The sequence below is a fragment of the Kutzneria sp. NPDC052558 genome, assembly GCF_044547355.1.
Taxonomy (GTDB): domain Bacteria; phylum Actinomycetota; class Actinomycetes; order Mycobacteriales; family Pseudonocardiaceae; genus Kutzneria.
Genome location: NZ_JBIUAG010000033.1, coordinates 1 through 115,343 on the forward strand (window position 1 = coordinate 1; position 115,343 = coordinate 115,343).

Below are 115,343 nucleotides of genomic sequence, written 5' to 3' on the forward strand. Positions count from 1 at the left end.
CCTGCGCTGCTGGGCCGGGGCCTGCGTGCTATGCCAACGAAACCTTCCTCCCTAACAAAGTACTGTTGAACGTCAGGAAGGGCCCCTTCATGACACCGGACGTCATGAAGGGGCCCTTCCTGGCGTTGAACGAGAGGATCGGTCCCTTGATCTTGGGGTGGGCGGGACAGCGGGACCTGGGGTGGGCGGGGCAGAGGGACCTGGGGTGGGCGGGGGCAGAGGGAGTTGGGGGCGGAGGCGCGGGCGGGGGAGGCGGGGTGGTTACTCCGGCTTGCGGCGCAGCAAGGTCACGCCGTCGGCGATCGGCAGGAGGGAGAGCTCGACCCGGTCGTCGGCGTGCAGGGACTGGTTGAGCTCGCGGACGGCGACGGTGGCGGGATCGGTCACGGACGGGTCGGCGACGGTGCCGAACAGGAGGGTGTTGTCGATGACGATCAGCCCGCCGGGGCGCACGAGGCGTAGGGAAAGCTCGTAGTAGGAGGGGTAGTTCTCCTTGTCGGCGTCGATGAAGACGACGTCGAAGCTGGACGGGCCGAACTCGGGCTCGGTCAGCAGACCGGTCAGCACGTCCCGGCCGGGGCCGACGCGGACGTCCACACGGTCGGCGACACCGGCGCGCTTCCAGTGCTCCAAGCCGATCGCCGGCCACTTCTTGGTGATGTCACACGTGACCACGCGGCCGTCGGACGGCATGGCCCGGGCCAGGCACAGCGTGCTGTAGCCGGTGTAGGTGCCGACCTCCAGCACCGACCTGGCCCCAAGCAACGACACCAGCAGCCCCAGCAGCTGCCCCTCCTCGGCCGCCACCGGGAAGGTCCGCCCGCCCGGCAGCCCCTCGGTCTCCTCGCGCAGCGCGCGCAGGACCTCGTCCTCCCGCAGCGAAACCCGCCGCACGTAGTCCAGGAGTTCCTCGGAAACGTTCACCTGACCGGCCATGCGCCGAGCCTAGCCCGCCACTACCAGCGAAAACCCGGCGGAGCAAGAAGTGTGCCCGGCGGGACACCGCCCGGCGGGTTGGGCGGACACCAGGGCCCGCACAGCCCACCGGGTGCTCAGGGCAGCTCGACCGACTGCCGATGGTGGAACACGTCGAGCGGATCCCAGCGGGCCTTGACCCGGCGCAGGCGCGGATAGTTCTGCTTGTAGTACAGGTCGTGCCAGGCGACGCCGGAGGTGTTCAGCCGCGGATCGCTGAGGTCGGCGTCCGGATAGTTGACGTAGCAGCCATCCGTGACCTCGTTGGGCACGGGCACGCCGCCGGTGTCGGCGTAGACGGCGGCATAACACTCCCGGGCCCAGCGGATGTTCTCGTCATCAGCAGCGGCGTCGTTCCAGAACACCTGCCACTGCATCTTGAACACGGCGTCACGGTGCGCCGAGGCAGTGGCCGTGGGATCGACTGCGGCGATCCGGCCGCCGTACGACGTCAGCTGCACGGCGGCGTTGGGATTGGCGAAGTCGTCCCGGGTCAGATGCTCGTACAGGGCCTCGATCTGCCGGGCCGGGAACTCGGCCCGCATGAACGCGGACTTGTACTCGGCCCGCAGCGTCGGGTCGTTCAGCGTGGGGCTGGTGGTGCCGATCATGCGGATCGCCTGCAACCACGGCAAAGTCCGCGTGGTGGCGAACTGGGGCATCGCCGGCAGGTCGCTCATCGGCACACTGAACGCGCCCGACTCGGTCGTCACGCCGTCGCCGATTTCCGCCACATAGTCCCGCATCAGCTGCTCGGCGCCGGGCGCGCCGGCGTCGACCAGGACCAGCATGCCGAGCTGCCGGCGGCACGACACCCCATTTCGCGTAGGTCGTCTGGTACGTCTTGAGAATCGTCGCCCCCGACTCGACGGCGATGGCCCGCCGCCCGGGATCGAGGACCACACTGTCCATTTCGGACATGTCCAGCACGGTCCGCACATCTGGGCCGAACACGAAGTCCTCGTGGCAATGCCCACTGGACTTCACGGTCAGCCGCAGCCCGGCCAGCCAGTCGCCCCGGCCGACGAGCGCGCCCGTGACTTCTGGGCGGCGGCGCCCCGGACCGACGACGTGCCGGTCGACTACACCGGTCACGAGGTCGCCCGCTTCGAGTCGCTGCTCTCGGCGGTGTCGCTGAGCCGGGCCATCGCCTTCGTGCCGGCCTCGGCGACCCGCCTCTACACCCGGCCCGACATCAGCTACCTGCCGGTCGAGGACCTGCCGGACTGCACCTTCGGCGTGGTGTGGCGGGCCGTCGACCGGGACAACCCCAAGATCGTGGCCCTCGAACGCGCCTGCCGCCGCATCCTCGGCAAGCCGGGTGCGGCGGCGGGCGGCGTCCGTACGGTCGTCACCCTGCACTGAACGGGGGCAGGGCGGCGGGACTACCAGACGGCGTTTCCGTTGACGGCAGGCCCGGGGACTGGCGGGCTCCCCGCGCTTTCCGTGCTAGCGGCCGGCCTGGTCGACCGCCGAGGTGAGGCTGGTGATCCGGCTCGACGAGACGTCGAAGGCGGTGCCGACCGGCTCCAGGGTCAGCACGACGACGATCTTCTGGTCGTGCAGGCCGACCGTGCCGGTGGTGTGCATCGCGCGGCTGGTCAGGTCGATGGCCGGGGTGGCCGAGGGCACGGCCGGTCCGACGACGAGCAGGCCATCACTGGTCCGGACCATGCTGCGCGCGCTGGCGCTCGGCGGCGCGGGCGGGGTGGGGTTGGCCGGGCTGCACACCGTGGTCGGGTTGCCGAAGCCGGACCAGCCCTGCTTGACGCCCCACGGCCGGGGCAGCGCGCTCTGGATGCCGAAGGACTGGTCGAAGCCGTCGTTGCCGCACTTGGTGGTCTGGTGCAGGTTGTTCATGATGAAGTCGCGGACCGTCGGGTTGGCCCGGTCCAGGATGTAGCGGTAGACCTTGACGATGTCGGAGGCGCTGATCGCGGTGTAGCCCCACATGCCCCGGTTGGCCGGCGGCGCGGTGTCGGGCAGGCCGATCTCGGCGGCCATCCGCTGCACGATGGTCTCCCAGCCGTCCTTGACCCACAGGTAGCTGGCCGCGTTGTCGTCGCTGGAGCGCAGCATCGGCTGGAGCTGGTCCAGGTCGACCTGCGGGATCACGTAGTCCGGGGCGTGCGACTCCAGGTAGTCGAGCGCGATCAGCAGCTTGACCACGGAGGCGGACCGGAACTGCATATGCGCGTTGTACTGCACGGAATCGTCGCCGGTCTTGCGGTCGTAGACCATGATCCCGGCGGTCATGCCGTCGGGGATGTCGACCGCGACCCCGTTGCCCAGGGTGATGGTCTGGGCGGCCGACGGGCCCGTGGACACCGCGGCGGCGGCCAGACCGACGGCGAGGACGATGGCCGCCGCCCTGATTCTCTTCACGTTCACTCCAGCTGATCCGTCACGACTGCGTAGCGACGACATTGTTGACCAGTTCCGGCCCTGAGACATCGGTTTTGTCAGCAGTGACGGTGGAAGTGGTCCGGGGAGCTCGGGGTGACGAGCTTTCGATCACGGATGGTAGTCGACTTGGGACGATCCGGCAGCGCGCACACCCCGTCGACCGGTCCGGGCAGGTCGTCGGTGTACTCGATGTCGACGACCTGGTCGCCGTAGGCCTGCGCGTAGGCGGCGCATTCCCCGAACCGCAGGCATTCCTCGGCCACGGCGAAGTCGAACCTGGCCTCGCCGGCGCCGCGCCGGCCGAGCTCGGCGGAGTTCTTCTGGCCGGCGAGCAGGCCGGCGTCGTGGGCGGCGGCCGCCAGGGTGGTGGCGAGGGCCAGGTTGTCCTCGGCGGTGAGCGCGCCATCGGAACGGCTGTAGGAGTCCAGGTTGTCGAACTCGACGGCGTTGAATCCCTTGCCGGCACAGGTTTTCACGGTCTCGCCGACGATGCCGGCCAGCCGGGCGCGCTTGTCCGCGGTGGAGGTGTCGACGATCAGCTCGTCCGGCCAGTTCGGGTCGATGACCGGATTCCCGTTGGCGTCGAACAGGATCAGCTCACGCCGCTCCCGCAGCCAGAGGTCCCGCTCGCCGGGCTGGGTCTGGAATCCGTTGACGTAGCAGATGTTGTAGACGCCGGGCGCGGGCGTGGCGGTGGCGTCCCGGACCACCAGGCGCACGCCCGACGGGGGCGGATACGCGCCGCCGAGCTGATAATCCGCCGCCGCGCCAACGGGAAACGACGGCGTGGTCGCGGGGCCGGCGCATCCGGCCACCAGCACGAGGACGACTGCGAGCAGTGGCTTCACACGGCACCGAGCCGGGCGACCAGGGCGTCGAGCGCCAACTCCACGGCGAACTCGTACTCAGCCGCGCCGTCGAACCGGGCCAGATACGGCGCGGCGGCCGCCACGGCCGGCAGGCCGCTGCCCTCCAGCACCACCCTGCGCCGGGCTATGCCGGGGACATCGGTGGTGCCGTAGGTGGGCCCGGCGCTGACTTCCCGTAGCAGCGCGCCGATCAGCGTGGCGACGAGCGCGCGGAGCAGCTGGACGGATTCGCGGGCGGGGCAGCCGGCGTCGTGGAGCACGGCCAGCACCGCCTCGACCGGGACGAGCGCCTCCAGGGAGCCGAGTTGGCGGGTGAGCACCAGGGCGGCCGCCTCGGGGTGGGCCAGCGCCCGATCGCGGAAGGCGTAGGCGATCCCGCGCAGGTCGGCCCGCAGGTCGCCGGTCCGCTCGGGCAGCGCAATGGCCTCCAGCAGGTGCTCGGCGACGGCGTCGAGCAGGCCGTCCTTGCCGTCGACATGGTTGTAGAGGCTCTTGGCGTCGACCCCGAGCAGCCGCGCGACCGCCCGCATGCCGACCGCGGCGACGCCCTCGTCGTCGATGACCCGCAGGGTCGCCCGCACGATCGCGTCCCGGGAAAGCTGGCTCTCCCCTTGGGCGGCCGCCCTCGGCGGCCGGCGCTGGTGGTCATGGGGCCATCGTGCCGCACCGTCATGGATAAATCCACACCGTGGGTATAGTCTGCAGGTAAACCCCCACCGGCCTCGGCCTGCGCGACGCCGACGATCCGGTCCTGCTGCGGCAAGCCCTTGGGCGGTAACAGCGTTCGGGCAGACGAAAGGGCATCTCGTTGAGGGGGTGGTGACCCGCTCGCATGATGTGGTCGCAGGAATTCCCTTGCGACCAAGGACGTGTGGCATGAAGTTCTCCCTGTTCTACCCGGTGTCGCTCGGCTCCCCCACCGCGCGGCCACTCGGCTCCGGCCTGCTGGGTCTGGACGGTCCGCTGTACGGCCAGGCGGTCGAGGAGCTGCGGCAGCAGGCGGTGCTGGCCGACGAGACCGGCTGGACGTCGCTGATGATGGCCGAGCACCACTTCGAGGTCGAGGGCTATCACGTGACGCCGAACCCGTTGCTGCTCAACGTGCATCTCGCCGCGCACACCCGGCGGCTCAGACACGGGCAGATGGGCCTGGTGCTGCCGAACTGGAATCCCTTACGGCTGGCCGAGGACATCGCGGTGGCCGACCACCTGACCGGCGGGCGCCTGGACATCGGGCTCAGCCGTGGATACCAGTCCCGGTCGGTCGGTGTGCTCGGCCAGCACGTCGACGTGTCGGCGGCCGGGCCGGCGGAGTCGGATGCCCGCAACCGCCGGGTCTTTGAGGAGTGGTTCGAGGTCATGCAGCGCTCGTGGACCGAGGACCTGTGGTCGCACAAGGGAGAGTTCATCCAGGTGCCACCGCCCGGGCTGGCCTGGCCGCACCCGATCTCGGCCGGGCTGGACGCGGGCGTGGCCGACGGCGAGGTCGTGCGGATCGCCACCGTGCCCAAGCCGGTGCAGCTCCCGCATCCGCCCGTGTTCACGACTGTCACGCAGAGCGCCGCGAGCATCGACTGGGCCGCGAAGGTCGGCAGCTCCATCGTCACGCTGGCCACCGGCGACGACGTCATCCACGGCATCTTCCAGCACTACGCCGACGAAGCGGCCAGGCACGGCCGGACCGTGCGGCCCGGCGAGTACCATGTGGACGGTGGCGTCGCGCTGTGCCGACTGCTCGCCGTCGCCGAAACCCATGAGGAGGCTTGGGAAAGCGCCGGCCAGAGCCTGGCCTTCATGGGCGACTGGCTCGGCGAGTTCGGCTTCTTCGAGACCTGGCGGCTGCCCGGGCAGGAAGGTCCGGTGCCCAGGACGCTGGAGCAGCTGGTCGAGTCGGGCATGATGCTGGTCGGCACGCCGGACGAGGTGGGCGAGCAGGTTCAGCGGCTGCGCGACGAGTTCGGCCTGGAGTACCTGGTGTTCATCGCCTGCGCCGGCTCGGTCGAGCACCGGCGGATGATGGACACCATCGGCCTGTTCGGCTCACTGGTCCTCCCGGAGTTCCCGTAGCCATCAGGTCATCGCGACCAGAATCCGGCGCGGACCACGAAAGGGCCGCCGGCCGTGCAGGGCAAGGACATTGTCCACGATCAGCAGATCACCCGGCTGCCACGGCACGGCCACCTCGTGGCTCCGCGCCACCTGTCGGACGTGGTCCAGGTCGGCCGGGCTGATCGGCGTGCCGTCGCCGTAGGCCGCCGACTGGGGCAGGTCTTCCTCGCTGTCGACCAGTTCCAGCAGGGCCGCGTGCTCGTCCGGCGGCAGGGTGGAGGGATGCCACTGGTCGGCCTGGTTGAACCACACCTCGCCGTGCCCGGGCCGGGTCAGGGTCGCCGGACGGACGGCCGCGGTGCGCAGGCCGTCCTCGGTCCACTCCCACCTCATGTCGGCGTCGGCCAGGAATCGCTCCACCTCGGACTTGTCGTCGGTCTCGAAGGTCTGCTGCCACGACTTGCCCAGCCCGTAGCCGCCGTGCAGGTGCTGCCGGTAGAGCACGCCGTGCTCGGTGAACCGGTCCCGCACCTCGGCGTCCAGGCCGTTGAGCAGGGCCCTGCCGTCGCACACCGGGGTCTCGCCGCCATCGGCCGGGGCGACCAGGCAGCAGAAGAACAGGCGACTCGGCCAGGTCCGGGCGTAGGAAAGCTCGTTGTGCAGGGAGATCTCGTACTCGGGCGGGTACTCGGTCGAGGTGAAGATCCCGTCGGACACCTTGGTGCGCGGCGTGTTGCCGCCCCGGTAGCTGTCCAGCGGCTCGCCGTGGTCGCCGACGGCGGCGTGGAACCGGTCGGGCGTGTCGATGCCCAGCCCGCGCACCAGGGCAATGCCGGTCGTGTCAAGGACTTCCTCGACGTCGTCGCCCGACGGCTCGCCGTCAAACAGCACCAGCGTCGTGCCGCCGGAGACAACCTTGTCCACTCGCATGTGCCTCAACTCCCGAGGGCGATCCGGCGCAGCTCGCGCACCGGAGTGTCCGGCTTCGCCGCGGCCCGGGCTAGCACGGCCAGCAGGCCGGCGCTCCACCGCCGCGCAGTGTCCTTTGTGTACAGACCGGCGTTGTACTCCCAGCCGCCGGCCACCGAGCCGTCGTCCCGCTCCCGCAGGCTGACCGCGCTGTCGTACTGGAGACCCAGCGGGGCGTAGACCGCGCCGATGGGGGCGAAGTCCAGGCCGCTGTCGTCGCGGACCATCTCCAGGTCGAACTTGGCCCGCCGGAAGCCGGCCCCGCTCTCCGGCACGTTCTGCAACGAGAAGCACGCCGCCAGCGCCCCGTCCGGCAGCTCAAGCCGGGACCGCAGGTGCTCGAACGGCATCGCGTGCCGCACGAACGCCGCCGAGGTCGCGGTGCGCGTGGCCCGCAGCAGATCGGCGAATGTGGCGGCGGGGTCGACCCGCAGCCGCACCAGGACAGGGTTGACGAACCAGCCGATCAGGTTCTCCCACGCCGACCGCACCCTCAGCGCGTGCGGGGTGATCACCGCGATGTCGTCGTGATCGGCGTGCGCGGCCAGCACCGTCGCGTAGGCCGCGAGTGTGGTCATGTAGAGCGAAGTCCCCGCCGTAGCGCCAAGTTTCTGGACCTCTACGGCCAGGTCCGGCTCTACGCGGAGATTCAGGTAGCCCGGCCGGGATTCGCCGCTGGCATCGGCCGGCAGCCCCAGGTCGGACAGGCCGCTCAGCTGCCCGCGCCACCAGGCGAGATCCTCGGTGAACTGCCGGCCGGCGGCGTACTCCCGGTGCCACTGCACGAATTCGCCGTAGTTGGCCCTGATCGGGGCCAGGTCGGGTTCGACGCCGTCCGCGTAGGCATGATAGGCGGTGCCCACCTCGTGGTACAGGACGCCGGTCGACCAGCCGTCGGTGACGATGTGGTGCACCGTCCACTGCACCACGTGGTCCTCCGGGCCCAGCCGGTACACCTTCACCCGGATCGGCGGCCCCGCCGCGAGATCGAAGCCGCGCGCGGCCTCCGCACTGATCAGCGGGGGCACCTCGGCCACGCTCGATCCGCTCATCTCCACCACTTCGAGCGGGACCTCGCAGCTGTCCAGCACCCGCTGCACGTAGTCGTCGCCGTCGCGGTACATCGCCACCCGCAGAGCCGGATGCCGGCGCAGCAACGAGGCATTGGCCTGCCGCATCGCGTCCAGGTCGAAGGGGCCGCGCATCCGGAGCGAGAACGGCGCGTGGAAACGGGAATTCACGCCACCCAGCTGTTCGGCCCGATACAGCGTCTCCTGCTGGAACGACATCGGCAGCACCGTGCCGGCGTCCATCACCGAGGCGTAGACCTCCTGCTCACGCTCACGAGCGCCCTGCTCGGCCTGTTCCACCAGCCGGGCCAGGCGGGCGATGGTGGGCTTGGTGAAGAAGTCGGCCAGGCTGATCTCCACCCCGAACCGGTCACGCACCCGCGACGTGACCTGCATGGCCTGGAGGGAACTCCCGCCCAGTTCGAAGAAGTCCTGCTCACGGTCCATTTCGGACAGTCGAAGCAGCGGGCCGATCACGTCGTTGGCGATCGTCCGCTCCAGCTCGCTCCACACCTCCTCCGCGCCGGTGGCACGGGCCGCGCCCGTCGGCGCCGGCAGCGCCCGCCGGTCGATCTTGCCGCTCGGCGTGCGGGGCAAGGACTCCAGCACCGCGAGCCGGGTCGGCGTCATGTAGTCCGGCAGCCGGGCCGCCGCGATCGCCCGCACCTCGGCCAGGGTCGGCGGCTCCCCGGTCGCAACCACGTACGCGGCCAGGTGTTTCACCCCGTTGTCGTCCCATGCCTCCACCGCCACCTGCCGGATCCGGCCGTCGGCCGCCAGCACCGACTCCACCTCGCCCGGCTCCACCCGGTAGCCGCGGATCTTGACCTGCCGGTCCACCCGCCCCAGAAACTCCAGCACCCCGTCCGGGGTCCACCGCGCCAGATCCCCGGTTCGATACAGCCGCTGTCCCCTGGCGAAGGGATCCGGCACGAACCGCTCCGCCGTCAGTCCTGGCCGTCCCAGATACCCTTGAGCCAGGCCGGCTCCCGCGATGCACAGCTCCCCCGGCACCCCGATCGGCACCGGCCGCAACTGCTCGTCCAGCACGGAGGCCCGATGGTTCGGCATCGGCCGCCCGATCGGCGGAATCCGCCCGTTCGACGGCGGCTCGCACCGCATCAGCGTCACCGCCACCGTCGTCTCGGCAGGGCCGTACCCGTTCCAGAACTCCCGCCCCGGCCGCGCCCAGTCATCCACCAGCGCACCCGCCGGCGCCTCACCCCCGACCGACACCAGCCTCAGCTTCGGCAGCTTCTCCGGCTCCAGCAACGGCATCAGGCTCGGCGGCAGTTCCGCCACCGTCACCTCCTGCTCCACCAGCAACTTCTGAACGCGGTCCACAGAGGACCGATCCTCGTCGCTCGCCAGCACCACCGTGGCCCCCGCGCACAGCGTCGCCCACAGGTCGAACACCGACACGTCGAACGTCAACGCCGCGAACCCCAACACCCGATCGCCGGGCCCGATCGAATAGGCCTTCGCGATGTGCCGACTGAAGTCCACCACCGACCCGTGCGACACCACCACCCCCTTGGGCTGGCCGGTACTCCCCGACGTGTAGATCACATACGCCGCCCGCTCCGCCCCCGGATCGCCCACAACTTCTGGCGGCCCCCCGACCGGCCGCACCACCCGGACATCAGCCGGGAACACGCCGTCCGTCACCACCGCCGACACACACGCGTCCTCGCACAGGAACTGCTGCCGCACCGCCGGATATCCCGGATCGATCGGCACGTACGCCGCGCCCGCCAGCATCACTCCCAGCGGCACCCACACCAGCTCGGTCGTGCGCGGCAGGCACACGCCCACGCGATCACCCGCCCGTATCCCCTCTTCCCGCAGACACGCCGCCAGCCCGCGCGCCCGCTCCACCAGCTCCCCATACGTCAGCTCCCCATCCACCGCCCGCACTGCCACCGCATCCGGTGCCCGCTCCGCGTGGCCGGCCACCACCGCCCACACCGACGCCGGCTCGTCCTCCGTCTCCCCACCATTCCCCCACCACTCCAACAACTCCCGCTCATCGCCCGTAACCAGATCGGCCGCCCGAACCGCTCCTGAGCTCTCCACCACCAGCACACACCGCCGCAGCAGGCTCTCCACCGATCCCTCGGTGATCTTGCTGCCGTCGAACACCGCCGTGACCCGCGTGCCCTCTCCTTCCGGTGCGACATCGATCCCCACCATCGCGGCCGCATGTGGCGCCAGCTTTCCCGGCTCCTCATGCACCGCAACGCTCACCACCGGGTCCTCGGCCAGCAGCTCCCTCATGACCGGCCAGGGCACATCCGCATTCCGCCTCGCTTCCCCGACCGCAACCCCAACCCGCCCGGCCACCTCTTCCCGTCCACCTTCGACCGCAAGCCGAATCGGCAACATCCGCGCAAACGGCCCCGCCACGCCCGCCAACTCCCTGGGCAGCTCCGGCCGTGTCACGACCCCCAGCACCACCTCGTCGTCCCCGCCACTACGGCCCAGCACAATCGCCACCGCCGCCAGCCAGTCGACCGCCGACGCGGTGACCGGGAAGGTCAGGGTCAACTCCCCCACCACCGGCGCATCCGCGGGAATCCGGTCGGCGGGCATACCTGACGCCGGGGCATGGCGCAGCACCTCACGCCAATGCGCGGTCTGCCGCTCGATTTCCGATGCACGGCGCGGGTCCCGCTGCCAGAAGGCATAGTCCGAGTAGGACAATTCACCTGAGGCTGGCGTCGTGTCCTCGGCGAGCGGGCGTAGTGCGGCCTGGGAGTAGAACTCCTGCTGGACCGAGCGGGGAACCGGACCGGTGATGCGGCCGGGGCGAAGCGGACGGCTCAGGCGACGAGCGGCGCGAAGGCCGGAAAGGAACTCCTCACGGCGGTCGGTGGGCAGCGCGGCCAGCCGAGAGGCCAAGGGCTGGGCCGGCTTGGGCCGCTGGACCGGCTCCGGCTCGGCGGGCACGGCCACGTGACCGGAGGTGGTCAGCGGGAACGCGCTCAGCTGAAGGATGCGGCGAGGCATCAGGGTGCTGGGCACGGTCGCGCGCAGCCGACCGGTCAGGGCAGGGATGTCGACATCTCGACCGTCGGCGGACACGAACCACGCGGTGTCGCCGGCAATCACGGCCTGAGCCACCACGTCGTCAGCCGCCAACTGACCGGCAACCCAGACCGAATGGCTGCCGGGTCGGTCGCCGAGATGCTCGACAGTGCCGTCGATCTGCCGACGCGCCCACACGCCCGTGGGCCACTCGCCGTCGGTCCCGGTGATCACGAGCTCACCGGCCACGCCGTCGGGCACGTCCCGGCCGTGCCGATCGACCAGACGGCCGCCCGGGACCACGCCCAGATTCCCTTCAGCGCAGGCGAAAGCACCGCCGGTGTCGGCAGTGCCGTGGATCTGCCAGGCACGGCCGGCCTTGTCCCGCACCGTGATCGCGCCGATGGCCGGCCGCACCACGAAGTCCGCGTCAGGCGGCCTGATGGGATCACAGAACTCCACCGTCGCACCGGCGGCCAGCGCCGCCATGGCGATCGGCAGAGCGGCCGGCTCATCAGTCGCCAAGGCGATAGCGACCCGTTGGCCCTGGCCAAAAGGCAACGGGGACAACACGTCCACAGCTTCCGCCACAGCGGTGCCGCTCGCCGGCCGGACCAGCTCGGGCAAGTCCCCGGCGGCGGCCAGCAATTCCTCGAACGAGCGGGTAGCGGGGCGGGGCAGCGGCCGAGTCGGGGCCGGCAACAGCGGTATGTCGCCGAGGCGGGTGTTGTCGTCGGCGGTGGCCAGATCGGTGAGCAGCGTCAAGTACCGCTCCACCAACCACTCGGCCATCGCGCGGTCCACCCGCGTCCGGTCATGCTCCAGCCGGACCCACAGCACTCCCCACCGCAGCGCGACGGACAGCACCAGCGGCACGCCGGTCTCGTCGAGTTGCTTGACCACGTCCAGCGACACCGTGCCGGCCTTGACCACACCGGCGTCGACGGGCAGCGCGCCGTCGTCCTGCTCATCCTGGAAGTAGTTGTGGAACCCGACCATGGTCTCGTACAAGGGCTCGCCGGGCGGCACGGCGCTGCAACGCTGGGCGGAGGCGACGGGGGTCTGCTCGAACTCGTGGGCGGTCAGGAGTTGCTCCTGAACGCCGGCAAGCCAAGGCCCGACCAGGAGATCGTCAGCGGCCGGCACTCGCACCGGCAGGGTGTTGACGAACTGGCCGACCCGGTCGGCGACCCCGGGCAGCTCGACCGGCCGGCCGGTCACGGTCATCCCGAACACGGCGTCGGCGGAGTCGCCGCAGCGCGCGAGCAGCAGGCCCCAGGCGGCGTGCACAATGGTGCTGGGCAACAGCTTTCGGGCCCGCGCCAACGCGTCCAGCCGCCGGCCCGGCTCGGGATCCCTTCGCACGTCGACAAACCCGGCCGGCCCAGCCTTGACCCGGCCGAGCCGGTCCACACCCAGCGGGGTGGCCTGCCGAACGTCGCCGAGCAGCCGGGTGAAATGCGCGGCCGCGGCGGCCTCGTCGGTGTGCTGCCGGGTCCACGTGACGAACTCGCGATACGGGGCCGCCGGCGGCAGATCCGGTTCCTGCCCGGAGATTCGGGCCCAGAGCAGCTCGGCCAGATCGGCCTGGAGCCGCGACGAACTCCAGCCGTCGAGCACGATGTGATGGGTGACGGTGATCAGTCGCCATTCGGCGTCGCCGACGCGCACGGCGTGCGCCCGCATCAGCGGCGGCCGCCGCAGGTCGAACGGCATCCGGCGATCGGCCTGGAACCGTCGCGCCACAAGGCTGTCCACATCGGACACATACCGGGCGTCCTCGACGGTGAACGGCAAGGTGGCGTCGGCGAACACCACTTGCACGGGCTCGTCGACGCCGTCCCAGACGAACCCGGTGCGCAGCACGGTGTGGCGGTCCACCAGGTCGGCAAGAGCTTGGCGTAGCACGGATTCGTCCGGGATGCCGGTGATGGCGAGCACGTACTGCTGGAAGTAGGCCGGCTCGTCCGGCGTGCGCAAGGCGTGCACCAGCATGCCCTGCTGCATCGGGGTGAGCGGGTAGATGTCCCGCACCCGGCGCTTGGTCATCGCGCGGCCTCCTTGATCACGTCGGGCAGGGCCCGCAGCCGCCCGGCGGCCGACAACCACACCACCACCGGGCTGACGGCCATCACCGCCACGGTGGCGAACAGCGCGGCCCGCGCGCCGACCGCGTCGGCGCCGAGACCGCCGAGCAGCGCGCCGATCGGCGCCGGCCCGTAGGTGAAGAACCAGAACGAGCCGTTCACCCGGCCCTGCAACCGATCCGGGGTGATGCCCTGCCGCAGGCTGACCACGGTGACCGAGCAGACCTGGCCGCCGAGCGACATGGTGAAGCCGGCCAGCACGAGCACCGGGGTGGCGACGGCGAGGATCGGCGGCGTCAACGGAATCAGCACCGTGCCGAGGGCGAACACGCTCAGCCCGGTGATGATCGCGCCGGAGACGCCGACCTTGGCCGCCACGCGCGGCGCGGCGAGCGCGCCGACCACCGCGCCGACGCCGGTGCCGATCAGTGTCACGCCGACCAGCGACGCCGGCATGCCCAGCACCGGCACCAGGTAGATCACGTACAGCGTGCCCTCGGCCGCCCATGCGAAGTTGCACACGGCAATGGCCACGGCCAGCGGCCGCAGCACCGAATCCTTGGCCAGGAAACGGAGCCCTTCCAGCAGATCGGTCCAGACACCCCGGACTCCGCGCTTGCTGGCTTCCGGTTTCGGCTCCCGGTAACGAATCCGCGCCACCATGAGCGACGATCCGAGCAGCGCCAACCCGTCCAGCACCACCGCCACCGGCGCGGTCAGCGCCTGCACCAGCACGCCGCCGATGCCGGGGCCGGTGAGCTGGGCGGCGGCGCGCGCGGACTCGATCCGGCTGTTGCCCTCGACCAGATGATCGGCGTCCACCAGCATCGGCAGGTAGCTGCGGTACGCCGTGTCGAACCAGACGGAGAGCGTGGCCGCGAGGAACAACGTCACCCCGAGCAGGGCGACCGAGAGCAAACCCCACGCCGCCTCAACGGGAATCGCCAACAGCAGCGCGCTGCGGATCAAGGTCGCGCCGACCATCGTCGGCCGCTTGCGCACCCGGTCCACCCACACGCCCGCGACCAGGTACAACGCCAGCGGCAACTGCCGGAGCAGCCCGAGCACGCCGAGTTCGGTCGAGTCGGCGTGCAGGGTCTCGATCGCCAGCAGCGGCACCACCACGCTGCTGGCGTACGCGCCGAACTGCGAGAACGCCTGCCCCGACCACAGCAGCACGAAGTCCCGGTTGCGCCACACGGATGCGGAGAACGGCCGGGTGATCATGACTGGACCGCGGCGAGGTAGTACCGGGCCACCGGCGACTGCGCGGTCATGCCGTACGCGCCGTGCAACTGCATGCCTTCCCGGGTGGCCGCGAGCGCCAGCGCCTGAGCCTCGGCCAACGCCCCCGCCGCCAGCACGGCATCGACGTCGCCGTCGTCGAACCGTCCCGCGAGATCACCGACCAGCGCCGCGACAGCGTCGTGCCAGATCTTCAACCGTGCCAGCCGGAAGGCCACGTCCTGGTTCTCGATCAGGGTCCGCCCGAACTGCTGCCGGGTCTGAGCCCGCCGCACGGTGTGCGCCAGGCAGCCAGCCGCGAGGCCGGTCAACCACGCCGCTCGGCGGATCCGCGCCGCGGGAGAGTCACCATGAACGTCTACAGGGGACGGTCGATCGGAAAGCGCGTCAGCAAGGTCGCCAGGCGAAGTTTGCACCAGCGTGTCGATGGCCGTGAGGGCGTCGAGCAGTCCGTCGTCGTGCAGTTCCCGGCCCAGCTCCGCGCAGCACACCACCGCCGCCCGCAGGCCGAGGTCCAAGCCGCCGTGCTCAACCGGGACCGTGAAGCCGAAAAAGCCCAATCGCGCCAGATCCGGCCAGCATGCACGCGCCGGATCCCGGTCGTCGTAGGACGATGCGACGGCGCGCACCGCTTTGCGCAGCTCGGCGGCCAGCGGCTCGTCGTCGAGCGCCCCCGCGTCCAGGCCGGAGTTCGCCACCAACTCCAGCATCATCTCCGAGGTGCCGGCGGACAGCGTGAGCCCGGGCGCTTCCCGATAGACCGCGTCGGCCGCCGTCTGCCCGGTGTCCACACGCCACCACGCCACCGCCGTGGCGGTTTCACTGCACCAGTACTTGGTCACCGCCGCCGCGACGGGATCGACCCGACCGGTGTCCTGCTGGTCGACGCAGCGCATCGCCAACGCCCGGGCCGCCGCGATGCGGGTCCGCAGGCGGTCGTTCTGCCCGTCTCCCAACCACAATTCGGCCTTGGCCACATAGTCGACGCCGGTTCGCTCCAGCGCCAGAGCCTCGGTGATCAGCGGCCACGCGCCGCCGATCGGCCCGACCACCGCACTTCCCGGCACCTCGACGCCGTCCAGGAGCACGTCGGCGAAGTCCTCGTCGGCGATGCTCGGGAGCACCGCGACGGTGACGCCGGGCGCGGTCAGCGGCACCAGGAACAGCGTGATCCCTTGATAAAGGGTCTTCTCCGTGCTGGTGCGGGCCGCGACCAGGCCGATGTCGGCGAACGCCGTCTTGACGCTGTAGATCTTGCGGCCGGTGATCCGCCAACCGCCGGGCACCGGCTCCGCCCTGGTCGCCAGCGACGAGAGGTCCGACCCCACTTCCCCTTCCGAGTACAGGACCGTCGCCGCGAGCGTGCCGGCGGCCAGCCCCGGCAACACCGCCGCCCGCTGCTCCTCGGCGCCGGCCGTCAGCAGGAAGTTCCCGCAGATCTGGACGGACAGCGTGTGCAGCACCTCCGGCACCCGCCCGGCGATCATCTCGCCGACCACGGTCGCCGCGCACCGGGCCGACAACCCCCGCCCGCCATAGGCGACCGGCCAGGACACCGCCAGCAATCCCCGTTCGCCGAGCAGCCGGTACAGCGGCCGAGGGTCGGGCTCGCCTTCCTTCGCGGCCATCGCGGCGAAGGCCTTGCGCGCCGGCTCCCCGGCGAGCACAGCACGGACCTCCTTGGCCACCAACTCCGCGTCGGTCATGGCATGTCCTCGTCCAGGCCGGCGAACACCCTCGCCATGGCGGCATCGTCAAGCCCGGCATCGGGAAAGTCGGCCGCCGTGTACTCCGGTTCCACCGTCAGGCAATGGTCGACCAGCGCGGACAGCTGGTCGACGACCCGCTCCGCCAGCCCGGGGTCGGCCGCGAGCACCCGCGCGCCGGCTACCGTGACGATCACCCGATCCGCGGCGCCGACCTCGGTCGCCGCAACGGATCCGGGCAACGCGATCACCCGCACGCCCGGCAGCTCGGACCGGTCCGCCCCGGGTGACCGCAGCGCCGCCTTGACACCCCGCACCAGTTCCGCCTCGGTCCGCCACGGTTCGACGACAACGGAACCAGGTTTCGCATGCAGGCCGATCTCGTCCACAGTGGATGGTCGGGTGTCCGCCACCGCGACAGCCGTCACGGACAACGCGGCCATGGTTGCGGCGACGACCAGTTCGGCTGTCGTGGTGTTGTACGCCTCGTGGGCCTCGCCGGCCAGGGCAGCCATGGTGGACTGCGCAATGACGGCCCCGGGTGCGTCGACGGCCGGACCCGGTGGGCACAGTCGGCGCGCCACCAGCTCGATCGACCGATCGTCGACCTCGGTCGGATCGAACGAGACCAGGCATCCGTCGACGGTGATGCCGGGATGGTCCGGCACGTCCTCGCGGCGGACCACCGTCGGGAAACGCAGCACGGTAGGGCCGGTGAGGCCGAGCGGCGCGGCGGGGCGGCGCACGTCCAGCGTCTGGGCGATGGCCCGAATGGTCAGGTGCTTGAAGAACTTCGGCAGCGTGACCGGCAGGCCCCGGCGGCGGGCCTCGGCGACCACCCGGATGGCCCGGATGGAGTCCCCGCCGACGTCGAAGAACCGTTCGGTGACACCGAAAACCCGGTCGGGCAGGACCTGCCGCCAGCAGTCGTGCAGCGTCCGCTCGGCCCAGGACACCGGCTCGTCCCCGGCCACGACCGGATCGGACGGGACGGGCAACGCGGCAAAGTCGACCTTCCCATGCCGGGTGACCGGGATGTCCACAAGCGGGATGATCTCGGCCGGCACGGCGTGCGGCGGCAGCACTCCGGCGGCGAAGTCCTTGAGCAGAGCAGAATCCATCTCGACCGGAGTCACGTAGGCGACAAGCTGGCCGTCCCGACCGACGACAACACAGCGCGACACGGCCGGATGCGTCTGGAGCGCGGCTTCGACCTCGCCGGGCTCGATGCGGAAGCCACGGATCTTGAGCTGCCGGTCTGCCCGGCCGCAGAACTCCAGCGAGCCGTCCGGCCGCTCTCGGGCCAGGTCGCCGGTGCGGTACATCCGCGCGCCGGACTGGCCGGCGAACGGGTCCGGGAGGAACGCACTCGCGGTGGCGGCCGGCGACCCGAGATACCCCCGCGAGACCTGCGCCCCGCCGACATAGACCTCACCGCGACAGCCTCTCGGCACCGGCTGCAACCAGCGGTCCAGCAGGTAGACGCCGTTGCCGGGCAACGGCTTTCCCAGCGGGGCCGGCGACGGCGCGGTCAACGGCTGCGCGCACACGCCGATCGCGGTCTCGGTCGGTCCATAGTGGATGATCACGCCCCAGCCATCGGCCCGCAGCCGCGCGGTCAGGGCCGGGCCGGCGGTCTCGCCGCCGAGGATCACCGCCCGCTCCGGCCGCGTCAGGCCGTGGTCGAGCAGGGCCGCCAAGTGCGACGGGGTGATCTTGACGTAGTCGACCGGGTGCGCGGACATGAAGGCCGACAACGCCCGCGGGTCCCGGGCCAGGTCGTCGTCGGCCACATACAGCGTGCCACCGTTGGCCAGCGCCCCGAGCGTCGAGGTCATCGACGAGTCGAAGGTCGGCGGCTGCACGGACAGGTGGCTGGCCCCCGGCGGGAACAACGGGACCAGCGCCCGGAGATAGGACACCACGTTCCGATGCTCGACCACCACGCCCTTGGGCTGGCCGGTCGACCCGGAGGTGAACAGCAGATAGGCCGCGTTCGCCGGCTGGACAAGCACATTCGGCGCACCGGGGTCCGCCCCGGCCCCGGTGTCGACGGTCAGCACCTCGACCCCAGGCAGGTTCACTTGGCTGTCGGCGACGACCGCCACCTTCGCGCCGCAGCGATTGACCACTGTGGACGATGGATCGACCGGCACGTAGACGCCGCCGGCCTTGAGCACACCGAGCATCGCCACGAAGAGCTCGACCGACCGCGGCACGGCGACCAACACCGGCGACTCCGGCCCGACACCTCGGGCCCGCAGCGCATGCGCGAGCCGGTTGGCGGCGGCGTCGAACTCGGCGAAGGTCAACGCCTTCGACGGCCCGACCAGCGCCACCGCATTCGGCGTTCGGGCCGCCCACTGGCCGATCACCTCGTGCAACAGCTGCGGCCCCTCGGAGCTGGCCGGAACAACCGATACGACAGCACTCGCCGGTATTGTCCATAGTGGACGAGAACGATCCGCGAGCCCGGCTCGCAGCACGGAAAGGAACAGGTCCCGAACCTGCTCGGCCGCCTCGTCGTCCACGATGTCGGTGCGGTAGCTGAGGAACACCGTGTAGCCGTCGGCGTCCTCGGCGACGTCCAGCAGCAGGTCCTGGGCCACCGTGCCGGTGTGGATCACCCCGCCGCTGATGGTCCGGGGCATCACGCTGCCGCCCCGGCGCGCCACGGCCGGCGGGTGCAGGTTGATGCCGGCCTGGGCCAACGGCGTGACCCCGGCCTCCCGCTCCGGCGCGAGCGCGTCCACCACCTGGTCGAAGGTGACCCCGAGATGGTCGTACGCCTCGGTCACCACCCGCCGCGCCTGGCCGACCAGCTCGCCAAGGCCGGGCCCGGCCGACAAGTCCATGCGCAGCACGACCCGGTCCACGAACGCGCCGACCACATCCTGCACCTGGGGCAACGGCCGCCCGGCCACGGTGCCGCCGACCGCCACGTCCTCGGCCCCGAACACCCGGCCGAGCGCGGCGGCGTAGGCGGCGAGCAGCACCATGAACGGCGTCGCGCGCTCGGCGCGGGCGAAGTCACGCAGCCTGGCCGCCAGATCAGATCCCAACGTCAGCTCCAGCCGCCGACCCCGCTGACTGACCCGCTCCGGCCGTCGGCTGCCACGGGACAAGTCCAGTGTGGACAGATCGGCGAGTTGTTCCCGCCAGTAGGCCAGATCCGCCGGCTGTTCGGCCTGTTCCTCCTGCCACGCCGTGAAGTCCACGTACTGCACGTCGAGTTCCGGCCAGTCCGGCGCGACACCGGCGCTGCGGGCCTCGTACGCGGCGGTCAACTCCCGCATGAGGATGCCGGCCGAGGTCGCGTCGCCGACGAGGTGGTGGAACACCAGGATCATCGCGTCGGCCCGGTCGCCGAGACGGACGTGCACGAGGCGCAGCAGCGGCGCGGCCGCCAGGTCGAACGGCTCGACCGCGACCTCGTGGCACAGGACCTCGTAGGCCCGGTCCGGGTCCGGCGCGCCGGTCAGGTCGACCAGCCGCACCGGCGGCTCGTCCGGCGGGTCCAGCACGATCTGGCACAGTTCGCCGTCCCGCACCTCGAACTTCGTGCGCAACGACTCGTGCCGCGCCACCACATCGGCCACGGCGGCGCGCAGCACCGACGCGTCCAGGGCGTCCGCATAGCGTCCCTCGGAAGCGATGTTGTGCACCGGCTCCCCCGCGACCAACTGCTCGACGAACCACAGCCGCCGCTGGGCGCTGGAGGCCCGATGGGCGAGGATCTCCGTCACGGCCGGGCCTCCCGCAGGCTCAGCGGCCGCATGTCGGTCCACACCTCGTCGATGTGGGCCAGGCACTCGTCCCGGCTGCCGGCGAAGCCGGTCGCCGTCCAGCCGGCCGGCGGCGCCTGCCCGTCGGCCCAGATCGAGTGCTGCTCCTCGTGGTTGACCACGACCTGGAAGCGCTGCGCCATCACGGTCTCCCTACTTCCGGCGGGCCAGGCGGGTGATGCCCGCCGTGGGCGTCGGGGCGGCGGGCTCGGCCGCCCTGAGCTGTTCGATGCGGGCCGCGAGCCCGCCGACGGTCGGCGTGTCGAACAGGGTGCGCATCGGCAGCCGCACGCCGGCCTCGCGGCTGATCCGGGCGATCAGCTGCACGGCGACCAGCGAATTGCCGCCCAGCTCGAAGAAGTCGTCGTCGACGAACACCCGCTCGACGCCGATGGTCTCGGCCCAGATCCCACACAGCGTCGCCGCCAGCGCGGAAACCGGCTCCGCCACTGGCTTTTCGACCACGGGCGCGTCGGCGAGGCGTTCCACCGCCGGCCGGCGAACCCGGGTGAGCATGTCGCCGAGCGCCTCGGTGTTGATCACGACCTGGGGGCCGAGGTCCACGGTCAGCGCCCGGCGGAACGCCTCCGCGCCCTGCTCCGGCCGGATGCCACGAGTGTGCGCCGCCGGCTCGTCCCGGCGAGGCACGCGACCGCCCCGAGCGTGTTCGGTGCGCACGCCCTCGCGCCGGCTGGTGACGATGAACCCACCGCTCTCGCCGAACTCCACCCGGTATTCGGCCACCCCGCCGTCCGGAATGGACAGTGATGGCCCGAAGACGACGTCACTCAGGTCAACGGTCCCGAGCCCGCACTCGGCCGCGCCGGCTCGGACGACGGCCAGGTGGTCGTCGGCCGACATCGTCCCGCCGGTCAGTCGGCCCCAACAGGCCAAACCGCTGCGGCGGCGCAGGATCGGATGCTCGACCGGCACGGCCAGCCGGGCGGCGTCGCGATCGGCCGCGCCGCCGAGGCCGTCCACCTCCATGCCGACCTCGAGCCAGCCGCCCCAGTTCACCGACAGCACGCGGCACGGCCAACCGTGATCGCTGCGCGCGTAGGCATCGAGGAACGCGTTGGCCGCGCAGTAGTCGACCATGCCGAACCCGCCGGCGAAGGCGACGGTCGACGAGCACAGCAGCACAAAATCCAGCGCCAGGTCCCCGAAGGCCTGCTTCAGCGCCGGCGGGCCGGCCAGCTTCGGTGCGAGCACGGCGGTCACCGCCGCCCGGTCCTTGAGTTCGGCGACGCCGCCACCGGGCAGGCCGGCGGCGTGCACGATGCCGTCCAGGCCACCGAATTCGGCCACCGCCCGGGCCCGCACCCGTCCCAGGTCGGCCGGATCCGTCACGTCGGCGGCAACGACCAGCACCCGACCGCCGGCCTGCTCCATTCGGCGGATCGCCGCGATCGCCCGGCCGATATGGCTGGCGGGGCCGTGGATCGACAGCTGCGTGTCCCAGTCCTCACGGGGCGGCAGCCCCGATCGGGACAGCAGCACCACCCGGGCCCGCGACCGCGTCGCCAGGTCCTCGGCGATGCTCAGGCCCACCCCGCCCAGGCCGCCGGTGATCAGGTAGCGCCCCTCGGTCCGCACCCCTTCGGGGCCGTTGGGCAGGGGCACCGGCTGGTGGCCGACCGCCCACCGCCGACCGGCCCGCAGCGCGACCGTCCGCCAGGCGTCGGTCAGTGACGCGTCGAACGGGGACCGGAGCTCGCCGAGCAGCTCACCGGTTGTGGTGTGGTCCGGATGCACGTCGATCCGCCGCACGGTCACCCAGGTCAGCTCCAGCGGAAGGACCCGGGCCACACCGTCCACAGTGGCCTGTTCCGGGTGGGTCAGATCGCCGCCCAGAACGTCCTCGACCCCCGAGGACACAATGTCCATATGGACCTCGGCTGGCCGCCCGGCCAGCGCCTGTCCCAGCCACAGCAGGCTGAAGAACCCGGTTTCCTGCGCCGGCCAGGCATCTGCGGCCGGATCCGCGTCCAGCGCCCACGCGTGCACGATCCGGCTCGGGACGCCGTCGGCGACCAGCCGGTCGTAGTCGGCCTTGGTCGCCAGGTCGGACGGCCGCACCTCGGTGACGGCAACGCCGTCGGCCCGCATCGCCTCGGCCAGGGACGCGCCCCGCGCGCCGGCCACGAAGACCAGACAGTCGTCGTCGAACCCGAACTGCCCGGTCGCGGCCGGAAGTTGCCGCCAGACCGGCACCTTGAACCACTGCTCGAACGGCTGGTCCACGTCGGCCGTCGGCATCGGCGCGGCGCCAACGGGATCCGCGTCGATCCAGTGCCGGTCGCGCTGGTACGGGTAGGTCGGCAGCGGTGTCCGGCGGCCGGGCGGCCCGAACGGCTGCACCGGCAGACCGGCCAGCCACAGCTCGCCGACGGTCCCGTACAGCGTGGCCAGGTCGCCGGTCCGCTCGGTCGGGCCGGGCAGGCTGGCCAGCGGGGCCATCGCCGACCGGGGCAGCCGCTGCCGGACCAGGCCGGCCAGGGTCCGGCCGGGACCGCACTCGATCACCGCCCAGTCGCCGTCGGCCAGCAGCGTCGACACGCAGTCGCCGAACCGGACCGGTTGGCGCAGCTGGTCGGCCCAGTACGCGGCGTCGCGAGCCTGCTCCTCGGTGATCCAGCCGCCGGTCAGGTTGGACAGGAACGGCAACCGCGGGGCCCGACGCGGCACGGCCTCCACCGCCACCATGAACTCGTCCAGGATCGGTTCCATCATCGGCGAGTGGAAGGCGTGCGAAGTGCGCAGCCGGCGGCACGAAATGCCCTGCGCCGCCAGGTCTTCCGCGATGGCCGCCACCGCGTCCGGCGGCCCGGCCACAACGCACGTGCCGGGCGCGTTGACGGTCGCCACCGCACATCCGGCGCCGGCCAGCCGACCCGCCATCTCGGACTCGTCCAACTGCACCGCGAGCATCGCGCCGGCCGGCATCGACTGCATCAGCCGCCCGCGCGTGGCCACCAGGCGCAACGCGTCCGACAGCTCGAACACGCCGGCCACGGTCGCGGCGACCAGCTCGCCGATGGAGTGGCCGATCATCGCCGCCGGCTCGACACCGCGGTCCCGCCACAGCGTCGCGAGCGCGTACTCCAGCACGAACAGCGCCGGTTGCGTGTACCGGGTCTGGCCCAAGGTGTCGCCGTCCGTCCCGAACATCAACGTTCGGATGTCCAGGCCCAGCAACGGTTCCAGGACTGCGGCGCAGTGGTCGACTGTGGCCGCGAACACCGGCTCAGTGCGGTGCAGTTCGGCGGCCATGCCGGCATACTGCCCGCCCTGACCGGTGAACAAGAACGCCACCCGGTGCCGGCCATTGCCCTGACCGGTGCGGACCTTCTTGTCCCGCAACGCCTCCGCCGCCGACTCCGAGTCCGCCGCGACCACGAAGGCGCGGTGTTCCCGGACGGCCCGGCCGGTCCACAGGGTGTGCGCCACATCGGCCAGGTCGGCATCGGGATGGTGGTCGAGGTGTCGGGCCAGCTGCTCGACCGAGTCCGCCAGCGCCGCCTCCGACTGCGCGGACACGGGCAGCAGATAGGCCGGCTGGTTCGAGGTCGGGCGGGGCCTCTCCGGCGCGGGCGCTTCCTCCAGGATCACGTGCGCGTTGGTGCCGCCGAAGCCGAAAGAGCTGACCGCCGCCCGCCTCGGCGTCCCGTTGGCGTCCCATTTGGACAGTGTGCCGGCCACGTAGAACGGGCTGGCCTCGATGTCGATCTCGGGGTTGATCGACTCGAAGTTGATCGACGGCGGGATCAGCCGGTGTTCGAGCGCCAGCGCGGTCTTGATCAGACCGACCACGCCCGCGGCCTGGCTGAGGTGGCCGATGTTGGACTTCACCGAGCCGATGCCGCACCACTGTCGGTCCGGGACGCCGTCCCCGTAGGCGGCGGTCAGCGCGGCGACCTCGATCGGATCGCCCAGCGCGGTGCCGGTGCCGTGCGCCTCGACGTAGCCGACGGTTCGCGGGTCGACGTCCGCGACGGCCAGCGCCTGGGCGACGCAGGCGACCTGGCCCTGCACACTCGGCGCGGAGAACCCGACCTTGTCGGAGCCGTCGTTGTTGATGGCGTTGCCCAGGATCACCGCGCGCACATGATCACCGTCGGCGAGCGCGTCGGAAAGCCGCCGCAGCGCGACAACTCCGACGCCGCTGCTCCACAGCGTGCCGTCGGCCCGGGCATCGAACGGCCGACAGTGCCCGTCGGTCGAGTTGAGGCCGGCGAGCCCGGCGTAGCCCCAACCGTGCGGCAACTCCACACACACGCCGCCGGCCAGCGCCATGTCGCATTCGCCCTGCCGCAACGCTTCCGCCGCCAGGTGCACCGCGACCAGCGACGTCGAACAAGCCGTGTGCACGGTCAGGCTCGGGCCGGTCAGCCCGAGCTTGTAGGACACCATGGTCGCCACGTAGTCCGGGTAGTTCCAGCTGGACACCATGAGGTTGCCGGCCAGTGCCGGCCACAACTTGGCGTTGCCACGGAGGTTTCGCCACTCGTAGTTGGGCACGCCGGTGCCGCCGTAGACGCCGATCGCGCCGTCGAAGCGGGCGGGGTCGTGGCCGGCGTCCTCCAGCGCGGTGTGCGCGGCCTCCAGGAACAGCCGGTTCTGCGGGTCGGCGATCTCGGCCTCACGGGCGGACATGCCGAACAGGCCGGCGTCGAAGCGATCCACCTTGTCCACCATGGCCGCCGCCGGAACCCAGTTGGGGTCGGCCAGGTTCGCCTCCGGCACCCCGGCGGCCAGCTGTTCCTCCCTGGTCATGAAGGTGACCGACTCGACGCCGTCGACCAGGTTGCGCCAGAACTGGTTCACGTCGGCGGCGCCCGGCACCCGGGCGGCCATGCCGACGATGGCGATCGGCTCCAAACCGTGTTCGGTCATGTGTCGGTCTCCTGTTCAGCGGCGCGAACCGCGGTCCGGCGGCGGGCTCGCTCGCGGCGGGCGGTGGCGCGCCGCGCGGCCGACGCGAGCGGCCGGTTCTCGGCGACGCCGTCGACGTGTCCGGCGAGGGCGCGGATGTTGTGGTAGCGGAACAGGTCCACCACCGGGATCTCCCGGTCGAACAGCTCGGCCAGCCCGGCCTGCACCGCGACGAGGTCGAAGGAACGGCCGCCGACGTCGAAGAAGTTGTCCGTGGCCCGAACCGTGTCCAGGCCGAGCACCCGCCGCCAGACCCCGGCGATGGCCAGCTCGGTCGGCGTGGCCGGCGCAGCGTCCGACCCCATGGGGCGCAACGGAGTTGGCTGGGTCTCGGGCACAGTGTGGCGGCGGGCCGGGTCCGGGAGTGCGGTGGCAACCTCGGTCATCGGACTCGTCGGATCGGCGATGAGCGCGGCCAGCAGGGCGATGTAGTCGGCCAGCAGCCCGTCGATCCGCTCATGGTCGTACAGATCGGGGTTGTAGGCCGCTTCGACGGCCAATTGTCCGTCCTGTTCGGACAGATAGATCGTCACGTCGAACGGCGAGCCCGGCACCGCGATCGGAATCGGCGCGCTGCGGACCTCCGGCAGGGACAGCGTCGCCTGGTCGAAGTTGAAGACGTTGAACAGAACCTGCACCAGCGGGCCCCGCGACGGATCCCTGGGCAGCCGCATGGCGTCGACGATCCGCTCCAGCGCGGCGGCCGGATGCGCCGTGACATCAAGGAATTCCGCGCGGCACGCCGACACCGCGGCGGCAAAGCCGCCCTCCGGTCGCAGCCGCACCGGCACGATGTCCACGCAGAAGCCGATCAGGTCCGCGAACGCCGGTTCGCCGCGGTCGGCCGCGACCACGCCGACGACGTTGTCGGGCCGGCCGGTCAGCCGGCGCAGCAACTCCCCGAAGGCCGCCAGCACCACCAGCGATGGCGTGCTCGCGTGCTCGGCCGCGAAGCCCCGGATCGTCGCTCCGAGCTCCATCGGGAGGAGTTTTGCCGCCGTGCGGCCGTTGTAGGTCTGCACCGGCGGGCGGGGCCGATCCCGGGGCAGATCCAGCACCGTCGGCGCGCCGGCCAGGTGTTCGGTCCACCAGGCCAGGTCGTTGTCCACGGCACCTTCGTCGCGGCGGGTCCGCCACGCCGCGTAGTCCGCATAGCCATGTTTCCTCGGCGGCAGGGCAGTGCCGGCATAGGCCGCGGAGAGCTCGCGGTACAGCACGGACTTCGACCAGCCGTCGGCGACCGCGTGATGCAGCACCACACTCAGGACATGGTCGTTCGCCCCGATGCGGTGCAGCCGGGCTCGCCACGCCGGCCCCTTGGTCAGATCGAAGGGCGTGCCCACGTCCGCCGCCAGCCGGGCCGGGATCTCCCCCTCGATCAGGTCTGCCACCGGCAACGAGACCTCGGCCGGCGGGTCACACACCGCGGTGGGAATCCCCCCGGTGTCGGTGATCCGCCACCGCAGCACGTCGTGCCGTTCGGCCACAGTGGACAATGCGGCGGCCAGCGTGCGCACATCCAGCTGACCGGTCAGCCGCTCCGCGAAGAGGATGTTGTACGCCGCGCTGCCCGGCGCGAGCCGGTCCAGGAACCACAGCCGGCGCTGGGACGGCGACAGCATCGGCGGCGTCCCGACCGGTGGTTCCGTCCTGGTCAGCACATTGGCCTTGGCCACGCGCTCCGCCACACCAGCGAGCGTCCGGCCGTCGAAGACGTCCTGTGCGGTGACGTCGCGCCCCAGGCCGTCCCGGATCGCCGCGACCAGCCGCATCACCGCGATGGAATGCCCACCGGCAGCCAGAAAGTCCTGGTCCCGCCGGGGTGTCGTCCCGAGCACCTCGCGCCACAGCTCCGCCACCTGCCGCTCAACCGGATCGGCCGGCAGCTCGGTGTCGTCCGGCACCTCTATCCGGCGCAACCGGGCCCGGTCGACCTTGCCGGTGGTCGGATCGACCGGCAGCCGGTCCAGGAACACGAAGCGCCTCGGCACCATGACCGGCGTCAAGCGGGTAGCGCAGTGGTCGCGAAGGGCCTCTTCGCTGGACACTCCGTCCACAAACGCGACCAGCTCCACCCCGTGCGGCCCGGGCAGCGCCTCGACCGCGACCTGACCGACTGCTTCCCGGAGCACGGCCTCGATCTCGGCCGGTTCCACCCGCTGGCCGCTGATCTTGACCTGGGCGTCCAGGCGGCCGAGGAAGTCCAGGGCTCCGTCGGGGCGACGCAGCGCGATGTCCCCCGTGCGATAGAGGCGGGAGCCGGGCGGGCCGAAGGGGTCGGGCACGAAGCGCTCGGCGGTCAAGGCGGGATTGCCGAGGTAACCGCGGGCTAAGCCCGCCCCGCCGACCAGGAGTTCGCCCGGGGTCCCGGCAGGCACGGGGCGCAGGTCGTCGTCGACGAGGTGCACCCGGTAGCCGGCCAGCGGGCGGCCGATCGGCAGCGGCTCGGTCCAGCGGCCGGTCAGCCGCTGGGCGGTCGCGGCGACGGTGATCTCCGTCGGGCCGTAGAGGTTCCACAGGCTCCGGCCCGGTGCGGTCCAGCGCTCGACCTGGGCGGGCTCGGTCACCTCGCCGCCGGTCAGCACCTCCCGGAGGTCCGGCAGTCGGCTGCCGTCCAGCAACCGCAACAGAACCGGCGTGATGAAGGCCCAGGTCACACCGTGTTCGCGCAGGAATTCCGCCAGCCGACCGGCGTCGGCCCGGTCGGCGTCGCCGGCCAGCTGCACGGATCCGCCGGCCAGCAACGGGACGAAGACGTCCAGGGTGAAGCCGTCGTAGGCCGGCGACACGATCCCCGACATCCTTGTCCCCGCGCCGACCCCGGTGAGGGCGGCGATGGTGGCGGCGAACTCGGCGATGTTGCGATGCGTGGTGAGCACGCCCTTTGGCCGCCCGGTCGACCCCGAGGTATAGAGCACGTGGGCAAGATCGTCGGGCTGCCCGCCGCTGATGGACACATCGTCCATATCGAGGACGGCGTCGGCCACGTGATCCACCACGTGAACGACCCCGGCGTCGGCGGCGATCTCCGCCCGCCGGGCCGTCGGGTGGCTCGGGTCCAACGGCACGTAGGCAGCGCCGGACAGCAGCACACCCCATACCGCGACGAGCAGATCGGGCGTCCGCGGCAGGCAGATGCCGATCCGCGCCTCCGGACCCGCGCCGACCGCCCGCAACGCGCGGGCGAGCGCCCCGGCGCGGCCGGCGAGCTCGCGGTACGTCAACACGACGTCCCACTGCCGGACCGCGACCGCGTCCGGAGTTCGCCGCGCCTGGGCCAGGAACAGCTCGCCGAGGGTCATCGCGCCGCCGCCGGATCGACCATGTGCAACCGCAGTTCACTGGAGTAGCGCCGTCCTTCGGCGTCGCGGAGCCAATGCTGGTTGACGTCCGGCAGCACCTCGGTGACGGTCACCCGGCCCTGGCCGGCGCTGCGCAGCATCACGCACAGCAGGTCGGTGTAGACCGGGCTGGTCAGGTCGGCGTAGAACGGCTTGACCTCGGCCTCCAGCTTGACGAAAACCCGGTCCGGCAGGCCGAGTTCCCGCTGCCAGCGGCGCACCGCCAGGTACCGGTCCCGATCCCCGGTGGGGACGGTGAGTCCGGTCGCGTCGACGGTCGTGCGCCAGGTCTCGCGGGCCACGACCAGCTTGTCCACCATGATTCGCGGGGTGTGCGGCGCGTCGCCGACGACCTTGAACGCCTCCGCCGCCTGCATGGACAGCAGCGCGGAGAACATCTCCAGCAAGGGCCAGGTCTGCCCGTCCGGCGCCTGGGCCACGGGTTCACCCTCCGGCCCCGGCCGCACCAGCACCGAGGTCGCCGGCAGCAACCGGTCCGGATCCGCACCGGGCGCGGCGACAAAGCCCAGCTGGCGGTCGGTCGGGCTGTCCATGGTGTGCGAGAGCCGGCCGGTGTAGCGTGGCCAGTCCGCCGGGTAGAGCGGCAGGATCCGTTGCCCGCCAATGTCTTCCGCCAGCGCGCGGGCCAGGGCCGGCTGGTCCGGGTGCCACCGGGTGAGGAACGCGCCGTCCAGGGTCTGCCACGCGGTGTGCAATTCGCCCAGCACGACAAGGAAGTCGCCACGGTCGACCGCGGCCACGTCCTGCGCGCACAGCAGCAGATCGGGGCTGTGCAACCGACCGGCCGACCACCCCGGCCGGTCGGCCGGAAAGACCGAGTGCACGGCTGCCGCCACATCGGCCGAGGACAGCCGCAACACATGGTCGGACGTCGCGCCGAACACGGTCGCCCATCGCCGGCTGAACTCCCGGGTCACCTCGTCCACCGGTCGCTCGCCGGCGCCGAACAGCAGGCCCTGCGCCAGATACCAGATCTCGGACAGCCGAACCTCGCCCTGCGCGGCCAGATCCTCATACACGTCCCGCAGCGCCCGCCGGTAGGCCTGCGCGAGTTCGGCGGTCAGCCAGCGCGCGGCCTGGAGCACCAACGCCATCGGCTCGGCCAGCTCGGCCAGCAAGCGCCCGCCCAGCACCACATCGACGTCACGGGTCGTGTCCTCGACACACAACCCACGGCCCACATAGGACTGTCCGGCATGGCGATACGCCGACCTGCCGGTGATCTCCGTGAACACCTCGCCGGCGGCGGCCAACGCTGTGCCGACCTGCTCGGGGTCACCGGCCGCCTCGGCGACCTTGTCGCGGGCATTGGACAGCCGGCCGAAGGCGGCGGTGGCCCTGGCCCGCGTCTCGGCGTCGCCGATGCCGGCCAGCAGCCGGCGCAGCACCGACTCAGCCTGTGGTCCCTGCGGCAGATCTCCCCGCCAGGTCAACAGTTCCCGCTCGGCCAACCGGTCCAACAACAGGTAGCCGTCGTCCTCGCCCCGCACCACGCCGTCGGCCACCAGCGCCTCGACAATCGCCACGGCCGGCTGTCGCCCGTCACATCGACGCAGCACCTCGGCATCCACAGTGGACACCGGAACCGGAGGCAACGCTGGCCGGAGCACTTGACGTTCGGTCAAAGTCAGGTGCGGGGCCAGCGCGGGTGGCAGCCAGCGGCGCACCGCCGAGTCCTCGGCCAGCGAGTGCGCGACGGCATTGAGCGCCCAGTACTCGAAGTCCACCGCCCGCTTGCGGATCAGGCCTTCGCCGACGCGCGCGGTCAGCGCGGGGGCGTCAGGATCGAGCGTGATCCAGGCGCAGGGGCCGAAAAACCCGATGGTCTCGTTCTTGGCGCAGTACCGCTGCCAGTACTTGGCGACCAGCCGGTGCCGCTGCCGCCAGGTGCTGTTTTTGCGGTAGCCGCCGACGCCGGCCCGGCGCAGGCTGTCCAGCACCACCAGGGCGGTCGTGCTCTGCCACGTGATCGCCTCGCGCAGCCGGGGGTCGCCGGCCAGCTCCACGCACGTCGCCGCGCCCGCGGCCAGCGCCTGCTCGAACCGTTCCTCGAACAGCCGCTCGTCGGCGTCGCCGGCCAGGAACGCGTCGGCGGCCTTGGCGCAGTCCGGCGCGGTGAACCGGGCCAGCCCGTCGATCGGGAATCCGGTGCCACGCAGCACCGCGTCCCGCCATACCGACCAGCCGGTGTCGCCCAGTGGCACCAGGTGCTCGCCGCTCATGGCCGCGCTCCTTCCGTGGGCTCGAGCCAGTGCCGCCGGCGGTTGAACCGCGGCGCCGCCGGCCGTTCACCGGGGTCTCGGGCGGCTTGTTCGACGATCACGTGGGCGTTGGTGCCGCCGAGCCCGAACGAGCTGACGCCTGCCCGCCGGGGCTCATCCGCCCACTTCGTCGTGTAGCTGTCGATCGTGAACGGCCCCGCGTCCAACTCCGGGTTGAGCGTGGCGAAATGCAGCTGCGGCGGGATGAGGCCGTCCCGCACCGAGCAGATCGCCCGGATGAGACCGACGACTCCGGCGGCGGCGTCGAGGTTGCCGATGGCGCTCTTGGCCGACCGCAGCGCACAGGAACCGTTGCGGCCAAAGGCCTTTGTCAGGGCAGCGACCTCGATGGCGTCGCCGACCAGCGTGCCGGTGCCGTGGGCCTCGACGAGTCCGATGGTGTCGGCATCGAGCTCGGCGGCGGCCAGTGCCTCCGTCACGACCCGGGTCTGGCCGGCCAGGTTGGGCGCGAAGAACCCGGCCCGCGCCGCGCCGTCGTTGTTCACCGCCCAGCCGGGCAGCACCGCGAGCACGCCGTCGCCGTCGGCGATCGCGTCCGGAAGCCGTTTGAGGACAACGGCTCCGGCCCCATTGCCGAACACCATGCCGGTCGCCGTGGCATCGAAAGGGCGGCAGAATCCGTCCGAGGACAGGGAATCGCCCTGGGTGCGGCGATAGCCGTCCTGTCGGGTCGAGGCGACCGCCGCCCCACCGGCGACCGCGAGATCACAGCGGTAATCCAGGAGCGCTTGTGCCGCTTGGCAGACCGCGACCAGCGAGGAAGAACACGCCGTCTGCACGGCCACGGCCGGCCCGGACAGGTCCAGCTTGTAGGCGACCCGCGCCGGCAGGTAGTCGGGCGTGCTGCCGGGAATCGCGGCTTCCCAGTCGGCCAGTCGGCCGAGCACGTGGCCGAGGAAGTACCGGTTGGCCCCGATTCCCGTGTAGACGCCGACCAGCGCACGGCCGTCGGCCCGGTGACCGGCATCGACCAGCGCCGAGTGCGCGGCCTCCAGGAACAGCCGGTGCTGCGGGTCGATCAGGACGGCCTCTTCCTCGCTGTAGCCGAAGAATTCGGCATCGAAGTCGGTCAGCCCGTCCAGGTGTCCATACGCGGCCACGAAGTTCGGATCGGCACTGGGGCCACGGCGGATCGAGTCGACGCCGTCGAGCTGGTTGCGCCAGAACGTGTCGACATCCGGCGCACCGGGCACCCGGCAGGCCATGCCGACCACGGCGATCTGATCTTCCACAGTGGACATCTCGGTCACCTGCCCACTCTTCGCGCGCGGGCCTGGCGGCGCAGTGCGGCCCGACCGGCCACCGGCTCCGGGCCTTCGCTCGCGCCGGACAAATGCGCGGCGAGGGACCGGATCGTCGGGTACGCGAACAGGGTCGCCATCGGCAGCCGCCGGCCCAGCGACCGTTCCAGCCGCTGCTGCACCAGCCCCATCTGCAACGAATGTCCGCCCACCTCGAGGAAGTGGTCGTCCGGGCCGACCGACGGCAGGCCGAGCACCTGCCGCCAGGCCTCGGCGATCAGGTCGTGCTCCGCGGCCGGCTCGGCCGTCGGCGACGCCTCAGGCTCGGGCAGCGCGGCCACGTCCAGTTTTCCCGTGACCGTCAACGGAAGTTCGGCCAGCGGCACGATGACCCGCGGCACCATGTAGTCGGGCAACACATCGCGCAGCGCCCCGGTGTCGGCGTCGCCGCTCGTCACCACATAGCCGACCAGTTCCAGCTCCCCGTGGGGGCCGGCCGGACGGGCGATCACCGCCGCCTGGGCCACGCCCGGCACGTCGGCCAGCCGGCTCTCGACCTCGCCGAGTTCGACCCGGTAGCCGCGGATCTTGACCTGCCGATCGGCCCGGCCGAGGAACGCCAGCGTGCCGTCGGGCAGCCACCGCGCGAGATCACCGGTCCGGTAGGTGCGTTCGCCGTCCAGCACACCGAACTTGGTGTCGTCCTCGCGGCCGTGATAGCCGAGGGCGACATGCTTGCTGCGCACCAGAATCTCCCCCGAGGCGGGGGCGTCCGGACCGACGAGCCGGACCTCCAGCCCCGGCAGGGGCCGGCCGATCGGCAGCGGTCCGTCCTCAGGCGCCGGCCCGGTGATCGGGTTCTGCGCGATGAAGCTGACCTCGGTAGCGCCGTAGCCGTTGACGAACACGCAGTCCGACCCGAAGTGCTGGCGGCACAGGCGGACATCGCGGGCGGTGACGTCCTCGCCGCCGAGCAGCACGACCCGGATGTCGGACAGGCGCCGCTCCCCCAGGCTCGCCACGAGGTACCGGTACACCGTGGGAGTGGAGTGGTAGATGGTCACCCCGCGGTCGGCGAGCAGATCGGCGAGCCCGGCCAGGCCGTGCCGGCGGATGTCGATCGGAGCGGCGGCAGCGCCGGACAGCAGCGCGGAATAGGTGTCGGTCACGGACATGTCGAACCCGAACGCCGTCAGCACGCTCGTCCGGTCCGCCGGTGTGATCGCCCGGTTCCGAATGTGGTTGTGGGCGGCGAAAACCACGTTGCGGTGGTTCTGCCAGACGCCCTTCGGCCAGCCGGTGGAGCCCGAGGTGTAGAGCAGGTAGGCGAGATCATCCGGTCCTGCCGGCCCTTCGATGTCCACTTCGGACGCTCCGGCCAGTACTGGATCGATCTCCACCACGCGCCGCGCGGAGGCGGCCAGGGGATGGCCGGGGTCGTCGGTCAGCAGCAGATCCGCGCCGGAATCGCTTAACTGGTAGGCTAATCGACCTTCGGGGAAGGTCGGGTCCAACGGCACGTACGGCCGGCCGGCCAGCAGCACGCCGAGCATACCGGCGATCATGACGCCGCCGTGTCGGCACAACAGGCCCACTGGCCGGTCGCCGCTGTGCCGCCGCACCACCGCCGCGACCGCCGTGGCCCGCGCGGCCAGCTCGCGGTAGGTGAGCACGCCCTCGTCGTCGATCACCGCGGGATTGTCCGGGTGCGCCATGACTTGTCGGGCGAACAGCCCGGTGACGGTGTCGGTCATGCACCAGCCTCCACCGCGGCCGCGATATCCGCCACGGTATCCACAGTGGACGTGTGCTGGAGCGGCTCGTAGTCGGCCGTGGAGTACCAGCCCGAGCCGTGCACAACGATGTCGGCGCCCCGGTCGAGCAAGCCCCGGTCGGCGGCGTTGAACACGCCGGTCATCGCCATTACCAGCGACCATTCGCGCAGCGTGCGGAAGTCCGAGGGCAGGCCGCGCTCGTGCCCGGCCAGCCGGGCCCGGATCTCCGGATACCGCTGCACGCATTCGTGCAGCGACACCACGATCCCGTCGCCGCCGTGCCGGGAGATCAGCGCGTTCATCTCCGGCGACGTGGCCGGCCGCCGGGTGTAGAAGGTCGGGTCCAGCACCTCGGCCGGGTCGTGGGTGACCATCGGGAAGTGCGGGTCGGCGCCGATCTGATGGAACAGGCCGGCCTCGGGATCGACGACGTAGGAAGGGAAATTGCCCCGGTCGAAGCTCCCGTGCCGCAGCGAGAGCACCATGTCCGGGGTGGCCATGTGCTGCACGAGCAGGGTCGCCGGGCGGCTGGCCTCGGTCGCCAGCCCGGCCTTCTCCAGCACCGCCCGGCCGCGGTGGTAGCCCAGCATGCCGAACGCGCTGGACACAGCGTGGGCGTGCACCCGTGGCGTGTCAGTCTTGTCCGTCGGATCGACGGTGTGCTCGAACATCGCGCGTGCGGTGTCGGCCACCAGATAGTTGGGCAGTGCCAAGGAGAACCACAGGTTCAGGCCGTGCTCGCGCTTGAGCCGCTGAGCATGCGTGTCAACGAATTCGCGCCCGAGTTGCTTGACCGTCTCCGCCGGCGTGCCGTCGTGCACCAGCAACGGATTCAGCGCACGCAGGCCGGGATCGGTGGCGAGTCGGCTGGATCGGAGCTTGTCCCGGCAGGCCGCCGGGGCGAGGATCACCACCCGCAGCTGCTCCGGGGCGACCAGGCCGGTGTCGATCGCGCGCAGCACAGCGTCCCGCAGCGCCGTGCCCTTGTTGGCCGAGGTCGGCGAGAAGATCACGATCGGCTCGCCGGTGCGGCGGATGTGCTGCACCGCCCGCGCCACGATCAGCAGCGAGGCAAAGGTTTTGGTGGTGTTGGCGCCGGGATTGCCGGCCAGGTCCAGCAAGGTCAGCCGGTGGCCGCGATAGTCGCCCAGGGGCGACCACGCCGCCGTCGCGGCCGCGGCGAAGGCCCGGAACGCCGCGTCCGGCTCGGGCAGGTCGAAGCCGGGCGCGAAGGCCGCCGGGTCGCGCGTCACCGGCGACGGGTCGTCGACGCACTCGGCCACCGCCTGGGCGATCAGATCGGGAAAGTCGAGCAGCAGGTTGCCGGTCACCGGGTCCGAGATCATCGGTGGCTCTCCGTCCGACGGGCGCTGGGGCGGGCGCGCAGTTCGTCACGCAGCTTGAGCAGCGTGTCCAGGTCCGAGTCGGCCCGCACGCCGTCGCGCGTGGCCGACTTCTCGTTACGGGCGACCGCTTCGGCCTCGCTCAAGCCGCCGGGCAGGCGCAGCGACACCTTGCCGCCGTGGATCCGCACCGGATAGCCGCCGGGCAGTCCGTTCGGCCCGGGCACATGCGTGTCCATCTCGTCCCCGGTGAGCAGTGTGTCCAGCAGTAGCGCCGCCGTGTGCCCGGTGACGCGGTTCGCGGCCGCGCGATCGACCGACCGCTGCGCGGCCAACAACGTTGTGACATCGGCGATCGGCGTCCCGTCCAGCCACGCGAGCGCTTCGTCGGCGACGGTGTCCGGGGCGTGCAGATGGAGGTGGTGAGCCACCAACCGCAACCGGCTCTGGTCCGGCAGCCCGAGCGCCGCCTGCAAGGCCGCCGCCAGTGTCGCCACGTTGCCGACGCCGCAGATCACCGGAATGCCCTGAGCGGCAAGCAGCGGGTTCACGGCGTCCGGGAAACACGCGTTCACCAGCCAGGTTTCCGGGCTCGCCGCCATGATCGCGCGGCCGGTCCTCGCGGCGATGTCCGCGTGCAGCGGCAGGGACAGCCCGAATCCCTCCCGGGCCAGGAGATCCGTCCAGGCCGACGGCCCTTCCCACGGCGACTGCCTCGATGCGCAGACGACAACGCCGTCCGGCCGCCGACTTTCCAGCAACCGGGCCAAATCCTCGTAGCCCGCGTCGTGGAACACCACCGGTGACCGGGCGAGCACGGCGCGTACACCGACCAGCTGACACAGCTGCGCGGCCTTGCCCTGGTCCCGGCCGACCACCAGCACCTCGACCGGTTCCGTTGCCACGCAGGCGAACGCGTCGCACAGCGCGTTCGCGAGCGAGCCGGTGCCGATCACCACGAGGGTGCGCGTGACACGACCCGCCATCACAGCCCCCGTTCCCCTCCGGTGTCGTCGCACGCTATGTGGCCGCCTTGCCCGGGAGCCAGGGACGGACCCGGGAAGCAACCGGGAAGAATTCCCGGCCGAGTAGGGGCCTCCCACCACGAGGCCGGGACGGTAAATGCGTGGCGGGCGGCCGCCGGCGCCGGCAGACTGCGGCGGTGCTGCCGCAACTGCTTCGACCTCGGGCCCTCAAGCCTGGGGACCTCGTCGTCATCGCCTCGCTGTCCGGGCCGCTGCACGCCGAGTACGAGCCCGATCTCGACGAGGCGATGGCCGTGCTCGCCCGGATGGGCTTCCGCGTGCGCCGGGCGCCCCTGCTCGAGGCCGGGCGGAGCCACTGGTGGAGCGCCGCCACGCCGGCCGAGATCGTCAGCGAGTTCAACGCCCTGCTGCGTGATCCCGAGGTCCGGGCGATCATCGCCCACGACGGCGGCCAGACGGCGTTCGGCTACGTCGACCTGATCGACTTCGACGCGGTCGTGGCCGATCCCAAGCCCATCCTCGGCTACAGCGACATCTCACTGCTGCATCTCGTGCTCTACGCGCGCACCGGCCTCGTCGGTTTCCATGCCGACCTCGCCACCCGTGGGCTCGGCATGCACTGGTCCGCCTCCTCCCCCGCGCGCCAGGCCCAACTGGCCGACCTCTACACCCGGCTGCTGACCTCTCCCACGCCCATCGGCCCGCTGCCCACCAGTCCGTCCTGGGAGTGCTGGCGCCACGGCCGCGCCGAGGGCCGGCTCATCGGCGGGGTGATCAACCGCATCGTCTTCAACCAGGCCACCCGTTTTGCCCTCCCCCTCGACCAGTTCGAGGGCGCCGTCCTGTTCTGGGAGGAAATGGGCGGTCTGTCGGCATACGTGTGGAGCTATCTGCACGTGCTGCGCCACGCCGGCATCCTCGACCGCATCGCCGGCATGGTCGTCGGCGTCCCGTACGCCATCGACGGCCTCGACTCGCCCACCCTCCCCGAGATCGTCCTCGACGTCCTCGGCCCCCGCGACATCCCCGTCCTCGGCAACGTCGACTTCGGCCACGCCGGCCCCAACCTCCCCATGCCCACCGGCATCCGCGTCGCCCTCGACGCCCAGCAGCGCACCCTGTCCCTGCTCGAACCGGCCGTACGGTAGCCCGATGGACCGCATCCGCGACCTCGCCGCGCTGGACACCTGGCTCGACGAGCGCGACGGCTTCGAGGACGGCCTCCTGCTCGACGCCGCCCGCTCCGACTCCGGGGCCGTCACCCTCAGGCTGGAGCAGACCGTCCATCTGGGACTGCGGCCGGGCGATGTCGAGGTGGTCGAGGTGCACGAACTGGTCGCCGATGCGCCCTTCGCGTTCGAACCTCCGACCGCGCGTCTCGGCCCAGCGGTGTCGGCCTCGCCGCGCTACGGCCGGATGGCGATCGAGATCGACGGCTCGGTGGTGTTGGTGGCCAACGAGTTCACCGTCCGCCACGTCGACACCGTGCACCGTCGGACCGAGCCCTACACCGGCGACGAGCTCACCGTGGCCTCCCCCGACGCCCGGGATGGCCGCTTCTGGTCCCGCCACGTCGGCGAACTCCTGGGCGCACCGGTCGTCTGGCGGCTCATCGGGGGTCCCGAGCCCCGGGCGGTGGATCAGGACATCGACGGCTGCTTCCTCCAGGCGCGGGACCGGCTCGCGACCACCGACCATGGTGTGTTCTGCATGCTGCACCGGGACGGCAGCGTCACCATGCGGCGCGAGCACGACGCCGACATCGCCCTGTGGCAGGCGGTCCGCATGACCGCCGGCCGCTTCGACCGCATCCGCTCCGGCAACTGCGTGTTCACGTCGGCCGACTGGAACGCGTACCTGGCCACCGGCGTCTTCCCGCCCGACGAGCGACTCCGACTGGCATGCTCTGGCGGTGACCAGTGACGTGACCAGCCGGTGGGACGGGCCGTGGTACCGGGTCCGCACCGGGCAGTTCGAAGCGAGCTTCCTCGCCGGCGATGACGATCTCGACGAGGTCTGCGACGTCGACGCCGAGGTTCGCCGACCCGACGGCTCGCGGTGGAGTGCGACCATCTTCACCGTGGCCGAGGTCGAGCGCCTGCTGGCTGGCTGGGCCGACAGCGGGGAATGCCTTGGCGGGCGGTACTTCTGGTGTCCGGACGGGCTGATCGTGCGCGAGCCCGGGATCGACGGGATGGTGCGGGTGATCGCCCATCTGCACGACTCGGGCGCGTTTCCCGAGGTGTTCCGGCGACTCGAGGACTGAGGATATCGTCACGGCATGGCGGACGTTCGCGGTTTCCGGCGGGCATGCCACGCGGCGGCGGATGCGACCGGGGACTGACTGGCGGCCCGAAAGCCTGGGCGAAGCGCTCTTCAACTACTGGGACTGAACCCACATGGCGGATTCCGGATCACCGGGCCCGAACGGGCGGCAGGTCGAGGGGCTCTGGGTGGTGGAGGCGGGGACGGGGCCGGCGGTGGTGTTGTGCCACGGGTTTCCGGGACTGGCCTACAGCTGGCGGCGGCAGCTGCCGGTGTTGGCGGAGCACGGGTTCAGGGCGGTCGCGCCGGATATGCGGGGGTACGGAGGGAGCCGACGGCCGGGGGACGCGGGGGCGTATGACCGGCGGAGCACGGTGGCGGACATGATCGGGTTGCTTGACGCGCTGGGCATCGAGGAGGCGGTGTTCGTCGGACACGACTTCGGGGCGGCGCTGGCGTGGGATCTGCCGCAGTGGGCGCCGGGGCGGGTGCGGGGCCTGGTGGTGCTGAGCGTGCCCCGGCCGGCGGCGAGCCCGGTGCGGCCGACGGAGGCGTACGAAGCGGTGGCGGCGCGGCATTTCTTCCACATGCACTACTTCCAGCGCCCGGGGGTGGCCGAGAGGGAACTGGACGCGAACCCGGAAGCGTTCCTGCGCAAGGTGTTCTGGGCGTTGAGCGGAGGCGGCGACTACCGGGCGGTCTATCGGAGCCGGAGTGAGGGAAACGGTTACCTGGACGCGCTTCCGGCGGCGCCGCCGCTGCCGTGGCCATGGCTGCCGGCGGAGGAGTTCGCGGTCTACGTGGACATCTTCGCCCGCACGGGATTCACCGGCGGCCTGAACTGGTACCGGGCGGCCGACCGCATCTGGCGGGAGAAGCTGGCCCGCCCCGACGAGCCGGTCACGGTGCCCACCCTCTACATCACCGGCGACCGCGACCCGGTGCAGCTGATGCTCGGCGAATCGGCGGTGCGGGCCATGCGGGCGACGGTGCCGGGCCTGCGGGGCGTGCACGTGCTGCCCGGCATCGGCCACTTCGTCCAGATGGAGGCGACGGACGAGGTGAACCGGCTGCTGCTCGGGTTTCTCCGCGACCTCGGCTGATCACCCCGGCTTGGCCACAACGGCTCGGACGTAGGCGCTGGCCTGCGGAAATACGTCGGTGGATCCGGCTCAGCTGGCGCGGACCGCGTTGGCCGAGTTCTCGGAGGCGTCGGACTCGTCGGCGCGCTGCACGTAGTCCTGGCGGGCGGCCTCGATGTCACCGATGTGCCCGTACGCCCACTGCCGCACGACGTCCATCGTGCTGGACAGGCTCGCGCCGAGCTCGGTCAGGGTGTACTCGACGGTGACCGGCACGGTCGGGTAGACGGTCCGCTCGATCAGGCCGTCGGACTCCATGCCGCGCAGGGTCTGGGTGAGCATCTTCTGGGACACGCCCTCGATCCGGCCGCGCAGCTCGGAGAACCGCAGCGTGCCCTCCTCGAGCGACAGGATCACCATCATGGTCCACTTGTTGGCGATCCGGTCGATGACCTGCCGGGTCGGGCAGGCAGCCTTCATCATGTTCCACCGCACAGCCCGTTGTTCAGCCATGGCCACCATGGTAGTCAGCGGCGCCCGGACACGGACCCACCTCGCGCATTCTTAACCGGCCGCGGAAGTGACTCACGTCACTGGCTGGTGCGACCCGGCGGCTGGACCGGCTGGGTTTCCTCGCGGTTCCCTCACCACCCGGGAGTGCCGTCTTCCGGGCCCGCGGCCTGCGCTCCTACGGTCGAGAACGCCGTTACACATCGTGTCGAGGAGCCCACTGTGAAAGCCCTCCTGCCCACCGGCGACCCGGAGAAGCTGGTCCACTTCCAGGAACGCCCCGAGCCCGCGCCGCAGCCCGACGAGGCCGTGATCGCGGTGGAGGCGTTCTCGGTCAACCGTGGCGAGATGTTCCTGCTGATGCGCCCGAAGGAGGGGCTGCTGCCGGGCAAGGACATCGCCGGCCGCGTGGTGGTCGCCGCCGCCGACGGCTCGGGTCCGGCCGTGGGCACAAGGGTCGTCGCCCACCCGCCGAAGGCCGGCTGGGCCGAACGGGCGACGGTCCGCACGTCGTCGATCGCGGAACTGCCCGACGAGGTCTCCTTCGAGACCGCCGCGGCGCTCCCGCTCGCCGGCCTGACCGCGATCCGCCTGCTGCGCACGGCCGGCAGCATCGTGGGCAAGCGGATCCTGATCACCGGCGCCTCCGGCGGTGTCGGCCACTACTTCGTCGAGCTCGCGCACGCCTCGGGCGCCGAGGTCACCGCGGTCAGCGGCTCCGCGGAACGCGGTGAGCGGCTGACGGCGCTGGGAGCGGCCGAGGTCGTGCACGACGTCGCGGACGCCACCGGCCGGTACGACATCGTGCTGGAGTCGGTGGGCGCCGAGTCGGCCCCGCAGGCGCTGGCCAAGTTGCGCAAGCGCGGCCAGTTCATCTGGTTCGGCCAGGCCAGCCGCGAGCCGGCGACGTTCAGCTTCTTCGGCTTCTTCGCCGGCCCGGAGTCGGCGACCGTCCGGCACTTCCACTACGCCGACAGCGACGAGCCGGACGGCGTCGACCTGGCGACCCTGGTCCGCCTGGTGCACACCGACCGGCTGCACCCGGAGATCGGCCGCGCCGAGGACTGGTCGCTGACCTCCGCGATCCTCACCGACCTGCGCGAACGCCGCATCCGGGGCAAGGCCGTGCTCCGAGTCGGTCAGTGAGCGATGGACTTCCGCTACGACAGCGTCACCGAGGACCTGCGCGACCGGCTGCTGGCGTTCATGGACGAGCGCGTCCATCCGGCGGAGACGCTGTTCGCCGAGCAGTACGACCACACCGCCCCCTGGGCGCGGCTGCCGGTGATCGACGAGCTCAAGCAGGACGCCCGTGAGCGCGGGCTGTGGAACCTGTTCCTGCCGCACCACGAGCTCGGCGCCGGCCTGACCAACCTCCAGTACGCGCCGCTGGCCGAGATCACCGGCCGCAGCCCGAGTCTGGCCCCCGAGGCCCTGAACTGCTCGGCCCCGGACACCGGCAACATGGAGTTGCTGGCGCTGGTCGGCACGGACGTCCAGCGCAAGCGGTGGCTGGGTCCGTTGCTGGACGGGGAGATCCGGTCGGCGTTCTGCATGACCGAGCCGGACGTGGCCTCGTCCGACGCCACCAACATCGCCACCCGCATCGAGCGGGACGGCGACGAGTACGTGGTCAACGGCCGCAAGTGGTGGTCGTCCGGGGCGCTCAGTCCGCTCTGCGAGCTGCTGGTGGTGATGGGCAAGACCGATCCGGGCGCGTCACGGCACCGCCAGCAGAGCATGATCCTGGTCCCTCTGGACACTCCCGGCGTGCACGTCAGGCGGGGAATGACGTTGTACGGCTACGACCACGGCCCGCACGGCGGTCACGCCGAGATCGAGTTCACCGACGTCCGGGTGCCGGTGGACAACCTGCTGGGCGCCGAGGGCGACGGCTTCGCCAACGCGCAGGCCCGCCTCGGTCCCGGTCGCATCCACCACGCCATGCGCCTGATCGGCATGGCCGAGCGGGCGTTCGACCTGATGTGCGCCCGCGCCCACAACCGCACGCCGTTCGGCAAGCCCCTCGCGGAGCAGGGCGTCGTGCGGGAGTGGATCGCCGAGGCGCGGGTGCGGATCGAGCAGGCCCGGCTGCTGGTGCTCAAGACGGCCTGGCTGATGGACACCGTGGGCAACAAGGGCGCGCACACCGAGATCCAGGCGATCAAGATCGTCACGCCGTCGATGGCCGAGTGGGTGATCGACAAGGCGATCCAGACCCACGGCGCCGGCGGCGTGAGCCAGGACTTCCCGCTGGCCGAACTGTGGGCGCACGCCCGCACGCTGCGGTTCGCCGACGGCCCCGACGAGGTGCACCGCCGATCGCTGGCCCGCAACGAGCTCAAACGCTATCGCTGAAACACCACCGGGCCGGCACACAGGGTGTGCCGGCCCGGTGGTGTTCGGAGTTCAGATCGCCGTGTAACCGCCGTCCACCGCCAGGGTGGCGCCGGTGACGTAGGAACTGGCGTCACTGGCCAGGAACAGCAGGGCGCCGTCCAACTCCCGCTGGTCGCCCGGCCGTCCCATCGGGATCCGACGGGTGATCCAGTTGCGGCCCTTCTCGTCGTCGAGCATCGACGCGGTCATCTCCGAACGGAACCACCCGGGGCACAGGGCGTTGACCCTGATCCCCTCCCGCGCCCACTGCGCGGCCAACTCCCTGGTCAGGTTGACCACACCGCCCTTGCTGGCCGCGTAGGCGGCCTGCGGCAGGCTGCCGCTGGCGACCAGGCCGTAGATCGACGCCACGTTGACGATCGACGCGCCGCCGGACATCACCCGGCTCGCCGCCTGGCAGAGCGCGAAGGTGGACGTCAGGTTCACCGCGACCGCGTCGGCGAAGCCGTCGACGGACTCGTCCCGGGCCGGGACCACCGTGGACACGCCGGCGTTGTTGACCAGGACGTCGATCCGTCCGAACTCGGCCACCGCGGTGCTGACCAGCTCACGGCGGTCCTGTTCGGACACGACGTCGCACTGGACCACGATGCTGCCGGGGCAGCGCTGAGCGACGTCCTTCAGCTTGTCGGCGCGGCGGGCCGCGAGCACGACCCGGGCGCCGCGCAGCGCCAGCAGCTCGGCGAACCGACTGCCGATGCCGCTGGACGCCCCGGTGACCACGGCCACCTTGTCCCGCACCGAGAACAGATCGCTGAGCACTCAGACCACCTCGACGACGGCGGCGGACCAGGTGAACCCGGCGCCGGCGCTGATCAGCAGGAACAGCTCGCCCTCGGACCACGGGTCCGCGGCGAGCAGGTCGGCCAGGTTGGCCACGGCGTCGCCCGCGCCCAGGTGCCCGGTGGCCGTGCCCAGGTCGAACACGGTCGCCGGGGTGATCTCGTCGATCGCCGGCCGGTAGACCTCGTCCAGTCCGTTGCGGGACAGCCGGGGCAGGGCGACCCCCGCGACCATGGTCTCGGCGACGTCGGCCAATGCCTTGGTCAGCACCGTGACCAGGGCGTCGTGGGCGATCTTGGCCAGGTCCACCCGCCGCGGGCTCTCGTTGAACTGCCTCTTGGTCAGCCCCGGCCGCAGGGTCTGCGATCCGCTGACGGGCGCGGCGGTGAACGGGAGGTCGCCGCGGTGCATGGCCTCCAGCTGCGCCGCCGCCACGGTTTCGGTTGCCAGCAGACGAACCGAACGCCCGTGCGGCACGCGGTCGATGACGACAGCTGTGGCGCCGTCGCCGTAGCAGACGCCGAGATCACCGCCCCAGCGGTCGAATCCCGGCGGCGCGAACCGATCCGCGGTCGTCACCAGCACCGGGCCGAGGCTGGGATCCGCGACCAGTTCCCGCGCGGCCGTCTCGACCGCGGCCATGCCGCCGTTGCACATCTGCTGGATGCCCATGGGAACCGCGTTGACGGCGCCGATCCTGGACGCCACGTAGTGCGCCGGCGACCAGAAGTCATGGCCCTGGAAGTACGTCCACGCGTGGAACACCCGGTCCAGTTCTGTCGCGGCGACACCGGAGTCGGCCAGCGCGGTGAGCGCGGCCCGCTCGGCGAGCTCGACGGGCGCGAGCTCGGTCGCGGTCAACGCCGTGTAGCCGTACTTCTCGGCGACCTCGGCCTTGATGCTGCCGGCGGCCACGGCGTCGGCGACGGGTTCGGACCGTTCGCCGAGCCGTGCGGTGGGCGCGCTGAGGTACAGCGGCTGCCGGTATCTCATTCGCCCCGCCGAGAAACCGTGCTGCCCAAGGTGATCGTCATGTCGGCGGCGATCTCGCCCCCCTGCGCGAACCGCACCGTGATCGGGTCGGTCATGGCGGCTCCCGCCTGTGCGGTGACCGTGATCGGGCTGTCCAGCTCGGCGAACCGGGCGTAGGTCGCGGTCAGGCCGGTGAGCACCGTCTTGCTGGACGCGTGCCCGTACAGCTCACCGGCCAGCAGCGTGCCGGCCTGGCGGGCGGCCTCCATCATCACCGGACCGGGCACATGGTCGTGGGCGTGGTCGAACATGCCGGGGTTGGACACCGGCACCCGCAGGCCGGCGACCAACGCCGATTGCTCGACGCGCGGCGCGAGCAGGACGACGTTGTCGGAGTCGCACCGGCCGACGAGGTAGGGCGCGACCCTGGACACCGGCTCGGTGTCGATCAGCGCATCGGACTGCGGCGGCCTGCTGTCGCGGTAGGTCATGCGCAGTGCCTCGTAGCGTTCGGGATCCTTCTGCGCGGTGTCCACTGTGACCGTCCCGATGAGACGGTCACCGAGCCTGACGTCCACGGAGTGCACGACCCTGGTTGTCACGCCGTCGCGCTCCTTGTGCGTGACGACAGTCCCGAACAGGTCCAGGTCATAGCCGTCGACGACGAGCGCGAGCGGGTCGGCGATGTCGAGACCGCAGGTGGCGGTGATCGACTTCATCGTGGCCGGCGCGTCGTGGTGCAGGTGCAGCGCGCACAACAGCATCTGCCGCACACACTCGAACACCGCGAGCGGGTCGTGCGTCGCCGGGTGGTTGGTGTGGTCGTTGTAGTACGCGTGGGAACGCGGAAGTCGTGCCGTGGCGAGGAAACCGCCGTCCGGCACGGACCGGAAGTCGGTCAGGAAGACCTCCTCCAACGCGACGCGGTGCACCAGGCCCTTGGCGATGGTGCGGTCGGTGCTCAGGCGTTCGGTGGCGATCGTGGTCATTGTCTCCCCCAGGTCATCATTCGACGGGCGCCAGCGCGAGCAGATCCTCGATCTCCTCGGCGGCCTTCGCGGTGTCGGTGAACAGCACGGCGTTCCAGCCGGCCGCCCGCGCGCCCTCGCAGTTGACCGCGAGGTCGTCCACGAGCACGCACTCGTGCGGCTGGCGGCCGGCACGCCGCGCGGCCAGCTCGTAGATCGCCTGCTCCGGCTTGCGGCAACCGGAGTCGTGCGACACCACGACCGCGTCGAACAGGTCCTCGGACACCATCCGCCGCCACTGCGGCTCCCAGGCCGGCGGCATGTTGGACAACATGCCCACGAACACCCCGCGCTGGCGGGCGGTGCGCAGGTAGGCCACCCACGCCCGGTTCGCCGGCCGGCCGTGGAACCAGTTCTCGCCGAAGTCGCTGAGGTCGGCGATGACGCCGTACTGCTCGGACAGCACGTCCTCGACCTGCTTGGCCCAGGTCTGCTCGTCGACCAGGGGGATGTCCAGCGGCCCCATGGAGTCGGTGCCGTAGGAGCGGCCGACCTCCTTCATGGCCTCCTTCAACGCGTGTTCCGGCACGCCGAACCGGTCGGAGAAGCTGCGGAAGGTCTCGGCGACCGGCGGGGTGAGCACGCCGCCGAAGTCGGTCCAGATCGCCATTCCCTGGCGGAAGTCACTCATCTCGTCCGTCCTTTCAGGATCGTCGCGCCATCGGTGAGCACCGGCCGCAGGGCTCGCACGAGCGCCTCGGGGCGGTCGGCGGGCGCGACGGCGAGGATGTGGCCGTCCGGGCGCACGAGCAGCGCCTTGGCCGGGCCGAGCAGCGAAGCGAGTCGGCCGGCGGGCAACTGCTTGACCGGCAGGGTGTACGGCAGCGTCGCCGGCACGTTCTCCGCGCCGGGGCTGAGCACGAGCGTCGGCAGTGGGCTCGCCCCGCACTCGTCGGCCAGGTACGGCAGCCGGCCGCCGACCCGGATCGCCGGGTAGCGCAACAGCTTCCACCACGCCAACGCGGGTCCGTAGTGCAGGTCGGTCTGACAGAACAGCGGGGTCGCCAGCCGTTGCAGCACACCGGTCAGCGCGGCCGCACGGGCGAGCAGGTCGCGCACGAGAACCTTGGCGGGGTCGGTGATCAGGCCCCACCTCGTCTGCTTGTCCGTGACCGCGCTGACCCGGCGCACGGCCTCGTGCCGTTCCTCGTGGTAGCTGTCCAGGATCCGTTCGCGCAGCTGGCCGTTGACGACACCGGCCAGCTTCCAGCCGAGGTTGACGGCATCGTGGATGCCGGTGTTCAGCCCCTGTCCGCCTGCGGGGCTGACCACGTGGGCGGCGTCCCCGGCGAGGAAGACCCGCCCGGCGCGGAACCGGTCGGCCGTGGCGCACCGCACCTGGAACAGCGCGCTCCACTTCGGCTCCCCGACCGTGCCCATGCCGCCGGCACGATCGTTGAGCGCGGCCTGGAACAACTCCCGGTCCGGCTGTTGCCCATCCTTCACGTTGACGGCGAACCGAAAGACGCCGTCACCGAGCGGGCCGACGCCGATGGCGCCCTTGGCCGAGTAGCAGTAGTGCAGATACCGCTGGTCGACCGGGCCGGCGACGGGCGCGTCGGCGATCGCGAAGGTCATGTTCGGGGTGTGCACCGTGTACTCTATGCCCACCAGCTTGCGCACGGTGCTGTGCGCGCCGTCCGCGCCGACCACCCACGACACGACCGCCTTCTCGACCGGACCGTCCTTCGTGGCCAGTGTGACGGTCACGCCGTCGTCGTCCTGCGACAGATCGGTGAGCTCCGCGCCCCACTCGATCACGCCGCCCAGTTCGGCGTAGCGGGCCTGGAGGAAACGTTCGGTCTCCCACTGCGGGAGCATCAGCACGTGGTTGTACCGACTGTCCGGCAGCTGCGAGACGGTCACCGAGCCGAGCACGGAACCGTTGGAATGGAAGCGAACCCCGTCCAGCTGGTGACCGGCGGCCACCATCTCGTCGGCGATGCCCAGCCCGGCGAGCAGTTCCAGGGTCCGCGGCCAGACGATGATCGCCTTGGACTGGGCGACCGGGGTCCGGGACCGGTCGATCACACGGACCGGCACGCCCCGACGGGCCAACTCGCAGGCCGCCACCAGCCCGACCGGGCCGGCGCCCACCACGAGCACAGGATTGTCCACTGTGGTCACGGTCGCCTCGCTCACAGCCGGAACACCAGGCCGCCGTAGTACCAACCCGAACCGACCGCGGTCGACAGCACCAGGTCGCCCGCGCGCAGCACGCCGGACTCGGTGAACTCCGACAGCGAGATCGGGATGGACGCGCAGCCGGTGTTGCCGCGCTCGGCGAAGTTGGTCAGGAACTTCTCCACGGGCAGGTCCAGCCCGTCCCGCACGCCCTTGTGGATGGCGTCGTTGCCGGGGTGGGGCACCAGCCAGTCCACATCGGACACCTTGATCTGGTTGCGCTGCAACAGGTTGTCGGCAACCGAAAGGCTGGACCGGACGGCCAGGTCGATCAGCTCCGGCTTGGGCCGCAGCCAGCCGTCGCGAGCGGCGACGGTGTCGGCCTCCGACGCGTCGCAGCCGAGCACCGAGTCCCACAGGCCGGCCGGCTCCTGCTCGCCCTTCTCCAGCACGACCGCGCCGGCGGCGTCACCGAAGACCAACTGTCCACGGGTGCCCACCCGGGCGCGCCGGGTGAACCGGTCGGCGGCGACGACCACACAGCGCTGCCACGCCTGGTTGGCCACCAGCATCGACGCGGCGACCTGCACGCCGTGCACGAAACCCGTGCAGGCGCCGCAGACATCGAACGCCAGCGCCCGTGTGGCGCCCATGCTCGCGGCGACCGCCGGGCCGAGTTCGGGGATCCACTGCCGATCGGTCCAGTTCGCGACCACGACCAGGTCGAGTTCGCCGGCCTCGCGACCGGCCTTCGCCAACGCGTTGGTCGCGGCCCGGGTGGCCATGAACTCCACCGTCTCGTCCTCGTCGGCCCGGTGCAGACCGCGCACGCCCAGGCCGTCGACGTCGGCCTGGGTGTAGGTGCGGCCGCCGATCGTCACCTCGCCCTCGTGCACGATTTTCGTGCGCGGGTAGTAGTGGCCGATGCCGGTGAATTTCAGGCCGCTGCCGACCCAGGTCTGTCCCTGCATGGGTATGGGGCTCCTCATCAGAGTTGTTCTCAGCGGTAGCGACCGTCGGGGTCGAGCGCGCGCAGTGCGGCGAGCTCGTCGGCGGTGATCGGTTTCTCGACGGTGATGTCATCGACCAGCGGCTGCCACGCGGTGTTCGCGGCGACCGCCTCGGTTGCCAGCCGGGTCAGGGCATCGGGTTGGTCCGGCACCTGCTCGCCGTCGTCGGGCAGCCAGTTCGTCAGCCGGAAACCCATGTCCGCACGGACGAATCGGCCGAACTGGCTGACCACCTCGATCACCCGGTCGCCAGGACTCGTCCGGTAGTGGACCGTCGGCACGAACCGGCGCGGCGACGCCGAGGCGATCACGACGCAGTCGGTGCTGGACGCGATGTCGTTGGCGCCGCCGGAACCGGTGAGCCACCGGCCACTGCCGGACAGACTGGTGTTGATCGTGCCGCTCTCGTCGATCTCGGCGGCACCGAGCACGCCGAGCGCCCTCGGGTTGGCCGACACCATGCCGCCGAGGATCTCGGTGACCCCGCCCAGCGCCTCGGCCCGCGCGGCGTGCCGGAGGCTGAACAGGAAGACGTCGCCGGCCTCGGGCGTGAACCCGTACGCGCCGAGCTCCGCGGTGATCTTCACGTCGTGGCCGTCGTGCTGGAGCATGCCGGCGGCCAGCCAGGCGGCCATGTGCGAGGACCCGATACCGGCCAGCAGCGTGTCGTACCCGCCGGACCGGACGCGTTCGGCGACGGCTCGCGCACCCAGCACGATCAGGCGCTCCTGCTGTGTCGGCGGCTCGTCGACACAGATCTGCCTGCGTGGCAACGGCTTCGGATTCGTCAGGGCTTCGATGCGCTCGCTGCCGAGCTTGTCGAGGTAGCCGGCGTGCGAACCGACCCCGGTGACCCACTCCGCGTACCACTCCCGGCCGCGTTCGTCGGCGCCGCAGCGGTTCACGATCTCCTCGATGAACGCGTAGTCCTCGAGGTAGCCCGCCACACCGTCCACATCGGACGCTCGCAGCGACTGCGGGTGCGCACCCAGCGGCGCCTCGCACAGGCCGAGGACCCGCTGGCCGGGAATGACCACGCGGTCGGACATCGCGCGCACCTCCTCGGTCGACACGATCCGTTCCACCGAGGCCAGCACACCCCGCTTGGCGGCGTAGGCCGCGTACGGCCCCTCCCCCAGCGGCGCGAACAACACGATGTTGCCCGCGTCGTCGGCGCACGCCCCGTGCACCAGCGTCAGGTCCGGCCGCAACGCGCTGACCAGCGTGACCTCGCGCTCGGGATCGGCGGGATCGGGCACCCGGACGAGGTCGTTCCCCTTGCCCACGGCCAGATCCGTGCCGGCGAGCGAGCCGGTGACCGCGTAGGGCGCCCCCATCGCGCCGGCCATCAGGCGCTGGACGTAGCTGAGCAGCGACCACGCCTCGAAGGTGAACGGCTCCCCCTGCGCCAGCCGCGCGTAGAGGGGGTTCGGCCGGGGTGACGGGTAGGTGTCGCCGACGAAGCCGGCGATCATCCGGTCCACCGCGCCGGCGATCGTCAGCGCGTGCGCGCTGGTGTGCACGGCGGTGGTGCTGATCGTGAAGTGGCCGGTGTCGCCGAAGACCCGGCACAGCGCGTAGGTCAGCGCGTTCGGGCGGGACTGCGTCGCCGCCAGGTGCAGGTGCTCGCCGGGCCGGACGAAGTGCCGGACCAGGTCGTCGACGTCGGCTGCCATGATCGGTCTCATGCCGCCGCCCCCAGCGCGACCACCGAGGTCTGGCTGCCGAACGCGAACGACAGGGACACCGCGAGATCCAGGTCGGCCTCCCGCACGCCCTCCGCGACGTGGTCGTGGTCGCACTCGGGGTCGGGGCTGTTCAGGTTGATCGTCGGCGCGATGCGCTGGTGGTGCAGCATCAGGCTGGTCGCGGCCACGTTGATGATGCCGGCGATGCCGAAGGTGTGGCCGTAGATCGGCTTGTTGGAGCTGATCGGCGGCAGCTGGCCGGGCGAGCGGTCCTGGTACAGGGCTCTGAGGGCTCGGGACTCGGCGAGGTCGTTGTACCGGGTCGCGGTCCCGTGCGAGCAGAAGTAGTCGACCTCGCCCGCGGTGCGGCCGGCGTCGTCGAGCACGTCGGAGATCACGCCCGCGGTGACCTTGCCCGTCAGGTCCATCGTGGTCGGGTGGTCGGCCTCGTTGAACGAGCGATGTCCGAGCACGGTGGCGTAGACGCGGGCGCCCCGCCGCAGGGCGTGCGACCGGCGCTCCAGGCACAGCACCACGGAGCCCTCGCCGAGCGCGAAACCCTCGCGGTCGCTGTTGTACGGCCGCACCGCGTTCGCGGGGTCGTCGCGTTCACCCGACAGCACTCCCTTGCCCAGCGCCAGATAGCACTTGGCGACCTCGGGCAGGATCGGGAACTCGTGCCCGCCGACCAGCACGGCGTCGCTGGCCCCGGCGCGCAGCTCGCGCAACGCGATGCCGATCGCCTGGTGACCGCCGACGCACGCGTTGCTGACCGTGGTGACCAGCCCCTGTGCGCCGGTGTGGATCGCCGACAGCGACGCCGGGCAGCCGGGCAGGCCGCGGAACATCGCGCCCTTGTCGGCGAAGGCCCCCTTGTCCTCGCCGCGGATCGCGGCGGTCCACCAGGACAGGGGGCCGCGGGAGGAGGACAGCACCACACTGAGCCGTCGGGGGTCCACATCGGACTGGAGCAGGCCGGCGTCGCGGCGGGCCTGTTCGACCGCGGACATCGTGATCAGCACCTCGCGGGAGTACTTGCGAGCGTGCGCGTCGGCGAGCGTCGGCAGGTGCGCCCGGTGCTCGAACCCGGTGATCTCGGCGGCCGCGTGCACCGGTAGCCCCTCGAACCTGGTCAGCGCACCGACCTGGGAACGACCACCGGAGACATTGGTCCAGAACTGCTCAACGGTCGTGGTGTTCGGCAGCATCACGCCGATTCCCGTCACGACAGCGGGATCATTGTCCACCATAGTTGAGAGACTAGTGAAAACACCGGAACTTCCGTAGTACGGGCAGTACCGATCCCTCCTTCCGTTCGGTACCGCGAGTACGCCCACATATTCCGGATACACCGAGAGCCCGTTCGTCGAAAACGAACGGGCCGGTGTCACCGAATGTGTCAGGAAACGTCGTTGCGGCTGCCGTCCGCGTTGATCGCCGACCACCACAGCGACGATGTGGTGAGCCCGTCGCCGAGGATCACGCCGCGGCCCTCGACGATCTTGCCGTTCTCCCAGCGCAGGATGTGGGCGGCGTCGACCTCCAGCCGGTCGTACGGGGACGTGCTGTCGGCCGGCGCGCCGGCGCGGGTCGCCCAGTTCTTGTTGATGTCCACCGAGTAGCCGGCGGTGGCGTTCACGAGCACCACGACATTCTCGGCCCGGTAGCTGCCGTCGGAGAACCTGCCGACCGTGCCGAGAAAGCCCAGAAAAGCGTCCAGCCCCTCATACCAGCCGGCGTGCGCGTGGTTTCCGGGGATTTCGAACCGGACGTCGGCGTCCCAGTACTCCAGCATCTTCCCACGGTCGCCGGAGCCGAGCGCCTCGAATGCGAGACCCACCCGGTCGACGGTCAGTTCGGTCATCGTCTTCCTCCACTGATGTTGGCTGCGGACATGGCGTCCAGTCCGCGACTGACGAGTTCGGGCACGGCGGCGCCGACGCTCTCGAAGCCGGCGCCGGCCGCCATGCCCTGGATCTGCCGGCGGTGGACACCTTCGAGGATCACCGCGATCCGGTAGTAGCCGAAGGCCAGGTACCAGCCCAGGCCGTCGACCGGCCGGCCGCACCGCCGCGCGTACCGGGCGATCAGGTCGTCCCGGCCGGGCCAGCCGGGCCTGCTGCCCGGCGAGGGTGGCACGGTCAGGCCGAGGCCGGCGAACCCGTCCCAGTACATGCAGAACGTGCCGAGGTCGGCGAGCGGGTCGCCGAGCGTGGCCAGCTCCCAGTCCAGCACCGCGGCGACCTCGCCCGAGGGCGTCAGCAGCACGTTGTCGATGCGGTAGTCGCCGTGCACGAGCGTGGCGGGACCGGATTCCGGTCGCCGGCGGGCCAGTTCCGTTGCCAGCTCGTCGATTCCGGGCAACTCGCGGGTGCGGGAAGCCGCCAGCTGTCGGGCCCAGCGACGCAGCTGACGGTCCAGGTAGCCGTCCGGCCGGCCGAAGTCCGCCAGCCCGATCTCCTGCCACGACAAGGAATGCAGGTCGGCCAGCGTGTCGATGAGCGCGTGCCCGACGCGGACGCCGTCCTGGCCGGACAGGCCCGCGAGATCGGCGTCGGTCCGGTAGACCGCGCCCGGCGCCTTGGCCATGACGTAGAACGGCGCCCCGAGCACAGCGGTGTCGTCGCAGTACGCGAGCAGCGCCGGCACCGGGACCGGCGAGTCGGTCAACGCCGCCATGGCCCTGAATTCGCGACCCATGTCGTGCGCGGTCGCGAGGACGTGCCCCAGCGGCGGCCGGCGCAGCACCACCGAGGTGACACCGTCGGCGATCTCGACAGTCAGGTTGGACCGGCCGCCGGTGATCTCACGGGCCGTGGCGGTCGCCGCGTCCAGGCCGGGGACGTGCTCGGCGAGCCAGGGCCGCAGCCGGTCGACGTCGAGGACGGACATCAGGCCGGCTCGCTCAGGGTGAGACCGCCGTCCACCACGACCGTCTGGCCGGTGATCCAGCTGGCGTCGTCGGAGGCCAGGTAGGCGACCGCGCCGGCGATGTCGTCGGGTTCGCCGAGACGCCGCAGCGGATAGCCGCCGGCGACCTCGGCTTCCTTGCCCTCGTACAGCTTCGCGGCGAAGCGGGTGCGCACGACCGCCGGGGCCACCGCGTTGACGCGGACCGACGGGGACAGCTCGATCGCCAACTGCTCGGTCAGGCGGATCAGCGCCGCCTTGCTCACGCCGTACGCGCCGATGCCGCGGATCGGTCGCAGGCCGGCCAGCGCCGCGATGTTGACCACGCAGCCGCCGTTGGCGCCCAGCCACGCCTTGTGCGCCCGACGGACCAGGCCGATCGGCGCCAGCAGGTTGACCTCGAAGACCTTGCGCACCGCGTCGTCGTCGAGTTCGAGCACCGGGCCGTACACCGGGTTGACCGCGGAATTGTTGACCACGACATCCAGCCGGCCGAACTCGTCGAGAACTCTGGTGACAACCTCGTCCTGGTGCGCGGGGTCCGCCGCGTTGCCCGCAACGGCAAGAACTCTGCCCGAAGAGGCGAATTCGGCGACGGCCCGGGCCAGCGGTTCCGCGCCCCTGGCCGTCACGCAGACGCTCGCGCCTTCCGCGACCAGTCTGCTGGCGACCGCGAGGCCGATTCCGCGACTCGCCCCGGTGACAAGGGCGACTCGCCCCGTGAACCTGTTCATCGATGTCCTGCCTGATTTGGAATCGCGGAAAGGCAAAGGTCCAACCGCGTTTCGCGACCGTTGTCGCACGCTCCGCGACGACAATGACCCTAAGTGGCGCCGGGATACCACGACAGTGACCACCGGTACCAAGTTTGCCCCCTGACCAGGACCGACAGTACTGACCCAAGGGTCGATTACGCCGTCCGCCGCAGTTCCCGTGACCAATCCGAGGCGGGGCCTAACCCCTGAAAGTAAATATGTCCTTACCTTGTGACAGGGTTCACACGCTATTTGATACCACAACAGTGCGACCCTCTATAGAGTCAAGCGCACAACTAAAGACGCGTCGTTGTTGCCGATTACCGAGAGCGTTCACGACCCGCAGTGACACCCTCGGCAAGGCACATGGGGAAGCGGCGCGAAGATCCTTTTAGTTAAATATGGGGGAGTACCGATGGACACTTTTCCACCTTATTTACAATCCCTTAACACGATTCTCGTCGTCGACCCCTTCCCAATGGTTCAGGCGACCCTGCGGGACCTGCTGCTGCGGAGCGGGACCGCCGCCTCGGTGCAGTGCGTGAACACCGCCGACGCGGCGCTCGCCCGGTGCTCGGACGGCCAGGTCGACCTGGTCATCACCGATGTCGACCTGACGGCGCGGCGGGACGGGATCCGCCTGTGTCAGAAGGCCAAGGCGCTGCCGTCGCCCCCGCTGGTGCTGGTGCTGTCCAGCTCGAACGACCCCGACATCGTCGCCGAGTGCATCTCCAGCAGAGCGGACAGCTTCGTGCACCGGACAGCCGACCTGAAACTCGTGCTGTCCGCGATCGAGACCGTCGTGGACTCCCAGCCGATCTGGTTCCTCGGCGCGAACCTGCGGGACCGGACGGCCACCGACAGCGAGTTCTCCGCGATCGTGGCCAACCTGACGGTTCGGGAACGGGAGATCCTGTCGCTGGTGCTGATGCGGTTCTCCAACGACGAGATCGCCACCCGGCTGTGCCTGGCCCGCCAGACCGTGAAGAACTACGTCAGCGGTGTGCTGCAGAAGCTGGACTTCGCCAGCAGGGCGGAGCTGTTCGCGAGTCCGTTCGGCGCCAAGTACGTCGACGTCGTGCACCGGCTGGTGTCGGCGTCCAACTCGTTCGCCGGCTGACCCCCGGACGTGCGAGCCCTCGTGTCCACGGCGGACACGAGGGCTTTTCTCGCTTTGTGGGACAAAGGAAAGTGCCCCTTGTCGCCACGGGGGAAGCGACAAGGGGCACCGGTGGGCGCCGCGACTCACTCGGCGGGAACGGGATCCAGTTCCACCGCCGGGGCAGCCGGCGCGCTCGCGTCGGCCTTGCCCGGGCGATCCAGCACCAGCAGGGCGAGCGCGGCCAGGGCGCACAGCCCGGCCAGCACCCACAGGACCGTGTGCAGGGCGTCGGTGTAGGCGCCGCTGACCACGTTCTCGAAGGCCGTCCTGGCCGGACCGGCGGGGACCGAGCCGGCCGGGGTCGCCATGTCACCCTGGTTGACCAGGTCGGCGACCTGCCGCGGATTGGACACCTTGCCGGCCAGGCCCGAGCTGGTCAGACCGGCCAGCATCGTGCCGACGACCGCGATGCCGATGACCTCACCGCCCAGCCGCATCGTGTTGAACATGCCGGCCGCCATGCCCGCCCGGCCCGCTTCGACCGAGCCGACCGCCGCGCCGTCCATGACGCCGAAGCTGATGCCGATCCCGATGCCGATCGTCAGGTACGGGCCGAGCACCTCGATCGCGCTGGAACCCGGGTGCAGCACCGTCAGCCAGGCCACGCCCAGGCCGGTCAGCACCACCGTGACCAGGACCAGGACACGGACCGAGATCCAACGGGCCAGGTAGCCGGTCACCAGCGGCATCACCAGGGTGGGCAGGGTCAGCATCATCAGCAGCAGACCGGTCTGCTGCGCGGACATGCCGTCCACCGCGCTGTAGTAGGTCGGCAGGTAGACCAGCAGCGGGGTGAAGCCGAAGACCAGGGCCACGATCGCCAGGCAGAGGCTGGCGTAGCGGCGCTGGCCCAGCAGGGACAGGTCGAACATCGGGTGGGCCTGGCGCTTCTCCACGATGCCGAACGCGATGATCAGGACCACCGCGGCCGCGAAGCAGACCAGCACCAGCGGGCTCGTCCAGCCCTCCTGCGGGCCGTCCAGCAGGCCCAGGATCAGTGCGAACAGGGCCAGGGTGAAGGTCGCCGTGCCGGCCCAGTCGATCTTGCCGGCGTTCGGGTTGCGGGACTCGCCGATCACCGAGGTGCCCAGCAGGACCAGGACGCCGATCAGCGCCGGGACGTAGAAGACCGCTCGCCAGCCGAGCAGGGAGTTCAGCTCACCGCACAGGAACGGGCCGAAGGCCAGGCCGCAGCCGACCGCCGTGCCGAACACACCGAACGCCTTGGCCCTGGCCGCGTCGGAGTCGAACAGCGTCGACAGGCAGGCGACACCGCAGGTCAACACGGCGGCCGCGCCGATGCCCGCGGCTCCTCGGGCCAGGTCCAGCACCAGGGTGCTGGGGGCGATCGACGAGACCAGCAAGGCCGCGGAGAACACCGCCATGCCCACGCGGAACATCCGCCTGCGGCCGACCAGGTCGCCGAGGCTGCCCAGCGCCAGCATGAAGGCGGCGAAGGTCAGGTCGTAGCCGTTGATCACCCACTGCATCGAGGTCAGGTCCGCGTGCAGGGCCGCGCTGATGCTCGGCAGGGCGACCGAGGGGCCGGCCAGCGAGACCGGCAGCAGGATGCAGGCCACCGCGATGGTGAGCAGTCCCAGCCCCGGACGGGTGGTGGTACTCGTGGACATCTGGGGTTCCCCCAATCACACAGGCTTGGACTACTTCTTCACTGTGTCCGCGATGAGCGTGCCCGCGACACCCCAGCTCTCGGCGGGCACCTCGGTGATCCACACCTGCACCGTGTCGGCCGGCAGGCCGTAGGCGTCGACGAACGCCTCCGTGATCTTGTTGACGAGGTCCCGCTTGAGCTCGATGTCGCGGGGGCCCTGCAGAACCGTGACTACTGGCACCGTGATCTCCCAAGGAAGTTCGTGCACGCCCCGTCGTTCGGGGCTGTCACGATGGTCGGGCACCGGAACGGGGTCACGGAAGACGGCACTCTGGAGTGGTGAGGGAACCCCGGGGTAACCAACTCACCGGGAGATGGTGTGAGCGAGCACACCGTGTCCATTCACCGTACACCAGATTCAATCGCTCCATTGTGGACGGTCAAAGCGGCGCGGACGGAACGCCACGGCAAGGCCCCTGACGCAACCGCGCCGGGGGCCGCTTTTCCGTTCGGCGCTCAGCCGGCGGAGTCGTCCAGGTGCAGGGACTCGCCGTTGAAGACGCCCAAGGCCTCGTTGTAGAACTCGAGGCCGATGCCGTTGGGGTCGCGGACGTAGAGGCTGTCGTCGACGCCGCGGTCGGGGCCGAGGTAGTCGATGCCCTCGGCGTCGAGCTTGGCCTTGATGGCGGCGAAGTGCTCGGCGTCGACGGACAGGGCGAGGTGCTGGACGGCGCCGATGGTCTCGGTGAAGTCGGGGTGGGGGTGGCCGGGAAAGTCGAAGAAGCCCAGCAGGTTGCGGTTGCCGAGGTCGAAGAAGAAGTGGCTGGAGCCGGCGTAGTCGCGGTTCTCCACCAGCTCGACCAGGGGGAAGCCGAGGAACTCCTGGTAGAAGCGGATGGTGGCCTCGACGTCCTTGGCGATCAGGGCGATGTGGTGCACGCCCCGGACGGGGGTGGCGGGACGCTCCCCGACGGGACGCAGGTACTGGGCCTTGAGCTCGGCGCGGCGGTTGCGCACGGCCTCCAGGGCGGCGCCTTCCGGTTGCGGCATGGTGCACTCCTCTCGGGTCGTCCTTGATCCCAGTGTAGTTGAATGCTCAACAACTTGCCACCGCTGTGACGAAGGCCCTGATCCGGGCCGGGTCCTTGACGCCCTTGGCCGCCTCGACGCCGGAGCTGACGTCGACGGACAGGGTCCGGCACAGCGGCCGCAGGGCGGCGATGCCGGCGGCGACGTTGTCGGGGGTGAGCCCGCCGGACAGCACCAGGTGCGCGTCGGGCGCGGCCGGCAGCAGCGACCAGTCGAAGGCGCGGCCGCCACCGCCGTAGCCGGGAACGTGAGCGTCCACCAGAATCGCCCGCGCCCGGTCGAACCGCTTCGAGAAGCCGACCAGATCGAACGGCGGCGTGTCGGCGTCGAGCGGAATGCGGGCGGCGCGCAGGAAGGCCAGCCGGCCCTGCTGCGACGCGGCCCAGCAGTCCTCGGGCGTCTCGTCGCCGTGGAACTGCAACAGCGCCCCGGGCACGGCCGCCACGGCGGCGGCCACCTCCTCGACCGAGGCGTTCACGAACAGCAGCACCGGCGTCACGAAGGCCGGCAGCCGGGCCGCCAACTCGGCGGCTCGTTGCGGCGTCACATATCTCGGGCTCGGCGGGTAGAGCACGAAGCCAATCGCGTCCGCCCCCGCGTCCACCGCCGCGTCCACGTCCTCAGGCCTGGTGAGGCCACAGATCTTCACGGCTGTTCGGCTCGCCATGAGCCGCACCGTACACGTAGCGACGGCCTTCCCCCATTCGAGTTCACCACGCTAACGGCCCCACCCCGACCGCGAACTAACTGCCATGACTGTATGCCCGACGTGCGAACGGGAACTGGCTCCCACCGCGCGGTTCTGCGGATCGTGCGGGACGCCCGTCGCGCAGCAGCCGTCGAGCCCCGAGCCGCTGACGATCCCGGTTCCCCAGCCCTATCCGGCCCCGCCCCAGCCCCGGCACAGCGCGCCCCGCACTGTGCTGCTGCCGGCCGCCGCCGGCGCGGCCGTGGTGGCGCTGGCCGCGACCGCCGTGGTGGTGTTCGTGTTGCCGCACTTCACGAATTCCGCCCAGCCGGGGCCGTCGAGCGTGGTCGCGAATCCGCCGCTGTCGGCCCCCGCGACGACCACGACGACGACCGTCACGACCACGACCACCACGACCGAGCCGACCACGACCACGCCGACGGCGGCGACCGCGGCCGACCTGGCGGCGGAGGTGGCGGCCGACCACGCGACGGCGGAAACCCTTGTCGGACAGTGGGTTCCGCAGATCTCGTCGAAGAAGCTGGGGCTCGTGGTCAACGGCGTCACGTTCGGCTACCCGGAGATCATGGCCGACTTCCAGACGCTGAAGGCCCAGCACCCGGAGGCGGTCATGGTGAACTCCAACGACTACACCAATTTCTCCGGCAAGGACTTCTGGGTCACGATCGCCGCCACCTCCTTCGGCAGCGCCGACGAGGCCAACCACTGGTGCGACGTCCAGGGCTTCGCCGAGCAGGACTGCTACGCCAGCCGCCTCATGCACACCGGCGGCCCCGCCGGCAACTCCAAGACCCGCTGAGCCGTTCCAACGCCAGGAAAGGCCCGTTGACGGCGACGGCGCCATGATCAAGGGACCGATACTGACGTTCAACGCCAGGAAGGGCCCCTTCACCGCGTCCGGTGTCATGATGGGGCCCTTCATGACGTTGAACGAGAGAAAGGGTCCCTTCGCTCGGGGGGTGGCTGCGGGTCAGGACAGGAACTTGGCGATGAGCTTGGTGATGGCCATGACCGGTTCGCTGAGCACGCCGACGACGGCGGCGACGCGCTGCCAGCCGGTGCGCACGACTTCCCGGTTCGGACGGTCGCTGCGCAGCTGCGCCTCGATCTCGTCGAGCCGGGCCCGGACGTCGTCGCGGCCGTCGGCGGGGGCGTCGCGCAGCAGATCGGCCCGCTGGGCCACGATGGCCTCAAGCAGGGCATCGGCCGGGGCCCCGTAGTTGTTGGTGACACTGGCTTTGTGCCCGATGGCGCTGCCGCTGATCTGCGCGTTGCCGAAGTCGAACTTGTCGCCCATCGCCGGGTCAGCCCTTCTGGGTGTTGGTGACGCTGCTGCGGCTGCCAACCGCGGAGTTGATCAGCGTGGTGCCGCTCAGGTCGTAGTTGTTCACCTGGGGATCGGCCAGCTTCATGAAGTCCACCACCGAGTACCCGCGCTCCTGGAGGTACTCGCCGACCGCGCGGAACAGCGTGGAGTCCAGGATCCGCACGTACCGTTCGACGTCCACGTCCTGGAAGTAGGTCTGCACCCGGTCGGCCTGGGCGGCCTCGCGCAGGCTGCGGTCGGCCCCGTACTTGGCCGGCATGACCTCGTTCACGCCCTGCTTCAACGGCGTGAACCGGCGGAACACCGACGCCACTCGGCGCACGATCGTGGCCGGCAGCACCATCAGCTCGACGGCGGTGGACTTCAGCGGGGCCAGCAGCGGATCACGGTACTGGTCGATGGCCCGGAACACCGGCTGGATCGGCAGCAGCGCGAAGAACCGCCACTCCAGGAACAACATCTTCTGGTCGGTGCCGGCGTGCACGTAGCAGGACGTGGTGACGTCGCGGTCCCAGGCCTCGACCCGGTAGCAGCTGTAGTACCGCGCCCATTCCACGGCGGCGTCGGCCAGCGCCCGGGCCTCGTCGACCGAGACCCGCGACACCGGCGCATGGTCCAGGTCGGCCAGGACCTCCGGCACGACGCGGTGGTCGAGCACCAGCCGGTCGGCCGGGATCAGCACCTGCTCGCGGCGCACGAGGTCCTCCAGCCGGCGGCCGGGGCCGAGGGTGGAGGTGGTGCGCAGCCGGCTGATGGCCTTGGCGACGTGGTCGTGCAGGCCGGTGACGCTGATCGCCGCGGGCTCTTCGTCCTCATCGGACGGTTCGAGCGGCAGCGCGATCAGCTGTTCGTGCAGGGCGAGCCCGGCGCCGATGAACGGTGAGAAACCCCGGTGCACCACCACATCTGCGGCGTCGCTGCGGTCGACGTGCTCGGTGGCGGCGGCGACCCGTTGCAGCGGCAGGTGGAACGTCGTGAGCCCGAGGCTGCGCAGTCGCTGCTCCCAGTCGTGCGGGCTGGTCCGGCCGTCGGCGAGGAAGTCGGTGCGGCGGAACCGGTTGTACACCAGGTAATGCACCGCGAACTCGTCCACAACGACGACGGCGACGATCAACAGCAGCACGATCACCGTGAGCAGCAGGCCGACATTGAAGCCGCTGTCGGAAGCCGGCGATGGAGACGAGTCGTAGTACCCGCCGCTGTCGGAGGAACTCGACCGGCTGCCCAGCGAGGACAGGACCGACAGGATCGCGATGCCGGCGCTGCCGACCACCGCTGTCACGGCGATCACCAGTAGCGCCACGACGCCCAGGATGGCCGCGCCCCGGCGGCTCATCGAGAAACGCCCCAGCACCAACGAGAGCAGCAGCCCGAACACCAGCCAGGGCAGGAAAACCACCGGCCCGGCGAACAGCAGCACGGCCAGCAGGAGCAGCAGCACGCCGTCGCGGATCCGGCGGCGGGCCCGGGAGGCGACGGCCTCGCGCAGCACCGCGGTGGTGTCCACGCCCGGCGCGGGCGGGATCGCCCGCAACGGCTCCACCAGGAACTCGCGGATCGCCGAATTGGCGTAAGCCTCGCTGAGCTGAGCGGCCGCGCACAGGTAGCGAGTGGTGTTGTCGCGTTGCACCAACGAAGCGCCGCAGACCTGGCAGAACTTGTCGCCGCCGGGATTGACCTCCCGGCAACGCCAACAGTGTTGGTTGCGTTCGGTGACGCCGGCAGCCATGGCCGCTCCCTCCGGACCTGCTTTTCTCGCCCAGAGATCGCCCGTTCGGCCGGGGCTCGTTAGCGCATGTCACTCGTTCGCGGCAACGCCACCCCCGGCGCACACCCACTGCGCCCCCGGCCGGCCGCGCACTTAAGATCCCCGCAGGGAAGACTTTCCGGAAAGGGCACGACGTTGCGGGTGCTGCTGGTCGAGGACGACGACGGTGACGCGCTGCTGGTCACCTCGCTGCTCGACGAGGTGGGGGCGACGGTCGAGGTGTCGCGGGCGCGGACGGCGCGGGACGCGGTGGAGCTGCTGCCCGGCTTCGACTGCGTGCTGGTGGATCTGGGGCTGCCCGACGCCAGCGGGCTGGACGGGCTGCGCCGCATCCTGGACCACGCGGGCCAGGCGGCGGTGCTCGTGCTCACCGGCCACGACGACGAGGAGCGCGGCATCCAGTCGCTGGCCGTCGGCGCGCAGGACTACCTGGTCAAGGGTCAGGTGGACGGTTCCCTGCTGCTGCGCGGGATTCGCTACGCGGTGGAGCGCCGCCGGGCCGAGGACACGCACCGCCAGCTGCGTGAAGAACGGCTGCTGGCCCAGGAGACGGCCCGGCTGGAGCGCGGCCTGCTGCCCTCACCGCTGCTGACCGAGCACTCCCCCGCGCTGACCTCCCGCTACCGCCCCGGCCGGCGGCGGATGCAGCTGGGCGGCGACTTCTTCGACGCCGTCACCGGCGCCGACGGCTCGCTGCACGTGGTGATCGGGGACGTCTGCGGGCACGGCCCCGACGAGGCGGCGCTGGGTGTGTGCCTGCGGATCGCCTGGCGCGCCCTGGTCCTGGCCGGCCAGGCGGACGACCAGGTGCTGAACACGTTGCAGGAGCTGCTGATCCACGAGCGGCACCGCGAGGGCATCTTCACCACCCTGTGCATGGCCACCGTCACACCGGACCAGTCGGCCGCCGCCGTGTACCTGGCCGGGCACCCGTCGCCGATCCTGCTCGGCCCCGCCGGCCCGCTGCCGCTGCCCCGGGAACGCGCCGGTCTGCCGCTGGGTGTGGTGTCGGACGCCAAGTGGTCGGCGCTGGAGCTGCCGCTGCCGCCGGGCTGGTCGTTGCTGCTGTACACGGACGGCCTGGTCGAGGGGCGGATCGGGGCCGGCCCGGAGCGGCTGGACACCGAGGGCCTTGTCGAGCTGATCGGCCGCTGTGACCGGGCGAGCCTGGTGCGGGATCTGGTGGCGGCGGTGGAGCGGACGACCGTGGGCGAGCCGGACGACGACCTGGCGGTGGTGTTGCTGGAGGACAGCCGCTGACCGGCGTTCGCGCTGCGTCCGAGCGCCCGCTGGCCGATGCTGGAGAGATCATGAACGAGCGGATGGGGTCGGGCTGGCCGCTGCGGCGCTGGTATCTGGCCGTTGTCGCGGTGATGGTGCTGGTGGTGGCCGCGGCGGTGGGGCTCGGCGCGTGGGCGCTGCACAGCTTCACCGAGGCCCGGTCGCTGGTGGTGGACCAGGTGGATCCGGCGTCACGGCAGGCGTTGACGCTGTCGAACGCCCTGGTCGACGAGGAGACCGGCGTTCGGGGCTACGTGCTGACCGGGCGGGAGGACTTTCTCCAGCCCTACCAGGAGGGGCAGCAGCAGGAGGCGCGGGCCGTGCAGGCCCTGCGTGATCTCCAGACCGGCGACCTGGCCTCGGCCGGCGCCGCCCTGGACGACGTGCAGCGGGCGGCCGACCAGTGGCGTTCCCAGTACGCCATGCCGGCGTTGCGCCAGGCCAACGCCGGCGACATCGACCGTGGCAAGGCGTTGTTCGACCAGGTCCGGGCGGCGTTGACGACGCAGGAGGCGAAGCTGGCGTCGGCCCGCGCGGCCGGTCGGTCGGTGCTGAACTCGGCCAGCGACAACCTGATCGTCGTCGGCGTCGTGGTCGCGGTGGTGCTGCTGGCGCTGATCGCCGTGCTGGCCCTGCTCGCCCACTACGGCGTGGTGCGGCCGGTGTCGAAGCTGGCGGCGGAGGTGCGGCTGGTCGCCGACGGGCAGTTCCAGCGGCCGGTGGCCGGCAGCGGGCCCCGGGAGATCGCCAGCCTGGCCGCCGACGTGGACCAGATGCGCCTGCACATCGTGGACGAGCTCGAGGTCCACATGCGGATGCACGACGAGCTGGAGCGGTCCAACCGCGAGCTGGAGCAGTTCGCCTACGTCGCCTCGCACGACCTCCAGGAGCCGCTGCGCAAGGTGGCCAGCTTCTGCCAGCTGCTGGCACGGCGCTACCAGGGGCAGCTGGACGAGCGGGCCGACCAGTACATCCACTTCGCCGTGGACGGGGCCAAGCGCATGCAGGTGCTGATCAACGACCTGCTGGCGTTCTCCCGGGTCGGGCGGCTGACCCGGGAGCAGCTGGTCGTCGACTCCGGGGAGATCGCCGCGCAGGCCGTGGCCAACCTGGCCACCGCGGTCGAGGAGACCGGGGCGGAGATCACCATCGGGCCGCTGCCCCCGGTGCGGGGCGAGCCGGCGCTGCTGGCGGCGGTGTTCCAGAACCTGATCGGCAACGCCGTGAAGTTCCACGGCGACCAACCGCCGCGGGTGAGCCTGTCGGCCGAACGGGACGGCGACCTGTGGACGTTCACCTGCGCCGACAACGGCATCGGGATCGAGGCGGAGTACGCTGAGCGGGTCTTCGTGATCTTCCAGCGGCTGCATCCGAAGGACGCCTACCCGGGCACCGGCATCGGCCTGGCGATGTGCCGCAAGATCATCGAGTACCACGGCGGCCGGATCTGGCTGGACACCGACGCCGGCCGGGGCACCACGTTCCGGTTCACCCTGCCAGTCGTCGAGGAGGAACCGTGACCGAGTCGTTCGTGGACGTGGTGGACGTGCTGCTGGTCGAGGACGACCCGGGCGACGTGCTGATGACCCGCGAGGCCTTCGAGCACCACAAGATCCGCAACAAGCTGCACGTGGTGGCCGACGGCGTGGAGGCGCTGCAGTTCCTGCGCCGCGAGGGCCCGCACGCCGAAGCCCCGCGGCCGGGTCTGGTGCTGCTGGACCTGAACCTGCCACGCAAGGACGGCCGCGAGGTGCTGTCCGAGATCAAGTCGGACGACAGCCTGCGCAGCATCCCGGTCGTGGTGCTGACCACCTCCGAGGCCGAGGAGGACATCCTGCGCAGCTACGACCTGCACGCCAACGCCTACGTCACCAAGCCGGTGGACTTCGACCGCTTCATCGACGTGATCCGCCAGATCGACGACTTCTTCGTCACCGTGGTGAAGCTGCCCCGCTGACCCTCAAACGCTTGGAAGGGGGCTTTCCTCCACTCCGAGTGAAGGAAAGCCCCCTTCCAAGCGTCAAGGGCGTCGCATGGGGTCAGCGCCAGCTGGGGAGCCAGAGTTCGGCCTGCCACTGGGCGGAGGGGATGGAGTCGCCGTTGAGGATGGGCCACAGCCACATGAAGTTGGCGACCACCAAGCCGGTGTAGATGGCGACCACGAGCAGTCCGGTGCCGCGGCGTTCGGCCCCGGCGCGGGCCCGGCCGAGGATGTCGCCGCAGGCCAACACCAGGCCCAGCACCAAGAACGGGGCCAGCGGCGTGACGTAGAAGAAGTACATCTGCCGGTCGAGGTTGATGAACCACGGCAGCAGGCCGGCCAGGTAGGCCACCATCACCGCGGCGTGCCGCCAGTCGAACCTGACCAGGGCCCGCCACAGCGACCAGCCGATCATCGGGAAGGCCAGCCACCACATCGCGGGCGTGCCGATGAGCATCTCGGCCCGCACGCACGACGTGGTGCCGCAGCCCTCGGCCAGCGGACTGGGCGGCTGCTCGATGTAGTACAGCATCGGCCGCAGGCCCATCGGCCACGTCCACGGCTTGGATTCCCAGTAGTGCGGATGGTTGCCGGTGACCAGGGTCTCGTGCACCCGCAGCACATCGGCCTCGTAGCCCAGCAGCGACTGGAGGGCGGAGTCGGCGAGGTGCCGGTCGTAGCCGGTCTCGCTGCCGTACCACGCCCACCACGTCCCGAAGTACACCGCGACCGGAATCACGAGCAGGCCCCACAACGCGGGCAGCAGATCCCGCATCGCGGCCCCCACCCACGGCCGGGCGACGCCGGCGGCCCGCCGGGCCAGTGCGTCCCACACCACCGACAGCACGCCGAAAGCGGCGACGTAGTAGAGACCGTTCCACTTCACGCCGCACGCCAACCCCAGCGAGACGCCGGCGGCGAACCGCCACCACCGGAAGCCCAGCCGCGGACCCCACCGCGAGGTCCATCCCTCGGTGACGGCCACCGCCAGGCGTCGACGCACCAGATCCCGGTCCACCAACAGACAGGCGAAGGCGATCAGCACGAAAAACGCGACGAAGATGTCCAGCAGGGCGACCCGCGACTGCACGTGGCTGACGCCGTCGCAGATGAGGAACACTCCGGCCAGCGCGCCCAGCATGGTGGAGCGGGTCAGCCGCCGTCCGATGCGGACGATCAGGAACACGCACACCGCGCCGGCGACGGCCGAGGAGAACCGCCAGCCCCAGCCGTCGTAGCCGAACAGCCATTCCCCGACGGCGATGAGGTATTTGCCGACCGGCGGGTGCACGATGAACGTCCACCCGGCGCCGACGTCGTCCTCATAGCCGCCGTTGCGCAGCATTTGCCACGCTTCGACGGCGTAGTACTTCTCGTCGAAGACGGGGGTGCCGCGGTCGGTGGGGAAGCCCAGGTTCCAGAACCGGACCAGCCCGCCGACCAGGGTCACCACCAGCGTGACGACCCAGCCCCGCACGGTGTCGGTCGGCCGCCACACCGCCAGCCGGTCCAGCGGCCCGGCCGTGGACGGCGGCGCGGTCGGCGGCACCTCCCCGACGTCCACGACCCCCACCATGCCGTCGATCATGCCGCACCCGGTGTCGTTCAGGTGGGGGAGCCTATGGAGCGGGCGAAGCGGAGGGGGTCGGCGACGGGGCCGGTGGCGGCGCGGAGCTTGGCCGCCTCCTCCAGGCGGGCCAGCTGGTCGCCGCCGCCGATCTCGCCGAGCAGCACTCGGTTGTCGTGCACGCCCAGCACCTGGAAGCGGGTGCCGGGCAGGAACACCACGGGATCCAGCTCCGGCTCCAGCAGACCGGTCCGGCGGGCGCTGTCCGACCAGATGACGAACTCGGCGTCGCCCGGCAGCGCGGCGTCGGCGGCGGTGACGGCGTTGAGGAAGCTGACCTCGGTGAGAATGGCGCCGCTGCGATGGGTGGGGGGATCGAGCGTCCCGCCGCAGAACGCGACTCCCTCGTACGTGGGCAGCCGTTGCAGGCCGGAGATCACGCAGCTCAGGAACGGCAGCAGCGCGTCGACGTCGCCGGACAGCAGGGCCTCGTCGGCCTTGCGCTCCCCAGCGGCCAGGTAGACCAGCACGGCCACCAGGTCGGTGACGACCGACTGGAGCTCGCCTTCCCGCAGTTCCGGGTGTTGCACGAGCAGCCGCAGGACCCTGCTGGCGTACGAGTCGTACTGGTCGCCGAGAGTCCGCAGCATCCAGCCCCGGTGCTCGTCCAGCGCCGTCTCGGCGGCGACCAGCGTGTCCAGCAGGGCGTCGACGTCGATGCCGGGATCGACCAGGAACGGCTCCGCCCGCACCGGCGCCGGAGGCGGCTCCACCGGCCACGGGTCGGCCGGCAGCTCGATCTGGCTCGACTCGACCGGGCCAGGATCAATCGGGCCGGGGTCGATCTGGCCGGGATCGAGCGGCGGCGGGTCGAGCGGGCTGGGATCGAGCGGAGACGGGGTGATCTGGCCGGCGCCGATCTGGTGCAGGGCCATCTGCCGGCGCAGCAGCACCATGGTCGGCAGCTCGTCGCCGATGTCGTAGTTGACGTCGGCGTCCACCGCGGTCAGCACGGCCTCGGCGACGACCGCGGTCGGCCCGTCGACCCCCGCGTCAACCGCCGTGTCAACCACCGGGTCGGCGGCGGGCTCGGGCTTGGGGGCCTCGCCGAACACCAGCCGCACCACCCGCTGGCTCTCGGCGTCGAGGCCGGCGAACAGCTTGGCCCCGGCGACGCTGATCTCGTCGCCGACGGGCTCGCCGGGCACGCCGACGGTCATCCGCGCCCACTCCGGGTCGACCGGCATGCCCCGCACCAGCTCGGCCCCGGCCGGGGTGGCCCCGGCGGCCCGCACCCACAGGCCGGCGGCCACGGCCTCGACGACGACGTTGGCGGTGAGCTCCCACTGCCCCGGCCGCAGCGATTTCAGCCCGGCCACCGGGGGCCGGGCGGCGATCACCTCGGGGGGTTTGCCCGGCCGGTACCGCAGTTCACTGGCGAACGCCCGCCAGGTGGGGCGGCCGTCGGGGGCGACGACGCCGACCTCGATGCCGCGCTCGGTGGCCACCGGCAGCCCGTTGAAGGCGATCACCGGCCGGCCGATGGTGTCGGCGGCGAACTGCCCGAGGTCGGCCCCGAACGAGGCGAACCGGACCCGGCGGCGGATCTCCTCCGGCAGCGCCTCCCACAGCGCCCGCAGCTCGGCCGACGGCAGCTGGGCCTCCTCGGGGCCGCCGAGGATGACGGTGAGCACGTCCATCCGCACCGGCACGCCGAAGGCCAGCGCGGAGTGCCGGCGGGTGGCGGCGGTGGGGGTGGCGTGCAGCCACAGCCCGGTCGGCACCGGTTCGGCCACCGACACGGGCCCGGCCCGCCACGGGGCCGTCGTCATGAACGACTCCCATTCCGGGGACGGGAACCGCGCGCCGAGCGCCTCGCTGGGCTTGTCCGGGTGGAAGCTGCGCCACGAGCCGGTGGCGTGCGCGTTGGCGACGAAGGTGGAGCCGCCGGGCACCGGCACCAGCGTGCCGTCGGCCGCGACGACCTCGGCCTTGAGCTGCTCGGCCAGCCACTGCGCGGCGATGGCGCGGGCCGGGCCGGCGCCGGTGGCGCTGCCCGCGCCGGACACCGCCAGCCGCACCGGGCCGCGGCCGCGCAGCGCCTGCACGAGCGCCGTCCAGTAGCTGCCGTCGCCGCCGGCCGGGAAGTCGACCACGACCACCGTGCGGCCGGGGTCCGGCGGCACCGAGCCGGCCAGCGCCATGGCGTGCCAGCCGGGGCCGGGCGGCGCCGACACGATCAGGGCCGCCCCGACCTGCCGGGTCTGGAACTCCACCACCGGCGGCTGCGCCTCGGCCGCGGGCCGTTGCGGCTTCGGCCGCCGCGACCGCAACCAATTGATCATGAGGCGCCGACCCGCGCTCTCCGGCCGCGGCCCACCTGTTCGGGTGGGGCGGTCAGCTGCTCATCGGGTCCGGACGCCACGCGCACGCCCCCGATACTGCCAGGTCCTCACCGAGCTGTTCACCCGGCCGGGTGAGGCGCTCGTAGTCCCGGACGGTTGACATCGGCAACCACCGGATCACTCACGGTGTCGGATAGCCGGCCGCGGCGGCGACGCTGGCGGCCGGGAGGCGGGTGGCGGCGGCAGAGCCGGGGTTGAGCAGGGCGTCGACCTCGTGGTCGGCCAGCATGGCGGCGAGCTCGGCGGCGTTGACGACCTGCCAGGCCTCGCAGTGGATCCGGCGGCGGTGGGCGGGGGCGGTGGTGACCAGGAACGACGGCACGCCGTCGGAGGCGAGCAGCGGCTGCTGGTGCTCGTCGAGGGCGACCCCGAACTCGGCCTCCCGCACCACCGAGGACAGCGCCTCGGCGTCGACGGCGCCGGCGGCCATCAGGCGTAAGGCGGCGTCGACGGGGTCGGTGGCGGAGTCGGGCGTGGGCGGCTCGTAGTCCGGGTTGGGCTCGAACCGGCCGACCACGCCCTCAATCAGGGCCCAACCGCCGAGCACGGACTCGGCCGGCGGTTTCTGCCCGTCGGCGGACTGCCAGGCCGGGTCGACCAGCAACCTCCACTGGTCATCGGACATCGGTCTCAGCCCCCTCGATGTGCACCCCTTCGAAGCCTAGCCCCAACCTTTTCATGTCCTGGGCGACGGCGGCGGCCGCGGCGGCGTTGCCGCCGGTGGCCCAGGCCCGGGCCACGCCCTCCAGCACGTGCGACAGGGTGAGCCCGGCAGTCACCGAATCACCCGCCTGGCGCAGGAGCTGGCCCACGACCCCGGCGATCTCCAGCAGGCGCATGGCCTTCGGCAGCGCGGACGCGAGTTTGCCGGCGGCCTCCTCGCCCTCCAGCGCCCGGGTCGACTCGACGGCTTCCCGGGCCGTGTCCACGACCAGGCTGGTCGTCTCCTCGTGGGCGCTGTGCCCGGCGAGAGTGGCGGCCAGCGCCTGCTCGTCCACCACGCCGGCCGCGGGCAGGTCCGGGATCGGCTGCATCAGGTGCGGGCTCAGCGGCGCGGGCTCGGCGGCCACCCGGGGGTTGGGCCGGGCCAGGTCGAGGCCGTCGTAATCCTGGCTGAGACGGGTGTCGGGCACGGCGACCTGGTCCCGGGCGACCCTCTCCACCTGCCAGAGGTTGCGCGGCTTGAGGGCGACCTCGTGCCCGCGGACCTGACCGCCCAGCAGGCCGTTGTCCTGGAGGACGGCGGAGTTGCGGTCGTGGGCGAGGAACACGCGGCCGGAGTCGCGGTACTCGTCGCCGGGGCCGAGGTAGTGCAGCACCTCGTGCGCCAGCACGGCGGGGTTCTCGCCGGCCTTCCAGTGGGTCTGGTCGGTGGCGTGGTCGCCCACGTGGACGCTGGAGTGGGCCTCCGCCGCGGTCTCGGGGAACTCCAGGCGCAGGTGGAACTGGTCGCCGGAGGGCAGCCGGTGGCCGGCGTTGAGCAGCGAGTCGACGGCCCGGGTGGCGTCGGCCTTGGCCTTGGCCACCTGCTCGGGGTCGCCCGACACGTGCAGCTTGACGGTGTGCTCCTGCACGAAGCGGTCGGGCGCCACCTCGATGCGGCGCAGGTCGTAGCGGACCTGGCCGACCTGGCGCTCGAACCGGGGCCGGCCGTCGGCGCCGACCGTGCTGCTGGTCTTCACGTCGGCGATCTCGGTGTGCACGGTCCGGGCCAGGTCGTCGCGCCGCAGGTGCTCCCACTGCTCGGGCCGGAACGGCTGCTCCGGCTCGAACCACGGCGCGGTGCGCTCCTGGCTGTGCCGCCACGACTCGTCGTCGATGACCGGCTTGGCGAGGTCGTGGGCGTCGGGATCGTAGTCCCGGCCCGGGTTCGGCTCGGCGACGTAGTCCTCGGGCGGGGCCGGGCGGGCCTGGTCGCCGTGGAGGTCGGCGATCGCCTGGTCACGGTCGCGCCGGGCGTCCCACCAGGCGTCCTCGGCCGTGCGCGCGGTCTGACGGGCCTGTTGGGCCCGCCGCTCCGCGTCGCGCTGCGGCTGCTGGAGCTCGTCGATGCGGTGCTCGATCTCCTGCCGCTGCCGGGCCAGCTCGGCGCCGCGTTGGTGGGCCTGCTCCAGGGCGTCCTGGACGCGCCGGATCTCGGCGTGGTCGCCGCCGGCGAGGGCGTCGTACAGCTGCCCGCGCAGGACGGTCGAGTTGTTCACGTGCGCGGCGGCGTCCCGGTCGGACCGGGCCAGGTCGGCGCGGCGGGCGGCGATCTCGTCCCGCGCCGACAGGTAGGCGTCGTCGATGGCGTGCCGGGCCGTCAGCAGGTCCTTCTCGGCGTCCTTCCAGGTCTCCTCGGCGGTCTTGACCCGGTCCTGGGCCCGCGTGACGGTGTCGGGCAGCCCGCCGTGGTCGGCCATCCGGATCCGGGCGCCGTCCTTGAACGTCAGCGAGACGCCGCGGCCGTCCTTCTGGAACCGGATCTCGGTGTCGTAGACCAGGACCTTCGTCCGCCGGCCGCCGGTCGAGGTGCTGGCCGACGGGGCCCGGTGGGTGTCGCCGCCGGCCCCGAAGGTCCGGTTGGCGTCCAGCCCGGAGCGCTTCACGTCGGCGCCGCCGAAGCTGGCGTTGACGTCCCGGTGGTGCTCCGGGGTGGCCGGGTTGTCCCGGACCCCGCCGCCGCCCCCGAGCAGAGTGGTGTTGACCGAGCCGCTGACCGAGGTCGAGACCTCGGTGTCGATCTTGGCCGAGTGGGTGGCCGCGCCGCCGACGTCCACCGAGTCGCTGACCGTGACCAGGCGCGGGTTGGTGAGCCGGGCGTGCGCGGTCAGGCCGGTGTCCTTCAGGCCGGGCAGCTCCACCGGCCCCTTGAGCATGGCCGGCAGGTTGGCCTTGATCACCTCGGGGGTGAGCGAGGTGTCCAGCGCGTGGCCGCGCGCCGGCCGCAGGTCGCCGGCCAGCCGGTGGGCCTGCGCGCGGACGTCGGCGATGTCGCCGGTGAAGTCGTCCACGTGCACGTGCTCGGGCAGCTGCTCGCCCTCGCCCTGCCACCGCTGGACCCACTCCGGCTGGAGGTCGGCGTCGCCGACCGGCCGGATCTCGGTGGGCGCGCCGGGCGCGTGGTCGCCGGCGGTGGACACGTCGTCGGCCAGCTTGCGCACCACCAGCTGGTGGGAGTCGACGGCGGACCGGCCGATCTCCACCCCGCCGCGCCGGATCTCCAGGTGGAAGTCGACCGGCAGCCGGTAGCGGGCCTGCGGGCCGCTGGACGAGCTGGACTGGGTGGTGGAGACGCTGTCGGTCTCGGTGATCTTGTGCCCGCTGGTGCGGCTGACGGCCGCGCCGACCGAGTTGGGCATCGAGGCGAACACCGCCTTGTCCTGGGCCTTGGGCAGCCCGGTGCCGGTGAACCGGCCGGACAGGCCGGAACTGGCGTCCTTGCCCTTGGTCACGGCGTCGCTGCCGGCCGCGGTCGCCTCGTGCGACAGCGTGCTGCCGTCGTGGGTGACGCCGAGATAGGTCGGCGCGCCGGTCGGCCTCGCGTGCAGCACGACCTCGTACGTGTCGTGCGTGAAGGTGTTGGCCTTCGGGGCGAGCAGCGAGACACCGCCGTTGAGCGCACTGTCCACAAGGGACCGAACGCCCTCCTGGGAGGACTGCGCGCCGATGCGGCGCAGGTTGCCCATGGTGTCGTCGAGCACCGACTCCGGCAGGAGCTTGCCGCCGAGCTCGCCCAGATTGCCGCGCAGGGACGGGATCAGGCCGGCCAGGTCGCCGGTCGGCTCCACGTGGCCGAAGCCGACCGACGGACGCGGGCCGGTCAGGGTCGCGGGCAGCGCCGGCGGCTGGACGGCGGCCGGCCCGTCGAGGTCGTGCGCCGGCAGCAGCCCCATGCCCCGGGCCTGCTGCTCGGTCACCCGCACGAACACGCTGTCCGGCAGGTCGACCGTGCGGCCGGCGGTGCGCACCTCGGTGTTGTGCAGGAGGTTGTTCTGCCGCGACTCCGCCACCACGTGCGCGACGGCGTCCATCTTCACCAGCACCGTGCGGCCGCTGCCGGAGGTCACGCCGTGCTCGACCGAGCCGCCGAGGGAGTGGCTGGTCTTCGACGTCCAGGTCCAGCCGCGCAGCGTGGCGCCGAGGGTGAAGGCGGCCGAGCCGTGGGCCGGGCTCTCGTTGGGCCGGGTCGCGATCGTCTCGCCCACGCTCAGGTCCAGCGAGTGCTGGACCTGCTTGCTGCCGGTGACGGTGTAGCCGCCGGTCTGGCTGTGGGTCAGGGAGATGTCGTCGGACACCGCGACGATGCGGGGGTTGCCCAGCTCCATCGTCATGCCGACGGCCCCGACGCGGTCGGCGACGCGGCGGTTGTACTGGAGGCCGTCCACCTGGAGGCCGCGGCGGATCACCTGCGGGTCGCCCTCCAGCACCTCGGGGCTGAACGCGTGGTGCAGCTCGTCGGCGGTGACCGAACCGGACAGCGACAGCGCCTCGTCGCCGCCCGCCGCCTCCCGCAGGGCATCCACCGCGGCGGCGTGGATGTGCTCCGTGCCGACGATCGCCTCCACCCGCTGGAACTCCGGCTGCAACCGGATGCCGGCGTCGTGGCGGAGCTGGGTGATCGAGCGCGGCGCCGGGTCGGGCGTGGTCACGTGCTGGTCGGTGTGGGCGGGCGGCTGGGTGTGGCTGGTGACGCTCTCCGGCACCAGCACGGTGAGCTGGCCGTCGATGCGGTGCGCCGCGCCGCGGCGGACCTCGGGCACGTGGTTGCCGGGCAGGCCCGGCGTGATCCGGCGGACCCACGACCGGTTGCGGCTGTGCTCCTCGATCGTGACCTCGTAGCGCACGTCGGACCGGAAGGCGTGCGCGGTCTTCTCGCCGGAGGTGCCCAGCTTGTCGCCGACCTCCGGGCCGGTGTCGGTCTTCCAGGTGCGCGTGTAGCCGTAGCGGACGCCGGCCGACGTGGTCGGCGTGGTCACCGCGTCCCGGGTGGTGACCGGGGTGTTGACCCGGCCGTCCAGGGAGACCGAGCCGCCCTTCTGCGCGGTGTCGGACACGCTCAGCTTGGTCTTGGTGGACCCCGCGCCGCGCACCTGGTGGTCGGCCGCCTTGCCGAGGTGGTCCAGCGGGCCCAGATGCGCCTTGACGGTGACCGTGACGTAGCGGTTGGAGCCCAGGCCCGGCTGCTTGAGCCGGATCTTGACGCCGCCGGCCAGCATGCTGTTCAGGTTGGACGCGAGCCCCTCGTGCGACAGGTGCGTGTCCAGCAGCCGCCGGTTGGCCATCGCCTCGGCGATGTCGGTGCGGGACGCGCCGGCCAGCCGGTCGCTGCCGAACTCCGGCACCAGGTCGCGCAGCTGTTCGTTGCCGCGCAACGTGTTCTCCACGTGCTCGCGGACCTCGTCGGCGCCGCTGAGGTGGAAAACCGTGCCCAGGCCGAGGGATTTGCCCGACTCCAGGTACTCGGGCGCGTAGTGGCGCCGGTCGGTCGCCTGGAACTCGCCGTGGCCGCCATCGGGCACCTGCATGCCGGCGTGGTGCGCCTCGATGTCGGACATCCGGACGTGCGCGGTGGCGCCGCGCACGGTGTGCACGTCGTGGCCGATGGCCTGCACGTGCAGGCGGAAACCCATCTTGTAGAGACCGGTGACGCCTTCGGTGCGCAGCGTGGACTTCCACTTCGCGGCGTCGCCGAGCGAGCTGGCCAGGCTGTCGCGCTGGCTGTAGCCGACGGTGAGACCGCCGCCGGCGCTGATCCGGCTGACCGGGTCGGCCGCCGTGGCGCCGCCGATGGTGCCGCCGACGTCGAAGCCGGACTTGGTGGTGGCCGACCGGCCGGCGGTGGCCGAGCCCTCGGTGTTGGCGCTGACCTTGTAGCCGCTGGCCGTGCCCTCCAGCAACGCGTCGGTCGGCTCGATCCGCATCCGCACGCCGCCGATCCGGCTGCCGTCCGAGCTGACCAGGTCGGGCGAGTAGATCCAGTCCTTGGCCAGCGCCGGCAGGTTGTCGCGGATGTTGTCGGCGGACAGGAAGGCCAGCAGCTCCTTGCGGCCGGGCGAGCCGATCTCGGTGATCTTGGGGTGCAGGTCGGCGGCGGCGTGGTCGAACGCCTCGCCGACGCCGCCGACCGACTCGGCCCCGAACACGTTGAGGTGGTTGGGGCGGACGGCGGTGATGTCGGCGTGCGCCGGCGGCGTGCCGACCGCGTCGGTGGGCAGGGCCAGCGTGACGTCCCGGCGGAACGCCACCTGGCCGGCCGGATGCGTGGGCGCGCCCTTGGCGTCGGTCAGCGACACGTGGAAGTCCACCTTGGCGTCCACCAGGTCGGAGCCCTCGTGGCTGAGCGAGTGCGACTTGGTGACGCCCGCGCTGGACTCCAGCGACACCGTCGGCCGGGCCGAGACGACCTTGCCCGAGACCGTGCCGCCGGGGCCGGCGACCGCGGCCACCGTCACCGCGCCGGACAGGTCGTGCGTGCGGGTCTTGGTCGTGCTGGCCGATGCGCTGCGGGCCGTGGAGCCGGACAGGTCGAGGGTGCGCTTGTCCTCCGAGGTGCGGGTCGCCCCGGTGAAGTCGAGGGTCGCCCGGACCGTCGCCTCGTAGGTGCGGCCGTTGGCCTTCACCTCGAACTTGCGGCCATCACCCAGCAGGGAACCGAGGTTCTCGGTGACCGCCTGGTGGATGGCGTCCACGCCGGTCAGGTCGCGGCGCTGCTCCGCCGACAACGGCAGCTGGTCGTGCACGCTGGTGACGACGTCGTCGGCCAGGTGCTCGGTGTCGATGCCGCGGCCCAACCCCAGGGAGCGGTTCTCCCGCAGGTAGCTGGGCAGCTGCTCCGGATCGACCGGCCGGCGCGCGTTCGGGTCCAGCGCAGCGTCCTCCGGCACCGTCGCCAGCTCCGGCCGGAAGCGGTTCTGCCGGTGCTCGGCCTGCTCCTGGGCCTGCCGCCGCTCGTCCAGTTCGGCCTGGCGGCGTGCGGCCAGCTCCTGGGCCTGGCGCTGCTCCTCGGCCTGGTGCTCACGCTCGAGACGGTCGTGCAGCTCCAGGGCCCGGCGCTGGTCCGCCTCGTCGCCCGGGGCCGGCGCGGGCCGGTGCTCGGCCTGGTCGCGGCGGCCGGTGGTGGTGGTCCACGGATCGGCGACGTCCCGGTGGCTGCCGGTCTCGGCCGGCCGGCCGGGGGCGTTCAGCGGCAGATCGCGTTGCACCGGACCGGATTTGGCCACGTCCTCGATCAGCCGCAGGTGGTCGGGCGTCAGCTCCGGGGCCTTGGACAGCACGTCCCGGCCCATCGGCCCGCGCACGCCGCTGTCGTCGATGTCCCGCCGGAAGATCGCCTTGTCGTGCTGGTACTCGTCCTTCAGGCCCAGGTTGTGCAGCACCTCGTGCAGCAGCACCGCTCCCCCGGCGTCCTTCGACCACGAGGCCTGGTCGGTTTTCTCTCCACTGTGGACGGTCACGGCGCCGTGTTTCGGCCCGTCGCCGCCGAATTCGACACGCAGGTGGAGCTGGTCGCCGCCGGGCAGCCGGTACCGGCCGTTGACGTGGTCGTCAGCCGTCCGCGTGACCCGGTCCCGCACCGCCTGGACCTCGTGCTCGCCGACACCGTCGCCGGCCTTGGTGTCCAGCCGAACCGTCAGCTCGCGGACCCACTTGTCCGGCTCCACCTCGATGCGGCGGGACTCGTAGCCGATGCGGGTCTGCCAGCCGTCCAGCAGGCCGTTGCCGCCGGCTCCCCGCGTGCTCGGGTCGAACCGCTCGGACCTGACCTGGGCCGCCGGCGCGTCGCCACGCCGATCGGCCCAGCGGTCCGGCGTGAACAGCGCCGGGTCCTTGGCCGACGGCTCGTGCAACGGCACCGTCGGGCCCTCCGGCGCCCGCACCGTCCGGTGGCCCTGCGAGGCGCTGCGCGACAACGGAGTGAACCCACTGGTGCTCGGCCGGCGCGTGCGGCCGCCGGTCGGTTTGCCCAGGCTCTTCAGGTGGGCCTTGGCGGCGGCGAGCTCATCGGCGCGCTCCTGCAACTCCCGGCCGGAGCCCTCCACGTGGTAGTCGTTGTAGCCGCCCCGTGAGCGATGCTCGGCCAGGAGCTGCCGCCGGTTGGTGACCTCGCGCTCCGCGCGCGCCACCTGCTCCTTGAGCAGGAGGCCCTCGGCTTTCACGGCGTCGTGCGTTTGTCGGGCGTCGTCGCGCTCGCCGCGCAAGGCGTCGCGAACGCGGTCGTCCTCGGCCACCATCTCCCGGGTCACGCCGCCGACGCGGCGGGCGTAGTCCTGATAGGTCTGCTCCGCCTTGACCTTGGCCTTGTTGTACCGGGCCTTCGCGGCGTCGTACTTGGCACGGTCCTGCTTGGCGTGCTCCTCGTGGTTCGTCTGCTGCCTGACGAGGTCGGCGTGCGTGCGGACGGCGTCGTTCACATTCCTTTGCAGGGTGCGGTCGTCGGCGTCCTGGCGCGGCTGCGACTGCGCCTTGGCCGCCAGCGCCTGATCGTTCGTCGCCTTGACCCTGTCGTACCGCTCCTGGGCCTTCTCCACGGCCCGCTGGGCGTCGGCCAACTCGATCTGGCGGAGGTGCGAGCGGGCCTGGCCGAGCGTCTCCTCCAGCTGGCGCACGCGGGCCTGCGCGGCTTCGTGCTGCTGCCGCGCGTCCATGGACCGTTGCTCCGCATCCTCCAGCTTGTCCTGGGCCCGGTCGTGACGCCGAACCGCCTTCCGAACCTCGGCCTCGTAGTCCTTGGCCGCCTTGGCGGTGTTGTCGCGTTCCTCGCCGGCGGCGTTGCGGGCGGACCTCGCCGCCTGCTCCCGACGACGATACGACTCGTCGCCGGGATGCCGGTCCGCCCGAGCGCCCGCGTCCTCGCGAGCGCGCTTCGCCTCCTGATAACGGGTCTCGGCCTTCTCGCGCGCGGTCTCCAGTCGCTGCTGGTGCGCCTGGGCCCGGCGCAGGGTCGTCGCCGTGCGGGTGGCCTCGTTTTTCGCCTCGGTCAGCGCCAGCTCGGCGGTGTTGTGCTGCCGGGCGAGCGGGTCCAACTGCGCCTGCCCGTGTCGCAGGTCGTCCTCGATGGTGGTGATGTGGTGCGCCTGCGCGTGGTGCTGCTGGGACGCCCGCGGCGGCGCCGGTTCGGCCGGCCGGTTCGACTGGACCCGGGTCAGGCCGGGGCCGGACGACGGGCCGGCGTGGCTGATCGAGTTCGCACGGTTGCGGCCGAACAGGCTGCCGAGGGTCGTCTTGGGTTTGACGACGTACTGACCGAGCTTGATGTTGCCGGCGTCCCTGGACAGGGTCGCCAGCTCGCCCTTCTGACCGTCGAGGAACACCACTCCGTCCTTGGTGTTGACCACGTTGATGACGTGGCTGTAATTGCGGCCGGCCCGCGTGTAGGAGACCAGGCCGCGGCTGTTGGGCACCGCCTGCATCTGGGCGATCACGTCGTCGAAGCTGCCGACCGGCCTGAACTCGGAGTTGTGCTGCGCCAGCAGGTAGGTGTCGGCCTCGTAGGCGTCCTTGTGCGGGGCCTCGTGGATGCGCGCGACGCCGGGGCCGCCGTTGAGCATGTCGTCCACCGCGACCACGCACGAGGTGCAGTTGTCCGTCGCGAGCATGTCCTTGTCGCGCAACGGATTGACGTTGCCGAGGCCGGGGAAGTTCTCGTCGACGAACCGCTGCTCCTCCCGGCCGCGCTTGGAGACGTGCGTGATGGCGGGCCGGTTCGTGACCCCGTGCACCGGCTGGTTGAGGTGGTTCCACGACGACGGCCCGGCCTGGATCCGGCTGGAACCGGCGAGCGGCGGGGCGTCGCTGTTGCGGCGCTTGCGGAAGAGTCCGAGCGGCGCCTCGGCCGGGCGGTGCGCGGGCGCGTCGTCCTTCGGCCGGCTCGGCCCATCGGGCTCCCGCTCCGGCCGGCCGGAGCCACCGAGCGGCAGGTCGTGCTGGACCACGCTGGACTGCGCGACGTCCTCGATCAGCTTCAGGTGCTCAGGCGTCAGCTCCGGGGCCTTGGACCGCGAGTCCAGGCCCATCACCCCGCGCACGCTGTCGTCGTCGATGTCGCGCCGGAAGATCGCCTTGTCGTGCTGGTACTCGTCCTTGAGGCCCAGGTTGTGCAGCACCTCGTGGGTCAGCACCGACCCGGAGGCCTTGGCCGACCAGTTGGCCTGATCGGTGTCACGTCCATTGTGGACGGTCACATCGCTGTGCACCGGGCCGTCGTGCACCGTCTGGCCGGTCGTCGGGTCCTTGACGCCGAATTCCGGGCGCACGTGCAGCTGGTCGCCGTTGGGCAACGTGTAGCGGCCGTTGATGTGGTCGTCGATCGCCCGCGTGACCCGGTCCTGGACCGCCTTGACCTCGTGCTCGCCGACACCGGCGCCGGCCTTGGTGTCCATCCGCACGGTGAACTCGCGCACCCACTTGTTCGGGGCGACCTCCATCCGCCGCGACTCGTAGCCGATCTGGGTCTTCCAGCCGTCCAGCAAGCCGGCGACCGGCTTGACCTCGTGCTGGTCGCTGGGGTCGAACCGCTCCGACCGCGCCTGCCCGGCCGGCGCGTTCTCCCGCAGGTGCTCCCAGTCCTTCGGCGAGGCCAACGACGGATCCTTGGCCGCCGGCGGATGCTCGACGGGGCCGTCGCCACGCGGGGCGGGGGCGGGATCGTGTTCGGCGGACTCGTGCACCGTCGCCGGTCGCGTGGTCTCGCCGAGGTTGAGCCGCTCCCCCGTCGACGAGATGTCCAGCATCGAGCGCACCGAGTCCGGCAGCGCCACGTCGTGGTGCACGCCGTTGACGGTGCGGCGGTCGGTGACCGAGTGGATCTGCTGTGACAGCTCGGGATGCGAGGTCAGGTAGGAGATCGCCGCGTGCCAGACCAGATCCGGGTCGGGGTGCTTGCGCACGGCCGGTTCCACCGCGGTCAGGTGCAGGTCGCCGTCCCGGTTGCCCAGACCGCGCACCAAGGTCTGCACCACATTCTTGGTCAGGTCCAAAGTGGACGCCCGGTCGTGCGGCGGCGGCGCGGACGCGCCCTCCGGCGGCGGCTTGAGCCAGCTGCCGTCGCTGTTCATCCGGACGTTGTCGATGCCCGGCAGCTCGCGGTGCCCCCGGTAGCCGATCCGCCTGGCCACCTGGTTGAGCGCCTCGGGACCGGTGCGCACCATCACCGAGTTGCGGTGCACCTTGCCCTGCGGCGTGTCGAAGAACGGCTGTCCCAACGAGTTGATGCCGCGCGGCAGGATCTCCTGCTGGCTCTTGCCGTAGTTCTCCCGCAGCTGATCCAGGTAGGCCTGGGCGAACGGGTGCCCCTTGGACATCACGAACGCCGAGTTGCCGGTGCCGTAGCTGGTGCGGTGCACCGCGAAGCCCTTGTCCGACTGCGCGGTCAGGATCAGGTCGTTGACGTTGTGGATGACGTTGTCGCCGTCGGAGTACATGCCGCCGAAGCGGTGCATGATCTCCATCCGCAGGATGTCGCTGGCCGCCGCGTAGCCGGGGCCGACGCCCTTGTGGGCCTCGGAGTTGTACTGCTCCTGCAACTGCATCGGGTGCTCGCTGTTGAACACCTCGTGCACGTTGAGCACGCGGATGTTGTGCTGCTTGGCCCAGTCGGCCATGTCGCGCACGTCGCGCAGCGGATCGGGCGAGCCGTCGGTCGGCGGGTGCGTGGTCAGCGCCTCGTTGAACTGCTCCCGCGGCACGTCGGTCCACAGCACCGGCACCGAGGACTCGTTCATCCGGTCGCCGAAGTCGCCGAAGTTCTTGCGGAACGAAGCCTGCGTGCCGGCGTCGCGCAGCGGGCCGCCCAGCCAGATGGAGTGCACCAGCAGCGGGGTGTCGGTGTGCCGGTCCAGCGGCGGCAGGTCCTCGCCCGGCGCCCAGGCGTGCGTCTGGTCGTCGGACCGGTCGTGCGGGATCGTCCAGTCGGCGTTGTCCCACAACAACTCGCCGTGCGGGTCGAGGTCCTCGTGCTCCAGGCGGTAGCCCTTGGCCAGGTCCAGGGTCTCCACCAACTGCATGGTCTGGCCGGCGGTCAGGTCGCGGTGGTTGTGGCCGGCCATGAACGGCGGCGGCTCCGGCGCCCGGTACAGCCCGAACAGGTCCGGCCCGAGCAGCGGCGCGTGCTCGGGGGCGGGGCCGTGATTCGCGGAGTCCGCACGTAGGTCGGCGACCAGCTCGTCCGGCGAGCCGTAGGGCTCGTGCGGCGCGAGGGCCGGCGCCGGGGCCGGGCGGTGGGTGGCCTCCAGCGGCGCGGGGGCCGGGGCCGGGCGGTGGGCGGCCTCCTGGGCCCGGTCGTGTTCGGCCCGCATGTCCCGCAGCTGGTCGGTGAAGTCGGCGAGGTCGCGGAGGTGCTCGGTGGGGTGCCGGCCCGCCTCGGCGTCGGCGATGCGCTGGAGCACCTGCTCGTGGACGGTGTCCAGGTCGGCGTCGCTGTAGTGCCGCCAGGCCCGCGCGGTCGGGTCGTCCGACTGCCGCAGGGCCTGCACGGTGATCGCCGCGTCGCGGTTGTTCTGGAGCTCGGTGACGCGGTCCTGGTGGTATTGCACGTTCCGGTCGTCGCGGGCGCGGCGGGCGGCCTGCTCGTCGCGCATCACCTCGGGCTTGAGCACGTTGGGCAGGAAGTCGGAGGCCTCCCAACGATTGCGGTCGGCCACGGCCTTGGCCAGCCGCTCCTGGGCGGCGCGCACCTTGCCGTCGTAGATGTCCGGCCGGGCGGCGTCCCGGTCCAGGTCGAGCATCTTGCGCACGGCGTCGGAGCGCTCGGGGTCGCGGGCATAGGTCTGGCGCATGTCGTTGAGGGACTGGCGATCCAGCCCGTACAGCGACGCCTCGAACGACCGCAACGGCGTGCCCTCGTGCGCCGGACCGAAACCACCGGGCACAACCATGTCCATGTCCGGCGCCGTTGTCGCCGGGCCCTTGCGCATGAACGGACGCTCCGGCTCGGGCCGGGGCTCCGGCACGTGCTCGGAAGCCGTCGACTCGTGGTCGGAAGCCGTCGACTCATGTTCCGACGGCGTCGGCTCGTGCTCACTGGGCGCGGGCAACGGCTCGGGGTTGGGCTGCGACTCGAGGTCGTGTTGGGGCGCGAAGGCGGCCTCGTCGCCGACCCTGATCTCCCGCACCTGGCCGTAAAGCCGGTCCAGGTGCTCGGTCGGGTAGCCGCCGATGCGGGCGTCCCGGATCAGGTCGGTGACGTGGTCCTCGATGCGCGCGACGTCATCGGGGGTGAGCTTGTCCCAGCCGTGGGCCCGCGGGTCCTCCGGCAGGTGCAGCGCGTACGCAGTGAGGGCGTCCCTCCGGTCGAACCGCAACCGGTGCAGCTCGATGTTCAGGTCGGCCTCGTGCTCCCGCAGCTGCGCCCGCTCGGCGTCCCGCCGCGCCTCGTTGCGACGCATCAGGTCGGTCTTCCAGGCGTCCGGCAACCGGTCTTCGAGCCGCCTCAGGTCGCCGATCTGGCGCTTCGTCTCGCCGATCTCCCGCTCGAGGTCGCGCACGTGCTGCTCAAGACCGCCGGCCTTCTGCGTGATGCCGTGGTACCGGGTCATCTGGTCGATCTCGTAGGACCGGTCCGGGTTGTCGGCGTGTTCGTCGGCCAGCGCCCGCAACTGCTCAGGGGACTTGCCGAACAGCGAGGCCTTGAACGCCGCGTGCGCCTGGCGGTCGGAGAGCCGAACCCCCTCCGGCTCCGGCTCCTGCTGCTGGGCCTCTTCCTGCTGGGCCCGTTCCTGCTCGATCCTCTGCTGCTCAGCCCTTTCCGCCGCCTCCTGGCGTTCCTGGAACTCCCGGATCTGGGCGTCCCGCTCACGGTTGCGGTCGGACGCCGCCTGCACGTCGTCGGTCAGCTGCTGCATCCGCCGCAGCTTCTGGTGCAGGTCCGCGGCCTGGGCGAAGCGGTTGGCGTACTCCGGCCGCTCGGACAGCTCCAGCCCGAGCTTCGTCCGGTCCACCAGGTCCTGGGCCTGGCGGATCTGCTCGTCGAGCTTGGCGTGGTCGACCGGGCCGTCGCCGAAGTAGCGGTTGAACAGGCCGGTGAAGCCGGTGTTCGCCGCCTTGCCGGCCTGGAAGTTCTCCAGTGCCTCGGTCGCCTCGGCCAGCGTCGTGCGCAGCCCGTCGACGCCCCGCAGGGAGGCCTGGGTGATCGTGGTGCGCGCCACCGGCTCGTTCTGCACCCGCTCGTGCAGTTCGCGCAGCCGCGAGGAGTCGAACCCGGCCCGCTCGGCCGCCTCCACCTGCCCGGCCAAGTGCTCGTCGAGCTGGCGGAGGGCGTTCGGGCCGACCTTCTCCAGCCGGTCGGCGTGCTCGCCGGCCACGTACTGGTCGACGGCGTGCATCAGGCCGAGCTTCTGCCCGTTGTCCCGCAGCTGCGTGAGCTGCCGGTTGACGGTGTCGAGCCGGCCCTGGAGCTTCTTGATCTCCAACTGGCGGGTGGCCTCGGCCGCGCGCTCGGCCTGCGTCCGGATGACCTTCGGCTTCCAGATGCCCGCGCGCTGCGCGGTCCTGATCCGGTTGTCGAGGTCCGCGGCGCGGCGCATCAGGTGATCGGCGAACCCCTGCGGGCCGCCCTCGTGCTCGGTCGCCCGCTTGAGCAGTTGGGTCCGCTGCGCGAGATCGGTGACGGAGCGGTCGTGGCCGTCGGCGACATCGTCGACGATGTGGCTCACCTCGTCGGCGGACCGGCCGCCCAGCCAGGCCTCCAGGCCGTCGAGCATCTCCTGGTGGGACTGCTCGCCGAGCGCGGAGTAGCGGCCGTCCTGGGCGTGGATCTCCACCTGCGGCCCGTCGGCCGGGCCATGGTGCGCCTGCTCGCCGCCGCGGTCGACGACGACGTGCACGCCGAGCGCGTCGGCCACGGTCTCGGGCAGCCGCCGGCCCACGACGGAGTCATGCCAGGACGGCGTCCGCAGGCCGTGGCCGACCAGGTCGGCCGAGGTCGGCATGGTGTTGTGCTCGACCACGGACTCGGTGACGTGGTCGACGATCTCGCGGTCGCCCGGGGTCAGGTCCGGGCCGTCCAGCGCGGCCCGCACGATCTTCCAGCGCCGGGCCGACGGGGTGGCCAGGTCGTTGGCCAGCGCCGCGCGCCACTGCTGGGTCCGGGCTTCCTCGCCGAGACCGGGCTGGTGCGGAGGTTCCAGGTCCGGCGCGAACTTCTCCAGCGTCGGCCGGTCGATGTGCTCGGCGGCCCAGTGCGACAGGCCCTGCGGGCTGAGCTCCGCATAGTCGAACTGGTGCGGATTCTGCGCGACCTTGGTGGCCACGGCGTCGGTCGCGGCGTCCACGGCCTCCCGGCCGCCGAACGGCGACGCGTGCTCGACCGGCGCGTGCTGCATCGCCGAGCTGCGCAGGATCGACTCCACCAGCCCATTGCCGTCCAAAGTGGACTGATGCGGCTGCTTCTGGCGGTTCTCCGGCTGCTGGCGCTCGGGCGGAGTCTCGACGTGATGCTCGCCCGCGTCGAACCCGCCCGGGACACGGAAGGTGTCGGCCGACGGGGCGCTGGTCGATTGGTGCCCCTCGACCGCCGGCCCGTGGCCGGCGTCGGCCAGCGCGCGGGCCGCTTCCTGGTCGCCGTCGCGCGCCATGCGGGTCAGGTGCTCGGCAGCCAATGCGTTGCCGTCACGGGAAAGATGCGACAGGCCGTCCACATCACCCAGGTCGGCCAGGTGGTGCACGGCATCCCGGTTGCCGTTGCCGGCCAGGTCGCGCAGCGCGGTGCCCGCGCCGACGACGCCCCGATCGGCCAAGTCGCGCAACGTGTTCACGTCGCCGGCGTCCCGAACCTGGTGCAGCGCACCCTGATCACCCTGGCCGGCCAGGTGCCTGACGGCCGCGTAGCCGGTGGGGTCGCCGTGCAGCGCCTGGTCCTGCGCGGCCCGGATCTGCTTGAGCTGGTCGGTGAAGTCGAGGAAGCTCCGCAGGTGTTCGGTCGGGTGGCCGCCCTCCCCCGCGTGCTCTATCTGCTGCTCGACGTGGCTGCGCACGGCGTCCAGATCGGCGTCGCCGTAATGCCGCCAGCCGTAGGCGGTCGGGTCGTCGGGCAGCCGCAGCGCGTTCACGGTGAGCGCCGCGTCGCGATCGCCGGTGAGCTGGGCGACCCGGTTCTCATAGAACTCGACCTGCTGGTCGAGCCGCTCCTGGCGGACGGCGTCCTGCTCCCGCGCCTCATCGGTCTTGAAGAAGTTGGCAAACACGCTCGAGTCGGCCCAGCGGTCACGGTTGGCGTTCGCCTCGGCCAGCCGCTCCTGGGCGATCCGCAGCCGGCGGTCCAGGATGTCGGGCTGCCCGGCGTTCCGGTCCAGGTCGAGCATCCGCCGCACCGCGGCCGAGCGCTGGGGGTCGCCGGCGTAGGTCTGGCGCATGTCGTTGAGGGACTGGCGATCCAGCCCGTACAGCGACGCCTCGAACGACCGCAACGGCGTGCCCTCGTGCGCCGGACCGAAACCACCGGGCACAACCATGTCCATGTCCGGCGCCGTTGTCGCCGGACCCTTGCGCATGAACGGACGCTCCGGCTCATGCTCAGAAGGCGTTGATTCGTGCTCAGAAGGCGTCGACTCGTGTTCCGACGGCGTCGATTCGTGGTGAGACAGCGTCGATCCGTGCTCGGAGGGCGCGGGCTCCGGGACGGTGTTGTGCGCCAGGTACTCGGGGGCCTCGTCCTCGACCCGCATGTCCCGCAACTGGCCGTACAGCCGGTCCAGGTGCTCGGTCGGGTAACCGCCCACGCGGGCGTCGTGGATCAGATCGGAGACGTGGTCCTCGATGTCGGCGGCGTCGCGGGGCGGGATGCTTTCCCAGCCGGGATGCCTCGGATCGGCCGGCAGGTGCAGGGCGTACGTCGTCAGCGCGTCCAGCTTGTCGTACTCCAGCCGGCGCAGCTCGCTGGTGAGCGCGTCCTCGTGCCGCCGCAACTGTTGCTGCTCGGTCTCCCGTTCCCGCTGGTCGCGCAGCCGCAGATCCGACTTCCACGCGTCCGGCAGCACGTCCCGGACCTGCCTGAGGTCGCGGGCCTGGCGGTTGGTGTCACCGATCTCCCGCCGCAGGTCCTCGAGATGCTGCCCGAGGCCGCCCGGCTTCTGGGCGATCTCGTGGTAGCGCGACATCTCCTGGATCTCGGCCGCCCGATCCGGGTCGTGGGCGTGCTCGTCGGCCAGCGCCCGCAGCTCCTCGGGCGACTTGCCGAACAGCGAGGCCCGGAACGCCGCGTGGGCCTGCCGCGGCGAGATCTGCGGCTGGTGGAGATCGGACGCCGCGTCATCGTGCCGCGACGAGGTGTCGGATTCGGTGTCGTGCGGCGCGTGGAGATCGTCGTCGGCGTGCCGGGAAGGCCCGGCGACCGGCTGGTCCGTCTCGGCCTGGCGGTCCTTGATCTCCTGGATCTGGGCCTCCAGCGCGTGCCGGCGGTCCGTGGACTCCTGCACCTGCTGCTGGATTCGCTGCAGCCGGTCCATCTTCTCGCGCATCTGCGCGGCCTGCTCGAAGCGGCTGCGGTAGTCCGGGTGGTCGACCAGCGACAGGTCGTGGCGGGCACTGTCCACAAGCGACTGCGCCTCGCGGATCTTCGCGTCGAAGTCGGTGTGGTCGGCCTCGCCGCCGAACAGGCGGTTGAAGAAGCCGCCGATGCCGGTGTGGGTCGACTTGCCGGCGCGGTAGTTGTCCAGCGCCTCGGTCGCGTCGTCCAAAGTGGACTGAAGGCCGTCCCGGCCGCGCAGCGTGACCTGGGCGATGACCCGGCGCGCGGCCGGCTCGTTCTGCACCCGCTCGTTCAGCCGGCGCAGCTCGGTCGAGTCGAAGCCGGCCTTCTCGGCCGCCTCGATCTGCTGGGACAGGTGGTCGCCGAGCTGGTGGAGCAGGTTGGGCCCGAGCTGCTTGAGGTTCGCGGCGTCCGGGCCGGCCACGTACTTGTCGACGGTGTGCATCAGGCCGAGCTCGGGCCCGGCGTTGCGCAGCACCTCGATCTGCCGGTTGGTGTCCCGGCGCAGCTCCTCGAGCTGCTCGACCTGCTGCCGGCGGCCGGCCGCGGCCTCGCGCTCGTCCTTGCCCCGGAACACGTCGAACTTCCAGGCGTCCTTGGACCGCGTCTCCTTGATCCGCCGGTCCAGATCGGCGGCCCGCTCCAGCAGTTCGTTCATGTGGCCCTGCGGGCCGTCCGGGTGCGCGGCGGCGACCTTGAGCTTCTGCATCCGCTGCGTGAGGTTGAACAGGCCCTCGTCCTGGCCGCCGCGCACGAGATCGACGACCCGCTCGCCGACCTGCTCGGAGGACTTGCCGGTCAGCCAGGCCCGCATGCCGTCGAGCATGTCCTGGCGCGTCGGCTCGCCGAGCGCCTGGTACTGGCCCTCGTGCGACCGGATGTCCACCTGCGGCGCGAACGCCCGCCCGTGATGGGTCTGCTCGCCGTTGTGGTCCACGGTCAGGCGCACGTCCAACGCGTGCGCCACCGTGTCCGGCAGGCGCCGGCCGACGTGCGAGTCGTTCCACGACGGGGTCCGCAGGCCCTTGGCGACCAGATCGGCCGAGGTCGGCAGGGCGTTGTGCTCGGTGACGTTCTCGCTGACGTGGTCGAGGATCTCGCGGTCGCCCCGGGTCAGGTCCGGGCCGTCGGCCGCCGCGCGCACGATCTGCCACCGCTTGGCCGACGGCGTCGCCAGGTCGTCGGCCAGCGCCGACCGCCACTGCCGCAGCTTGTCCTCGTTGCCGAGCCCCTGCTGGCGCGGCTCCAGGTCCGGCGCGAACTTCTCCAGGCTGCGCTGGTCGACGTGCTCGGCCGCCCACCGCGAGATGCCCTGCGACGTCAACTCCGGGAACTCGAACCGGCGGGGGTTCTGCCGAACCTTGTTCACCACCGAGTCCACAGTGGACCGGACTCCGTCCCGGCCGACGAACGGCGCCGCGTGCTCGAGCCGAACCTGTTGGAAGGCCGAACTGCGCAGCACGGACTCCACGAGTCCGACGCCGTCGGCGGTCGGCTGGTGCCACTGCGACGGACGGCCGGCCACGAGCTCGGGCTCGAGGGCGCCCGGGACGTGGAAGTCCGTCGTCGGGGCGTTGCCGGAGTGGTGGCCGGCGTCCGGGTCGACCGGGCGGTGGCTGTCCGGCCCGAGGGCGTCGACGGCCGGCTGGTGCTGGTCGTCGGCCAGCTGCCGGAGGCTGTCGTAGGCGTGCCGCTGCTGGCTGTTGGCCGCGAGGTCGACCAGCGTGGGAACGTCCTTGCGCTCGGCGATGTGGTCGATGGCCTCGGTGTCGCCGCGTTCGGCGAACTGCTTGACCTTGTCGTAGGCCGGCAGCGAGCCCTGCCGGCTCGCGTCGACCAGGTCCCGGACGTCGCCACGGTCGGCCAGATGGTCGGCCGCCGGCGCGTTTCCTTGCCCAGCCAGGTTTTTGATGCCCTCGTGGCCGGCCGGGTTGCCGCGGTCGGCGATCTCGCCGAGCGCCGCCACGTCGCCGCGGTCGACAAAGCCGCGCACGGCCTCGTCGTTCCCGTTGCCGGCCAGGTCGACCAGCCGGTCACGCGCGCCGCTGTTGCCGCGGCGGGCGAAGGCGTCCAGCGCCGGCACGTTGTCGTCGCTGCCGAGCCGGTGCATCAGCGACTGCGCCACCTCGTGCGGGCCGGGGTTGCGGTGCGCCAGCTCGTCCAGCACGTCGATCGGCCGGCGATCTCCCAGCTCTGCCAACGGATTGTGCTCGCCGGCGCGCACAAGCCCGTGCACCGCGTGCACATCGCCGTCGCCGGCCAGGTCGACCAGGGCCCGGTGCGCGTTCGCGTCGCCGCCGCGGGCCTGGTCGGTCAGCGTGGTCATGGCATCGCGGTTGCCCTCGCCGGCGAGCTTGACCACCGCGTCGTGGTCGCCGCCCGCCGCCCGCTCGTACACCGACGGTCCGGTGTCGGGCTGCTGCCCGTCGTGCAGCCGCGACCACGGCGTGTCCCGGACGATCGCACCCGACTGGTCCAGATTCCGTTCCAGCAGCCAGAGTTCGCGCGGGGTGATCGCCGCGTCGGCCCGGTGCACGCCCTCGGTCATCAGACCCCGGTTCGAGTCCGACACCACCCGGTTGCGGACCGGGGCGACGTCGTGCCGGGTGTTCGTCTTCGGGTCCAGGCCCTGGTGCTGCGAGCCGTGGGCCTTGTCCTGGAAGACCACCTTGTCGTTCTGGTAGTGGTCGTAGAAGCCCAGGGTGTGGCCCAGCTCGTGGGCCAGCGTGTGGTCGGTGTCCTGCCCGGTCCAGCCCAGCTGGTGCGGGCGGGCCCCGTCGGGCAGCGTGTTGACGGTGATGTGCTCGCCCTGGTCCTTGCCGACGAACTCGGCCCGCACGTGCAGCTGGTCGCCGCTGGGCAGCCGGTTTCCCTGGTTGTAGAAGCGGTCGACGCCGCGCTGCATGCCCTTCTCGATGTTGTCGACCACGTGCTTGGGCGTCCCCGGCGGAACGTCGAGGTGCACCTTGACGGTGAACTCCTTGACCCACTTGTTCGGCTGCACCTCCATCCGCCGCACGTCGTAGGTCGTCGACGGGCGCTCGGCGTTCAGCGTGACCTTCGGGCCCTGGTCGGTCATCTCGATCCGGGAGTCGGTCAGCACGGCCGGCCGCTCCACGTCCACAGTGGACTTGGCGTTCTCGTAGGCCGGCGTGCCCCGCAGGTTCGACCACTGGTCGGCGTGCACCGGGTCCTTCGGCGCCATCCAGTCCGCGGTCTCGGCCTCGCTGTGCCGCCAGCTCTCGTCGGCGGAGACCCGCTTGACCGGGCCGTTGTTCGGCTCGGGCGTGTGGTCGACCGGCTCCGGCGACCGGTCGCCGGTGTGCGGGGTCGGCGCGCCGGTCGAGTGGTGCGTGCCGCCGCCGTTCGCCGGCGGCACAACGTCGTTCGGGCGAATGTGGGTCAGGTCGGGCACGCGGTTCGGGCCGTCGACCGGCACCAGCTTGCTGAAGCCGTCCGGCGTGAGGTGCAGGCCGGCGGCCGACGGCTCGACCAGGCCGGCCTTCTGCAGATCCTTGAACCCCTTGTCGAACTGGGCCTTGGTGAGGTCGAACGCGGACAGCGTCTGGGCCTCGTTCTTGTGGTCGGGCAGTTCCCGGAAGCCCTTGGAGAAGGCCAGCACCTTGGCGATCTTCTCGGCGTGCTCGGACGGGGCCTTGCCCATGGCGTCGCGCAGCTTCTGCGACACGTCCGGCGCGTGCAGGTCGAGCAGGTCGTGCACCGGCGTCTGCGGCCGCGGCGGCTCGTGCGGCTCCAGGTCGCGCGGGCCCTGCGTGCCGGCCGGGCCGTGCGCGTTGCGGGACTCCGGCGGCGGGCCGTAGGACTGCGGGTCGTTCCACTTGTCCATCCACGGCCGGATCGCCGCGGTGGCCTCGGGATCGGTCTCCAGCCGGCTCAGCTTCTCGAGCTGCTCCTCCAGCTTGGCCCGCCGGTCCTGGATGTCGGCGAGCTCGCGCTCCAGGTCGGGGAGGGGCCGGCCGTGGTAGTCGCCCTCCTCCAGCTGGCGGTGGGCGTCGTCGATCTCCTTCTGGATGCCCTGTTCGCGCTTGCGGACGATGTCGTGGAACGCGTCGTGCCGGTCGCCGTTGCGCACGTGCGCCTTGGCCGTCTCGACCAGGCGCGCCTTCATCAGGTCCAGCACCCGCTGGTCGCTGAGGTGGTGCAGGTTGCTGCCGTCGAGGTTGGCGCCCTTGTACTCGTTGACCCGGTCGCCCAGCGCCTGGTCCACGTGGTGGGCGATGTCGCCGCCGTCGTGGCCGGGCTTGACGTCGATCAGGTGCGACGCGTCCAGGAAGTCGATCATGTCCTGGGCGACCTTCTTGACGCTGTCCTCGCCGTGCTTGGTGCGGGTGAGGATGGTCTTCGCCTTGTCCGCGCGCAGGTCCTCCAGCGACAGCAAGTCGATGTGCTTGCCACGGCCGCCCGGGCCCATCGACATGGACTCGGTGCGCGGGCGGTCGCCCGGCACCGCGGACAGCGACACCTCGTGCCCCATCCAGTTGTCCGTGCCGATGGTCAGCGGCGAGCCGACCGGGTGCAGCTGCTCGATCTTGCCGCCGTTGTCGACCGTGTTGTTCTTGCGGTCCACGTGGTACTCGTTGACCTTGCTCGGCACCGAGGTCTCGTTGATCGACTTCAGCACCGCGGCGCCCTTGCCGCCGTCGTCGAAGTTGTGGATGCCGCTGTCCTTGCCGGCGACCCGGAAGTCCAGGTCGCCCACCGGCCGCAGGCCGCCGTGGAAGCCCAGCGCCGCGCCGCCGGACAGGTAGGGCTTCAGGCCCAGCTTCTCCACCGACTCCACGAAGTCCGCCGCCACCCGCTCGCGCGGCCGCACCACCTTCGGTTCCGTGCCCGGGGCCCGCTCGATCGGCTCCCGCAGCTCCTGGAGGTTCCTGGTGTCGTGCGCCGTGCCGTCGTGCTTCTCGTCGAAGCCGCGCTGACGGTCCACAGTGGATTGATTGTTGGCGTGCGCCGGCAGGTCCGCGAACTTCGGCTGCGGGGCGGAGGTGGAGTGGTTCCCCCCGCCCGCCGGCTCCTTCCGCGTGGCCTCGTGGTCCTTGGGCGGGAGCGCGCCGTCGTGCTCGGTCTTCGGGCGCGGCGTGGCGTCGTCCTCGGTCCGGGCCCTGCGGTTCGGCGCCTCCGTGCGGTTCTTCGGACCGGTCGTGTCGGTCCGGTCCCCGCCCCGGGTCTTCGGGCCGGTGTCCGGCGTGGCGGTCCGTTCGTTGGTGGAGCCCCGGTCGTTGTCGTTGGCCCGGCTGGTGGACGGCGTCTCGTGCGGCTGGCCACCCATGACCACCGGCGGCGGCACGGCTTCGTTCTCGTGCGGGGCAACGGTTTCGCGCGGCGCAGGCGTCTCGTGCGCGACGACGGGCTCGTGCGACACCGGCGTTTCGCGCGGCGCGGGGGTCTCGTGCGGCAGCGGCGTTTCTTGCGGCGTGGGCGTTTCGTGCGGCGCGGCCGGCTGCTGGGTGGTGGTGTCGTCCTTCGGCAGGCCGCTCTCGGTGGTGATCTTCGGCGCGTCGGTCCGGGTGTCCGGGGTTTGGTCGCCGCCGACCGGGCGGTCCGAGCTGCGCGGCGGAGGCGTGGCCGACGACGGCGTGGCGGTGTTGGTCGTGCCCCGGCTCGGCGGCGGCGTCGCGCTGGTGCCCCGGTCGCCGCCGGTGGTGTCCCGGTTGCCGCTTGTCACTGCGTCGTGCTGCTGGCCGCCCATCGCCACCGGAGGCGGCGTGCTTTCGTGCTGCTGCACCGGCGGCGGCGTGCTCTCATGCTGCTCGATCGGCGGCGGCGTGCTCTGATGCTGCTGCACCGGCGGCGGCGTGCTCTGGTGCTGCTCGACCGGCGGCGGGGCCTGCACGTGCTCGGCCGGCGGCGGAGTCTGGATGTGTTGGGGCGCAGGGGTTTCGGTGCTGTGCTGCACCGACGGCTGGTTCTGCTGCACCGGCGGCGGGGCCTCGTGGGAGGTCACCGGGGGCGGAGCCTCGTGGGAGGTGACCGGCGGTGCTTCGTGAGAGGTCACCGGCGGCGGAGTCTGGTGCGTGGCAGGCGGGTTCTGGCCCTGCGCACGCGGCGGAGCCTCCTGGTGCTGGACCGGCGGCGTGGCGCCACGGGTAGGAGGCGGCGTGGTCGAGGACGACGAGCCATCCTGACTGCCACGCGGCGACGGGGTGCTGCCCTGATTCTGTTGCATGGGCGGAGGAACCGCCTCGTTGTGCTGCTGCACGGGCGGCGGAACGCTGCCCTGCTCGACGGGCGGAGGCGTGCTGTTGTGCTCCGTGGGCGCAGCAGTGCTGTCATGGGCAACCGGCGGCGGAACATTGGACGAGCCACTGCTGTGCTCCACCGGCGGCGGAGTGCTCCCGGAACTGCTGTGCTCCACCGGCGGCGGAACGTTGGAGGAACCGCTGCTGTGCTCCACGGGCGGCGGAGTGTTGCGGGAACCGCCGCTGTGCTCGACCGGGGGTGGGGTGTTCTGCGAACCGGAGTTGCCCTCGTTCGTGGGCACGTGGGTGGTGCTGTTGCCACCGGTGGTCGACGGGTTGGAGCCGCCGGTGCTGGGCGGCGGGCCCTCCAGGCCTTCCAGGCCGGAGTGGTTGCCGTTGCCGTTGGCGAACGCGTTGTCGCCGCCGGTGGTGAAGTCGTTGCCGTGCTCGCCGGGGGGCGGGAACTCGGTGCTGAGGTTGGGCTTGTTGAAGTCGCCGCCGTCGAAGTGCACGTTGTCCACGTCGCCGACGTGGATCTCGCCCATGTGCGGGGTGTCGCCGCCGTGACCCCGCCGACCGCCGCCGCCGAGGGCGCCGGCCAGGCCGGAGGTGAGGCCGTAGCCGAGGTTGGCGTCGTCGCCGTTCATCAGGTTGCTGATCTCGGTCATGCCGAGGCCGGTGGCGCCGCCGGCGAACAGCTGGCCGCCGAACGTGTCGCCGAAGCCGGTGGTCTTGAACTTGTTGAGGCCCATGCCCAGACCGCCGCCGAGGGCGCCGCCGATCGCGCCCATCTCGGCGGCGCTGAGGGTGTTGCCCCAGTTCCACGAGAAGTCGTCGCCGTTGAGCTTGGCCTTGATCGCCTGGATGGCCTGGATGGCGACGTCCAGGGCGACCTGGGAGACCACGCCCATGGCGATGGCCATCGCCAGCCGGCGCAGGATCATCATCACCGTCATCCTGGTGGCGGCGATGAAGCCGGGGACCAGCGCCTCGCTCGCGCCGAACGTCCAGAACGCGTTGGCCGCCGCCCACACCAGCTCGGCGGCCAGCAGGACCAGCTGGCCGATGATCATGTACTTGGAGTACTCGAGCTGCTGCGCGGTCTTGTTGGACAGCTTGGTGATCTGCTTGCCGGCGTCCACAAGGGACGGCAGCTGCTTGTGCATCTGGGTGACGAACTGGGCGAAGGCGTCGGCCGGCTGGCCGCTCAGGTTGGCCGTGACGAGGCTGAACAGCGGTTCGAACTCGCCGGAGATCTCCTGGATCGACGTGGCGAACTCGGTCCAGGCGCGACCGAGCTCCCGCATCTTGTCCTCGTCGCCCTTGGGCCAGGCCTGACCAGCGACGATCTTGAACAACCAGTCAAGCTCGGAGGGCATCTCCAGACTCATGGCCTGTCCTTCTCGGTGTCACGGCGATCAGCGGCGGTCGGGCCCGGTCCGCTCGTGACGGACCGGGCCCGCGGTCACTGCTCGGGTACCGCCGGGGTCTGCGGCTCCAGCGGGGTGTAGCGCTCCGGCTCCAACTCGGCGAACCCGAGCGGCTCCGCGGGTGTCGTCGGCACGCCATCCCGCACCGGCTCCAACAGCCGGGGTTCCAACGGCTGCAACGGTTCCGCCGGCACGGTCGGCCGCAACGGCTCACTCAGGTGCGCCGGCTGCAAAGGCTCTGCGACGCGGTCCGTCAGCATCGGCTGCAAAGGCTGCTCCGACCGCACGAACCGGGCCGGCTCGGCCGGAATGGCCGGCTCCAGCCTGGACTCGTGCACCGACGTGGCCGGCACAGATTCCTCCCGCGCCAGCAGCGAATGGCCCTGCGTCGGCTCCAACCGCCCCTCGGGCAGCAGCGCCGGCTCGGCCGGGGACAACGTGCCCTCACGCAAAGTGGCACGCTGCAACGGCTCCCCCGGCACCTCAGCCGGCAGCACGGTCCCCTCACGCAGGGTCGCGCGCTGGAAGGGCTCCGCGGGAACGCCTTGCTCGGTCGGCAACAACGTGCCCTCACGGGGTTGCAAAGGCTCCCCGGGCACCGTCGCCAATAGCTGTCCCTCGGGCAGCAGCGCCGGCTCCGTCGGGGACAACGCCACGCCCTCACGAGGCTGCAACCGCGTGCCATCCGCCAACGTCGCAGGCACTGCCGGCTCCGTCGGCAACAACGTGCCCTCACGAGGCTGCAACGGCGTGCCATCCGCCAACGTCGCGGGAACCGCCGGCTCCGTCGGCAACAACGTGCCCTCACGAGGCTGCAACGGCGTGCCGTCGGCCCCGGTGGCCGGCACGCCGGGCACAGTCGGCATCAGCGCGGCCATGCGCTTGGTACCGCTGTACATCCGGGGCTGCATCACCGACGAGCGATCGGTGGCCGGCGGGTTGTCGCCGTTGTAGTTGCCGCCACCGGAGTCGTCCGAGTCCACCGAGAGGTTCTTCGCGGCGTCCTTGGCCTTGTCGTCGATGCTGGTGTAGCCGTTGATCATCGTGCGGATGCCGGCCGCCACCCCGTGCGTGGCGTCGGCCATGGACGACACGCCCTCCAGCGTCTGGTCCCGGCTGGTGCCGTACTGCTTGAAGAAGCTCTCGCCGTTCTTGTCCTCGCCCCACGGCTTGCCTAGACCATCCAAAGTGGACTCAAGATGCTGGGTGATCTGCTGCAGCCGGTCGCCGAGGCTCTTCAGGCCGTCGACCGCCGGCACCATGCCGTCGGTGTTGACCGAGAAGTTGCTGTCGGCCATCGGAACCTCCTTCTCGACGTGTCGGGAACGTCAGTCGTCCGCGCCGGGCACGCGGCCGTTGTCCACGTACTCGCGGACCTCGTCGGACATGATCGGGTTGCGCGGCAGCACCTTGCCCAGGTCGGAGTCCGGCCCGAACAGCTGCGACAGGTCGAGGCCCTGCGGCGCGTTGGCCGCCATCAGCTCCTGCTGCTGCTTGGTCACCTGCTGCCGGGCCGCGTTGAACGTCTCGGTGATGACGTTGGCCAGCTCCATCGGCGCCATCTCGCGGTAGGCGTCGGTGGGGAACTTCAGCTCCACGATCTGGCCGTGCGCGCCCACCGTGACCGACACCGACTTGCGCTGCGATGCGGCCGTGCCGGTGATCTCCGACATCCGCCGCTGGTACTCGGTGAGCTGCTCCAGCTGACGGTGGTAGTCGGACATCATCTGGTTGATGGCCTCGTCGTACGGCGACGACATGGTCAGCTCCTCTCCTCGGTCGACACGGTCATCCCAGCACTCCCGGCAGGTCGGAGCTGCCCTTGTCCCACTGTTCGGACCGGCGGTCGAGCAGGTCGGCCGAGGTGCGCTCCGGCTCCGGCTCGCCCTCCTCGCCGTCCTCGGCCGCGGCCGGCTCCGGCTCGGGTTCCGGCTGCGGCTCCGGCATCGCCCCCGAGCTGCGGAACACGACCTCCTCGGCCGGCTGCCCGGGCGCGGTGACGACCTTCTCCGGCCGCCACGTGGACAGCTGCGGCCCGTCGGCCGGCGCCGGCACGCCCCGCAGGTCGCCCTGGGCCCACTTGTCGTTGTCCTCGACCGGGGCGTCGGTCTGGAGGTCGCGCTCGTCGTCCTTGCCGCCCCGGCCCAGCAGCCACGGCAGCACCGCGACCGACGCCGCGCCGCCCGCGTCCCAGGCCGTGAAGTCCTCGACGGCATCCTCACCCTGCACCATTGCCACACGGTCAGGCGGCGTCACCGGTTCATTCTGGACGGCATTGTGGTTGGTGCCACCCGGGATGCCGTGCTGCTGCTCGGTGAACCCGGATTCGGGGAATGCGCCGGCAGCCAGCAGCCGAGAGGCCTCGGACTTCTCGCCGCCCGGCGTGCCCGGCGGCACGGTCGGGACCACCGGCGGGACCACAATCGGCTCGGCCGGCTGCTGTTCCTGCACCGGAAGCACGGTCGCGTCCTCGGACAGCCCACCGGCTCCGCCCGGCGTGCCGACGCCGCCGGTGATCAGCCCGGACGGGTCGCCGCCGTTGTCGACCACGCCGCCCGGGAACTCGATCGGGTTGAGCAGGCCGCTGGCGTCGGACTTGGGCGGCGGCGTGTTCTGGTTGCCCGCGCCACCCATGCCACCCATGCCCGGCGGCATCATCGGCATCTGCTGGCCGGGAGCCGCGGGGGTGGTGGCGGTCGCCTCCTCGGCCGGCAGCACCGGGTTGTCGACCGAGGTGCCCTCCGGCTGGGTCACCGGCGTCTCGGCGTCGAAGACCGGGACCGACGGCATGCTGTCCAAACCGGACAGTCCGCCGGCTCCGCCCTCCGCGCCCGCGCCGCCGGACAGCAGCACCGACGGGTCGCCGAGGTTGTCCGCCAGGCCGCCGGGGAACGCCGTCGGGCTGAGCAGGCCGCTGGCGTCGGACTTGGGCGGCGGCGTGTTCTGGTTGCCCGCGCCACCCATGCCACCCATGCCCGGCGGCATCATCGGCGAACCGGGCACGCCGCCGCCGGCCTGCTGCTGGCTGCCGCCCAGGCCCTCGGTGCTCAGGCCGCCGCTGCCCACGTCGCCGAGACCGTCGGGCCCGAGGCCGGACAGCGACGGGTCGCTGACGTCGGTGCTGCCGGGGAAACCGGCCACCGGCGGCAGGTCCGCCCCGGTGCCGCCGCCCGCGCCGCCACCGAGGTCGCTCAGGCCGTCCAGTCCGTCCAAACCGGACAGTCCGCCGCCGAGGCCGGACTGCGCGCCGGGGCCGCCGGTCAGCAGCCCGGACGGGTCGAAGGCGCCGTCACCGAGATCGCCCGGGAACGGGGTCGGGTTGAGCAGGCCGCTCGCGTCGGACTTGGGCGGCGGCGTGTTCTGGTTACCCGCGCCACCCATGCCACCCATGCCCGGCGGCATCATCGGCGCGCCGGAGCCCAGGTTCTGCTCGCCCAGGCCACCGTTCGCACCGCCGAGGCCGGTGTCGCTCAGACCAGGGAAGTCCTGCAAACCCGGGGCGTTGGACTCCAGGTTGCTGCCGAGATCGCCGAGGCCGCCGGCGCCGCCGTCACCGAGACCGTCCGCGCCGCCGCCGACCCCGCCCAGAGCGTCGCCCAGGCCCGGGAAGGCGCTGACCCCCGGCTTGTCCAGGCCGCTGGTGTCCAGGCCGCCGGTGTCGTTGAACAGGTCGGAGCTGTTGTCCAGGCCGCTGGTGCCCAGGTTGCTGTCCAGGCCGCTGTTGTTCAGGCCGCCGCTGGTGCCCAGGCCGGGGAAGCCGGTCACCGGCGGCGGCACGAAAGCCGACCCGCCGTCAGTGCCGCCCAGACCGCCGTCGGCGCCGCCGAGGCCGTCCGTGCCGCCGGGGAAATCGCTGACCGGGGGCGGCGAGAAGTTGCTCAGGTCGTTGGCGCCGCCGAGACCGTCGGCCCCGCCAAGGCCACTGTCCCCGCCCAGCCCGTCGCCACCGAGACCATCGCCGCCGAGACCGTCGGCGCCGCCGGGGAAATCGCTGACCGGGGGCGGGTTGAAGTCGCTGCCGCCGGTGCCACCGTCGCCGCCGAGACCGTCCCCACCGCTGCTGTCCGGCGGCGGGTTGAAGTCCGTCACCGGCGGCGGATTGAAGTCGCTGCCGCCCCCGCCGGAACCGTCGTCGCCGCCGGTTCCGCCGTCGCCGAACGGGTTGTTGCCGTCGCCGAAGGGGTTGTCCGGGGGAGGCGGCGGGGGAGGCGGTGCGTCGCCGGTGTCGTTGGGGCCGTTGGGATCGGTGGTGTTGGGCGGCGTGAAGCCGTCGTTGGTGACCTGGTAGTGGCTGGACAGGTTGGTGATGACGGTGCGCATGTCGCGGTTGAGCGCGTCCACGATCTGCTGGTCCTCGTGCACCATCACCAGGCCGTCCTTGACCGGCACGCCGCGGGCGATCGCCTGCGAGGCGTACCAGTGGTCGATGGCGTGGATGGTGTTGATCGCCGTTTCCAGCCGCTGGCCGTTGGTGTAGATCTGGTTGGGGATCTCGTCGGCGGCCACGTCGCCGACCAGCACCTGCGCGTTGGCGTGGATGTTCTGGCTCAGCGCGTACATCATCTGGTTGAACGCCCCGGCCGCCGCGCCCTTCCACGGCGCGTCGTCGCCGTAGGACAGCGCGTCGGCCTGGTCCTGAATGGACTTGGAGACCATCGCCAGCGTGTTCTTCACGTACTCCAGCGTGTTGGCCGCCGTGTACAGCGTCGACGGATCGGACAGCCCGCTGTTGCTGTTGCTGCCGTAGTAGCCGACGATCGCGGTCATGATCTTGTGCCAGTCCCACTGCGTGAAATCGTCAGGCGTCCCCTCGCCGGGGTTGTTGTTGTCCGGGTTCGGATCGGCCATCTCTCTTCCACTTCACTCGATCTGCGCGGGGGACGCCGGCACAGCCGGCCGTCCGTCCACTTCGGACGGACGGCCGACAGCCGGTCGGCACTACGACGTGGAACCGTCGCCGAACTTGGAACCGGCCGAGCCGACCGCGGTGATGTCGCTGGGCACGTCGCCCATGGCTCGCGACAGCTGCTGGCTGGTCAGCTTGTTCAGGTCGTCGATGTTCTCGTAGTCCCTGGCCAGCTTCAGCACCGCGTCATGGGTGTCGGTGACCGTCTTGACGCACTTCTTCAGCACCTGCTCGTAGCCGGCCTGGAGCATGCCATCGCCGGAGTCACCGGTGATCATGGTCCGCATGACGTGACCGGTGTTGAAGTCGCCGGCGGCGATCTTCGGCATGCCCTGCACCAGCTGCAGCGCCTGCTGCAACGGGGTGAGCAGGGTGCCCAGGTTGTCCGCGAACACCTTCATCGACGGCGTGTGCACCGTCGTGTCGCCGTTGCCGCTGCCGTCGTGGTTGCCCGGCACGTCCGGCGGGGTCAGCGACGGCGCGCCGTTCGGCGTGGAGGGCCCGCCACCGGTGACCGGGGGAACGCTGTTCGGATCCCAGTCGGTGATGTTGGGCTTCGGCGGCGGCGGCGGGGGCGGCGGGTTGTTGTTCTCTCCGTACATTGTGGACCTCCGGTCAGGACCAGGTCGCCGTGCCCCGGCGCTCGCCCTCGACGATCAGCTCGTGGATGTGCGTCAGGTCGGTCTGCGCCTTGGTCAGCTTCTGGATCATGTCCTCGTGCGCCTGGTTGTAGTGCTGCTGCACGACCAGGAACTGGTCCTTGGTGGCGCCGTCGGTGTCGGCCAGGCGGGAGTTGATCGTGTTGATCAGGCTCTCGCCGACCTGGGTCAGCTCCTGGGAGATGCGCTGGAACTCGGACGCGATCTGCGGCGTGACGTCCAGCTGCATGGAGTAGTCGGCCATTGTCTTCTCTCTTTCGGTTCAGTCAGGAAGGGGGACGTCAGGTCACAGACCGGGCAGACCCATGGCGCCACCGGTGTTGCGGGCCACCGTGTTGATGTTGTCGTTGGTGGCGCTGAACATGCCGTGCGTGCTGACCATCTTCTCGTGCATCTCGCGCAGGGTGCCCAGCACCTTGTTGGCGCCTTCCTGGAAGTTCTGCATCGCGTCCTGGAACAGCATGGCCGCCTCGCCCTTCCAGGCCGAGGCCAGCGAGTCGCACTCGGACACGACGTTGTTCAGGTCGGACTGCACCGAGTCGATGGCCTCCTGCTGGCCCGACGCGGTGCCCATGAGCCCCTGGAGGTCAATCTGGGAAATCGCCATCGGCTTCGCTCCTCACAGCTGGTGGTGCACTGGGTCACCACGTTGGTTTGTTCGGCCCCGGTCCGGCCTCACGCCGGCACCGGCACCGCCTTTCGTTCCTCGACCGACGGTGTGACACCGTCGAGGTCGGCCGTGGCGACCGTCCTTGAGGCAGCCCCCGCCGCGACCGCCGCGGCGAACGCCCGCGTCTCCCGCACGCCGCCGGCCGTCAATCCGGCCGTCAGCGCCGCGAGGACGCCTTCCCCCGCCTGCCAACCGTTCTCGGTCCACCAACGGACGACGAGTTCGGCCCGTTCGGCCGGCGAGTAGTCGGTGAAGCGCAGGTGCTCGGCGAAACGACCGGCCAACCCGGTCCGCCCCAGCAACGCGCCGATCAGTTTCTGCTGCCCGGTGAGCAGCAGCACGGTGTCCGCGGGGGCGGCGGTCAGGATCTCCCGCACCGCGCCCACCACGCGTCCCTTCTCCGTGTCCGACCGCTGGAGGAACGGCTGGTCGATGTCGACCAGCAGCGCCCCGCCCGCGGCCTCCGCGAGCGCGGCCCGCACCCGCACCTCGGCCTGCCCGTCGAACCGGCACGGCAGCTCGGACAGCGCCAGTTCCACCACCGCGCCCGAGGCCACCAGCCCGAGTTCGGCCAGCGAGCGCAGGAAAAGCCGGGCCACCGTGCGCCGGCCGCTGCCGAGCGGGCCGTCGAACACCAGGTTGGCCAGCCCGCCCAGCGGCTGCCGCCGCCGGTGCAGGGCCAGCACGCCGGACAGCCGGGCCAGCAGCGCCTCCCGGACCGCCGTCTGACCGACCAAAGTGGACAGTCGGCGGGCGCTCGGCCCCGGCGGCAGGTTGTCCTCGGGCGTGTCCGAGCCGTCGTCACCCTCGGCCAGCGGCACGTCGCTGACGGCGAAGCGGGACAGCTCGTTGTCCGCGCCGCCGGTCATCGCCAACCGGGAGGCCTGGGTGGAGATCATCGACTCGAACAGCTGCCGCGCCACGCGGCCGTTGCCGAAGGTCTTGCCCTTGGGCGTCTTGTCGAAGAACCGGTGCAGCGCGTTGAGCACGTCGTCGTCGAGCTCGTAGTAGTGCTTGGCCGCCATCCCGCGCACGATCGTGACCAGCTCGTCGACCGTGTAGTTGGGGAATTCCACGGTCTTGGTGAACCGGGAGGCCATACCGGGGTTGGAGGCCAGGAACTGCTCCATCTGGTCGGTGTAGCCGGCCACGATGACCACGATGTCGGACCGGTGGTCCTCCATCAGCTTCATCACCGTGTCCACGGCCTCCTGGCCGAAGTCCGGCCCGGAGCCGCCGGACTGGCTGGTCAGCGTGTACGCCTCGTCGATGAACAGCACGCCGCCCAGGGCCTTCTCGAACACCTCGGTGGTCTTGATCGCGGTGGCGCCGATGTACTGGGCGACCAGATCGGCCCGCGCCACCTCGATCATGTGGCCCTGGCGCAGGATTCCCAGCTCCGCCAACACCGAGCCGTAGAGCCGGGCCACCGTCGTCTTACCGGTGCCGGGCGGGCCGGCGAACACCAGGTGGCGGCTCAGCGACGGCATCGGCAGGCCCATCTGCTCACGCCGCTGGGCCATCCGGTTCAGGTTGATCAGGCCGGTGACCTCGGCCTTCACCGAGTCCAGGCCGACCAGGCTGTGCAGCTCGGCCAGCGGGCCGTCGCCACGGTGCTGGGCCTGGTCCTCGGCCTCGGGCTGCTCGGCCGCCGAGGCCTCGGCGGCGGCGGCCGGCGCGCTCGCGACCGGCGTCGGCGCGGGGGCCGGCGGGGCGCTGGGCACGCCGCCGTCGTTGTCGAAGATCTCGCAGGAGTCCACTTCGGACGTTGCGCTGCCCTGGACGTCGATGCCCGGCCCGGAGTTGTGGTGCACACGGCAGCGGGTCGCCCGCAGCGCCCCGCCGTCGGCGACGACGATGCCGGCCCCGCGCACCTCGGCGACCTCGGACGCCTCCAGGGTCAGCAGGGTGCCGGAGCCGATCTCGATCGGGCAGCCCTGCGCCGCCGCCGAGCTCACGGTCGCCCGCGCCTGGCCGGTCAGAAGCAGGCCGGCGCCGGAGCCGGTGCGCACCCGCAGCTCGTCGATCCGCGCGGTCGTGGAGCCCTCCAGCGCCACCGCGACGCCGGCGGTCAGCTCGACGACCGCGCGGCGCAGATCGATGACGGAGTCGACGACCCGCACTCCCCCGGTGACCGAAAGCCCGTCGACACGCGGCTTTCCGCCGCCGCTGACCAGCACGGCGGACTGCTCGGCCTTGGTGACGGTGAGCTTCGTGACGGTCGGGTCGGCCGAGCCGTCCACGAGCAGGCCGATCGGGCTCTCCGCGATGGCGCAGTCCTCGATCACCGGCGACGCGCCGCCGGTCACGTGCACGCCCTGCCGGGCGGCGCCGGTGAACGTGCAGCCCCGCAGCGTCGGCTTGGCCCCGTTGGCCACATGGACCGACTGGCCACCGGATCCGGTGAACACGCAGTCGGTCAGGCTGACCACGCCGGTGCTGGTCAGGTAGGCGTCCAGGCTGGCGCTCTCGCTGATGGCCACCCGGACCAGCTCGGCCCGGCCCTCCTGCTCGATCACCACCGCCGGCTTGCCGCTGCCGACGATCTTCGTGTCGACCACCTGGCCGACGCCGGATCCGTTGACGCACAGGCCGTTGCCCTTGACGTGGTCGAAGACGCAGCCGCGGACCTGGACCCGGCCCTGCTCGGCCACCACCATCGCCGACGAGCCGACCTCGGCGACCACCGTCTCCTCGACCGAGCTGTGGCCGACCGAGGTGATCACGATGCCGGCCCCGGTCGGGTTCTGCACCCGGCACTGGCGCATGGCCAGCACGCCGGTCTGACGGGCCAGCACCGCCGTCCACGCCGCGCCGCCGACGCGGCAGTTGTCCAGCGCCGCCTCGCCGTTGCGCACGTCCAGCACCGGCAGCTCGGCGTCGTCGCCGGTGATGTCCAAACCGGACAGTTGCACCGCGCCGCCGGCGACCACCAGCGTGCTGCCCGTGGTCGCGTGCAGCCGGACCGTGCCGGGGCCGTCCTGGGCGGTGATCGTCACCACGCCGGTGATGGCCAGCGACTCGTCGTACCGGCCGGACGCCACGGTGATCACCGAGCCGTCGGTGGCCTTGGACAGCGCGTCGGCGATGGTGCGGAAGCTGCCCGGCACCTCAAGGACCTGGCGGGTCATGCGCTCGTCCTCTCCAACGCGACGGAAAGCAGTCCGGGCGGGGCGCTCGCGGTCGGCCGCGCCGCGTCCGACCCGGTCACCTGGACCCACACCTGGCCGGCCTGGTCCAGACCGGCAAGGGCCAGGTCGTCGAACATGCTGCGGCCGGTGTTGACCTGGCCGTCCTCGCCGATCTCGGCGGTGGACAGCTCGCGCAGCAGCACCACCGGGTGCGGCTCGTCGCGCACGTCGAGCACCTTGAAGTTGGTGCCCGGCACGAACAGCACCTGGTCCTCCACCGACGGGTCGATCAGCTGGGTGCGCCGGGCGGTCATCGACCACACCCGGAACTCCACCTCGCCCGGCACGGCCGGCCGGCCGGCCGTGGTGGCGGTGAGGAAAGCCCATTCGCTGACCAGCAGGCGATCGCGGTACCAGTCCAGTTCGGACGGTCCGGCCACCGCCCACAGCTGGGCCGCGCCACGGTAGGAGGGCAGCCGCTTCAGGCCGGAGGTGACCACCCGGGCCAGCGGCACGTGCGGGCCGGGGGCGGCCGAGCGGACCGCCTCGTCCACGCCCGCGCTGTCGCCGGTCAGGTAGAGGCGGACGCCGACCAGGTCGGCCAGCACCTCGTCGGCCTGCGTGCCGACGCGCAGGCCCGGCACCTGGGACAGCATCCGGGAGACGGTGCTGGCGGCCACGTCGTACTGGGAGCTCAGGGCCTTGCGCAGCCAGGTCCGCTCCTCGCCCAGGCCCCGGGCCGGCGGCACCGCGCAGGCGGCCGCGGCCGGCACCGGCTGCACCGCGACGGCCTTGGCCGCGGCGGCTTCCGGTGCGGCGGCAACGGGTTCGGGCTCTCGCGCCGGGGCCGGCTCCGGCAGCGGCTCGGGCTCCAGGATCGCCGCCGCGTCGGGCTGCGGGGCCGCCTCGGGCTGGGACGTCGACTGGGACGTCGACTGGGACGTCGGCTGGGGCTGGGGGGCGGGGACGGCGATGGAGGCGAAGTCGATGCCGAAGTCCGGCACCGAGGACTCCAGCCGCAGCCCGGTCGGCATGGCCGCCGGCGGCGCGTCGACCGCGGCGGTGACGACCGGGGCCGGGGCCGCGTCGGGCAGCGGCTCGGCGGCGACCGGCCCCGCGGCAACCGGCTCGGCGGCACTCGGCTCAGCGGCGATCGTCTGGGCGGCAACGGGTTCGGCAACGGGTTCAGCGACGGCCGCCGGGATGACCGGCTCGGCCACCACGGCGACCGGCGCGCCGGCGGCCGGCTCGGAGACAACCAGTTCGGCGACCGGCGACTCGGCGTCCGGCGACTCGAACACCGACAGTTCAACAGCTTCGGCGGCGGGAGCCGGCTCGGGCTCGTCCCCGACCACACCGCCGGCCAGACCGATCACCGACGACTCCAGCACGATGTCCGTGCCGGCCAAGGCGATCGCCGGCCGCGAGGGCTCGGCGACAGCGACCTCCCCAGCAGCGGGCTCAGTGACAACCGGCTCAGTGACAACGGGTTCCGGGGCGGCGGGCGCCTGGGCGGTGAACGGCGCGGACTGGGTGGGCGCGTCGAGCTCGTCGCCCTCGACCACGTCGGCGTCCTCGATCATGTCGGCCGACACGATCACGGTGGCCTCGACCGGGGCGTCCACCGACGCGGCCGGCAGCGCGGGCAGGGCCAGCCGCGGGGCCATCATCTCGACGCCGTGGTCGGCCGGCAGCTCCACGGACTCGGCGGTCCAGCGGCCGGGCACGGACTCGACGACCATGCCCCGCGCCGGCAGCGCGGGCACGTGGTGGCTGTTGGCGATCAGCACGGCCGCCGGCAGCACCCGGAACATGCGGCGCATGGCCGGATCCATGGTGGCCAGGATCTCCCCGGCCAGGGCCTGCATCCGGTCGGTCAGGTGCCGCGAGGAGGTGTCGAACACGACGGCGGCGTGCCGGGGGTCGATGGGCGCGGTGCGCACGTGGTCGGCGTTGACCGGGGCCACCGGCGGCCGCAGCCACAGTCCACTCTGGACGATCTCGACCACGGCATCGGTGGCGTACCAGTAGACGCCGGGCGAGAGCTCCGATGCGCCGGCCACGGGCGCGTCGTAGGAGACCAGCTGCGGCGGCAGGGTCCGGCCGGCGGCCGCGGCGCGCGGCTGGTAGCGGAGCTCGCGGGCGAAGGACCGCCAGCCGAGGCCGCCGTCGGGCGAGACGACGTGCAGCGTGCCCGCGGTGGACGGCATGCCGGCGTAGAAGGTGACCGGCGCGCCGAGCTGGTCCGCAAGCGCTTGCCCCACCGAGGAACGCAGCACCTCGACCGGTCCGTACTGGACGAAGCGGACCCGGTCCCGGCTCTCCGGCGGCACCGAGTGGCAGAACCGGGCGATCTCGGCCATCGGCACCGGCCGCGAGTTCGGCGACCCCAGCACCACGGTCAGCACGTCCGAGCGCGGCACCAGCCCGGAGATCAGCAGCGCCCGCTGGTCGTCGGCCGACTCCAGCGGCCGGATCCACACGCCGGACGGCAGCGGCTCGACCACGCTGACCGGGCCGGGCTGCCAGATCTGCTCGGTGCCGGGGTAGGTCCAGTCGGGGATCGGGAACCGGCGCGAATCCTGTTGCGGCGCACGGCCCCGCCGGAAGCCCACCCACCCGACGCCCTGCAGCGCCGAGCTGAACAGCGCGCCGCCGGGGGCCATCACCACGTCGCCGTCCGGCACCACGACCGGGCAGTTCAGCCGCTCGGCCAGCCACTGGCCGGTCATCACGGCCGCGTCCCGGGAATGCCGGCCCAGCACCAGCCGGTAGCCGCCGCGGCGGCGGCCCAGCAGCGCGGCGACCGCGTGCCACAGCTCGATCGGCCCGTCCGGCGGCACGTCGGCGACGACCACGGTGTGGTCGGGGTCCCGCGCGATCGTGCGGGCGAAGGCCAGCGCACGGGGGTTCAGGTGCCCCTCGATGTGCAGCAGCAGCGCGTGTCCCGCGTCGACGCACGCGACCCGCGGCAGCGTCGGCGTGCCGTCGGCGCCGCCGACGGCCCAGGTGCGCAGCCTCTCGCCCAGCATCATCTCACTGCCCTCCTTGGGTGTTCGCCGTCAGGACGGCCTGCCCCGTCACCAGGTTCGGTCCGGACGGCAGCGCGTCCAGGACCTCCTTGGGCATGCCGACGGCGGTGCCACCGACGCCCAGCGCGCCGAAGGCCTGCTGCGCGACGCGGAACTTCTCGCCGAGATCGGTGATCAGGTAGTAGACCCGCTGGTCGGCCTGCTGCGGCGCGGGCTCGCTGACCGCGATCAGGCCCCGCCCGGCCGGCACGTTCATGGTGATCCGGCCGGCCGACACCGACAGCGGCTCGGTGACCAGGAAGCCGGCGCTGACCGTGTCGCCCGAGGACTTCTGCCGCACGCACACCGCGGCGTCGTCCGAGGTGTAGGTCTTGGCCGTCACCACGTTCGGCATCCCTTGCAGCGTCGAGCTGTCCGCCGACTGCGGCAGCTCGGCCAGCGCCGAGGTGCTGATCTCCCGCGGCGCGTGCGCCCCGGACTTGGCTTCCAGCAGGGCAAGCGCGGTGTCGTTGACCGGCGCGATGCCGTCCTTGCGCAGCACGTAGGTCTGCTTGTCCCCGCCCACCACGGAATCCAGCAGGTCGCCGACCCTGGTCGGCTGCCCGTCGACCACCGGGCCGGGCTGGCCGGCGTCCTCGATCGCCGGCACGTCCAGGGTCTGCCCCAGGTGCAGCTGGTGGATCCACGCGGTCGGCACCAGGGCCGGCGGGGTGTCGCCCAGCGCCAGCGCCACCAGGGCGTTGTGCGAGCCGATCGGGTAGATCGTGTTGCGCCACACCACGTAGTTGACGTGATCCTGGCCCTGCACCAGGAACTTGGCGTCGGCCGGCATCAGCGTGCTCGGCGTCGCCGGGTCCAGGTCGACCCGCATGGACGGCTCGTCCGCGCCCGGGGCCGCGCACAGCGACCACTGCGCCGGCAGCATGTCCTGGGCGCGGGGCACCGAGTCGGGCGCGCCGGGGATGCCGACCGCGCGGCCGTGCGGCACGCCGACCAGCGAGTTGCGCGAGACCGACGTGAAGGCGCCGGTGGTGTTGGTGCCGGCGAAGAACAGCATCGCCGACGCGGAGTTCAGGGTCGGGTAGAGCGTGCCGTTGATGTAGAGGTACCGGTTGCCGGTCTCCTTCTCCACCACGATCGCGCCGGGTTTCTTGTACGCGTCGTTGCCGCCCGGGTTGATCAGGCCGTATACCGCGAACCCGCCGCACAGCAGCACCGCGACCAGCACGCCCCACATCAGGCCGAGCGAGGACCGGCGCAGCGGCGGCTCGCCGCGGCCGGGGTCGCCGGTGGTCAGGGCGCTGGCCAGGCGGGAGGCGACGAACTGGTACGCCTGGACGTGATCGCGTCGAGTCTGCATGCCTCAGCCCGCCAGCGCCCGGAAGAACTGGTAGGCGTTCAGCACCACCAGCAGCAGCGGGACAAGGGCGATCGCGGTCCACAGCTCGGCAATGTCGGCGAACTGGCCCCAGACCGGCAGCAGCCGGGTCTGCGGCAGCCGCCACGCGCCGATGACCAGCAGCGCCACCGCGAGCAGCACGCCGACCAGCAGGCCGATGCGGCCTATTGGGGTCAGGGAGAAGGCGTAGGCCAGCACCACCGCGGTGAGGATCAGCGCGCCGGCCCAGACGGTCGCGCCGCGCTGCCACACCGACAGCAGCGACTTGGCCCGCAGCAGGCAGGCCAGCCCGAACACCAGCGGCAGCACCCAGCCGATCCAACCGTCCACAGTGGTCAGAACCACGCTGTCCAGCAGGGCCAGCACCGAGGAGGCGACCACCACCGCGGTCAGGTAGCCGTCGGCCAGCGCGGAGCGGGCGGCGATCGCCGACGCCGGCGCGGGGTCGATGTCCTGCTGGAGTTCCTCGGTGGTGCGCGGCAGGGTCGGCACGCGCAGCCGGGCCAGCCGGGCCGCCACCCGCGCGCCGAACGTGGCGAACAGGAACAGCGCCACCGCGACGATGCTGACCGCGCCGGGGGTGTCGGCGGAGGTGCCGGTCCGCAGCACCGAGCCGAGGATCGCGCACAGGCCGAGCAGCGCGGCGGTGCCGTAGATCGCGATGCCGCCCCTGGTCGCGGCGGCCAGGGCGCAGGCGACCAGCACCACGCAGATGCCGGCGAGCAGAACTCCGGACGGCTGCGGGGAGAACAGGTTCGCGGCGTCCTGCTGGCCGACCAGGCCGGCGGCCCCCGCGAAGGCGCAGGCGGCGATACCGCCCACAAAGGACAGTGGCGCGTCGTGGGTGATCTCGTTGATGGCCACCGCGCCGCCGCCAAGCGCCAGCGCGATCACTCCACAGTAGACGGCCAGCAGGCCACCGGGGCCGCCGGCCAGCAGCGAGGCGACGCCCAGCGCGACGGCGGCCAGCACGGCCAGGCCGATCAGCGTGCGGCGGGTCGACTCCGGACGCCAGCGGTCCGACCGGGCGGCGATGGCGTCGGCGATGCCGTCGGCCAGGTCGTCGTAGGTCAGCTCGGGAATCGGGGCCTCGGCGGCCCGCAGGTAGAGCACGTCGCCGTCGCGCAGCTCGGCCTGCTCCGGGGTCTCGTCCAGGTCCAGCGGCGGCTCGCCGAGGCGCTGCAACACCCAGTCCCGGCCCTCGGCCTGGCCCCGGTTGACGTGCTTGGCCAGCACCGGCACCAGCAGGCCGAGCGTGGCGGCGGACGGGATGGCCAGGTCGGCCCGGCCGTCCGGGCCGTGCACCGTGATGCGGCACAGGTCGGCCGGGCCGGATCCGCCGCCGCCCAGCGGAATCTGCTCGACGGCGCCCTCCGCCACGGCAACCATCTGCCCGTGGGGCGCGGCCGGGAACGACGCGTCGGCGCCGATCGCTTCCGTTGGCCTCATGCTGACGTAGCTCCTGTCGCGGATCCGTGGCTGTGGGACGGTTTCGGGGTCGGGTCATGACGTGGTCTGGACATCACGCCATCCCGGTTTGCAGGAGACGCACGTCACGTCGGGTCACCAGCTGGGCGCGGCCCGGGGGCAGCTGCCGCGGCTTGGCCTCGCCGAGGAACTTGCCCTCCTCCTTGGGATAGCTCAGCAACACACCGGGGTTGCCCAGCTCCCACATGCGGCGCAGCAGCGGATCCATCATCGCCCGCATCGCGCCGGAGGTGCTGCGCGCGATGACCACGTGCAGGCCGATGCTGGCGCCGTGGGCCAGCAGCGGGATCAGCGGCTGCATCGGGGAGGCCATGCCGCCGCCGGACATGAACAGGTCGTAGTCGTCGATCAGCACGAACAGCTGCGGCCCGGTCCACCAGTCCCGCTTGGGCAGCCGGTCCGGGGTGATCTCCGGGCCGGGCATGCGGCGGGTCATCGACACGCCGGCGTTCCCGATGAGGTCGTTGAGCGCGTCCGGGTCGACGGCGTAGCCGATCCGGTAGGCCTCGGGCACGTCCTCGTGCAGCTGCCGCCGGGTGTCGGCGAGCAGGATGCGCGCCTCGGTCGGGCTGTAGCGGGAGATCACGTTGCGGGCGATCAGCCGCAGCATGTTGGTCTTGCCGGTCTCGGTGTCGCCGAACACCGACAGGTGCGGCGTCACGTCGAAGTCGTGCCACACCGGGGCCAGGCGCTGCTCGTCGAGGCCGACGCAGAACCGCGCGTCGGTGGGCTGCGGGGCCGGCAGGTCGGCGACCGGCAGCTTGGTCGGCAGCAGCCGGACCTCGGGCGCGGCCGGGCCGGCCCAGAAGGTGCCGATCTCCTCCACCGCCGCCTTGGTCGCGGTGGTCAGGTCGTCGGTGGCCGAGGAGCTGTCGATGCGCGGCAGGCCGGCCAGGAAGTGGAACTTGGCGCTGGTCAGGCCGCGGCCGGCCTGCTCGGGCACGCGGGCGGCGACCCTGGCCCCGAGCTCGGACTCCATCGGGTCGCCCAGCCGCAGCTCCAGCTTGGTGCCCAGCACGTCGCGCATCGCCGGCCGGATCTCCGACCAGCGGTTGGTGGCGATCACCACGTGCAGGCCGAAGGCCAGGCCGCGGGCGGCCAGCTCGGTGATGCGCGGCTCCAGGTCGGCGAAGTCGGACTTGACGGTGTTCCAGCCGTCCACCACGAGGAAGACGTCGCCGTTGGGGTCCTGGATGCGGCCGCTGGTGCGGCCCTGCCGGTAGGCGACCATGGAGTCGATGCCCAGCTGGGCGAAGATCTGCTCGCGGCGCTCCAGCAGCTGCGCCAGCTCCTCGATGGTCCGCAGCACCCGGTCGCGTTCCAGCCGGGTGGCCACCGAGCCGACGTGCGGCAGGCCCGCGGTGGAGACCAGACCGCCGCCGGCCAGGTCCAGGCAGTAGAACTGGACCTCCTCGGCGGTGTGGGTCAGGGCCAGCGACAGCATCAGCGTGCGCAGCAGCGTGGACTTGCCCGACTGCGGCGCGCCGACCAGTCCGATGTGGCCGTTCGCACCCGAAAGATCGGCCACCAGCAGCTCGCGGATCTGCTCGTAGGGCCGGTCCACGATGCCCAGCGGCACCCGCAGCGAGCGGGTCGCCGGGTGGTCCAGCGCGGTCATGCCGCGCACCGGGTCCGGCACGATGCCCGGCAGCAGCTCGTCCAGGCTGGGCGAGGCCGACAGCGGCGGCAGCCACACCTGGCGCGCCGGCGGGCCCTGCTCGACCAGCCGGTCGATCAGCACGTCCATCAGGCTGTCCTCGCCGTCGCCGGCCGACTCCTGGCGCACCTGCGCGGCCTGCTCCGGCTGGTCGTCCTCGGGACGGCGGATCCGGCCCGGCATGAGCCCGAACGGCGCGACCTCACCGACCACTTTGGACTGCGCCGCGGGCGAGGTGTCCGGGCCGTCCGGGCACGGGCCGGAGACGTAGGCCGCCTTGAACCGCACCAGGTTGGTGGTGTCGATCTTGAGGTAGCCGTGGCCGGGCGCCGAGGGCAGCTCGTAGGCGCTGGCCACGCCGATGACGCTGCGGGACTCCATGGCCGAGAAGGTGCGCAGCGCGATCCGGTAGGACAGGTGGCCCTCGACGCGGTGGATGCGGCCCTCGTCCAGCCGCTGCGAGGCCAGCAGCAGGTGCACGCCCAGCGACCGGCCCAACCGTCCGATCTGGACGAACAGGTCCATGAACTCCGGCTTGGAGGTCAGCAGCTCGGAGAACTCGTCCACCACCACGAACAGCACCGGGAACGGCGCCAGCTGGGTGCCGGCGGCCCTGGCCTTCTCGTAGTCGTACAGCGAGGAGTAGCCGTGCTGGCGCAGGAACTCCTGCCGCCGGTTCATCTCGCCCTGCAACGAGTCCTGCATGCGGTCGACCAGGGGCAGCTCGTCCTGGAGGTTGGTGATCACCGCCGAGGTGTGCGGCAGCTTGTCCATGCCCATGAACGTGGCGCCGCCCTTGAAGTCGACCAGCACCATGTTCAGCACTTCCGAGGAGTGCGTGGCGGCCAGGCCGATCACCAGTGTGCGCAGGAACTCCGACTTGCCCGAGCCGGTGGCGCCGATCAGCACGCCGTGCGGGCCCATGCCGCCCTGCGCCGACTCCTTGATGTCCAGCTCGACGACCTCGCCGTTCTCGGTGACGCCGACCGGCACCACCAGCCGCGCCCGCTGGTTGCGCCGCGGCCGCCACTGCGCCTGCACGTCGAAGCCGCGCGCGTCCCGGATGCCCAGCAGCGCGGTCAGGTCGAAGTTGCTCTCCAGCGGCTGCTCGATCAGGTCGACCGTGCCGTTGGTGCGCATCGGGGCCAGCAGCCGGGCCACGTTCTCCGCCCCGGCCACCGACAGCCGGTCCACCTCGGCCGTGCCGGTCGACTCGCCGGCCGGGAACTCGACCTGGTCGCCGGACACGGTCAGCCGCAGCACGTCCGGGCCGCCGTGCATGCCGCCGGTCACGTCCAGCAGCACCAGGTTACGCAGGCCGGTGTCCAGCAGCCGCGAGTGCTCGGGGATCTGCACCCGGTGCGCCACCAGGACGTGGAAGGGCTCGTTGGGGCCGGGCGGCACCGTGCGGTCGAAGTCGGGCCGGTCGGTCACCGACGGGCCGAGCAGGTCCATCAGCGTGTCGTGGTCGCCGGACACCATGCGCACCGGGCCGGCCTCGTCCCGCGCGGTCGCGTGCGTGAGGTGCGGCAGCCACTTGCACCAGTCCCACTCGGCCCGGCCGGGCTCGTCGGTCAGGATCGAGATCCGCAGGTCGTCCGGCGAGTGCAGCACCGCCAGCTGGCACAGCATGGCCCGCACCAGCGCGAGCACCGGGCCGGCCTCGCCGGCGAACTCCACACTCGTGAAACTGCGCAGCCCCACCGCGATCGGCAGGTCCGACACGGTCCGGTAGGCGCGGATGAAGCGGCGCAGGGCGATCGCCGTCAGCGGCTCCAGGTCCTCGATCGGACGGGTGCGCGGCGGCACGAACTCCAGGGCCGCGCGCTGCGCCCCCAGGCCGATCCGCACCCGGCCGAAGTCCTCGTGGCTGGCGCGGCGCTCCCACAGCCGCGGGCCGGACACCAGCGACCACAGCGAGGAGGGTTCCGGGTTGTCCCAACGGGACGCGGCGCGCTGCTCGTCGGCCGCGGCGCGGGCCTGGCCGCGCAGCTGCGCGAGGTAGCGGAGGTAGTCCCGGCGCTCGGCGCGCATCTTGCGCTTGCGCTCCATGCCCTGGCGCCCCAACTGGGTGACGCTCATGGACACCATGGAGACGCCCATCATGCCGGACATCATGTAGACGGTCGGGGAGCTGCCGGCGATGGAGAACATCATCACCATCGCGGCGCTGCCCAGGCCCATCGGCAGGTACACCATCGCCGAGCCGAAGTCGAGACTGGCGGGCTCACCCAGCACGGGCGGCTCGGCCAGCTCCACCTCCCCGGCCGGGAGGGCGGGGCCGGCGACGCGCTGCGATCGTTTGACGATCACGATGCTCATCAGTCTGACTCCATGACTAGCGGGCGGCAAGCTCGCCGAATGCTATGCGAGGCTTTAGTGCGTTGTTGTACTACGGGGTACTAAGTGATGCGATCAGTGCCCCAACTTCCACTGTGGCGCACGTCGCGGTACTGTTCGATATGTCCAGATCCCTTGACGTGTGGCCAGGTTGTCGGCCACATGGCGCAACTTCGCGCCGTTTATGACGTACTCGCGACAACGCGCGCCGGAAGTACATCACAACAATGACGTACCGTTTTTATGACGTCACGTTTCGAACTCTTCAACTTCGCACGAACGTCACACGAGCGGGTGACTAAACCGGTTCAAGCCGTGACGCTGTTCACACTCCGTCGTGTGCTCCGGGCGCCCGGCCACGCGGTAACCGCCGTAGTGCCATGACCGACCTCCTCCACCGCGCACGCAGGTCCATAGTGGACGGAAGTCCAGCGCGCCACCACACTTGGGCGCGCACTCCCGTGTCCTAAGCGGTCAACGACGAACACCGTGCGAACGACACGCGATCCTGCCCGCGTGCCGGCGCAGCGTTGCCCGTTCGTCCACCAAGGTCGCGGGCGTCCCACCAAGGGCATGGGAGCGCTACCTTCCTCTCCGGCCACCACTCTGACGAACCCCGATCAACAGGGTGTCAACACCGCCTTCACGTTCTCTCCACGGCCGTGCGAAGATGGCATGGGGCCAGGTCAGAAGGGATTTCGGGTGACGGAGCACGCCGCCCTCGCGTTCACCGTGCTGGGGCCGGTCCGTGGCTGGCGGGGGACGAGGAGCTGTCTCTCGGCAGCCCGCAGCAGCGCGCCGCCCTGGCCGTCCTGCTGCTGCGCGGCCAGCGTCCGGTCGACATCGACGAGCTGATTGTCGCGCTGTGGGGCGAGGATCCGCCCAAGGCCGCCGCCGGCGCGGTCCGCACCTACATCTCCCGGCTGCGGTCCCTGCTGGAACCGGAGCACCGAGACGCCGGCGGCCCCAGTTTGCTGGTCTCCCTGGGCGCGTCCTACGTGCTGCGGCTGCCACCGGGCAGTGTGGACATCGAGCTGGCCGAGCAGGAATCCGCGGCCGCGCAGGCCGCCCGTCGCGACGGGCAGCACGCGCGTGCGCACGAGCTGCTGGCCCGCGCGGCCGGGCGCTGGCGCGGCGCCCCGTTGGCCGGCCTCACCGGGCCCTTCGTCGACGCGCAGCGGGAACACCTGGCCCAGCGCCGGTTGAGCGTGCTGGAACGCCGCGTGGAGCTGGACCTGGAGCTCGGCGAGTGGGCCGCGGCGGTGGCCGACCTCACCCCGCTCACCGCCGAGCACCCGCTGCGGGAAAGCCTGCGCGCCCTGCACATGCGGGCGCTGTACCAAGCCGGCCGGCAGGCCGAGGCGCTGGCCGTGTTCGACGACACCAGGAAGGTGCTGGCCGAGGAGCTGGGCATCGACCCGGACCCGCGGCTGGCCGAGCTGCACGGGCGGATCCTGCGCTCCGATCCCGAATTACTGCCCCGCACCGCCGTCGCGGACGTCGTGCCGGTGCCGGCCCAGCTCCCGGCGGACACCGCCGACTTCACCGGAAGGAGTGAGCCGCTCGACACGATCGTGGCGCGGCTCACCACTCCTTCGGGTCAGGCCGTAGCGGTGTGCGCGGTGTCCGGCATCGGCGGCGCCGGCAAGACCGCGCTGGCCGTGCACGCGGCCCACGCCGTGCGCGACCGCTTCCCGGATGGACAGCTCTATGTGGACCTCGCCGGCGCGTCGGACCATCCAGCCGCCGCGCACGACGTGCTCGCCTACTTTCTCCGCTCGCTCGGCGTCGCGGAGTCGACCGTGCCGGCCGACGCGGCCGCCCGCGCCGCCCTCTACCGGACCGTGCTGGCCCAGCGGAAGGTGTTGGTGCTGCTGGACAACGCCCGCGACGCCGCCCAGGTGACGCCGCTGCTGCCGGGCTACCCGGGCAGCGCGGCGATAGTCACCAGCCGGGCCCGGCTGACCGCGGTGCCGGCCACCGCCGTCGACCTCGACACGTTCGCGCCGGACGAGGCCGTGGGGCTGCTGGCCGGCGTGATCGGGGCCGGCCGGGTGGCCGCCGAACCGGACGCGGCCCGCAGACTGGTGTCGCTGTGCGGACATCTCCCGCTCGCGGTCCGGGTGACCGCCTGCCGGCTGCTGGCCCGGCCGGCGACCCGAATCGAGGACAGTGTCCGGCGGCTGTCCGACGAGCGGCGGCGGCTGTCCCAGCTGCGCACCGGGGACCTGGACGTCGAGGCCAGTTTCCAGCTCAGCTACGACCAGCTCCCGGCCGACCGGGCCCGGGCGCTGCGGCGGTTGGCGTTGCCGGACACCGAGACCGTGCCGCTGTGGGCCGCGGCGACGCTGCTGGCCCGCGACGAGTACGACGCCGAGGACGAGCTGGACCGGCTGGTCGACACCGGGCTGGCGCAGTCGCCGCGGGTCGGCCACTACCGCCTGCACG

General features: G+C 71.6%; 65 protein-coding genes (1 of these 65 running past the window's edge). 14 read left to right on the top strand and 51 right to left on the bottom strand.

What is annotated here, in order from left to right:
• Positions 1-261 precede the first annotated feature (261 nt).
• A complete protein-coding gene (locus ACIG5F_RS39475; RefSeq protein ID WP_396525190.1) occupies positions 262-936 on the bottom strand; it encodes an O-methyltransferase in 675 nt (224 codons plus the stop codon).
• 116 nt (positions 937-1,052) lie between these two features.
• Positions 1,053-1,766: a BBE domain-containing protein gene (locus ACIG5F_RS39480; RefSeq protein WP_396525191.1), complete on the bottom strand. Its 714-nt coding sequence runs from the start codon at positions 1,764-1,766 to the stop codon at positions 1,053-1,055.
• Between the two features lie 178 nt (positions 1,767-1,944).
• Here ACIG5F_RS39480 and ACIG5F_RS39485 point away from each other — a divergent pair, with 178 nt between their 5' ends.
• Positions 1,945-2,340 carry a LysR substrate-binding domain-containing protein gene (locus ACIG5F_RS39485; RefSeq protein ID WP_396525192.1) on the top strand — a complete coding sequence of 132 codons (396 nt, stop codon included), beginning with the start codon at positions 1,945-1,947 and terminating at the stop codon, positions 2,338-2,340.
• Positions 2,341-2,424: 84 nt separating this feature from the next.
• On the opposite strand, the gene ACIG5F_RS39490 is transcribed toward ACIG5F_RS39485, so the two are convergent.
• The 3 genes from ACIG5F_RS39490 to ACIG5F_RS39500 form a co-directional block, all read right to left on the bottom strand.
• The gene (locus tag ACIG5F_RS39490; RefSeq protein WP_396525193.1) at positions 2,425-3,360 is read right to left on the bottom strand and encodes a hypothetical protein; all 936 of its coding nucleotides are present in this window, start codon (positions 3,358-3,360) and stop codon (positions 2,425-2,427) included.
• A 77-nt stretch (positions 3,361-3,437) separates the two neighbouring features.
• The gene (locus ACIG5F_RS39495) at positions 3,438-4,229 is read right to left on the bottom strand and encodes an endo alpha-1,4 polygalactosaminidase (protein WP_396525194.1); all 792 of its coding nucleotides are present in this window, start codon (positions 4,227-4,229) and stop codon (positions 3,438-3,440) included.
• Complete coding sequence (locus ACIG5F_RS39500) at positions 4,226-4,831, bottom strand: TetR/AcrR family transcriptional regulator (RefSeq protein WP_396525195.1); 606 nt, start codon at positions 4,829-4,831, stop codon at positions 4,226-4,228. Before ACIG5F_RS39500 ends, ACIG5F_RS39495 begins: the two co-directional genes overlap by 4 nt.
• 295 nt (positions 4,832-5,126) lie before the next feature.
• Here ACIG5F_RS39500 and ACIG5F_RS39505 point away from each other — a divergent pair, with 295 nt between their 5' ends.
• A complete protein-coding gene (locus ACIG5F_RS39505) occupies positions 5,127-6,317 on the top strand; it encodes an LLM class flavin-dependent oxidoreductase (protein ID WP_396525197.1) in 1,191 nt (396 codons plus the stop codon).
• Positions 6,318-6,320: 3 nt separating this feature from the next.
• Here the strand turns inward: ACIG5F_RS39505 and ACIG5F_RS39510 are convergent, their stop codons facing one another.
• From ACIG5F_RS39510 to ACIG5F_RS39570, 13 genes are read right to left on the bottom strand one after another with little or no spacing between them, the layout of a single operon-like run.
• Positions 6,321-7,229, bottom strand: coding sequence for a TauD/TfdA family dioxygenase (locus ACIG5F_RS39510; protein ID WP_396525198.1), 909 nt, complete (start codon positions 7,227-7,229; stop codon positions 6,321-6,323).
• 5 nt (positions 7,230-7,234) lie between these two features.
• Positions 7,235-13,414: an amino acid adenylation domain-containing protein gene (locus ACIG5F_RS39515; protein WP_396525199.1), complete on the bottom strand. Its 6,180-nt coding sequence runs from the start codon at positions 13,412-13,414 to the stop codon at positions 7,235-7,237.
• The gene (locus ACIG5F_RS39520) at positions 13,411-14,679 is read right to left on the bottom strand and encodes an MFS transporter (RefSeq protein ID WP_396525200.1); all 1,269 of its coding nucleotides are present in this window, start codon (positions 14,677-14,679) and stop codon (positions 13,411-13,413) included. The genes ACIG5F_RS39515 and ACIG5F_RS39520 overlap by 4 nt, the downstream gene beginning before the upstream one ends.
• Positions 14,676-16,403 (bottom strand): acyl-CoA dehydrogenase family protein, encoded by a 1,728-nt coding sequence (locus ACIG5F_RS39525; RefSeq protein ID WP_396525201.1) that lies wholly within the window; start codon positions 16,401-16,403, stop codon positions 14,676-14,678. Before ACIG5F_RS39525 ends, ACIG5F_RS39520 begins: the two co-directional genes overlap by 4 nt.
• Complete coding sequence (locus ACIG5F_RS39530; RefSeq protein WP_396525202.1) at positions 16,400-20,149, bottom strand: amino acid adenylation domain-containing protein; 3,750 nt, start codon at positions 20,147-20,149, stop codon at positions 16,400-16,402. Before ACIG5F_RS39530 ends, ACIG5F_RS39525 begins: the two co-directional genes overlap by 4 nt.
• Positions 20,146-20,331: an MbtH family protein gene (locus ACIG5F_RS39535; RefSeq protein WP_396525203.1), complete on the bottom strand. Its 186-nt coding sequence runs from the start codon at positions 20,329-20,331 to the stop codon at positions 20,146-20,148. The genes ACIG5F_RS39530 and ACIG5F_RS39535 overlap by 4 nt, the downstream gene beginning before the upstream one ends.
• A gap of 10 nt (positions 20,332-20,341) precedes the next feature.
• Positions 20,342-25,084 carry an SDR family NAD(P)-dependent oxidoreductase gene (locus ACIG5F_RS39540; RefSeq protein WP_396525204.1) on the bottom strand — a complete coding sequence of 1,581 codons (4,743 nt, stop codon included), beginning with the start codon at positions 25,082-25,084 and terminating at the stop codon, positions 20,342-20,344.
• A complete protein-coding gene (locus ACIG5F_RS39545) occupies positions 25,081-28,425 on the bottom strand; it encodes an amino acid adenylation domain-containing protein (protein ID WP_396525205.1) in 3,345 nt (1,114 codons plus the stop codon). The genes ACIG5F_RS39540 and ACIG5F_RS39545 overlap by 4 nt, the downstream gene beginning before the upstream one ends.
• A complete protein-coding gene (locus ACIG5F_RS39550) occupies positions 28,422-30,707 on the bottom strand; it encodes a lantibiotic dehydratase (protein WP_396525206.1) in 2,286 nt (761 codons plus the stop codon). Before ACIG5F_RS39550 ends, ACIG5F_RS39545 begins: the two co-directional genes overlap by 4 nt.
• The gene (locus ACIG5F_RS39555) at positions 30,704-32,008 is read right to left on the bottom strand and encodes a polyketide synthase (protein ID WP_396525207.1); all 1,305 of its coding nucleotides are present in this window, start codon (positions 32,006-32,008) and stop codon (positions 30,704-30,706) included. The genes ACIG5F_RS39550 and ACIG5F_RS39555 overlap by 4 nt, the downstream gene beginning before the upstream one ends.
• Before the next feature lie 5 nt (positions 32,009-32,013).
• On the bottom strand, positions 32,014-33,762 hold the full coding sequence (locus ACIG5F_RS39560; RefSeq protein WP_396525208.1) for an amino acid adenylation domain-containing protein: 1,749 nt from the start codon (positions 33,760-33,762) through the stop codon (positions 32,014-32,016).
• Positions 33,759-35,129, bottom strand: a complete 1,371-nt coding sequence (locus tag ACIG5F_RS39565) for a DUF6002 family protein (protein ID WP_396525209.1) — start codon at positions 35,127-35,129, stop codon at positions 33,759-33,761. The genes ACIG5F_RS39560 and ACIG5F_RS39565 overlap by 4 nt, the downstream gene beginning before the upstream one ends.
• Positions 35,126-36,112, bottom strand: coding sequence for a hypothetical protein (locus tag ACIG5F_RS39570; RefSeq protein WP_396525210.1), 987 nt, complete (start codon positions 36,110-36,112; stop codon positions 35,126-35,128). The genes ACIG5F_RS39565 and ACIG5F_RS39570 overlap by 4 nt, the downstream gene beginning before the upstream one ends.
• Positions 36,113-36,288: 176 nt before the next feature.
• Here ACIG5F_RS39570 and ACIG5F_RS39575 point away from each other — a divergent pair, with 176 nt between their 5' ends.
• From ACIG5F_RS39575 to ACIG5F_RS39590, 4 genes are all read left to right on the top strand, one after another.
• On the top strand, positions 36,289-37,260 hold the full coding sequence (locus tag ACIG5F_RS39575) for an LD-carboxypeptidase (protein ID WP_396525211.1): 972 nt from the start codon (positions 36,289-36,291) through the stop codon (positions 37,258-37,260).
• Between the two features lie 4 nt (positions 37,261-37,264).
• Positions 37,265-38,035, top strand: coding sequence for a hypothetical protein (locus tag ACIG5F_RS39580; protein WP_396525212.1), 771 nt, complete (start codon positions 37,265-37,267; stop codon positions 38,033-38,035).
• Positions 38,025-38,378, top strand: coding sequence for a hypothetical protein (locus ACIG5F_RS39585; RefSeq protein WP_396525213.1), 354 nt, complete (start codon positions 38,025-38,027; stop codon positions 38,376-38,378). The genes ACIG5F_RS39580 and ACIG5F_RS39585 overlap by 11 nt, the downstream gene beginning before the upstream one ends.
• A 133-nt stretch (positions 38,379-38,511) precedes the next feature.
• Positions 38,512-39,480 (top strand): alpha/beta fold hydrolase, encoded by a 969-nt coding sequence (locus ACIG5F_RS39590; RefSeq protein WP_396525214.1) that lies wholly within the window; start codon positions 38,512-38,514, stop codon positions 39,478-39,480.
• A gap of 69 nt (positions 39,481-39,549) precedes the next feature.
• Here ACIG5F_RS39590 and ACIG5F_RS39595 read toward each other — a convergent pair whose 3' ends face one another.
• Positions 39,550-39,972, bottom strand: a complete 423-nt coding sequence (locus tag ACIG5F_RS39595; protein WP_396525216.1) for a winged helix-turn-helix transcriptional regulator — start codon at positions 39,970-39,972, stop codon at positions 39,550-39,552.
• A gap of 219 nt (positions 39,973-40,191) precedes the next feature.
• Here ACIG5F_RS39595 and ACIG5F_RS39600 point away from each other — a divergent pair, with 219 nt between their 5' ends.
• Positions 40,192-41,115, top strand: a complete 924-nt coding sequence (locus tag ACIG5F_RS39600; RefSeq protein WP_396525218.1) for a zinc-binding dehydrogenase — start codon at positions 40,192-40,194, stop codon at positions 41,113-41,115.
• Between the two features lie 3 nt (positions 41,116-41,118).
• Positions 41,119-42,327, top strand: coding sequence for an acyl-CoA dehydrogenase family protein (locus ACIG5F_RS39605; RefSeq protein ID WP_396525219.1), 1,209 nt, complete (start codon positions 41,119-41,121; stop codon positions 42,325-42,327).
• A gap of 51 nt (positions 42,328-42,378) precedes the next feature.
• Here ACIG5F_RS39605 and ACIG5F_RS39610 read toward each other — a convergent pair whose 3' ends face one another.
• The 11 genes from ACIG5F_RS39610 to ACIG5F_RS39660 form a co-directional block, all read right to left on the bottom strand.
• On the bottom strand, positions 42,379-43,131 hold the full coding sequence (locus tag ACIG5F_RS39610) for an SDR family NAD(P)-dependent oxidoreductase (protein WP_396525220.1): 753 nt from the start codon (positions 43,129-43,131) through the stop codon (positions 42,379-42,381).
• Complete coding sequence (locus ACIG5F_RS39615) at positions 43,132-44,145, bottom strand: ketoacyl-ACP synthase III family protein (RefSeq protein WP_396525221.1); 1,014 nt, start codon at positions 44,143-44,145, stop codon at positions 43,132-43,134. It lies immediately after the preceding gene.
• On the bottom strand, positions 44,142-45,113 hold the full coding sequence (locus ACIG5F_RS39620) for an AfsA-related hotdog domain-containing protein (protein ID WP_396525223.1): 972 nt from the start codon (positions 45,111-45,113) through the stop codon (positions 44,142-44,144). Before ACIG5F_RS39620 ends, ACIG5F_RS39615 begins: the two co-directional genes overlap by 4 nt.
• Positions 45,114-45,129: 16 nt before the next feature.
• Positions 45,130-45,783, bottom strand: a complete 654-nt coding sequence (locus ACIG5F_RS39625) for an HAD family hydrolase (RefSeq protein ID WP_396525224.1) — start codon at positions 45,781-45,783, stop codon at positions 45,130-45,132.
• On the bottom strand, positions 45,780-47,294 hold the full coding sequence (locus tag ACIG5F_RS39630) for an FAD-dependent monooxygenase (RefSeq protein WP_396525226.1): 1,515 nt from the start codon (positions 47,292-47,294) through the stop codon (positions 45,780-45,782). The genes ACIG5F_RS39625 and ACIG5F_RS39630 overlap by 4 nt, the downstream gene beginning before the upstream one ends.
• Positions 47,291-48,247 carry a ketoacyl-ACP synthase III gene (locus tag ACIG5F_RS39635; protein WP_396525227.1) on the bottom strand — a complete coding sequence of 319 codons (957 nt, stop codon included), beginning with the start codon at positions 48,245-48,247 and terminating at the stop codon, positions 47,291-47,293. The genes ACIG5F_RS39630 and ACIG5F_RS39635 overlap by 4 nt, the downstream gene beginning before the upstream one ends.
• A 29-nt stretch (positions 48,248-48,276) precedes the next feature.
• Positions 48,277-49,962 (bottom strand): CoA-transferase, encoded by a 1,686-nt coding sequence (locus tag ACIG5F_RS39640; RefSeq protein ID WP_396525228.1) that lies wholly within the window; start codon positions 49,960-49,962, stop codon positions 48,277-48,279.
• Positions 49,963-49,970: 8 nt separating this feature from the next.
• Positions 49,971-51,224, bottom strand: coding sequence for a beta-ketoacyl-[acyl-carrier-protein] synthase family protein (locus tag ACIG5F_RS39645; RefSeq protein WP_396525229.1), 1,254 nt, complete (start codon positions 51,222-51,224; stop codon positions 49,971-49,973).
• Between the two features lie 149 nt (positions 51,225-51,373).
• Positions 51,374-51,838, bottom strand: a complete 465-nt coding sequence (locus ACIG5F_RS39650) for a nuclear transport factor 2 family protein (RefSeq protein WP_396525230.1) — start codon at positions 51,836-51,838, stop codon at positions 51,374-51,376.
• Positions 51,835-52,866: a phosphotransferase family protein gene (locus tag ACIG5F_RS39655; protein WP_396525231.1), complete on the bottom strand. Its 1,032-nt coding sequence runs from the start codon at positions 52,864-52,866 to the stop codon at positions 51,835-51,837. The genes ACIG5F_RS39650 and ACIG5F_RS39655 overlap by 4 nt, the downstream gene beginning before the upstream one ends.
• Complete coding sequence (locus ACIG5F_RS39660) at positions 52,866-53,618, bottom strand: SDR family oxidoreductase (RefSeq protein WP_396525232.1); 753 nt, start codon at positions 53,616-53,618, stop codon at positions 52,866-52,868. Before ACIG5F_RS39660 ends, ACIG5F_RS39655 begins: the two co-directional genes overlap by 1 nt.
• A 436-nt stretch (positions 53,619-54,054) precedes the next feature.
• On the opposite strand from ACIG5F_RS39660, the gene ACIG5F_RS39665 reads away from it, so the two are divergent.
• Complete coding sequence (locus ACIG5F_RS39665) at positions 54,055-54,759, top strand: response regulator (RefSeq protein WP_396525233.1); 705 nt, start codon at positions 54,055-54,057, stop codon at positions 54,757-54,759.
• A gap of 125 nt (positions 54,760-54,884) precedes the next feature.
• Here ACIG5F_RS39665 and ACIG5F_RS39670 read toward each other — a convergent pair whose 3' ends face one another.
• The 4 genes from ACIG5F_RS39670 to ACIG5F_RS39685 all read right to left on the bottom strand — a co-directional run bounded on the left by ACIG5F_RS39670 (position 54,885) and on the right by ACIG5F_RS39685 (position 58,169).
• Positions 54,885-56,432, bottom strand: a complete 1,548-nt coding sequence (locus ACIG5F_RS39670) for an MFS transporter (RefSeq protein ID WP_396525234.1) — start codon at positions 56,430-56,432, stop codon at positions 54,885-54,887.
• Between the two features lie 30 nt (positions 56,433-56,462).
• Positions 56,463-56,654 (bottom strand): 4-oxalocrotonate tautomerase DmpI, encoded by a 192-nt coding sequence (gene dmpI, locus ACIG5F_RS39675; protein WP_396525235.1) that lies wholly within the window; start codon positions 56,652-56,654, stop codon positions 56,463-56,465.
• Between the two features lie 275 nt (positions 56,655-56,929).
• Positions 56,930-57,463 (bottom strand): VOC family protein, encoded by a 534-nt coding sequence (locus tag ACIG5F_RS39680; RefSeq protein ID WP_396525236.1) that lies wholly within the window; start codon positions 57,461-57,463, stop codon positions 56,930-56,932.
• 46 nt (positions 57,464-57,509) lie between these two features.
• Positions 57,510-58,169, bottom strand: coding sequence for a phosphoribosylanthranilate isomerase (locus tag ACIG5F_RS39685; RefSeq protein ID WP_396525237.1), 660 nt, complete (start codon positions 58,167-58,169; stop codon positions 57,510-57,512).
• 85 nt (positions 58,170-58,254) lie between these two features.
• Between ACIG5F_RS39685 and ACIG5F_RS39690 the strand changes: the two genes are divergently transcribed.
• Complete coding sequence (locus ACIG5F_RS39690) at positions 58,255-59,010, top strand: zinc-ribbon domain-containing protein (RefSeq protein ID WP_396525238.1); 756 nt, start codon at positions 58,255-58,257, stop codon at positions 59,008-59,010.
• 171 nt (positions 59,011-59,181) lie between these two features.
• Here ACIG5F_RS39690 and ACIG5F_RS39695 read toward each other — a convergent pair whose 3' ends face one another.
• A complete protein-coding gene (locus ACIG5F_RS39695; protein WP_396525240.1) occupies positions 59,182-59,508 on the bottom strand; it encodes a hypothetical protein in 327 nt (108 codons plus the stop codon).
• Between the two features lie 7 nt (positions 59,509-59,515).
• Positions 59,516-61,267, bottom strand: coding sequence for a hypothetical protein (locus ACIG5F_RS39700; RefSeq protein ID WP_396525241.1), 1,752 nt, complete (start codon positions 61,265-61,267; stop codon positions 59,516-59,518).
• A gap of 66 nt (positions 61,268-61,333) precedes the next feature.
• Between ACIG5F_RS39700 and ACIG5F_RS39705 the strand changes: the two genes are divergently transcribed.
• From ACIG5F_RS39705 to ACIG5F_RS39715, 3 genes are read left to right on the top strand one after another with little or no spacing between them, the layout of a single operon-like run.
• Positions 61,334-62,566 carry a PP2C family protein-serine/threonine phosphatase gene (locus ACIG5F_RS39705; protein ID WP_396525243.1) on the top strand — a complete coding sequence of 411 codons (1,233 nt, stop codon included), beginning with the start codon at positions 61,334-61,336 and terminating at the stop codon, positions 62,564-62,566.
• Between the two features lie 50 nt (positions 62,567-62,616).
• On the top strand, positions 62,617-64,107 hold the full coding sequence (locus ACIG5F_RS39710; RefSeq protein ID WP_396525244.1) for an ATP-binding protein: 1,491 nt from the start codon (positions 62,617-62,619) through the stop codon (positions 64,105-64,107).
• Positions 64,104-64,544: a response regulator gene (locus tag ACIG5F_RS39715; RefSeq protein ID WP_396525245.1), complete on the top strand. Its 441-nt coding sequence runs from the start codon at positions 64,104-64,106 to the stop codon at positions 64,542-64,544. The genes ACIG5F_RS39710 and ACIG5F_RS39715 overlap by 4 nt, the downstream gene beginning before the upstream one ends.
• A gap of 82 nt (positions 64,545-64,626) precedes the next feature.
• Here the strand turns inward: ACIG5F_RS39715 and ACIG5F_RS39720 are convergent, their stop codons facing one another.
• The 15 genes from ACIG5F_RS39720 to eccCa all read right to left on the bottom strand — a co-directional run bounded on the left by ACIG5F_RS39720 (position 64,627) and on the right by eccCa (position 112,877).
• Positions 64,627-66,144, bottom strand: a complete 1,518-nt coding sequence (locus tag ACIG5F_RS39720) for a dolichyl-phosphate-mannose--protein mannosyltransferase (RefSeq protein ID WP_396525246.1) — start codon at positions 66,142-66,144, stop codon at positions 64,627-64,629.
• A gap of 29 nt (positions 66,145-66,173) precedes the next feature.
• Positions 66,174-68,468: a hypothetical protein gene (locus ACIG5F_RS39725; protein ID WP_396525247.1), complete on the bottom strand. Its 2,295-nt coding sequence runs from the start codon at positions 68,466-68,468 to the stop codon at positions 66,174-66,176.
• 193 nt (positions 68,469-68,661) lie between these two features.
• The gene (locus tag ACIG5F_RS39730) at positions 68,662-69,165 is read right to left on the bottom strand and encodes a type VII secretion system-associated protein (RefSeq protein ID WP_396525248.1); all 504 of its coding nucleotides are present in this window, start codon (positions 69,163-69,165) and stop codon (positions 68,662-68,664) included.
• The gene (locus ACIG5F_RS39735) at positions 69,155-93,574 is read right to left on the bottom strand and encodes a toxin glutamine deamidase domain-containing protein (RefSeq protein ID WP_396525249.1); all 24,420 of its coding nucleotides are present in this window, start codon (positions 93,572-93,574) and stop codon (positions 69,155-69,157) included. Before ACIG5F_RS39735 ends, ACIG5F_RS39730 begins: the two co-directional genes overlap by 11 nt.
• Positions 93,575-93,648: 74 nt before the next feature.
• Positions 93,649-94,911, bottom strand: coding sequence for a hypothetical protein (locus ACIG5F_RS39740; RefSeq protein ID WP_396525250.1), 1,263 nt, complete (start codon positions 94,909-94,911; stop codon positions 93,649-93,651).
• Between the two features lie 30 nt (positions 94,912-94,941).
• The gene (locus tag ACIG5F_RS39745) at positions 94,942-95,373 is read right to left on the bottom strand and encodes a YbaB/EbfC family nucleoid-associated protein (RefSeq protein WP_396525251.1); all 432 of its coding nucleotides are present in this window, start codon (positions 95,371-95,373) and stop codon (positions 94,942-94,944) included.
• 28 nt (positions 95,374-95,401) lie between these two features.
• A complete protein-coding gene (locus ACIG5F_RS39750) occupies positions 95,402-98,461 on the bottom strand; it encodes a hypothetical protein (protein WP_396525252.1) in 3,060 nt (1,019 codons plus the stop codon).
• Positions 98,462-98,551: 90 nt separating this feature from the next.
• Positions 98,552-99,121 carry a hypothetical protein gene (locus ACIG5F_RS39755; protein ID WP_396525253.1) on the bottom strand — a complete coding sequence of 190 codons (570 nt, stop codon included), beginning with the start codon at positions 99,119-99,121 and terminating at the stop codon, positions 98,552-98,554.
• Between the two features lie 13 nt (positions 99,122-99,134).
• Positions 99,135-99,422, bottom strand: coding sequence for a WXG100 family type VII secretion target (locus tag ACIG5F_RS39760; protein ID WP_396525254.1), 288 nt, complete (start codon positions 99,420-99,422; stop codon positions 99,135-99,137).
• Positions 99,423-99,464: 42 nt separating this feature from the next.
• On the bottom strand, positions 99,465-99,785 hold the full coding sequence (locus ACIG5F_RS39765) for a WXG100 family type VII secretion target (protein ID WP_396525255.1): 321 nt from the start codon (positions 99,783-99,785) through the stop codon (positions 99,465-99,467).
• Between the two features lie 68 nt (positions 99,786-99,853).
• Positions 99,854-102,979: a right-handed parallel beta-helix repeat-containing protein gene (locus ACIG5F_RS39770; protein WP_396525256.1), complete on the bottom strand. Its 3,126-nt coding sequence runs from the start codon at positions 102,977-102,979 to the stop codon at positions 99,854-99,856.
• Entirely contained in the window at positions 102,976-106,014 is a 3,039-nt protein-coding gene (locus ACIG5F_RS39775; RefSeq protein ID WP_396525257.1) for a hypothetical protein, read from the bottom strand. The genes ACIG5F_RS39770 and ACIG5F_RS39775 overlap by 4 nt, the downstream gene beginning before the upstream one ends.
• A gap of 1 nt (position 106,015) precedes the next feature.
• The gene (eccB, locus tag ACIG5F_RS39780) at positions 106,016-107,371 is read right to left on the bottom strand and encodes a type VII secretion protein EccB (RefSeq protein WP_396525258.1); all 1,356 of its coding nucleotides are present in this window, start codon (positions 107,369-107,371) and stop codon (positions 106,016-106,018) included.
• A 3-nt stretch (positions 107,372-107,374) separates the two neighbouring features.
• Complete coding sequence (gene eccD, locus ACIG5F_RS39785; RefSeq protein ID WP_396525259.1) at positions 107,375-108,859, bottom strand: type VII secretion integral membrane protein EccD; 1,485 nt, start codon at positions 108,857-108,859, stop codon at positions 107,375-107,377.
• A gap of 73 nt (positions 108,860-108,932) precedes the next feature.
• The gene (eccCa, locus tag ACIG5F_RS39790) at positions 108,933-112,877 is read right to left on the bottom strand and encodes a type VII secretion protein EccCa (protein WP_396525260.1); all 3,945 of its coding nucleotides are present in this window, start codon (positions 112,875-112,877) and stop codon (positions 108,933-108,935) included.
• A gap of 680 nt (positions 112,878-113,557) precedes the next feature.
• Between eccCa and ACIG5F_RS39795 the strand changes: the two genes are divergently transcribed.
• Positions 113,558-115,343, top strand: the 5' portion of a protein-coding gene (locus tag ACIG5F_RS39795; protein WP_396525261.1) for a BTAD domain-containing putative transcriptional regulator. Its footprint extends 1,169 nt past the window's final position; only the first 1,786 of its 2,955 coding nucleotides appear in the window; its start codon is at positions 113,558-113,560; its stop codon lies beyond the right edge, outside the window.

What these genes read in the sequence shown, in the direction of transcription:
- ACIG5F_RS39650 (WP_396525230.1), bottom strand. Translation starts at nt 51,838, where the DNA reads ATGACCGAACTGACCGTCGACCGGGTGGGTCTCGCATTCGAGGCGCTC.
- ACIG5F_RS39765 (WP_396525255.1), bottom strand. Translation starts at nt 99,785, where the DNA reads ATGGCGATTTCCCAGATTGACCTCCAGGGGCTCATGGGCACCGCGTCG.
- ACIG5F_RS39635 (WP_396525227.1), bottom strand. Translation starts at nt 48,247, where the DNA reads ATGCAGGGACAGACCTGGGTCGGCAGCGGCCTGAAATTCACCGGCATC.
- ACIG5F_RS39590 (WP_396525214.1), top strand. Translation starts at nt 38,512, where the DNA reads ATGGCGGATTCCGGATCACCGGGCCCGAACGGGCGGCAGGTCGAGGGG.
- ACIG5F_RS39520 (WP_396525200.1), bottom strand. Translation starts at nt 14,679, where the DNA reads ATGATCACCCGGCCGTTCTCCGCATCCGTGTGGCGCAACCGGGACTTC.
- ACIG5F_RS39775 (WP_396525257.1), bottom strand. Translation starts at nt 106,014, where the DNA reads ATGATGCTGGGCGAGAGGCTGCGCACCTGGGCCGTCGGCGGCGCCGAC.
- ACIG5F_RS39695 (WP_396525240.1), bottom strand. Translation starts at nt 59,508, where the DNA reads ATGGGCGACAAGTTCGACTTCGGCAACGCGCAGATCAGCGGCAGCGCC.
- ACIG5F_RS39700 (WP_396525241.1), bottom strand. Translation starts at nt 61,267, where the DNA reads ATGGCTGCCGGCGTCACCGAACGCAACCAACACTGTTGGCGTTGCCGG.
- ACIG5F_RS39690 (WP_396525238.1), top strand. Translation starts at nt 58,255, where the DNA reads ATGACTGTATGCCCGACGTGCGAACGGGAACTGGCTCCCACCGCGCGG.
- ACIG5F_RS39555 (WP_396525207.1), bottom strand. Translation starts at nt 32,008, where the DNA reads ATGTCCACTGTGGAAGATCAGATCGCCGTGGTCGGCATGGCCTGCCGG.
- ACIG5F_RS39645 (WP_396525229.1), bottom strand. Translation starts at nt 51,224, where the DNA reads ATGGTGGACAATGATCCCGCTGTCGTGACGGGAATCGGCGTGATGCTG.
- ACIG5F_RS39755 (WP_396525253.1), bottom strand. Translation starts at nt 99,121, where the DNA reads ATGTACGGAGAGAACAACAACCCGCCGCCCCCGCCGCCGCCGCCGAAG.
- ACIG5F_RS39485 (WP_396525192.1), top strand. Translation starts at nt 1,945, where the DNA reads ATGCCCACTGGACTTCACGGTCAGCCGCAGCCCGGCCAGCCAGTCGCC.
- ACIG5F_RS39760 (WP_396525254.1), bottom strand. Translation starts at nt 99,422, where the DNA reads ATGGCCGACTACTCCATGCAGCTGGACGTCACGCCGCAGATCGCGTCC.
- ACIG5F_RS39730 (WP_396525248.1), bottom strand. Translation starts at nt 69,165, where the DNA reads ATGTCCGATGACCAGTGGAGGTTGCTGGTCGACCCGGCCTGGCAGTCC.
- ACIG5F_RS39655 (WP_396525231.1), bottom strand. Translation starts at nt 52,866, where the DNA reads ATGTCCGTCCTCGACGTCGACCGGCTGCGGCCCTGGCTCGCCGAGCAC.
- ACIG5F_RS39770 (WP_396525256.1), bottom strand. Translation starts at nt 102,979, where the DNA reads ATGACCCGCCAGGTCCTTGAGGTGCCGGGCAGCTTCCGCACCATCGCC.
- ACIG5F_RS39720 (WP_396525246.1), bottom strand. Translation starts at nt 66,144, where the DNA reads ATGGTGGGGGTCGTGGACGTCGGGGAGGTGCCGCCGACCGCGCCGCCG.
- ACIG5F_RS39615 (WP_396525221.1), bottom strand. Translation starts at nt 44,145, where the DNA reads ATGAGATACCGGCAGCCGCTGTACCTCAGCGCGCCCACCGCACGGCTC.
- ACIG5F_RS39745 (WP_396525251.1), bottom strand. Translation starts at nt 95,373, where the DNA reads ATGTCGTCGCCGTACGACGAGGCCATCAACCAGATGATGTCCGACTAC.
- ACIG5F_RS39550 (WP_396525206.1), bottom strand. Translation starts at nt 30,707, where the DNA reads ATGAGCGGCGAGCACCTGGTGCCACTGGGCGACACCGGCTGGTCGGTA.
- ACIG5F_RS39740 (WP_396525250.1), bottom strand. Translation starts at nt 94,911, where the DNA reads ATGGCCGACAGCAACTTCTCGGTCAACACCGACGGCATGGTGCCGGCG.
- ACIG5F_RS39670 (WP_396525234.1), bottom strand. Translation starts at nt 56,432, where the DNA reads ATGTCCACGAGTACCACCACCCGTCCGGGGCTGGGACTGCTCACCATC.
- ACIG5F_RS39580 (WP_396525212.1), top strand. Translation starts at nt 37,265, where the DNA reads ATGGACCGCATCCGCGACCTCGCCGCGCTGGACACCTGGCTCGACGAG.
- ACIG5F_RS39505 (WP_396525197.1), top strand. Translation starts at nt 5,127, where the DNA reads ATGAAGTTCTCCCTGTTCTACCCGGTGTCGCTCGGCTCCCCCACCGCG.
- eccB (WP_396525258.1), bottom strand. Translation starts at nt 107,371, where the DNA reads ATGCAGACTCGACGCGATCACGTCCAGGCGTACCAGTTCGTCGCCTCC.
- eccD (WP_396525259.1), bottom strand. Translation starts at nt 108,859, where the DNA reads ATGAGGCCAACGGAAGCGATCGGCGCCGACGCGTCGTTCCCGGCCGCG.
- ACIG5F_RS39515 (WP_396525199.1), bottom strand. Translation starts at nt 13,414, where the DNA reads ATGACCAAGCGCCGGGTGCGGGACATCTACCCGCTCACCCCGATGCAG.
- ACIG5F_RS39540 (WP_396525204.1), bottom strand. Translation starts at nt 25,084, where the DNA reads ATGACCGAACACGGTTTGGAGCCGATCGCCATCGTCGGCATGGCCGCC.
- ACIG5F_RS39605 (WP_396525219.1), top strand. Translation starts at nt 41,119, where the DNA reads ATGGACTTCCGCTACGACAGCGTCACCGAGGACCTGCGCGACCGGCTG.
- ACIG5F_RS39525 (WP_396525201.1), bottom strand. Translation starts at nt 16,403, where the DNA reads ATGACCGACGCGGAGTTGGTGGCCAAGGAGGTCCGTGCTGTGCTCGCC.
- ACIG5F_RS39680 (WP_396525236.1), bottom strand. Translation starts at nt 57,463, where the DNA reads ATGCCGCAACCGGAAGGCGCCGCCCTGGAGGCCGTGCGCAACCGCCGC.
- ACIG5F_RS39735 (WP_396525249.1), bottom strand. Translation starts at nt 93,574, where the DNA reads ATGAGTCTGGAGATGCCCTCCGAGCTTGACTGGTTGTTCAAGATCGTC.
- ACIG5F_RS39705 (WP_396525243.1), top strand. Translation starts at nt 61,334, where the DNA reads ATGTCACTCGTTCGCGGCAACGCCACCCCCGGCGCACACCCACTGCGC.
- ACIG5F_RS39510 (WP_396525198.1), bottom strand. Translation starts at nt 7,229, where the DNA reads ATGCGAGTGGACAAGGTTGTCTCCGGCGGCACGACGCTGGTGCTGTTT.
- ACIG5F_RS39545 (WP_396525205.1), bottom strand. Translation starts at nt 28,425, where the DNA reads ATGACCCTCGGCGAGCTGTTCCTGGCCCAGGCGCGGCGAACTCCGGAC.
- ACIG5F_RS39710 (WP_396525244.1), top strand. Translation starts at nt 62,617, where the DNA reads ATGAACGAGCGGATGGGGTCGGGCTGGCCGCTGCGGCGCTGGTATCTG.
- eccCa (WP_396525260.1), bottom strand. Translation starts at nt 112,877, where the DNA reads ATGAGCATCGTGATCGTCAAACGATCGCAGCGCGTCGCCGGCCCCGCC.
- ACIG5F_RS39535 (WP_396525203.1), bottom strand. Translation starts at nt 20,331, where the DNA reads ATGGCGCAGCGCTTCCAGGTCGTGGTCAACCACGAGGAGCAGCACTCG.
- ACIG5F_RS39565 (WP_396525209.1), bottom strand. Translation starts at nt 35,129, where the DNA reads ATGATCTCGGACCCGGTGACCGGCAACCTGCTGCTCGACTTTCCCGAT.
- ACIG5F_RS39560 (WP_396525208.1), bottom strand. Translation starts at nt 33,762, where the DNA reads ATGACCGACACCGTCACCGGGCTGTTCGCCCGACAAGTCATGGCGCAC.
- ACIG5F_RS39665 (WP_396525233.1), top strand. Translation starts at nt 54,055, where the DNA reads ATGGACACTTTTCCACCTTATTTACAATCCCTTAACACGATTCTCGTC.
- ACIG5F_RS39660 (WP_396525232.1), bottom strand. Translation starts at nt 53,618, where the DNA reads ATGAACAGGTTCACGGGGCGAGTCGCCCTTGTCACCGGGGCGAGTCGC.
- ACIG5F_RS39475 (WP_396525190.1), bottom strand. Translation starts at nt 936, where the DNA reads ATGGCCGGTCAGGTGAACGTTTCCGAGGAACTCCTGGACTACGTGCGG.
- ACIG5F_RS39625 (WP_396525224.1), bottom strand. Translation starts at nt 45,783, where the DNA reads ATGAGTGACTTCCGCCAGGGAATGGCGATCTGGACCGACTTCGGCGGC.
- ACIG5F_RS39685 (WP_396525237.1), bottom strand. Translation starts at nt 58,169, where the DNA reads ATGGCGAGCCGAACAGCCGTGAAGATCTGTGGCCTCACCAGGCCTGAG.
- ACIG5F_RS39750 (WP_396525252.1), bottom strand. Translation starts at nt 98,461, where the DNA reads ATGGCCGATCCGAACCCGGACAACAACAACCCCGGCGAGGGGACGCCT.
- ACIG5F_RS39570 (WP_396525210.1), bottom strand. Translation starts at nt 36,112, where the DNA reads ATGGCGGGTCGTGTCACGCGCACCCTCGTGGTGATCGGCACCGGCTCG.
- ACIG5F_RS39620 (WP_396525223.1), bottom strand. Translation starts at nt 45,113, where the DNA reads ATGACCACGATCGCCACCGAACGCCTGAGCACCGACCGCACCATCGCC.
- ACIG5F_RS39595 (WP_396525216.1), bottom strand. Translation starts at nt 39,972, where the DNA reads ATGGCTGAACAACGGGCTGTGCGGTGGAACATGATGAAGGCTGCCTGC.
- ACIG5F_RS39640 (WP_396525228.1), bottom strand. Translation starts at nt 49,962, where the DNA reads ATGGCAGCCGACGTCGACGACCTGGTCCGGCACTTCGTCCGGCCCGGC.
- ACIG5F_RS39480 (WP_396525191.1), bottom strand. Translation starts at nt 1,766, where the DNA reads ATGCTGGTCCTGGTCGACGCCGGCGCGCCCGGCGCCGAGCAGCTGATG.